Source organism: Algoriphagus yeomjeoni, from assembly GCF_003259505.1.
Taxonomy (GTDB): domain Bacteria; phylum Bacteroidota; class Bacteroidia; order Cytophagales; family Cyclobacteriaceae; genus Algoriphagus; species Algoriphagus yeomjeoni.
The window spans coordinates 1-115,343 of record NZ_QLLK01000003.1 but is presented as its reverse complement, the minus strand read 5'-3'; the positions used below and the strand labels follow the sequence as shown (position 1 = coordinate 115,343).

Here is a 115,343-nt window from a genome sequence, read left to right as displayed (position 1 = left end):
CAATTCACTTTGGTTCTTTGGCTTTCCTATTGCAATGATAATCGGAGGCCTAATTTACCATACTATTGGTCCTAAGAAGATAATGCAAATCGCTTTTCTTTCTCACTTCATAGGTGCAGCATTGACTTTATTTGCTATTTACTTTGTCTCAGACCTAAGCTATGTAATTCTTCTTGCTTCCAATCTACTGATGGGAATCGGCTGTGGGTGTACTGAAGCAGCTTGTAATCCTATGATTGCTGACATGTATACCGGTGACAAAATGAATAAGATGCTAAACAGGTTCCATATGTGGTTCCCAGGTGGAATCTTCGTTGGAGCTCTTCTTTCAGAACTAATGTCCTCCCTAGGTTTTTCATGGCAGAGCCAATTTTGGTTAATCCCAATTCCTGCTCTTGTTTATGTTTATCTATTCAAAGGAAAAACATTCCCTAAGGCGAGCGTAGAACAGGCAAGCTCCTTATCTGCAAACTTTAAAGCGATGCTTACGCCTTTATTTCTATTTATTTTCGCTTGCATGGCTCTTACTGCAATCACCGAATTCGGACCTCAAAAATGGACTGGTTTAGTACTAGAAAGCTCAGGAGCTAAACCTATGCTAATCCTTGCACTTACCACAGGTTTAATGGCAGCTTTGAGATTTTTTGGAGGACCGGTTACAAGTGCACTTGGCCAAACAGGTGTTTTGCTAACGGGAGCAGTTATTTCTGCAGTGGGCATATACTTATTCAGCACACAAACAGGTGTTATGGTTTACATAGCGGCAATTTTCTTTGCTACAGGAGTAGCGTTTTTCTGGCCAACTATGCTAGGTTTTGTCGCAGCTAAAATACCTAAAAGCGGCGCTCTTGGCATGTCAATTGTCGGTGGTGTTGGCATGTTTTCAACATCCATTTTCCAACCCTTTATCGGAAGTTGGATCGATGGAGATATTGCAGAACAGACAGCTCTTGGCCTCACAGGTACTGAGTTAGATTTAGCAGCCGGTCAAGCGACTCTTTCCACCATGATGACCTTCCCAATAATTTTAATAGTTGCTTTTACTATACTATTCTTCTGGCAAAAAGGCAAAAAGCCAGCGGTCGCCACAGCTCACTAATCATTAAAAAAAGCAGCCTAACGGCTGCTTTTTTTTGCTCTATAGAGAATACTATAACTAGTTAAAATCTAAAACAGGTCCTGAATTTAGTATTGATTTCCATTCTCTACTATCTCCTTCAATTTTTTAGCATAAGCTGATGCATACTTTGCCATCCCCAAATCCGTGGGATGCGTACCATCTACGAAATCATCTGTACCCAAATCTAATTCGTCTTTTGTTAGCATAAACACATTTGTGATTCCTCCCTTTCTTAACTCCAGGAAACTTTGCTGAAGCCAGTTATTTAAATTCTCATAAATCTCCGCTCTTGGCTCATAAACCAACCCATCCGAATAACCTGCATGCTCAGTCAATAAAATAGGTGTGGTTGGATATTTTGACCGCAGAGTGTTGACCGCATAGATCAGTTTGTTTTTGACTTCGCTTTCAGAAAAGCTACCTAAATTTGGAAGACAGTCTAATACAAAAACTGCAGGATCAATCTGAGAGACATATTCAATCACCTCTTCCTCCATCCTACCGTTTCCTGAGAAAGCCAAATTGATCATTGGGAGATTCATTTCCCTAGACAAAATGTTGGCCCAAGCCATCCCTGCTCGTGAGGCGCAGGCTCCCTGAGCTATGGAAGTTCCGTAAACCAAGATAGGCTTTTCGGTTCTCTTGGGAATAAAAGCAAAGGCTTTATCATCTGGAATACCAATCTGCAGCTCACTCAATCCATTATAAAGTGGCAGAAAAAGCTGAAACTCTTTAGAAGAACCAGCATCATTATCAAGTTGAAATTTATAGGTGATTTTTTCAGCAAATTGATAATTCCCTCTCACCCACAGGAGCTTTCCAGAAGCATCTTTTACATACAAATCAACTCCACTTACACCCGTCGCTGGCATGTGTGGCATTTCCAGACGGGATGATGTCGGTGTGTAAGAAACTTGAATTTCGGGGCTGTCGGTGGTAAAATGTAAGGAAAGGCCTGCGGTCTGTCTTGACAAGGTCCATACAGGATCTCTTACAATTCCTTCTGAGGATGCTGGCAAACGATTAAATCCTATATCATCCCAACCTCGACCTTCGACAGCAGCCATCATTGCCGGACTTTCTCCAAACCATTTTATTTCTTGTGCCCATGATGCATTCACCAAAAGGATACAAATCAGGACTGCAAAACTTGTACGTGTAGTTTTCATACTCTAAAAATAAGGCTCTCCAAGTCAAGAGCTATAGTCTAGTCAAATGAAAAACTGCTGAAGCTGTTTTTTGACTAGAAAATAGTCAACTCCTGATGATTCAAAACTTTCTTTCTCATCACTTTCCAAGACTTTTCTTTAATTTAAAGTCTTGTTTAAAAACCCTGCTAACCTTTAACCCTATGTTTAAAAAATTATCTCTCCTAAGTCTGTTAGGCTTTATACTTTTTTCTTGCGAAAAAAAACCTGTCCAACTTACAGATGAAGAATATTCCAAACTAACAGAAGAACAAAAAAGAAGCCCTGAGCATGCTTTAGATGGGATTCTCGTGTCGGATGACCGTTTAGAACTCACACTTTTTGCCTCAGAACCAATGATGTCAAATCCAACAAATATGGATATTGACGATAGAGGTCGCGTATGGATAGCAGAAGCATATAACTACCGAACTTCTTTGAACCCTAGAAACCCAACCCGAGCTGAAGGAGATAGAATCCTGATTATGGAGGATACTGACGGTGATGGAGTGGCAGACGAGTCCAAAGTTTTTTATCAAGGAAATGACATCAATGCCGCTTTAGGTATTGCAGTACTTGGAGATAAAGTCTATGTCTCCGTCAGCCCTTATGTGTATGTATTTACCGATGCGGATGGAGATGATGTGCCAGAGAAAAAGGAGATCTTATTTGAAGGCGTCGGAGGTGAGCAACATGATCACGGGATGCACTCATTCAACTTTGGCCCTGACGGCAAAATATATTTTAACTACGGAAATGAAGGAAGAGGAATCCGCCATGCTGATGGATCACCAATTATTGATCCTCTTGGAAGGCCAGTAAACAGTGAAACCCAACCTTATCGAGAAGGGATGGTCTTCCGAATGGATCCTGACGGATCTGATGTAGAAGTGTTAGGCTGGAACTTTCGAAACAACTACGAATTAGCCACAGATAGCTATGGCAGAATGTGGCAATCCGATAATGATGATGACGGGAATAGAAGTACCCGAATCAACTATGTAATGGACTATGGAAACTATGGCTTCAAAGACGAAGTAACCGGGGCAGACTGGAGAGCGAGAAGGATAAATATGGAAGATTCCGTCTATCAGCAGCACTGGCACTTGAATGACCCAGGTGTCGTTCCTAACCTTCTTCAGACCTATGCAGGTTCGCCTACAGGGATTTTAGTATATGAAGGAAAATTGCTACCGGAAGAATATCAAAATCAGATAATTCACTCAGATGCTGGTCCAAACATTGTGAGAGCCTACCCTACGACTCCTTCTGGGGCAGGTTTCAATGCGAAAATCATAAATCTCCTCGATGGAAATCCAAGAGATAATTGGTTTAGACCTTCTGATGTGACCGTTGCTCCCGACGGCTCTTTGTTTATTTCCGACTGGTATGATCCAGGAGTAGGTGGACATGCTATGGGAGATTTGGACAAAGGAAGAATTTATAGATTGGCGCCAAAAGGGGTTGATTATAATGTAAGTAAACCAGATTATTCCAGCATCTCTTCATTAGTTGAATTACTACAAAACCCCAATCGCGCGACTCATTTTAAAGCTTTTATGGCGTTAGTAGAAAAAGGGGCTGAGGCAAAAGATGCTTTAGAGAAACTCTATACTGAAGGTGATAGTAGAATGAGAGCGCGGGCATTTTGGGTACTTACCAAGCTGCCAAATGGCAATGATTACATTAAAACAGCAGCGTCAGACTCGGATGAAAACATAAGAGTTGCGGCCGTTCGTGCCTATAGAAATAACAAAATGAGTGACGTATCCTTCTTGCTAGAAATGGCAGGAGACGAGTCTGCTCAGGTCCGTAGAGAAGTCGCATTGGCGATCCGATATAAATCAAACCCAGAAGTTTGGCTTAAGCTTGCCAATAATTATGAAAGTGGAGATCGCTGGTATTTAGAAGCGTTGGGAATTGCTGCTGAAGGTTTTTGGGATGACTACTTGCCAAAATATCTAGAAGGTGTAGGATCAGGCTGGATGGAAAGCCAAGAAGCGAAAGATATTGTATGGAGATCACGAGCAAGCAACACCGCCGAATTGCTTGGTAAAATCATTCTCACACAACCAGGAAGAAATAATCAAGCCTACTATAGAGCACTGGACTTTCAACCTTCCAATAGCAAGAATGAAACATTAAAAGGGCTTTTAGCAAATGCTCCTGAAGAAGATCAATTGATTATTTTGAGGCAGATCAGCTTTGATCCATCTAATCCAGACAGACAGATACTTTCCCTAGCAAGACAAACAGCCGGAAGCATTTCGGATGATCGGGACTTCATGGATATTGTCAGCAAATATGAGTTGACAGATCAAAAAGACAGACTGAGAAAGCTTGTTTATCAATCTGAAAACAATAGGTATTCACAGATGGCAGCAAATATTTATGCATCCCTTTATGGCATGGATGATATTGAACAATCATTTTCAAATACTGATCAAGCCCAGAGCATTCTTGCTATTCAAAAGTTTGGGAGCATAGACAATGAAGCCATGGCAAAAGCTCTTGCCAAAATCTATACCGACGAATCAAAATCTTTGGAACTACGAACAGCCGCTATGGAAGCAGCTAGAGGCTATAATTCAGAACCCTATTTATGGGAACTTGCAAAAGCCGATCAAATACCGGCAGATATGCTCCCTATAGCTGAAAAAATCCTCCTATCCTCTTGGAATGGAACTATACGCGCCGAAGCAAATGAGAAATTTGGAGATGCTTCTGATAAGGACGCGGTGGATTTACCAAAGCTTCTTGCGCAGCAAGGAGACGTGGAAAAAGGACTGCTCCTTGCTGATACTTACTGTCTAGCCTGCCATAAAATCGGAGATAAAGGAATTGATTTTGGCCCTGCGCTAACAGAAATAGGAGATAAATTATCCAAAGAAGGGCTATTTAATGCAATTCTAAATCCATCTGAGGGAATGGGATTTGGATATGAGACGCAGCTTGTCAAAATGAAAGATGGAACGCAGTTCACTTGCATTGTCAATTCAAAAACAGAGAATGACTTAGTAGTAAAATTAGTTGGGACTGCGGAACAGAAAGTTTACAAATTGGTAGATGTGGAAAGCATCACTCAATTAGAAGAATCTTTGATGCCAAAGTTCCCGCTTTCAGAGACGGAGCTGGTGAATTTGGTGAGTTATTTAGAAACGTTGAGGAAATAACTTAAAAATTACCTGCATTGTAACTCGAAGTTTGAGAGTTAGTGCAGGTATTTTTTCATTCCCTGTTATTCACTGAGTTTATGCCTTCCACATTCACTTTTCCCATATACACTTCTATTAGTGAGACTCCTGTCACGTATTGTGAAGAGGTAAGCCCCGAAGTGTTTCATTACCCCTTCTTCAACCAAGGGATTTCAGCAAAACGAATAGCATTTACCCATAGAAAAACCTCCACTATGGGAGAATCCCAATCGCCATTAGAAGAAGAATTATTACCTCTCCGTGGCTTTATTTTTCATACAGCACATTGTGGATCTACACTCCTAGGCAGAATGCTAGGCTCATCGTCCCAAGTAAGAATGATATCAGAACCTGAAGCAATCAATGGTCTTTTACTGTCTTATTTGATGCACGAAATTCCTGAATCGCAAGCGCTCAATCAGCTGAAGCAAATCATTGAATCCTATCGCATTTCTGGAGATGGCAAGGAGTCAATCATTTTCAAACTAACTTCTTGGAATGTATTCTTGATTCAGCTTTTCCAAAAGCTTTATCCAAGTTCCCCGTGGATTTATATAGACCGGGAGACCGAAGAACTTGTTAAGATACTCACAAGGGAAGATGGAGGATTTATCGATTGGTGGCATCATCCAGTAGATATTTTGAGAAAACATTTTGTAGAAAGCTCTATATGCGTGGATCAAGAGAGTTACCTCCGCCATATGATTGAAGGACATCGGAAAAATGCTTTAGCAGCAAAAAACTCCAATGCCTTATTGATAAATTATCCTGATTTTCTCACAGCTTTTCCTGAAATTTTGGCACATTTCCAGCTATCCTTTTCTACTGAGGAAATAAAAAATGCTTTACGCTTCCAACGATTTGAGTCCAAACATTTTGAGCCCTTCCTCTTCAAAGCTAGCCTATAACTAACCACCATACTCCTCTTCAAACCCTGGATGAAACAGTTCCTCTTCAATCTAATATTTCTCCTTTCACTTTGGACAAATCCAATTTTCGCACAAGAAACTTTATATAATTCTGAAACCCTCCACATCGAGCAGATCAGCCCAAATACTTTTGTCCACATCAGCTACCTGAATACCAATGATTTTGGGAAAGTGGACTGCAATGGAATGATCGTCATGAACGATGGAGAAGCTCTGGTTTTTGATACGCCGGCTAATGAAGAAGCCAGTCTGGAGTTGATCAACTGGCTGGAAAAAGAGCAAAAAGTAAAAATCAAAGGGGTTATCGCAACCCATTTTCATTGGGATTGCTTGGGTGGATTGAATGAGTTTCATACCAAAGGAATTCCCTCCTACGCTTCTGACAAAACAATCAAGTTGGCCAAAGCCGCAGGATATCCCACTCCTGAAAATGGCTTTAAAAAGAAGTTGACTTTGGAAGCCGGAGATCTAACAGTCATCAATCAATTTCTAGGTGAAGGTCATACCAAGGATAATTTTGTCTCCTATGTACCAGCAGACAAAGTACTTTTCGGTGGCTGCATGATTAAAGCACTTGGCGCTGGAGAAGGAAACCTCGAAGACGCCAACATCGCTGACTGGTCAAAAACGGTTTTGAAGGTAAAATCCACGTTTCCTAAAATTACTGTAGTGATCCCGGGACATGGGAAAGTTGGTGGGACGGAATTGTTGGATTATACGGAGGGGATGTTTACCCCAAAATTTAACCCATGATTTTCTCCCTTCCCACTGAACTCTATTCCTCGCTGGCTGTTTTGTAACTATTCAAGAAACATGAAACTATGCAATTATTAAAAGGAAAAACCGCGCTGATCACTGGCGCAGGCAAAGGACTAGGTAAGGCAATAGCCTTGGAATTAGCAAAAGAAGGAGTTCATCTGGCAATACTATCCCGAACAGAATCAGACCTATTAAAGGTTAAAGAAGAAGTAGCCTCAATTGACTCCTCATTGAAGGTTGCGATTGCTGTTGCTGATCAATCTGATTTTTCGACAATCAAAACCGCCATCGCTTCTTTGATCTCGGAACTCGGAGTTCCTGATATTTTGGTGAATAATGCTGGAACCGGGAAGTTTGGGAAATTCATGGATCTGGAAGTAAGCGAATGGGAACACATCGTTAAGGTTAACCTATTCGGCGTTTATTATGTGATCCACGAAGTGCTTCCAGGAATGCTGGAGAGAAAATCCGGTGATATAGTTAACGTATCTTCCACTGCAGGGCAAAAAGGGAATGCGATGACAAGTGCCTATAGCGCGTCTAAGTTTGGACTGAATGGGCTTACAGAATCACTTATGATGGAAGTTCGCAAATCAGATATCCGCGTATTTAGCATGAGCCCAAGCACCGTCGCCACTGACTTAGCTATGGACAATAACCTGACCGATGGCAATCCTGATAAAGTATTGCAACCCGAGGATTTTGCTGAATTGCTCGTAGCTCATTTGAAATTACCAAAGCGTGCTTTAGTGAAGGAAGTAGGCCTTTGGTCTACCAATCCTTAACATACACTTACCTGAACTCACAAATTCTCAAGCAATCATTTATGCAACACTATTGCATAAATGATTGCTTTTTTTACCTTTGAGCAACAAACCGATTTTACGATGGAATCACGCAAATTCGAAGTAATTATTATTGGTGGTAGCTACTCCGGTTTATCAGCAGCAATGGCACTCGGCCGATCATTGAGAAAAGTATTGGTTATTGATGCCGGTAAACCCTGTAACAGACAGACTCCTCACTCCCATAATTTTTTAACACAGGATGGAAATACTCCGGCAGAAATCTCAACCATTGGCCGAGAACAGGTATCAAAATATGATACCATAACTTTTCTTGATGGATTGGCAGTCGAGGGAAGAAAGACTCATTCAGGTTTTGAAATCCAAACTGAAAAAGGAGAGCTTTATGAAGGTAAAAAGTTGATTTTCGCAAGTGGAATAAAAGACATTCTTCCGACAATCCCAGGTTTAGACGCATGTTGGGGCATTTCTGTCATCCATTGTCCTTACTGCCATGGATATGAAGTTAGAAACCAACGCACGGGTATTTTGGCAAATGGGGAATTTGGTTTTGAGTTCGGTAAAATGATTACCAATTGGACCAAAGATTTGACTTTGTTCACCAACGGAAAATCTACGCTGACCAACGAACAAACATCCTCACTGGAGTCCAAAAATGTCAAAATCATTGAAACTGGAGTTGAAGAAATTCAGCATCAGGAAGGACATATTCAATGCATCAACTTGGCAGATGGTAGCTCCATTTCCTTAAAAGCCTTATATGCCAAACCTGATTTTGAACAAAATTCTTCAATCCTAGCATCTCTTGGTTGTGAGCTGAAAAGCAGTGGCTACCTGGAAGTAGACCAGCTCCATAAAACGACCGTTCCGGGAGTTTTTGCTTGTGGAGACAATACAAACATGTTTCGATCAGTGGCATTTGCGGTTTCATCGGGAACGATGGCTGGTGCAGCTTGTAATAAAGAGTTGATTGACGAAGAATTTTAGATCTCCCAATAATTCTTCCCAAGCTTAAGTATTTAACAACAGTTCTCAGGTTTCCAAAGCAGTTTTTCGTAAAACGAATAATCATGGTTAAGTCATAATTCTATTTTTTGACAAAAGTCAAGGCATTAGCTTTCCTATCTACTTAGCTTTAAGGGAATTATCAAAATCAATAAACTCCCTATGAAACAGCTAAGGTTCCTAGTTCTATTTTTTATTTCAAGTATAGTTGTCAGCTGTAGTACTTCTTCCAATGAGCAAACATTTGATAGTTCTGTTCTTCCAAGAATGTCACAGCAACAGACAGAAAAAGTCATTGAAGACTTTATCATGGCTGAGGATGGGGCTACTATAGAAATTCCCGCAGGTTTCTACGAACTCAATACACAGCTAATCCTTGACAACAAGTCCAACATCCTCATTAAAGGTGCTGGAATGGAGAACACCGTTCTTTCTTTCAAAAACCTCACTACGGGCGGAGAAGGGATCAAACTAGTTGGAAAAAATCTCACCATCCAAGACCTGACAGTAGAGGATGCTCCTGGAGATGGAGTGAAAGTGCAGCATACGGATGGCATTACTTTTCGCAGAATTAATGTCACTTGGACCAATGGCGACAAGTCAAAAAACGGAACCTATGCGATCTATCCAGTGCAATGCAAAAACGTGATGATCGATGAAGTAATCGCCTCTCACTCCCGTGATGCTGGAATTTATGTCGGGCAATCTGAAAACATCGTGGTGAAAAACTCGCTAGCTTTTGGTAATGTGGCTGGAATAGAAATCGAAAACTGCGACAATGCCGAGGTATTTGGGAATGTGGCTCGTGATAATGCTGGGGGAATTCTCGTTTTCAACTTACCTGGCCTACCGAAAGCAGACGGAGCTAAAACGAAGATTTACGACAATGACATCATCGAAAACAACCATGAAAACTTTGCGACAGCAATCGGTGAAGGGCCAAATGGTAACACAGTGACAATGATCCCTCCTGGATCTGGCGTGATTCTTTTGGCTGCAAAAGAAGTGGAAATATACAATAACAGAATCCTTCGCAACAAAACTACAGGCGTGGCAATTGCCAGTTATCAAATCACAGGATTCCCAAGCGAAGCTCCAAATTGGTCACCTTACACCTCGAATATTTACATTCACGACAATGAATATGACCGTACAAAAGGTTTCCCAGATCTAAGCAGGGAACTTGGGCAGTTGATCAGTATCTATAATGCCCATGGCAAAGCCAAAACTCAGGACATCATTTACGATGGCATTTGGGATGAGTCGATCAGCAAGGATATCTCCACCAATCCGATGAACATATGTCTGTCAGAGAAAAATATGAATGACCTTCTTTTCACCAGATTTGATCTTAGCGAAGGTGAAGATAATATCAAAGCTTTTGCGGACGCAGCTCCTTTCCAAAATTGTTCAGTTTCCGTAGTAGCCAATGTAGGCTCTTTAGCTGAAATGTGATGAGAAATAGCACTATTTTCTGGGGTTTCAATTTTTTGCTAACTATCATGATTTTCATGGTTGCCTGCAAAACAGAGCCCAAAATCAATTTAGTGGAAGAACCTTCATTAACAGAAGATTTGGCAGATGGAAAATATCCATATGGACGACTTTCGACCTACGGATTCTTTTCAGGTGAGTTGAATAAGTTATCACCTGAGGAAAAAGTAATCCCATACAAACCTGCCTCATCGCTTTTTACTGATTACGCACTGAAAAGTCGTTTTATATTTTTTCCCGAAGGAACAAAAACGAAGTTGGTAAACAATGAATTTGAGTTCCCCGAAGGCACTATTCTAATCAAGAATTTTTATTATCCAACCGATTTCAGAAAACCTGAAAGTGACCGAAGGATTATTGAGACCCGGTTACTAATCAATGAGGAGAATGGCTGGGTCGCTTATCCTTACATCTGGAATGAGATTCAGACGGATGCTGTTTTAAAAGTAGTGGGAGGGCAAATGGAGGTTTCATTCACCGATAATACGGGAAAAGATCAGGTGATCAATTACATCGTTCCAAACAAAAACCAGTGCAAAACCTGTCATAACAAGAATGAATCGCTTGCGCCGATTGGCGTGAAAGTTCAGCATTTAAATAATGAGCTAGAATTCAAATCAGGAAAAGCCAATCAATTGGCTCATTGGACAGATTTGGGTAAGCTTGAAGGTTTTGAGGGAGAGAAATCACATCCAGCGATGGTCAACTATGAGGACGAAAATCTTCCTTTGCAGGACCGAGCGATGGCTTATCTAGACATCAACTGTTCGCATTGTCATAGTGCTGAAGGTCCTGCTAGTACATCTGGGCTTTTCCTTACTTATGATCAAAAAGATCCGAGGAAACTAGGCGTGAACAAAATCCCAGTGGCCGCTGGAAATGGTGCTGGAACTTTTGACTTTGATATCGTGCCCGGAAAAGCTGATGAATCGATTATCCCACATCGTATGAATTCCACCGAAGTGGGAATCGCAATGCCAGAACTTGGCCGCACGACTGTGCACAAGGAAGGTGTGAAGCTGATCAAGGATTGGATTAACGGGATGAAGTGAGGAAAGACAGAGGCTTTCAAACCAAGAAACGACGATACTAAAATGGCAGTCTGAAGACTGCATTAATTTAGGTCCAAATCTGAAGATTTGAACCAACTAAAACTGTGGCCTCTGTACTACCCTCCGCGGACTTAGTGGTAAAAAAATGCCTCCGAATCGTGAATCCGGAGGCATTTTGAGTTATTGATACTGTTCTTAGAAAGTATATCCAGCGGACAATTTGAATCCTCTGTTATACACATCAGCATCGCTGTCTTTGAAGATCGGAGTAAATCCGTAATCATAAGAAGCCTGCACATTGAAGCCTTTTGGAAGGTTATAACCTACACCTAGAACCAGTCCCAAGTCAGTTTCTTTAATTGCGTCTGAATCGTAAGAAATGGTATTTCCAAAGAAATCACCTTCAAACTTAGATCCTGCTAGAAAGGAAATCTGGGGTCCAGCGAACAGGTTAAAACCATCTCCTGGATACAGTCTAAATAGCACTGGAACGTCCACATAATTCAAAATCGCGCGGCTGTCTACAAAATCATCATTTTGCGTACCTTTAACAGAATAATAAACACCCGGCTCCAAAGCTAAACGATCTGTCATAAATAGCATGGTGTATCCACCTACATGGAAACCTACCCGGTTTGTGTAGGAATTTTCAGAAACATCATCACCTCCAAAGTTAAACAGGCTGGCACCACCTCTGACACCGAAGCCCCCTAGTTTTTCAGAAGATTGGGCCTGCGAAAGCTGGATTACTCCGAATCCAAGTGCAAGAATTAACAATACTTTTTTCATAGTCAAATACAAGTTGGTTTTCAAACTGTATTCCCACGACCATGCCAATAATTGTTTTTGGTAGCAGCTTCTTAACTAATAACCTTCTTATCGATGTAACTGGAGTTCATCAAACTCAAAGCTCCCATGTATTTCATGTCAAAGTTTAGGGTGTCTCCGACTTTGTAATTTTTGGGGTTTTTCCACAAGTTAATGATCAACATGTCAGAGCTGCCGCCAAGGATCTCATATTCACCATCGATCGGAATCAGGTATTTTGGATCCACGTCAAGCAATCCTATGTCGATGATAGCTCTAAAAGAACTTTGTCCATAAAGAGATTCGTCGATTTCGGCAGTCTCTCCCTGAGGGTTAGCAGCCAGATTACCAACGGGTAAAAGCGGTTTCTCCTGCATTTCTATGATTTCCGCATGCAGTTCAAACACGTCACCATTCATTCCTTCGATCAATTTTTCCTCAAATAAATCAAGTCCAAAATAAAGCGTTTCCCCTACTCGAAAATGATTGATTCCTTTGGGTAGTTGATGCGTCAACATCAACGGTATCGTCACGGAAGTTCCAGCAGAAACCCATGGGATTTCCTTGTTGAATTTGAGTTCTATGATTTGCTTGTAAAGTGAAAGCTGAATGAGTTTATCTGCAGATGGCATCACGCCATTTAAGCAATTCAAATTCGTCCCCAGTCCTATCACCTCAATGTTTGGAAGTTGGAAAATTTGGGAATAAAATTCCACCAATTGCTCTCCCATTACTCCTTCACGTAGGTCTCCAGTCTCGACCATGATGATGATCTTATGCTTCTTGTTTTGTTTGACTGCCTCTTGGCTGATCCATCGGATCGTCTCCAATTCGCTATTCAAACTTACATCCGCAAACTGAACCATCTTCCGCACATATCTTTTGGATACAGGCTTGATGTAAACCGTTTGAAGTTCCGGATTAAGTCCTTTGACAATTTCCAGATTTCCGATCCTACTATCGTGGATCTCCTTCACACCAAGATCTATCAGTTCTTGGACAAAAAGTTTGTTGCCACAAAGTAATTTGGATACAGCTCCCCAGGATACTTCTCTATCTTCGAACGTTTGTTTGAGAAAATCAAAATTCTCTTTGAGCTTTGTTCTATTAAGTGTTAAATAAGCCATCTCACTTAGTCAACCTCATTTCAAGGTATTTGTTGGTGAAACCAATTCTTTCGTAAAGATTCTTCGCTGGATTATCAGGCTCTACGTGCAATGCGATGGAACCATTAGCCATTTTGATAGCCATGTCCATGATTTTCCCACCAATACCTTTTCCTCGTTGCTCAGCATCTACAGCAATATAAACCAAGATATTCTCAGGAATATAGCCAGACATACCTGTCTTATTCATGATCAGGGCGCCGAGAATTTTTCCTTTTTCACGAGCCATCACTACAAAACCACCGGCGTGCATACTTTGATCCAAGGCATAATCCAGGCACTTCATAATATCCTCCTTGGGATCACCATATTGACCAAGGTGAAGAAAAAGGAAGTCTGCAATCTCATTTTTCTGTAAATAAGTCGCATTGTCAATAGTTGATAGAGTTTCTAGCTTGATCATATAGATTTTAACTTTGAACTGTTATTTTTTTCATAAATAATTACTGACAAAAACGTCAGCAAAGAGAGCGTAAGCCCGAATAAATTGGCATCCAAGCCAAATGGAAGCGATACTTCAGCGATAATCAATCCCGCAGTCAGCGAACCTCCTGTGATCATGGATGCGGTGGCTGCTTTGGCACTCGCCTGTCCAAAGAATAAGCCTGCCACCACGGGTACCAGCAGCCCAGAAACCATAAATGCATAGGAATATAACATCAAACTGAGAACCTCCGTCATCTGCCAAGCTATTATAATAGCCACGATGCCTATCGCTAAAGTTAACAACTGAGAGATTCTCATCTCTTCCTTTAGAGATTTCTGTTTGAAATATTTCCCAATAATATCTGTGGTCAGGTTACCTGAAGCTGCCATCAAACAGGAATCTGCAGTAGAAAGAACTGCTGAGAAATATGCTGACATCATTAATCCCAATATACCTGCTGGTAAGATCTGGCTTAACAGCACAGGAAGCCCCATCTCTGGATCCATCGCAGTGGTGAACCCTTCCAGCGCACCCTGTTCAACCGCTACTCTGGATAATAAACCCAAAGAAACTCCTAAAAGTGCCATAATCGGCCATTCAAATAGGCCAGCGATAAACCAAGCCTTCTTCGCAGACTTCACATCCCGAGCTGCAAAAATCCGCTGATATAGTGTCATCCCTACAAACCAGATTGGAATTATAGTAATTCCCCAATTAGCGAGATCCTGCCAAGTAAGATTGGAAAAGGAGAAAAATTCCTGCGGCAAAGTGCTTTGAATACCTTCCCAGCCTCCTACATAATTATAAGAAATAGGAATCCCTATGAACATCAAACCCGCCATCAAGATTATCCACTGAATAGTATCGGTATAGATCACTGCTTTCAATCCACCCATCACCGTATAAACTACTGCAATAGCTCCCATGATCAGCAGTGCATAAGTTAGATCGAGCTCTTCAAAAGTTCCTGAAGCGAGCTTTGCGCCAGCCAAAAGTTGTGAAGAGGTAAAACCCAAATACCCGAGAAAGCAGATCACTGCTGCGACTTTGGCTGTGGTGGAATTATACAGATGCCCGATGATCTGTGGAAAGGTGAAAAACTTAGCAAAAGCGGGGTCTGACTTTACTCTCGGAATCAAAACCACCGCAGCGAGCCAAGCTCCCAAAAGCCCTGTAAAAAGCATCCAGGATCCGGATAGCCCCATTACAAATCCGAGTCCACCGAGTCCAATCGAGAAACCACCTCCTACATCAGTGGCTACTACAGATAGACCAATATGCCATGGACCAATACTCCGGCCTCCCACATAATAATCCTCTTGACCTGAGTTCTGTTTCATGTAAAAAAATCCCACACCTAGCATCGCCAGCATGTAGGCCACAAAGATCCCCAGATCTATATAACTCATACCTATTTTCTATTTGTAACAAAATCCTTTTGAAATATAATTTTTCAAAGTTAAGCAATAAGGCTCGTATTCAAAATTTTATTGGGTTTAAAGGATAAATTTGACCGATCAGTGCAATTTAGAATTGGAATAGTATAAAAACATATAAATAATACTCAGATTCGTCAAACGTAAAAAAAGCCGACTCACTCCGGCTTTTATTATATTTTGCGAATTCTTGTCTTAAATTATACAGTCTCACTCTTAACTGAAGTAGCGAAATATTCTCTGTTCATTCTACTCTCACTAATTAGAATTTTCTTTTGCTCGTTTTTACAAACGTTAAATTGCAACTATGCTCTGCATCATTTTCCAGCCTTTTGCTATTAACCACCGAGCTTTGTGTTGAATGTATTTCACCCTGTCTAATTCTTTAATGAAGGCTACTTGCTGTAATTGGTAAGCTGAGTTCCTTCAATTATGGATTTTGGGGGAATCTGTTGGGTAAGATAAGATCTATTAGTCCTCTTTACTAAATATATCAATATACTCTCTAAAAAGGTAGATTTTACTTCTTTTCCCACCGGTCACTTCATGAATAATTTTTAAGCTTTCTAGATCCTCCAACAGCTTATATACTGATGGCAGCGATAACCCAGTGTACTCTTTAGCCTTTTGAGCATGAATTATTGGGTGCTGGTAAAGCTCTTTAACTATTGCATTTGCATTTGCTGAACGACTTCCTAAGCTTTGAACTCGAGTTTCTATATCCTGCTGAAGCTTCAAGATTTGGTCAAATGTAGAAATACTATTCTTGGCAGTTTCTATCACGCCCACAAGGAAGAATTTAAACCATTGCGTAATATCATTTTTATCTCTCACTCTCATAAGATTATCATAATAAAGAGTCCTGTTTCTTTCGAAAAAATCAGAGAGATAAAGAACTGGCTTTTTCAGAATACCTTTTTCGACTAAGTATAAGGTTATCATTAGTCTTCCAACCCTGCCATTACCATCTAAAAATGGATGGATAGTTTCAAATTGGTAATGTATCAATGCAATTTTAAGTAGTTCTGGAAAGTAAAACTCCTCACTATGTGCAAAGTTTTCAAGATCTCCCATGTACTCACTAAGTGAGGTATGAATGGGAGGTATAAATATTGCGTCAGCAAGACTTGCTCCACCAATCCAATTTTGGCTTGTTCTAAACTCACCGGGCAACTTGTGCTTGCCCCGAACTCCTGAAAGCAGAATTTCATGAGTTTGCCTAATTAATCTTGATGAAAATGGTAAATCATCAAGTTTTTCAATTGCTGTATTAAGTGCAGAAATATAATTTTGAACTTCTTCCCAATCGTCCCTATTTTCTTCAGAAACGTCCTCTTTATCAAGTAAAGCTTCTTCAATGTTAGTTTTGGTTCCTTCAATCCTACTGGATTGGGTTGCTTCTTTCAGCACGTGCATGCTGATAAAAAGGTCAATATTTGGGATGTACTCTGAATACATATCCAATCTACCTAGTTGCCTATCAGCTTGACTAAGAAGATTGAGTAACTCCATGTTTTCAATTTGCCATTCTCTGCAAATTTTATTGGGTTGAAAACTCTTGTAAGAGCCTTGCTTAATGTACTGTCCTGAAATATAATTCTTCATTTTACCAATCGAAATTCACTTAAGCAAAGATAACTCTTAATTAAGAAAAATGAAAAAATCTTAAATAGCAAGTCTTTTAATAAAGGTTTTTTGCCAAAAGGTTAATTAAGAAAACCACATATTAAAGGCTAACGATGAAGATCTAAACTCCCTGTACTCAAAGTAGGCATTCCCAACCCAAGCAAAATTCAGCATCACTTCCCTGCCTATCGCTATTGAATAAGCGTGTCTTGCGTTGAAAGTATTTCAGCTTATCTATTTCCTTGATGAAAGCAACTTGTTGTAATAGATTGGTTGGAACCATTGATACAGTAATTTGAAGAAAATCTTTATCGATTGGGTAAAATCTGTTTAAACTACCGTTAAATGTAGAATTCGTTGCAATGCACTTTACATGCTGTTATCCTTTTTCTTAATGGTTTCCCAGTCCACACCAGTTAAGCAGCTCATTATGTTTTTTGAGACGCGTTCATTAACCTTCAATGCAATCTTAAATGCTTCAGTAAAATCATTTAGATCATTAAAGATTATTTCGAAAATCTTTACTAGTTGTTTTGAATCAAATTCTACCTTTTGCTTGATAAGTTTACCGTCTTGAGTTTCACTATTAGGAACGACTTCAAAGTCAATTCTGCAAAACATGAATAGTTTCAAAAACTGAGCTCGTTCATGATTTACTAGAAAATAGGTTAATCCTGGAACCATTGAAAATATTTGTGTTATCCAATGTTTGACTTCCTCAATTTCATAAAGTTCACGTTTTTCATAATCGTAGCCATGGATTCCTATCTCAACCTTCTCACAGAGATGTATTAATAGTTGTTTATTAGAACATGCTCTATTAAGGAATTCAATAAAGGGTTGATAATTTAAGTTCTTAATATCATCCTTACCTGCTATAAGTAAAATATGTCCCGAATCAGTCAAAAGTTTATTTCCATCCCAATAGTTTTCAAGTTGGGATGCATAATCAACATTTGATGAAACGTAGTTTTTTAGAATTTCTTTGCTTTCAGCATTTAGGTGTTGACTCTTCGGGATTGGCATTGTCCAAGAGTTCCCAGTTCTATTTGTGAATTCAGCTTTGCATATTTCCCAATAAGCAACATTCTCAACATCATCGACTAGGATTACAAGAACAGGAATATCGTGGTTTAGGTAATAGTTCAGGTGTTCAAAAGTATCACGGAAAAGCCAGTGATTTTCATCAAGTTCGACTAGGTAAGATTGCCCCGTCTTAACTTGGAATGCAATTGATTTACCTGTTACGCTTTCACCATCAATTATGTCAATGTAACCATCAATACCAAAATCATCTTCTTGATGGGAGGGCCTTAAAATCCATTCTAATTGTTCTTCCACAATCCCCTTAAGTTTGTTTAAACCTTTCCGGCCTGTTTGATTCGATCGTTTGTATTTAGGAAGATTCATATATTACAGAGTTGATAATAATGCGTTTAAACAAGCAAATTCGGTTATTTTTCATTTACCTAGACCTCCCAAATTTATCCTTTATGAAGTCTCTTCTATCCCATATCTATCCCATAAATTAAGAAATAATCCTCTCAAATAATTGAATGCACAAAGTCTATCCCCCCCAAACCCAAAAAAAGCCGACTCTCGCCGGCTTTTTTATATTCTGTGAATTCTGAAATCCAATTATACTGTCTCGCTCTTAACTGAAGCAGCGAAATATTCTCTGTTCATTCTAGCGATATTCGTCAAGCTGATGCCTTTAGGACATTCTGCCTCGCAAGCACCTGTATTAGTACACGCCCCGAAACCTTCGGCATCCATCTGAGCAACCATCTTTTCAGCTCTGCTCATTCTTTCCACTTGACCTTGTGGAAGCATCGCCAACTGGGAGATCTTCGCAGAAGTGAATAGCATAGCAGAAGCATTTTTACATGCTGCCACGCAAGCTCCACAACCTATACAAGTAGCCGAATCAAAAGCTTCATCCGCAATTCTCTTCGGAATAGGAATCTCATTCGCATCAGGGACACCACCAGTATTCACCGATACATAACCCCCTGCTTGGATTATTCTATCGAATGAGCTGCGATCTACCACTAAATCCTTCACCACTGGAAAAGCTTTCGCTCTCCAAGGCTCGATCGTAATGGTATCTCCGTCAGAGAAAGAACGCATGTGAAGTTGACAGGTAGTAGTTTGTTTTGGACCATGTGGATGGCCATTGATATACAGTGAGCACATTCCACAGATACCTTCACGGCAATCGTGATCAAAATGTACTGGATCTTCTCCATTGGCAGTAAGTTCCTCATTCAAAACATCCATCATTTCTAGGAATGACATGTCAGTGGAAATACCATCTATTGGATAGGTGACAAAACTGCCTTTATCACCGGCGTTCTTTTGTCTCCATATTTTTAATGTCAGTTTCATGTGTTTATATTTTTTTTCAATGGCCACATGGAATCTCGCACGGCGTACAACCTTAACTCTGTGTATCGTTTTCGACATGCTCGATTTCATTATATAGTTATGAATTAAAGTCTTGAATTTATTTGTAAGATCTCTGAGTCAGCTTCACGTTTTCGAATTCCAACGGCTCCTTGTTCAATTCCTCAGGAGCATTTTCAGCTATGAATTTCCAAGCAGCTACATATGCATAGTTCTCATCATCTCTTAGCGCCTCTCCCTCTGGAGTTTGAGATTCTGTTCTGAAGTGTCCGCCACAAGACTCATTTCTATTGAGTGCGTCGTCTATCATCAATTCTCCCAACTCCAAGAAATCAGCCACTCGGCTTGCTTTCTCCAAGGTCTGATTCAGTTCCTCATTGGCACCAAGCACTTTCACATCTTTCCAGAACTCTTTTTTCAGATCTTGGATCATGCCTTTCGCTTTCGTCAAGCCTTCTGCATTTCTCGCCATACCACAGTATTCCCACATGATATGTCCCAATTTTTTATGAAAGTAATCCACAGTTTTGCTTCCGTTGATACTTAAAAGCTTTTGGATTGCATCTTTTACGCCTTTTTCTGCTTCCGCAAAAGCCGGGTGATTTGCATCTACTGGCGCAGGACCTATTTGTGCCAAATAATCACCGATCGTATAAGGGATTACAAAGTAACCATCTGCCAAACCTTGCATCAAAGCTGAAGCTCCCAGTCTGTTTGCTCCGTGATCTGAGAAGTTTGCCTCGCCCAAGGAATAAAGCCCTGGAACAGTAGTAGACAAATTATAATCAACCCAAAGCCCACCCATCGTATAGTGTACCGCTGGATAAATCTTCATTGGAGTCTGGTAAGGATTCTCACCAGTGATCTGCTGATACATGTCAAACAAGTTGCCGTATCTCGCACGGATCGCATCTTCGCTATCGCGATTGATTGCATCTCGGAAATCCAAGAATACCGCCTGACCAGTTTCATTTACACCACGACCTTCGTCACAGACGTCTTTCGCATTTCTGGAAGCAACATCTCGAGGAACAAGGTTGCCGAAAGATGGATATTTTCTTTCTAAGTAATAATCTCTATCCTCATCCTTAATGTCTTTTGGCTTGATTTCACCTTTCCGTAGTTTTTCTGCCGTCTCTTTGGTCTTTGGCACCCAAACACGGCCGTCATTTCTAAGTGACTCAGACATCAAGGTCAACTTAGACTGATGATCTCCGGATACTGGAATACAAGTTGGGTGGATCTGAGTGTAACAAGGATTGGCAAAGTAAGCACCTTTCTTATGCGCTCTCCATGCCGCAGTTACATTTGATCCCATTGCATTGGTAGAGAGGAAAAATACGTTTCCGTATCCACCAGTACAAAGTAAAACCGCATGTGCAGCATGAGTTTCGATAGCACCAGTAATCAAGTTTCTAGTGACAATACCGCGTGCATGACCATCTATCGTCACGACGTCCATCATTTCGGTACGTGGATAAAGCTTCACTTTACCATTGGCAACTTGACGGCTCAACGCTGAATAAGCTCCTAGCAGCAACTGCTGTCCCGTTTGGCCCCTGGCATAGAAAGTTCTGGAAACCTGCGCTCCACCGAATGAACGGTTGGCAAGCAATCCTCCATATTCTCTGGCGAAAGGTACACCTTGAGCAACGCACTGATCGATGATATTTACAGAAACTTCTGCCAATCGATAGACATTTGATTCGCGGGAACGGTAATCACCACCTTTGATGGTATCGTAGAATAGTCTGAAAACAGAGTCACCGTCATTCTGATAGTTTTTGGCGGCGTTGATCCCACCTTGTGCAGCGATAGAGTGCGCACGACGGGGGCTATCCTGAAAGCAAAAAGCTTTCACTTTATATCCTAATTCTGCCAGTGAAGCTGCTGCAGAAGCTCCTGCAAGACCAGTACCTACTACGATTACTTCGTATTTTCTCTTGTTTGCCGGGTTCACCAGCTTACTGTTAAACTTATGTTTAGTCCACTTTTCGGCTAAAGGGCCAATTGGGGCTTTTGAATCTAGTATCATAAGGGACTATTGATTAGCTCTGTGTGAAATAGATGTAAACTGGCATGCTGGCGAATAGAATAGGAACCAAGATGCAATAGATTTTTCCGATTACGGCAATGGCTGGAGAGTATTTCGCATGATTCAAACCTAGGGTCTGGAAAGCACTTGCAAATCCGTGAGAAAGGTGAAACGCTAAGAAAGCCATTGCAACTACATAACCGATGACCATCAACTCATTTTGGAAAGCAAAGCTTACAATGCTGAATAGATCCTTGTACTGCTCACCTTCGTAGGTTACAATCGGAAGGTCTCCCCAGTGCATTTGAGCCCAGAAGCTCTGCATATGCACCACGATGAAAATTAAAATGATGGTACCAAGAATTCCCATATTACGGGAAGAAACCGTAGTGGAAGGTGGAGTAGATACGCCATATCCAATCGGGCGTGATTTCTTGTTAGTCCATGAAAGCCAAGCAGAAAAGATAACATGGAAGAAAATTGAGGAATAGGTCAGCCAAGATAGAAGCTTCACTGCAGGATTGGTGGTCATGAATTTGGCATAAATATTAAATGCCTCTCCTCCATCACCTTTAAACAACAGTAAATTACCTGAAACGTGACCTGTCAAAAACAGGATCAGGAAAAGTCCGGTCAGCGCCATGATCAATTTCCTGCCTATTGTGCTACTCAAGGTTTTTGTAACCCAGCTCATACAATTTTTGCGATTAGATTAAAACGAAATCTTTGATTAATTGTGCCAAATTTACATTTGGAACAACTAGCAAACAATTCATTCAAATACAGTTCTCTTATTTTAATCAGTTCTAAATAAACTTCAACCTTTGAAGAATTTGTTGGCGTTATAACTAAATGAAGAGATTTAATGTTTGAAATTGCAGAGATTTTCTACTTACTTCTATTTATTTCGTATAGAAACAGAAAGTAAGTTAAAACCTAAGAATAGGATAAATTCGTACATTCTATTTCTCCTTACTAATGAACTTGACCAATATGAAGCTGAAACTCACCCTTGGACTTTTTTTAATCTTCCTGATTGCGGGAATTTCTGAAACTTGGGCCACACACATTAGAGCTGGAGAAATTACAGCGGAGAGGGTCTCTCCACAAACGCTAGAATACGCTATAACTGTTGTGGGTTATACAGATACAAGATCAAATGTAATTTTTGGACCTGGAGAAATCAATTTTGGAGACGGCAGAATCGTTGATGGGCTCAATACAGAAACTGAATTTTCTTTGGTAGAAGATCTAGGTAATCAAATTGAAAAAAACACGTTTGTAATTTATCACACTTTTCAAGGACCTGGAAAATATACAATTCGATTTCAGGAATTCAACCGAAATGACAGGACATTAAATATGGACAACTCGGTGGATACTCCTTTTTATGTAGAAACCACCATCACCATTGATCCATTTATTGGGGTAAATAACTCTCCCGTTTTGACAATTCCTCCAGTAGATAATGGAGCAGTGAACGTTCGATATATTCATAACCCAGGAGCTTACGATCCAGATGGAGATAGTTTGGCTTATGTAATGGATATACCTAAGCAGAATTTTCAACGACCTGTAAACAACTATAGAAGCCCTGCATCTGCAGAGTTCAGTTTTAGTCAAGAAGATGGCACTACCCCAGCATTTTTAAGATTAGATCCAATAACCGGTGATTTGATTTGGGACGCTCCTGGTACCGCCGGACAATTTAATGTGGCATTTAGGATTAACGAATATCGAAAGCTCAACGGAAAATATGAGCTTATCGGAAGTGTAGTCCGAGATATGCAGATCATTATCGAAAACTCAAACAATAGGAGACCTGAGTTGATCTTGCCTCCTGATATTTGTGTGGAAGCTGGGACGAAAATAGAAGAAATTATTCAAGGCCAAGATCCTGATGGAGACCCTATCAAAATCGAAGTATTTGGCGAGCCCATAGAAATTACTACCTCTCCAGCTACCTATTCTCCAGAGAGCGAATATCAAGTAAGTCCGGGGATTGTAAACTTCGATTGGCAGACTGTCTGCAATCACGTGAGAGCAAGGGAATATGAGGTCAGGGTGAGAATCACAGATGATCCAAGTTCTGGTCCAGCCCTAGTAGACATTAAAACGTGGCGAATAAAGGTGGTCGGTCCACCGCCTGCTTTTGATGAAATAGAACAGATGCCTGGTAGAGAAGTGGAGTTGAACTGGGATCCTTATGTTTGCGCCAACTCAGCAAATGAAATGCAGATCTGGAGAAGAATAAACTCAGATCCTTATCTGCCAGATAGCTGTGAAACTGGAATAAGAGCCGGTTATGAACTAATCGGAACTACCAACATGCAAACGCTGGATTTCCTTGATACTAATGGTGGACAAGGTTTGGCTCCTGGAAACACCTATTGCTATAGATTGGTAGCAGCCTTTCCAGAGCCTAGACTTGGAGAAAGTATAGTCTCTGATGAAATTTGTGTGACTATCGACGTAGATGTACCTATCATTACAAATGTCAGTGTAGAGGAAACCGATCCTACTGCTGGCGAGATGTTTGTAAAATGGACCCCGCCGTATGACATTGACAGAGTCCAATTCCCAGGTCCATATAGCTACGAACTTTTGCGAAGCACAGGATTCACGGGGAATGCCGGACAAGTTTCTTTGGGAATCACCTCCGACACGCTTTTCACCGATACAGGATTAAATACCCAAAACCTGGTTTACAATTACGAAGTAGTTCTTCTTGATAGAAATACTAAAATCGATACATCCTCGAAAGCTTCATCTGTTTGGACTGATTTGACCATAATCAACGAGGCGATCGAAGTTAATTGGGAATTCACTGTTCCTTGGAACAATGCTGTAAGCCAGTTCAGCCATGAGGTATATAGAAATCGAACAGATGCAGCTGCTGCGGATGATGCTACATTTGTAAAAATAGCTGATGTAGATGTGACATCTGAAGGTTTCAGCTATTTAGATGATGGTAGCTTCAATGGAATTCCGCTTCAGAAAGAATTAGAATACTGCTATTACGTCATTACAAAAGGATCTTATAATGTCGATGGACTAGTTTATCCTCTTGAAAACAAATCTCAAATAGCATGTGCTAAGCCTGATGATAATCGCCTTCCATGCCCTCCCGTATTAACTTTCGAAGGCCCAGAATGCACCGAGTATCTTGCAGAAGTTCCTTGCAACAATTCTACTTATGAGCATGATTTAAGCTGGGCTCCTGATTTCACAGGAGAGTGTGATGATGAGCTGAGCGGGTATAAACTTTACTTTACTCCTGACGGAGAATCTGGACAATTTGAATTAGTGGCAGAATTATCTTCTCTAGACCTAGAAACTACAATTTCTAATCTACCGAACTATAGAGGTTGCTATTACATCACAGCAGTAGATCGCTCAGGAAATGAATCTGAGCCTAGCAATATTGTCTGCGTAGATAACTGCCCAAGCTATAATCTGCCAAATGCATTTACTCCAAATGGAGATGGATTTAATGAAACCTTTATGGCTTTTGACAATCCATTTGCGCAGTGTCCAAGATTTGTTTTAGGAGTTGATATTCTGATTGTCAATCGTTGGGGTGTGGAAGTTTTCGCTTATAACAGCCTGGAAAGCAATGAAAATGATATTTATATCAGATGGGATGGCACAGATAAAAATGGAAATGAGTTGCCAGCTGGAACCTATTATTATTCAGGCAATGTTGTTTTTGACGTTCTCGATCCTGCGAAAAAAGAGCAGACCCTAAAAGGAACGATCCAACTTCTTAGATAATGTCAGATAAATCCATCATTTTCTTTGATGGGGTATGCAACCTATGTAATACTTCCATTGATTTTGTAATCCAACGCGATAAAAAAGATCACTTCTTAGTTGGAGCATTGCAAGAGGATTTCAGTAGGCAAATACTTTCCAAATTTGAGGTTCGCGAGGATTATTTAGACTCTATTGTACTTGTAGAAAAAGGAGAAATCTATTACAAAAGTACTGCAGCGCTTAAAATCGCAAGAAATCTCTCTGGACTCTGGCCGGCATTGTATACTTTTATTCTACTACCCAAATTTGTTAGAGACCCAATCTACGATTGGATTGGAGCAAACCGATATCGGTGGTTTGGAAAGAAAAACACCTGTAGACTGGCTAGTCCAGAAGAAAAAGCTAAATTTCTTTCCAAAGAAAATCTAGAGCAAACCGGTTTTGCTGTGTTGTAACATCGGGCTTTACTAGCAAACCGACATTTGGGAAAAGACTTATATTTGCCCCGAACAAAAAACACCAATTAATGAAGGCATTTGTTTTTCCGGGCCAAGGCGCCCAATTCCCAGGAATGGGAAAAGCACTTTATGAAGAAAGTACCGAAGCAAAAGAATTATTTGAAAGAGCAAATGAGATCTTGGGTTTCCGCATCACAGACATCATGTTTGACGGAACTGCTGAGGAACTCAAGCAAACTAATGTAACCCAACCTGCTGTATTTCTTCATTCTGTAATTTTAGCCAAAACAACTCCTGATTTTGCGCCAGATATGGTGGCAGGTCATTCTTTGGGCGAACTTTCAGCCTTAGTAGCCAATGGTACGCTTGCTTTTGAAGATGGACTAAAACTAGTTTATCAGCGAGCGCTAGCTATGCAGGAAGCCTGTGAGATCAATCCATCCACGATGGCTGCCATCTTGGGTCTGGCGGACGAAAAAGTAGAAGAAATCTGCGCGAGCATCACTGAAGAAGTGGTGGTTCCTGCAAACTATAATTGTCCTGGCCAACTAGTAATCTCAGGTTCCAACAAAGGAATTGAGATTGCATGTGAAAAGATGAAAGAAGCTGGAGCCAAGCGTGCCCTTCCACTTCCTGTGGGCGGAGCTTTTCACTCTCCATTGATGGAGCCAGCGCGTGAAAAATTACAAACAGCTATCGAAGCAACTACCTTCCATACGCCTAGCTGCCCTGTTTACCAAAACGTGAGCACCACGGCAGTTACTGAAATATCAGAAATCAAAGCCAATCTAATAGCACAACTCACTGCTCCTGTGAAATGGACACAATCTGTTCAAAACATGGTTGCGGATGGTGCTACCGAGTTTGTAGAATGCGGACCTGGAAAAGTGCTTCAAGGTCTTGTGAAAAAAATCCATGCTGAAGCAGAAGTTTCTGGATTATAAAATAAGAAGTCACTGAAAACAACTAGGTGATTTTAAAAAACAAAAAGGTCTAAGCTCTTAACGGCTTAGACCTTTTTTATTTGTGGATGAGTGTATTGAAACTTGAGTATTATGGATGTGAATGATTCTTCTTTCCTAGCATAAATTCGTTCCAAGTGGAATAAGCAAACAAAACAACTCCTGCTGACCAAACTACAAGGATTATATAGAGGGAAAGTTTATCTGCCTTCAACAGTTTATGATAATTGAAAAAAGAACTATCAAAAATATAGGCAAACCTAAAGTAAAGAAATGCTAAAAGTGAAGTGGAAGAAATCCATAGAATATGGGATTTAGAAAATTGAATTTTAGCCCAATCATAATATCTCCCAAAATCTATAAAAGCTACATAGAAGATGAAATTTGCCGAAAAGGCAATATTCAAAATCAACAAGTTCAGCAGGTGAAACGTGCAAGCTCCTAGAAGCCAGAGCTTCCAGAATTTCCTGCCTGCCAATAACAAGAGAAAAGCTGACAACTCGAAAAATACTCCTCCCCAATCAAATACATCAAGCCAAGCATAGGGCAAAGCATTTAATGAACCTGAAAGAAACATACCTGACTGCTTCACATAAATAGAGGAGTAATACCAGCGCAAAAACCCATTTTTTGTGATGTCAAAATCTATCCAATTGATCCCTTTGACCGATCCGGCAGTAAACATCCCAAAGCAAAATAATACCGCCAATAAAGCCATACATTTTTGGACGTTGAGTTTGGCTACTGGTTTATCAGGAATTAAAGCAAATCCAGAGCCCCAACCAGCGAAAGACAAGCAACCCAAAAAGATCAGCAAAAATATATTGTGATCAATTTTCCCCATAGAAAACTGAAAATTATACCCTACAAAAAGTAAAAGAACCAGAGCTCTTGTAGCCAGTTTTGCCCGGATACCTAGCGTCATCAGCACAATACTAATACTTACAAGGATGTCTAGCCAAAGAAAAAACCATGCTGGTGGAAAGCCGCTTAATAAATTGGGTAAACTCAAAAGCGGGGGATAAAAAAAGACGCTTGGAACTTCTCCTATCCATGCAAAAAATGGAGAATATATCATCAGGAGATAGATCCCAACAAAAGGCCTTAAAAGCCACAGAGACTCCTGCGAAACTTCGGTAGAAAGCCTTACTCTATCCCAAAAAGCCTTATTTAAGCCCTCTACCAACGCTAATAATCTCTTCATCACCAATTATTTTTTCAAATTTCTCATCATTTGGATAGGATAGAATCTCGACATTCACCAGTTTAATCCTATCAGGTTCAAAGCCTTGTGCTTCTAATTTTCCAGCAAACCAGTCTGTAGATTTTCTTCTGTCTTCTTCTGATGATTGCTTTTCTTGATTTCTGAGTAAATAATCAAAGGCCCATGACAATTTAGCTTTCATGCCACTCTCACTAGCTTTCTTCTTCGGCAATGAATCATTCGTATCAAAAAGATCAGAATTATGTTTTAATATATTCCGTAGGTAATGCTGTGGAACCGGTTTCATGAATTCTACCTCATCTATTTTCCCCCATCCAATCCCTTCCCGATAACCATGCAGCTCAGAATACCTGTAATTAATTATGGCCGAATCCAAGGGCACAGAAACCATACCCTCGCCCCCTGGGAAAAGCAATGCCGGATAGGGTTCGAGCCTATAGCTTAATGTCCTTAGGATAAAAGGAATCATTAAAATCAAAAGCAATGCTATGGTAAATCTGACAGAAAACATGGTTGTATAAAATCATTTATTCTAGACGCAAGTAAACTGAAAAAAGGCAATAACTAAAGACGTTTAAGAAAAATGCGGATCAAAAATAAAAATCACATCATTCGACAAATGTCCCTTTCTGCTGGCAAAGCCTGACCTGAAAGAGCATGAAAACTTGAAAATCCATAAGCTACACTTCCTGAAAGATGGAAGATGAAGGCAACAAATTTTACTCCTTCACAGCTTTTACTTTGCTTTTATCTTCACATTCTTCAAGCATTTGATTACTATTTTTCCCAGAAACAGGATGTGCAAAACCCGGCAAAATCTCCGTTAATGGGACCAGCACAAACTTCCGGTCTGCCAAATATGGATGAGGGATTTTCAGCTCCGAAGTTTCGATCACCAGACCGCCAAAATAAATAATATCAATATCCATCGTCCGATCTCCCCAGTGTTCCTCTCGTTGCCTTCCAAGATCTATTTCAATCTGTTGGATAGCGGCTAAGACTTCTAAAGGAGAATGTGATGTAGAAATTTCAACGATTTGATTCAAAAAAGGGCCTTTAGCCACTCCCCCCCAAGCTTCTGTTTCGTAAACTTTGGACTTCGCTGTCACTTCACCTAATTCCGAAACAGCCTGTACAGCCGACGTCAGCAGTGCATTTCTGTCTCCTTTATTTCCTCCTAAAATTAAAACTGCTTTTTTGAACATTCTTCTCCAGTAATTGCTTTTGTAAACATGGCCCAAATTAGGTTATTTTGGGCCTTCAAATAATTTAGCTTATGAAATTCTTAGGAAATGTACTGGCTGTAATCGTCGGTCTTTTTGTTTTCAGTATACTCGGTGTGCTTTTAATGTTTGGCTTGATTGGCATTGCCGTGTCTTCAAGTGGAGACAAAGAAGTATCAGTTAGTGAAAACACAGTTTTGCACTTGGATCTTAATGGTAGATCTATCGTAGAGAGAACGTCTGAAGATGACTTGGACCTTTCTATGTTAGGAAATCCATTTGGCCAGGAGTTCAGCGCAGGACTAATCAACCTTAAAAAAGCCATTGCTGAAGCCAAAACCAATGAAAATATAAAAGGTATCTACCTTAACACTGGCCTGGTAATAGCTGGACAGGCAAATCTGCATGAGCTTCGTGAAGCTTTAGTAGATTTTAAAACTTCCGGCAAGTTCATTGTTGCCTACGACGAAGCTTATTCAGAAGGCGGATATTACATTGCTTCTGTAGCTGATGAGATATACTTGAACCCAATAGGGGGAATGGACTTTAATGGCTTTTCTTCTGAAGGGATCTTCTTTAAAGGACTTTTTGAGAAAATAGGCGTACAGCCGGAAATATTCCGGGTAGGTGAATTCAAATCAGCTGTAGAACCTTTTATCCTTGAGAAAAGCAGTCCTGAATCCAGGCTTCAAACTCAGTCGTTTCTTGATGATATGAATCAATTTGCACTTCAAGGAGTATCTGAGTCTAGGGGTATTCCCTTCGATAGCTTGAAAAAAATCAATGATATGATGTTGGTTCGAAAGCCTGAAGACGCAGTTACTTATGGATTGGCGACAGAGCTACTTTACATGGATCAAGTACTTTCTAAGATGAAGGAAAAGCTTGGTATAGACGAAGGCGATGACATCAAAACGATCAACGCCACTGACTTGAGTAAATTAGCTAGGTCTAAAAACCTTACATCTTCTAATAGAATCGCTGTAATCATCGCCGAAGGCGAGATCGTAGGAGGAAATGCCGATGGTGTCATCAGCTCAGAAAAGTTTGCCAAAGAGATTAGAAAAGCACGCAAAGATGATAACATCAAAGCAATCGTGCTTCGGGTGAATTCTCCTGGAGGATCGGTCGTAGCTTCAGAAGTAATTTGGAGAGAGATGGCAGAGGCTAAAAAGGCCAAGCCTGTTTACGTGTCCATGGGTGAAGTAGCCGCTTCAGGCGGTTATTATATCTCTGCACCAGCTGATACCATCGTGGCACAGCCAAATACTATTACAGGTTCTATTGGCATTTTCGGTATGATTTTCAATGCCCAAGAGCTGCTAAATGAGCATTTAGGAATTACCACGGATGTTGTAAAAACAGGTGAGCTTTCAGACTTTATGAATCCTACCAGACCAATGACTGAAGTGGAGCGAAACATCATCCAAAACACTATAGAAGATGGGTATGAGACTTTTGTCACTAGAGTATCCGAAGGTAGAGGAATGTCTCCAGAAGCTGTTAAAGAAGTAGCTTCAGGAAGAGTCTGGACGGGAAATCAGGCTAAAGAACGTGGATTAGTAGATGTACTTGGAGGACTGAATACTACAATTGAACTTGCAGCGGCGAGAATTGGTGCAGGCGATGATTATCGTGTTGTATATTACCCTACTAAAAAACCATGGTTTGAAACTATCATGGAGGACCTTGGGAACAATGTTCAAATCAAAATCCTTCAGAGTAAGTTGGGACCGAACTACGCTATTTACAAGCAAGTGGAAAAACTAAAATCCTACGAAGGTGTTCAAGCAAGAATGTCACAAGAGTTTATCATAAAATAAAAAAAGCGGCCTAGGCCGCTTTTTTTATTTCTTTTGCAACAAAATCAACCAGGCCCGATCCACATCATCTTCATCGAGTGCTTCTTTGGCCAAAAGATGTAAGTGATCTATTAAAGAATCTGGATCATTTTTAAAGCGGACTCTCATCTCTTGGATCTCTGCACTTTTCCCAAATTCCGCAACCTCTATTTCGCTAGGTAATGCTTCTACATTCCCTAATCTCCCCAAATTATTCCCACTCAGGATTGCGCTATTTCTTACCTCAGCTGGCATTTGGTCAATTCCAATTCCTAGGTTCCTAAGCGGCTTAGGGATCTGAAAGAGGGAAGCACCACTCGCACGGCTATACCAATTCCCACCTAAACGTGCTACTGCATCTAGCTTATTAGGATCAATCACACCTGCCTCATCAAAAATAGCTTCATTTATATGAGCCGCCAGCACCTCACAGATTACAATACTTCCAGCACCTCCACTTTCTCCAAGTGACTTCACCTCATTCACCCTGCACTCAAAGGACACATGGGCTTCTTTTATCCGGGGCGGTTTCACTTCATTTGATGCCACTTGCGTAAACCCCGCTTTTTCAAATTCATTCACTCCCTTTTCATACTCAGTGCTAGCCAAGGACATTTGCTCCACCATCCCAAAATGTACGATGTGAATCACTACTTCAGGAACTTCCAATATATTTTCAAGGGTATGTTTAGTAGTGTTATTCCTCATTCTTCTTAAGGGAGAAAATAGTAGAATGGGAGGCTGAGAACTTACCAAATTAAAGAAACTAAAAGGGCTTAGGTTTACATTTCCAGCCTTATCGATAGTGCTGACAAAGGCAATTGGTCTTGGTGCCACTGCGCCTTGCATCAAGCCATAAAATTCTTGGGTACTTAGGTCTTTGGGATAAAAGGTTTTCATGTGTTTACAATTATTTTTTTATTTGCCATATGCTTAACTGTAGCTGGACTTGCAGTCTCACATATTGAAATTCATTTTCTTATCAGTAGCTTAAAGCCTCCCTTTATATTGGGCGGACAAGGTTTCATTTGATGAAATTAGGATTCAATTTTAATTACATAAACCATTTCGAACGAATAAGTTCTAAAATCATGACAAGAACCCTGAAAAGTTTACTAAAAACTAGCCTATTCCTGGTGATACTCCTAGTGGGGATAAGTTCAAGTTCCAACGCCCAAACCCACAACTTTGCTACGTTCAATATTAGATATGCTAACCCAAATGATATTGGAAATCTCTGGACAGATCGCCTTCCACATGTGGCGAGCCTGATCCAATTTCATCAAATTGACTTGGTTGGAGTGCAAGAAGCATTAAATTCCCAACTGTTGGATCTGACCCGAGAACTTGGCTATTCCTACATTGGTGTTGGCCGGGATGACGGAACAGAAAAAGGTGAATATGCAGCTATTCTCTATAATCCAGAGATGTTTGAGATTTTGGATCAAGGCACTTTTTGGCTTTCGCCAACTCCTGAGAAGCCAAGTAAAGGTTGGGATGCAGCACTAAATAGAATCTGTACTTGGGGCAAATTCAAGGATATGAGCGGAAAAATTTTCTACGTTTTTAATATTCATTACGATCACATCGGTCAGCAGGCACGTGAAGAAAGCAGCAAACTGGTGATGGCTCAGGTATCACTGATAAACAAGGAAAATGCGCCCGCAATTTTGATGGGTGATTTCAACGTCAGACCTGACAATGCGGCCTATTCTACCATCACTTCCAACCCTGATTGGCAGGATGCTAGGTTAATTTCCGAAATCCCTAGCTATGGCCCAGCTGGATCATTTACCAGTTTTGACTGGGAGAAAATGCCTGATGGAATCATCGATCATGTTTTTGTGAAAGGTGATCTCAAAGTAATTAGACATGGAATACTGACTGATAACTATGGCAAAAAGTATCCGTCGGATCACTTTCCAGTCTTAGTGGAAGTGGAGTTTTAATCACGTTAAATGAATGTAGGATTTACCTCCATTCTACCTAATAGAAAAATCAATCATTTAAGTAAGGCTTATTATAGTTGGAATTAGGTCATTTAAAAACCCTGGTAGATGAGTGGTAGCTAAGACATCACCCTCTCTAATACTTAATATGTGCCTTGGCTCTTTCTTGTAATAACTTGAGTTGAGCAGGTGAACAGTATCGAAATACTGAAAATGCATATTCAGATTACGATAGCCTAACATATATCGATTCTCTATTTCAGCCTCGGGCACAAAATGCCCTCCATTTTCTACTCTGATTTGCACCCTCCTTTTTGCCTCTTTAATTGAATCTAAACAAAAGAAAACCAGAATTAGCTCATAACCCGCCTTCTTAAATTTCTCAGGCCAATACAAGGGTGTCGAATTAAAGTTAGTTTCGTAGCAGAAGTCTTTCTGATTATCAATAGAAAATAAAACCTCTTCTTTCAACTCTGCCCGAACAATATTGTGAGCCATAACATCTCTGATATCAGAATCAGACAACCTATGGTAAGTTTTTAAAAAGTGTTTGTCGTAATCGTACGGAATGATGCCTTTAGGAACTATGGCATTGGAAAAAGATGATTTACCAGAACCATTACATCCAGCAATCACTATTAAGGTTGGCTTAACCACCAAATTGTGGAGAAGGGGTTGGGCTCATATTCAAGGTTCCCTCTTCAAGTTTATCCTCATAAACTTTTATTTCTCTGCGAATTCTTGGCATCTCTTTTTTGAGCTTTAGCTCCAAATCCTTTAGAAAAGCCTTTATGTCATCATGGGTTCCCATAGCACAAAGATATTAAATACATTATACTTCTTAAAAATCAACGGGTTAAAGTAATTTTAAAAGATTTACTCTTTACAATAAAAAGACCTTCGGGGTTTTCAAAACCCCAAAGGTCTCCTAATACTTAAGGCTCCAAAGCCGCAACTCCTGGAAGCACTTTGCCTTCCATGTGCTCTAGCAATGCGCCTCCGCCTGTAGAGACGAAAGAAACATCATCTGCATAGCCAAATTTGTTGACTGCAGCAGCGGAGTCTCCACCACCGATAAGAGAGAAAGCCCCAGCTTTAGTAGCAGCTACAACTGCTTCGGCGATGGCCTTAGTCCCCTTATCAAAAGAAGACATTTCGAAAACCCCCATTGGGCCATTCCAAAGTACAGTCTTGGATTTCATGATTTCTGCTGCAAAAAGCTCAGCCGTTTTTGGACCAATATCCAATCCCATCCAGCCGTCAGGAATCTCACCTTTATTCGCTAATCCTTGTTCTGCATCATTGGCAAAAGCCTTGGAAATAACCGTATCAACAGGAAGAATCAAATTCACTCCTTTTGCTTTTGCTGTCTCCATCAATTCCAATACGAAATCAAGTTTGTCAGCTTCCAAAAGTGAATCCCCAATAGTGCCACCTTGCGCTTTGGCAAAGGTATAAGACATTCCTCCACCAATAATCAAGGTATCTACTTTGTTTAGTAATTGCTCGATGATCAAAATCTTGTCAGCGATTTTCGCACCTCCCATAATTGCCGTGTACGGTCTCTCAGCATTACCAAGAACTTTATCAGCGTTTTTCAACTCGGAAAGCATCAGGTATCCACAAACCTTATCGTTGAAAAACTGTGCAATCACAGCCGTAGAAGCATGCGCTCTGTGTGCTGTTCCAAAGGCATCATTCACATATACATCTCCTAGTTTAGAAAGCTTTTCTGCAAAGTCCTTATCGCCCTTTTCTTCTTCCTTGTGAAATCTAAGGTTTTCCAAAAGCAAAACTTCGCCTGGTTTTAGGCCTTCAGCAATCATTTCAGCTTCTCTTCCAATACAGTCCGGAGAAAATTTAACAGGTTTATCAAGTGCTTTTTCAAGCGCTACAACAATGTTTTTAAGAGAAAATTTATCTTCAGGACCAGATTTAGGTCTGCCTAGATGTGACATCAATATCACAGATCCACCATCATTCAATATTTTATTGATCGTAGGTAGTGCAGCCTGAATACGAGTGTCGTCAGTTACACTCAACATGTCATCCAAAGGCACGTTGAAATCCACTCTCACGAGTGCTTTCTTGCCTTCAAAACTTAGATTATCTACATTTTTGATTCTAGAGTTCATAGTAAGGTTAATAGCTTTTGATTAATTAAATAGATAAAAATCAGGTGTGAATTTATCAAAGATTACGGCAAAAATCGACTTTCGCCTGTGATCAATTTGCTAAGAGGTGCTGGAAAGCAATTTTATCCCTTCGTTGCAGCCCGCTTTAAGCGGTCATTTATCGCTTTGCCTAAGCCTTCTTCAGGCATCATTTCCGCTAAAATCACTTGGACATTTGATTCATCCAAAGTCCTCATTGCAGCAAAAAGATTCGTGGCAGCCTCTTTCAAATCAGAGCCCGGACTCAAGGCAATTTGATATCCAGAAGGAATGGAATCAAACTTTTTGTCCAAAGAAAGTACCGCGAAATCAATACCTTTCTTTTTATGATCTAATAGTAGGGTTGCCAAATCTCCGATCAAAAAAGGCTTCGTTGGTGCGTAATGGCTTTCCAATAACCCGGGTGCCTGTGGATTCGAGGAACTATGACTTTTTACTTTCACCTTCCCAACCAAGGCTTCGATGTCAGAAATATCTAAACCTCCTAGCCGATAAACCACGATTTCATCACCCTCCATTCCCACAATCGTACTTTCTAACCCTACTAAACATTTGCCACCGTCAAGAATGTAGGATATTTTGTCTCCTAGCTGTGCGTCCACATGTTTGGGCGAGGTAGGGCTGATGTAGCCAAAGGGATTTGCACTTGGCGCTGCTAACGGGTAATCGATCTTCGAAAGTAACTCCAACGTCAGCGGATGATCTGGGACACGAACTGCAACGCGATCCAGCCCGGAAGTCACTATATCTGGAATGGTCTCTTTCCTAGGAAGCAAAAGTGTCAGCGGACCTGGCCAAAATTGCCCTGCAAGCTTACGAAGTGGCGAGGGAATATCAGTCACATAATTCACTGCTTCCTTAAGCGAAGGAACATGAATTATCAATGGGTCAAAACTAGGGCGGTTTTTCGTCTCAAAAATCGACGCTACGGCTACTGGATTCAACGCATTCCCTGCCAAACCATACACGGTCTCCGTAGGAATAGATACCAATTTAGCAGCATCTAAAACTCTTTTTGCTTGCGATATGTCTTGCCCTATCTCTGCCATTTTACTCGCAGAAGTCGTCTATCCAAGTTTTGGCTTCAGTGTATCCCAGCTGAAGTGCCATTTTCAGGTCTGCACATCCTTCTTCTTTTTCTGATTCTCCCAAAGCAGACATTCTAGTTACTCCTAAAAGGTAGTAAGCGGCAGCATTTTTCCCATCCAAGTTGATGGCATCAGTCAATGCTTTCATCGCATTACCTGGATCGTTATTTCCTAAAAGGGCTTTGCCACGATTAAAGTGCACCAACGCTTGATTTGGCTCTACCTGAAGTGCCGCATCAAAATCCAATAATGCATCTTCGTATTCCTCCAAGCCTAACAAAGCCAGCCCACGGTTATAATAAATATCAGTTTGAGTAGGGTCAAGAAGAGTTGCCATGTTATAATCTGAAACGGCGTTTTTGAAGTTTTCCAGTTTCAAATTGGCATTCCCACGGTTAAACCAAGCCTTATAACTAGCGGAATCTGCTTCAATGGAAGCGGTAAAAACAGGGATTGCTTCTTCAAATTTTTCCTCTTGAAAAAGTGCTGCACCCTTAGCATTCAAAGCCAGCGCATTTTCTGGGTTGATCTCCAGCGCTCTGTCAAAAAGGGAAATTGCCCCCTGCCAGTTTTGAGCATCCATTTGAAGGATCCCCTCTTGTACCAATTCCTCTTCACTTGGGCTACAACCCATTAATCCTGCCATCAGCAAGGTAATTATCCAAAGTTTTTTCACAGCTTAAATTTTGCGCAAAGATAAGGAATGTGACTTTGTTTTCAGGAATTGGACTGAAGTTTTGCCCTATAGTTTTCAGGAAGCGGCATAGGCTTCATCGTTTTCATGTCCACAGAAACGAGTATGCACTTGCTTTTTGCAAAAATATGAGGATCACCGGATTTGGTTTCTCCTACCAAATATTGCTCTAGGTCAAAAGAGCTATTTCCTACCCTGCTGCATTTCACCAAAGCTTTGATGCTATCATCTACGTGAATAGGTCTGAAGTAATCCATTTCAATTCGTCCTACTACACAGCCAACCTCCATAATATCCCAATGGCAGACCTGCTCCAAGAAAACAGCTCTGGCATGCTCGAAGTAATTGAAATAGATCCCATTATTGACATGCATGTATCCATCAATGTCGGAGAATCTAATCTGAATGGGTAAGGAAAACGCTATCTCGCGCTGTAACTGCGCAGGGTCAGGCTTAATCATTAAAGGAGGATTTCTGATTTACTGGTTTTCTCAAGCATTCTCAGAATTGAAGGATTGTATCCAATCACATCCTGCACTGAATCAAAAGCCACCCAGGCTAATGAAATACTCTCATCACTTTTGATCAAGGGCTCGTAGAGATCTGCCTCCAAAATGTAACGCACATCGAAATGAAAATGCTCAGGAACGTGCGGCCTCTCAGGAATAATATGCTTATCCAAGTCAAAAATAGTCTTATCTACAAACTCCAAACTTTTCAAACCACTCTCCTCAATCGCCTCTTGCATTGCTACTTCCAGCAAATCTTCATTTCCGTCAGCGTGACCGCCGAGCTGAAGCCATCTGCCCAATTTGCGGTGGAGTGTAAGTAAGGTATGTGTACGTTTACGATTTACTATCCATGCAGACGCTGTAAAATGACCTTCCAATCGCTCTCTATCGTAGGCAATAGGATCTTCCGTCAAATCCAAGAAATCCTGAATAAAACCTGCCTCCTCCTCATATGGTGTCCGGTATCTCCCTAGTTGCTCTTTAAAGTTAATTCTGTCCATCATGGGTTGCTTCAAATAAATGATCAAGAAATTGATCGAAAGGTTCTGGATCTAGGTATAGCCTATCCGAATAAAACGTCACTAATACCTTGAGGTAATTGGGCTGGTTATTTACATTTATTTTCTCGATGGAAATATTGCCATATAACTGAGAAATCAACTCATTCTTGGCAAGTATTTTCAATGGCGGTTTGAAATAAAATTTTTCGGTGACTTTCACCTGATCGTTTACTTCTTCCATTTTCCGATCAAAACTCACTTGCCTATAGCCCAAAGCTAGAACTCGCTGCGCAAAAGCCAAGAAAAGCAATGAAAATGTTTGCTCATCCAAAGGATCGTCATAGGTGATCGCAAAACCTCTGGCATATTTCGAATCGAGAATGTGAGTTTGCGGACGCTCCTCGATCTGTATAGTTTTGAAGTAGTAAGACTTCGAGACTCTGCCAAAAAGCTCTCGTCCCTCAGTTGAATTCATCCAATCCCGTACCTTGGCCACATCCTCGCCTTTCTGTACAATGTTCTCCTTGTGATTCACCGGAGCTTTTTCCGATGAATTGAAAACTTTGTTGAACAGATCGTCGAGAAAATTACTCATGAGGTTTAAGTGCGTAGTTGCCAGATGCAAGAAGTGTAATATATCCTTGATCCTGCAAAATTCGCAAAACTCGAAGGTTTTTTTCAGAAGCCGGCAAGCGTATACGTTCGAATAGGTTCCGTTCTGACAACTCCCCTACACTATTTAAAGTTTCCAGAATTTTATTTCTGAGCTTATTTTCAGCCTGATCAGGGTGATTAGCCTTGCGCTGAGATAAGCACACATCGCAAACTCCACAGATTTGATCTGTATTTTCTCCAAAATATTCCTGAATGAACTGGGTCCGGCAAAGCTCAGATTGCTTCCCGTAATTCACCATACTTTGAGCCTTTTCCAGCGTCAAAGCTCTCCTAAGCTCTATTCTTTTGAAGTTCAAGGGCAATTTTCCTGCGTCATAACGTGGAGTCAAAAAGGTAATCTGAGGCTTATCCTTGCTCTGGTCATACACCATTACTTCCAATTGCTCCAGTTGCTTTAGTGATTTGATCAACTCACTCTCATAGATGTTGAGTGACTTAGCAAGTTTCGCTTCTTGAATTTTTATGTATTCTGAAAAAACATTTCCTCCATACGTTCTCATGATGATTTTCACCACTGGATCAAGCTTTGCGTAAGCGATTTGAATCTCATATAATCGAGAGGGGTCCACGGTAAAATGGATCTTGGACGGAGAATAATAGCTTTCACTTAAGCCAATGAAACCCTCCTCCTCCAATAATTTCAAGGCATAAAAAGTCTCCAAAACTCCTAGCTCATACGTATTTGCAAACTCATTCCATTCAAAATCAAAACTGCTGAGCATGTTACTCCCTACAGCAATCCGGTAATAATTTGCGAGACACTGGTAAACTCTTCTTACAAAATCTAGCGGAGGATAAACTAGCTCTGCTCGCCTCAAAATAGTTTCGAAATCCTGATTATTTGCCAATAACACTCCGTAAGCCTTCCGCTCATCTCGCCCAGCTCGTCCAGCTTCCTGATAGTAATTCTCCACATTTTCCGGCAAATCGCTATGAATCACCACACGCACATCCGGCTTATCAATTCCCATCCCAAAAGCATTGGTACTTACCATCACCCGAACTTCATTCTTCATCCAGGCATCCTGTCGCAGAGCTCTGTCCTGCATGGACAAGCCCGCATGATAGGCGGAAGCAGAAATTCCCATCTGCGTTAAAGCCTTAGCAATTTGATGCGTCCCCTGCCGATTTCTCACATACCAAATCGCGGTCCCATCAATTCTACGCAGTATTTCCAGCCCCTTTTCCAGTTTATTTTCTACCAGTCTGACGCTGTAGCTAAGGTTTTTTCTGGCAAAACTCTGATGAAATTCGGCAGGCTTTTTCATCTCCAAGCGCTCGGTAATATCAGCGCAAACCTGCGGAGTAGCCGACGCGGTCAAGGCTAAAACTGGAACTTCGGGGTGAAAAGGACGAATCAGCGCGATCTCCAAATAAGGCGGACGGAAATCATAACCCCACTGAGAAATACAATGCGCCTCATCCACCGCAATCAAATTAATTTTCATCTGTCGAAACCGCTCGATAAAAAGATCAGCTTTCAGGCGCTCCGGGGATACATAAAGAAATTTATAATCTCCATAAATGCAATTGTCCAGCGTGCGATCAATCTCCCGATAACTCATCCCAGAGTAAATTGCGGCGGCTTTGATCCCTTTTGCCTTCAAGCCATCTACCTGATCTTTCATCAAGGCAATCAGGGGACTAATAACCAGGCAAATCCCATCTATGGTCAAGCCTGGAATCTGATAGCATAGTGATTTCCCGCCCCCCGTCGGCAAAAGCGCAAGCGTGTCCTTCCCTGCCAGTACTGACTCAATTATTTCTTTCTGGACTGGCCGAAAATCAGCATGTCCAAATACTTGTTGAAGGATCTCAGTAGCTCTAGTCAGCATTTACCAATCTGGCGAAGTTTTATTCAAGAAAGCAGCAATTCCTTTCTTACAGTCTTCATGAGCTCGAGCTTTGGCGTTAGTTTCAGCAGCTAGCTCCAGAGATTTATTTCTGCTTTCTAGGTTTAGCTTTCGCAAAAGGGACTTGGTTTTGCCCATTGCGTAGCCGGAATTTTGGGAAATGAGCTTGCTTGCAAATTCTATAACATATTTCTCCAAAAACTCAGAAGGCTCCACTCCGGTAATCAATCCTAATTCTGCCGCTTTGGTAGCAGTAATAAACTCGCCTGAAAGTAACAATTCCTGCGTTTTGGCTGCTCCAATTTGCTCCTGCAAAAAAACAGAAACCAAAGCTGGAACAAATCCAATCCTCACTTCGGTATAGCCAAACAAAGCTTCTGGAACAGAAAAAGCGAAATCGCAAACCGTAGCCAATCCACATCCTCCAGCCAACGCATGGCCTTGGATCTCCGCTATCACGACCTTGGGAACGCTATAAATCAGATTAAATAACTCCATCAATCTGCGGCTGTCTTGCAAATTCTCCTCATAGGAAAAATCTTGGAGTTGTTGCAAATAGGCCAAATCAGCACCTGCACAAAATGCCTTTCCGGTGGATCGAAGCAAAATAATTTTCACTTTTTCGTTTGCATTCATTTCCACAAAAGCCTGGTGCAAACCACTAATCAACTCAGGGCTAAGTGCGTTACGTTTTTCTGGCCTATTCAGCCTGATAATTCCTATTCTATCGAAGATTTCTGTGATTACAGCGCTCATTTGTAGTGCAATTTGGGTTTGGGATCAAGTTAGTTTCAATAGCAGGCTTTGCAAAATCAAACTCAGAAAAGTATTCGGTATGCTACCGAATCAACCTCCAGCGTATTTTGTGCTGGCATCATAACCCACTCACCATCAGACCAACTATAAATTGATTTTGGAGCCTTTAGAAACTGGAGCCTTTTATGTTTTGGGTCAAAGCTAAAGTCAGCTACGATAAAGTCCAATTTCCCAGAATCTAGCTCGTGCACAAGCAAGGATTTTGGAGTCTGAGACCAATGCTTTTGAACTCGATTGGGGTCCACCGAATAACTGATCTCTCCTGCTTCCAGTCCTTGGTTCCAAGAATAAATTTCTCCTGAATTAGAAAAATCAAACAACTGAGACTTCTTTCCTTGATAGACAAACAGCTCTCGGGAAGGGCTATGCAATTCGGAATACAATTGAAATGTGCTCCATAGAAAGATTAAAGTCAAGGCTAACCAAGCTAATTTTCTTTTCGACCCAAACTCCCAAGAAGCTACTATCAAAAGTATTCCCCAAACGAGTACCATCCCTGAAAACCCTATGGTCAGCCGATCTAGTTTTCCACCGGGAATTAATCGGATAGCTTCAGCAACCCAATTTTGAGTCCAAATCAACCAACTTAAAGCCCAACCTAGAGCATCTCCCAAAACGGGAATCCATCCGAAAATCATTAAAGGAACTCCTACCTGCATAATGACAAAAGCAAGTGGCAAAATCAGCAAATTCCCTATCAAGAAGTAGGTAGGAAAGACATGAAAGTAATAGATAGAAAGCGGAAAAGTAACCAGTTGAGCCGCTAAGCTAACTGTAGTCAATTGCCAGATGTATTCTAGAATCTTATGTCGTGGCAACCATAAATTTAGAATTAAAGGCTGAATCATCACAATCCCCAAGACTGCCAAATAGGACAATTGAAACCCGACTTCGTAGATCACATCAGGATTAATTGTAATCATCAAGATCGCTGAAAAGGCTAGGATATTATAAATCGATGGACGCCGCTCTCGCATCTGACCAAATGTGAGCAAAGAAAACATCGTTGCCGCTCTTACCACAGATGGTGACAATCCCGTAAGAAAAGCGTAAAGCCAGATGATAAAAATGACGAAAAGAAGATAAAGTCTAGCCTTCTCTTTTTTCAATTTGAGCGGCTTTAATATCAGTATGAACAAGGCATAAATAATCCCCACATGCAGTCCTGAAACGGCCAAAATATGCATAACGCCTGCTTGGGTGTATGCTTCTCGAATAGTTGGGTCAAGTTCTTTTTTCTGACCAAGTAGCAACGCCAAGGCGATTTGAGCAGCGTTTTCATCAGGGATTTTCGTTTTGAGCATCTCACCGATGTCATGCCTCAGATTCACCAAAAAGTACTCAAACCCAACACCAGCAGTCGAGTCTACAACTTGGAAATCTTTACCAATAAACTGACGGAAGAAAATCCCTTGCCTAGCCAAATATTGTCGATAATCAAATTCATAGGGATTGAGCGGAGCGGCTATTTGCTCTGGACTTTTACTCACCATCAACACATGTCCTGGTTTTAGCCCCTGTTCATTTTGATGGTAAATCAATACTTTGCCCTGTGCATCTTTCCATGCGCCATCGGCGAAAATAGATTTCACTTCCAGAAGATTCTCAAAGGAATTAGGCTTTTGCTGATCGTAGGCTACCACTTCAGCGAGATAGCTTTGTGAATATAGAATCTCCTTGCTGACATCGGTTTGTTGCTGCTTGAATAAAGCCAATAGGGCCCCAAAGAATATCAGTGCCATATAAGCCAGGTAGCTTGGCTGAAATACCATCCTCCCCTTTTCCTGCTTAGAAACTAGAATCAAATAGACCAGCCAAAATAGGATTAGTATAATTGAAAGGACCATCAGGTCAGGAGCACCATTCGAGTTGCCCCAAAAAACCCCGATCAAAACAAAAGGCAGATACCGTAAAAATGGAAAGTCAGCAAACCTCATATTGAAAAAATTAAAAAATTAATTTAATCCATTTTTTTCATAAAAGCTCACAACTTTCTAAATAGGTAAGACAAAAAAAAGAGCCCAACCTGGGCTCTTCAAATAATGCATGTTCAAGTAAAGTTAGAATCTATAGCCCAAATTAAACCCTGCATTGAATTCTATACCAGCAAATCTATCTGAAACATCATCACTGAAATTTCTACCCACACTCGCGAAGGGTCCAAACGCAAAGTTTTTAGACAATTCCCACTTATATCCTGCACCAGCACCTAGGATAAATGCTGTCATATCAGTTGTTTGAACTCCTCCTCCATCTGCGGGTTCTTCAAAATCTCCTAATCGAAGTTTAGCCAAAGGGAATAAGAAAAAACGACCACTGTTACCATTACCAAAGTAAAAGTTCAAGGAAGCTTGTAACGAATTGGTTTTATACTTTTTACCATTTTTCTCATTATTAATACCAAAACGATCGTTAATAAAGCCTTTAAATTCCAATGAATGATCATCACTCAAGTAGCGCTCATAGCCTACTTCTAATGACCCAAACCAAATTAAATTAAGAAAATTGACGTGAATTTCGTTTGAAAAACCGCCATAGCTCGGAGTGGAACTACCGCTGCTAGAAATCACATCTTGTGAAAATCCGGTCACTACAAATGCCAGAATCAGAGTAAGGGTAAAAATAATTTTTTTCATCTGTTTATAATAGTTTTCTATGGTCATATGGAGTCTCGCCTAAGAAATAATCATCTCAGTGTTTAACGCTTTCGTTATGCTCGATTTCATTTTTCTATAATTAGTTGTCGAATAAGAGGCAATACTTAAGCCAATTGCATTTTATAGTGCATAATATTACACTCTTCAAATATATCTCCAGCTTTTTCAAATCCAAATCTTGAATAAAGCGGGACAGCAGATAGCTGGGAATGAAGATACTTTTTAAGCCCATTAGCCTCTGGTGTTGCCTCAATATCCTTCAAGACAGCAACGACCAATGCTTGTCCTACGCCTTGCCCCCGTACTTCTTTTAATACTGCAAAACGCTCCAATTTCACCCCATTTGGGGTTATTCTCCATCGTGCAGCTCCCACAGGCTGATCATCTATACAGGCCAAGAAATGGGAACACTGACTTTCAAACTCATCGTATTCAGCCTTTGGATCCACACCCTGTTCTACCACGAAAACCTGCTCTCTGATCTTATAAGCAGCCTTCAGCTGATCATCACGGGTTATTTTTTCTACTTTGAGACTCATTTCTCTCTTGTTCTTTGTAATAATGATCTTTCTCGTATGCCTCGATAATAGACTTCACTAGTCTGTGTCGGATCACGTCCTTACCACTTAGATTTACAACACCAATTCCCTTCACATCCTTGAGGATTTTTAGCGCTTCAGACAATCCACTTTTTTGCCTCACAGGCAAATCCACCTGAGTCTGATCACCTGTGATTATCACCTTAGAATTTGGCCCCATTCGAGTTAGGAACATCTTGATCTGCTCATTTGTTGTGTTTTGGGCTTCATCAAGCAAAACGAACGCATCATGTAGCGTCCTTCCACGCATGTATGCCAAAGGCGCAATTTCGATCACACGGGTTTCCTGGTAGTATTTGAGCTTTTCGGGTGGCACCATATCCTGAAGCGCATCGTAGATTGGTCTTAAATACGGATCCAATTTCTCTTGTAGATCGCCAGGCAAAAATCCTAGGTTCTCTCCAGCTTCCACAGCTGGCCTAGTGATGATGATCCGCTTAACTTCCCTATTTTTCAACGCCCGAACGGCAAGTGCTACTGCAATATATGTTTTACCCGTACCAGCAGGCCCTAAGGCAAAAACCAGATCATTCTGCATGGCAGATTCAACCAGTTTTCGTTGATTAGCTGACTTAGGCTTGATTACTATCCCTTTGTTTCCAAAAACAATAACCTGATCCCTGTTAGCCTCCTCAAAAGGAACTCCTTCGACATCGAGGTAGTCTTTGACATTCTCAGGAGTGATATGACCGAATCGATCCACGTGCTCCAATAATAAATTCAGAACATCGTTAATCCTCAGAATCTCAGGAGCTCCGCCTTGGATACGGATCTCATTACCTCGAGAAATAATTTTACTTTGGGGAAAGGCAGCGGCAATTTGCCGTATATTCTCATTGGCTTCGCCTAGAAATTCTGCCAAGGGAACATTTTCTAACGTGATTACTTTTTCGACCAAACTCTTATTATTGATTAGATTATCCTTGAAGGTAGAAGAATAAAATTTCTATTTTTGTTCAAATCCCTCCTAAACAAAAGTACAAAAATTTTAATTGACTTGCTTCTATGGCATTGGTTACATTCCTCTCAGATTTTGGGGACAAAGATTACTACGTACCGGCAGTAAAAGCTAAAATGCTTGCCGTAAATCCACAGTTAAACATCATCGATATTTCTCACAATATCGAGGCATTTGATATAGCTCATGCTGCATTTGTATTACGATCGACGTTCCGAGATTTTCCTAAAGGTACCGTCCATCTGGTATCCTTAAACACTACGGGAAGTATCACACATGGGTATATCGGTGTAAAGCTTGAAGAGCACATTTTTGTAGGACCAAATAATGGGATTTTAAGTCTGTTGGCAGATCACGAGCCGGGCATAATGGTTCAGTTTGCAGATATACATTTGAAAGATTCTACGTTTCCTACAAAAGATATTTTAGCACCCATCGCTGCAAAAGTCGCCAGTGGAGCTGCTATTCATGATTTCGGTGGACCACTGAAAAACTTCCGAAAACTCATGTCGCGACATCCTAAAGCTACTCGCGAGCACATCACCGGTCATGTTCTGCGAGTAGACCGCTATGGAAACCTGATCACAAATATTAATAAAGAAGTATTCGAAAAGTTAAACCCAGGCAAATTCACCATAGAATTTGGCCGTGAGTCTGTGAACAAACTTCACAATGGCTACGATCAGGTGGAACCAGGAGACTGCTTCGCTTTCTTCAACAGCTTGAACTTATTGGAAATCGGAATAAACCATGGCCATGGCGGTGATTTGCTCGGTCTAAAATACGACAGTGTCGTTTACGTAACCTTCCATGCCTAATGCTAATCCGAGTTGTAAGAATGACTTTCAAGCCAGAAGGAGTAGCTGGTTTTTTGACGAACTTCCATGCGAATAAGGATTCGATCCGGAATTTTCCCGGATGTCAGCATTTAGAGCTTTGGCAAGATGAGAATGACGCAACTATTTTTCTCACCCACAGCCATTGGAAAAGCGAAGAACACTTGAATCAATACCGTGATTCTGAGCTTTTTAAAACGGTATGGACGTACACCAAAAGGCTTTTTGCAGATCGACCTGTAGCTTTCAGTTCAAAAAAAATCGAGGAAGTAAGGAAATGAGTTTGTAGAAAAAAGATTCTTTCCTCATATTTGCATCCCGTTACGCAAGTGACGGAGCCAAGTCAGGTGTAAGGCCAGACTTACCGAATGCCCAAGTGGTGGTCCCGATAGCTATCGGGACGATAGACTTACCTTCGGAAATTAAACGAGTTGCATACCGAACAACCGTTTACGTTTTAAAAGTTAATGCCCAGATGGCGGAATCGGTAGACGCGTTGGTCTCAAACACCAATGCCGCAAGGCGTGCCGGTTCGACTCCGGCTCTGGGTACAAAAGCTCGCTGAAAAGCGGGCTTTTTCTTTTTCACCTACCCAGACTTTCAACCCATCTTCGTTCACACTTCCCTTCGACTCCAAAGCCTATTCAAACCTAAAAACCATGCAATTTGAAAGTTTAACTTTCAAATTGCATGGTTGAAGTCCTCATTTTCATGCCATATGAAACCAAAAAAGTCCATCTCCTATAAATTTAAACAAACAATAAAAAAGACCCACATCATTCCCTGTGAGCCTTTTCAGATTTCATATTTTTACCTTCTAACTTCTCAAGTTCCCCTCAATATCTCCATTGGAGCTTGTTTAATAATCTTACGTCCATTCAGCCAACCCAAAACTATCGTCAAACTTGTGATAGCCAAATAAAGGATCAATGCCTCTAGCCAAGCTCCGCGGAATGGGATATTGAACACAAACTCACTCAAAAGCCATGTAGCTCCAAAAGACAAAATAATCCCTGAAAGCGACGCCAGGCTGCCCAGAAAGAAATATTCCAACGTATTGATTTTGCTCACTATGGCAGAGCTCGCTCCAAGCGTCCGAAGCAAAATACTCTCCCGCATCCGCTGATATTTGCTGATGATCAATGAACTGATCAACACCAAAACTCCAGTAGCAATACTGAAAAAGGCCATAAACTGAATTACAAAGCTGATTTTCCCCAAGATCTCTTCCAGCGTCGCTACTATCGTCCCAAGATTTATGATGGAGATATTTGGAAACTGACGTACAATTTCAGCCTGCACATCTCCTGCTTCTCTGTCATTCTTGGTTTTGGTGATCAGCACATGGAATTTAGGCGCTTGATCTAATACTCCATTTGGAAATAGCACCAGGAAATTAGTGGAAACTTGGTTGAATTTCACATCCCGAAAGCTACCCACGAATGTCTGGATCGGACGGCCTTGGACATTAAACTCTATCTGATCGCCTATTTTCAAACCGTTCCCCTCTGCAAATCCTTTTTCAAAACTCACAAACACACTATCCCCGCGGGCTCCCACAGGAATAAGCTCTCCAGAAGTCAACGTCTCTGAAGAAATCAATGAATCTCGATAGGTCACCCGAAATTCACGATTGTAAATCCACCTGGAATAATCCTCCTCATCAGGCAATTCTTCATTGGCTTGCTTGTCAATTCCGTTGATCGCATTCAGATTCATCGTCACTATCGGCACCTCCTGCATGATGGGTAGATCGCGGGAGATTATTTTAGCTTTGACATCCTCCAGTTGAGCAGTCTGAATATCAAACATCAACATGTTTGGCTGGTCTTCCTTATCTGCAAACTTTGCTTCTTCCAGCAATTGGTTTTGGAGGAAAAAGAGTGTAGAAATCATCGCTGTTCCCAAACCAATTGTTGCAATCAAGGAAACTGTCTGGTTATTTGGTCGGTAAAGATTGGCCAAAGACTGACGTAGCGTATAAGTGAAAGAAATTGGCAGAAACTTCCTGACAGCCCAAATAATTGCTTGGGCTACGGCCCAAAGTATACCGAAGGCAAAAACGACAAAACCTGTAAACCCAAACGCAAAATCAACCCGATCCAATAAATAGAAGCTAAATCCCCAGATGAATGCGAGTATTCCTACAATCACCAACCAGCGAAGTGGATCTTTCAGCAAAGTAGTATCCCCTGTCTCAGGCCGTAAGGTCGCCATAGGAGACACATTCCGTACTTTCAGCAATGGCAAAAGTGCAAACAATACTGAGACAAATAATCCCGTAATCACTCCAAACCCTACAGAAAGCCAAGAAATCCCAAAAGAGACCTCCACCGGTAGAAAATCTGCAAAGACAGCAGGCAGGACAAATTGAAGCAACGTACCCAGAAAAGCTCCAAGTACTGCTCCAACCATCCCCATAATCATGATCTCAACTAAGTAGATCAATAGCACATCTCTCGAAGAAACACCGAGACAACGCAAAACAGCCACTGAACCAAGTTTCTCCTTCACAAATACATTCACTGCACTAGCCACACCCACACACCCTAGCAAGAGTGCGATGAATGCTACCAAACTTAGGAAGTTAGACATGTTGGCAAATGACCTACCTGTGGAACGTTTTTGATCCTCCACGGTATCAGCATCCACTCGGTCGATCTCCCACTGATCTTCAAATGGTTTGATCAATTCATCCACGTTTGTATTGGGAGCAAACTGGTAGTATCGGTTGTAGTTCACCCGGCTACCGTATTGCACGAGGCCAGTTTCTTCCAAAAACTCCATGGGAATATATACCGCCGGAGCTACTGTTGCAGTAATTCCCGTTTGACCTGGAACCGCTTGCAGTTCTCCAACGACAGAAAACTCTACATTTCCAACTTTAATCACATCACCTACCTCAGCCCCAAATTGGGCTAAAAGTGCTTTTTCAACCAAAGCCTTTTTCCCGCCACTCCTGAAATCAGCATCACCTGCCTCTGGGATGGTTTCCAAAGCTCCATAAAATGGGAAAGCTCCTTCCAAGGCACGAACTTGCGTCAAACGACTGGCACCGGTGGCTGGATAGGCCACCATAGAAGCAAAATTTACCTCCGAAGCCGTCTCTACAGCCAGAGAATCTATAGGCTGATCGCCCAGGGCTTGATTATTTTCCAACACCAAGTCAGCTCCCAACAGCTCCTTAGCCTGACTGTCTATATCTTTGGTAAGATTCTCACCAAAACTACTGATCGCAACCAAAGCGGCTATGCCTACCACTATGCTGCTGACGAAAAGCAAAAGTCTAGAGATGTTTTTCCGGAAATCCCGAAACGCCATCTTCAAAATCCATCCAAAATCAGGCATGTGCTTCCTCCTGTATTTTACCACCTTTGATATGAATGATTCGCTGCGTTTTCGCTGCCAATTCCAAATCATGTGTCACCAAAACCAGTGTAGTACCTTCTTCTTTATTCAGATCAAAAATCAATTTCTCGATCATTTCCCCAGTTTCAGTATCCAGATTTCCTGTGGGCTCATCTGCGAATAGTATTTTAGGCTCATTTGCAAAAGCTCTAGCAATTGAAACCCGCTGCTGCTCACCTCCAGAAAGCTGGGTAGGATAATGCGTTCCTCTATTTCCCAAGCCTACTTTATCCAGCAGTTCCTGGGCCTTTTTTCTGGCATCTTTTCTTTTCTTAAGCTCAAGAGGCACCATTACATTTTCCAATGCAGTAAGCGTAGGCAAAAGCTGGAAATTCTGAAATATAAAGCCTACGCTTTGGTTACGGACTGCTGCTCTCTGATCCTCAGAGAGCTTTTCCAATGAATTACCGTCAAGGACCACACTGCCGGTAGAACCCGAATCCAATCCAGCACAAAGCCCGAGTAAGGTGGTTTTCCCGCTGCCCGATGGACCAACAATAGAAATGATTTCTCCAGATTTAATGTCAAATGTAACCTCGTCTAGGACAGTCAGTTTTCTGCTGCCACTTGTATAAACCTTACTCAGGTTTGAAACTGATAAAATATTCATGTGCTGTACTTGGGTAGGGAAAAGAGGTAAATATGCTAAACGGCAAAGCCCCTAGATAGTTTTTGGAAGATAGCAATAGCCTCATTAATCAACAAACATCCTTACAGCAGAGGTATTTCAAACCTTATTTTTACTAAAAATGATGAACCTTTTACTCAGAAATCCTTTTGGGTATATAGTTTTACAATTCACATTTGAGATTTCCATGCGATTCAAAAACCTAAACTCATTCTTCATACCCGTAGCGCTTCTTTTCACTTTAGCCGCCGTTTCTTGTTCTGAAAAGCAGACAGAAACCACCAAGCAGGAAGTGATTTCTGAAAAAGCTGAAGAGACAAAAGCAGATCAAAAAACTATCCTATTCTTTGGCAATAGCCTCACAGCGGCATACGGAATCGATCCTGAGGATGGTTTTGCCGGATTGACGCAGCAAAGAATCGATAGTTTGGGATTGAACTATAGAGTCATCAATGGTGGGCTAAGCGGGGAAACAACAGCAGGTGGAGTTGGAAGATTGGACTGGTTTCTGGAAGAAAAGCCGGATATCTTTGTATTAGAACTCGGAGGAAATGATGGACTCCGGGGGATAGCAATTAGTGAAACCAAGAAAAACCTGATGCTCATTATCGACAAGGTTCGGGAGAAATACCCAGATACTAAAATCATTTTGGCGGGAATGCAAATCCCGCCTAACATGGGCACAGACTATGCGAGAGAATTCACCGAAATTTACCCTGCAGTAGCAGAAGAGAAAGACGTCACACTTATTCCTTTCCTGCTGGAAAATGTAGGCGGGATCAAAGAACTTAACTTGCCAGACGGCATTCACCCAACAGAAGAAGGACATCAAATTGTATTTGAGACGATTTGGCCATATATTCAAAAAAACCTGGAATAATCTTTAATAATGGTTTCCTTTTCGTAATACTGGTTGGTTTCTAATTAAATACTATTGGAAATCTTTGACCATACTTCATTTTTTTGAATTGGATTGCATGGACTTCCATAAGCAAATACTTCAACTGGAATATCTTTTGTAACTACGCTATCGGCCCCTATCAAACATCGTAAATCTATTTTGATATTAATAGACATCACTTCTCCTGAACCAATTACTATACCTTCACCAACCTCAACAAATCCTCAAAGTATTGCTCCAGGATTAACAGTCACAAAATCCTCCAATATAGAACGATGTCCAACTGAGAAAGCTCGCTTAATAGTCACACCAAGCCTTATTGTTGCCATTGAAGAAATTACTACCATTGGCTAAACCATTATCCCATTTGACATTGAAGAGTTGGGAGCCATATAAGTCCTAGGGTGGATTAAATTGATATACCTCTTTGCATAAACCCCATAATTATTAAGGAAATAATTCAAAATAATAAAGGAGACAGGGGGATTATGCACACCACATTCGACAGGTAAGTCCAATTTTTTTTCAAACTCATAATCTTGCTCAAAAATAAAATTAGCTTGATATAAGTGATTTTGAACAGTACAATTTGGTGGATAAACATTTTTAATCACATCAAAATCTCTACATGCATACTGCTCTGATTCCAAATCCATAGTATTTGGAATCCCTCCATCACCATGACCTAAAAGTATATTTTTATTATTTTGAATTATAAATTTAATTGAGTCTGAAATTGCAAGAGAAAGGGAATAAGTAAAAGTATACGATTCAATTATTTAAGGAAATTAACAAAAAATCTTCTTAGAGAATATAAAAAACTTCGTGTTAATTGAACTGGGTCATTATGCAGAAAATAAAATAAATGCCAGTTCATAGTCACCATAGTTTTCCAATTTTCCAAACTTGACCTACCTCTGAAAATCCCATTTGGGTTCAAGTTATAAACTGATGTCACTATTGGGATGAAAATAGTGTCTCCCCTATTTTTATAAAATGTGAATACCACCATATCTATTATTTCAGTCTTCAACACTATTCTATTATTAAGTAATTCCTCCATCTCATTTCTCATCATCCAACTGGAAATATGACCAAAATAATTCTTCTTCCTCAGCTCGTATGGTGAAAAAACATGAAACTTCTCAGGGAGGTCAGCTGGCCTACTAACTAGACCTCCTTTAATGTCAGTATCAGTTATACAGAGAGATGCAGTAGGATATTTTTCCATGAAGTCTACTTGGAGCTGAAGTTTTTGCTCGTTGACCCAATAATCATCCCCATCGCAAATACAAACGTATTTTCCTCTGGCACTTTGGTAAAGCGCAAGATGATTTAGTCTACCTGTTTTACGGCCATTTCTAATCATCTTATCCTCATCCCTTCTTAAAAAAAGCCTGATTTTATCTTGGTTTAACTCCGCATAACTAAGGCAAATGTCTTTAGTACCATCAGAACTGTCATCCTCTCCAATTATTATTTCATATGTGAAATTGGTCCTCTGAGAAAGAATACTATCAAGGCATTTTTGGATGTATTGATAATGTTGAAAAGTAGGTACACAAACAGATACCAATGGCTGAATTATATTTATACGCTTATTTCCACCAAGATACTCAACACCATAAAAAAACTGCATAGAATTTTTGTTAAACTAGGTTTTGGTTAAAGCTATTATAGAAACCTAACGTTCCTAAATCTTCGGACTGAAAAAGTTCTGCTTCATGGATTTCCATGAGCCCATGGACTCGGGTCAAAAGATCAAGATTGGAAGCTTTCTTTGTCTTCTTGGCATCAAACCAAATATTATCTTCTAATCCGATTCTCACTCCATAGCCAAATGAAATTGCCAGAGAATTCATTTGCAATTGGCAGTCCCCTAAGCCTGCAAAACTTACCATATGATTAACGGGAATTTCTTGCATGGCAACACCAATTTGGGCAAAACTAGCTTGAAACCCAGCAATATTTCCGAAAAGCAAGTTCCAATAAAATGGCCCTTCTAAAATCCCCTTTTTGATTAAATACTTGCCGTAATTTATCATGCCAAGATTAAAACATTCCAACTCCGGCACCACACCCTTTTCTTTCATTTTCTCAGCCAAAGCTATGATTATTTCTGGGTCATTTATGGAAGCTTGATTTATGAAATTCAAGGAGGAAAGAGTCAATGAACACATATCTGGGCGCAATTCAAGTAACTCAGATCTTTTTTCTATTTCCGGAAAATTTCTACCAGAACTACTTCCACAAATAATCAATCCGGGACAATGTTTCCGAACACCCTCAAAAATATCTCGGTAAATTGCAGATTTATAGGTAGGTACACCACTTGCCTCTCTTGCATGCAAATGGGCTATAGTGATACCCATTTCAAAAGCTCTATGAGTATCTTCAATTATTTCTTGAGGAGATATCGGGACATATTTGGTCAACTCCTTTGTAGGAACCATGCCTGTTGGACAAAAATTAATAATTATTTTTTTCATTGAATCTAAAATTTAATCCACTCTTATATTGAGACAGTAAATAAATAAAATTACAATTGATAATCAGCTTTCAATATGGAATAGAGTTTTATGTATATCCGCTTTTCTACCAGTATGGTGGCAAAAGGAATGTAGGGTACGTTAAACTTAAGAATTGTGTCTTCCAACCAGATAAGCAAAGACTATAAGGTGACTGGCATCATTACAGATTACCATATAGAGTTTTATTCATAGACACAAAGACCCCAATCAAGAACTATTAAAAATTTAAAAAGCCCTTTAATCTCAACTGAAAGAGAAAACTTAAGCCATGTTTAAATCCAAAAATGGATTTCCCGTAATATGGCTATACTAGAATAGTTTAGCTCTTGTTTCAAACCAAATATTTAAATACTATATTTTATCTTCCAAAATAATTTTTATAGATGAGCTTTCAAATCAAAACTTCCGGGGATTCTTACGATGTGATAATTGTAGGATCCGGAGCAGGTGGCGGAATGGCCTCCAAAATTCTCTCTGAAGCCGGACTCTCAGTCGCTGTCATCGAGGCTGGAGGTGATTTCGACCCCGCCAAAGAAGAGGATCGCACCCAACTCAGACCACCATGGGAATCACCACGTAGAGGAGCCGGTACTCAGATCCGCCCCTTTGGAGATTTTGATGCGGCTATCGGAGGCTGGGAAATAGAGGGCGAACCCTACACCAGAAAAGGCGATTCAGAATTTGACTGGTTCCGATCCAGAATGGTCGGCGGCCGAACCAACCACTGGGGTAGAATCTCATTAAGATTTGGCCCAAATGATTTCAAAAGAGCCAGCATAGATGGACTGGGAGATGACTGGCCAATAGGCTACGACGATGTCAAGCCATACTATGATAAAGTAGATAAATTGATCGGTGTCTACGGTAGCAAAGAAGGTATTTATAATGAGCCGGATGGCTTTTTCCTCCCTCCCCCAAAGCCTAGACTCCATGAGCTTTACCTGAAAAAAGGCACAACCGCCGCCAGCATCCCAATGATTCCGTCAAGGCTTTCCATTCTGACGAGGCCAATCAACAAAGAGCGTGGCGCATGTTTTTTCTGTCGCCAATGTAATCGGGCATGTCAGGTTTATGCGGATTTCTCAGCTGGAACTTGCCTGGTTCATCCGGCGATGAAGCAGGGAAAAGTGGATCTTTACACCCACAGTATGGTAAGAAAGGTCACAACCGATGATTCAGGTAAAGCAACGGGAGTTTCTTTTGTCAGCAAGGCCGACATGAAAGAATATAAGCTAAAGTCAAATGTAGTAGTGCTAGGGGCGTCCGCTTGTGAGACTTCACGGATCATGCTGAACTCGAAGTCCAAGACACATCCCAACGGAATCGGCAATAGCTCAGGAGTTTTGGGTCATTACCTACACGACTCTACTGGAGCAAGCAGATCGGGAATCATCCCGGACTTGATGGGCCGAGAACGATACAATGAAGACGGTACGGGCGGTATGCATATGTACACTCCATGGTGGCTGGACAATAAAAAACTGGATTTCGCCAGAGGCTATCATATAGAATATGGCGGGGGAATGGGACAACCTGGCTACGGTGCAGGAGGAAATATGGACTCCATGAGAAAGTACATCACAGACGAATTCGGTAAACCTAGTCCTAATGGCGGCTATGGCGTAGGTCTTAAAAAAGACATTCGTCAAATCTATGGATCTACCGTAGGCATGTCTGGCCGGGGAGAAAGCGTGCCGAGATTTGACAATTACTGCGAAATCGATCCAACTGTAGTAGACAAATTTGGAATTCCTGTACTGCGGTTCAATTACAAATGGACAGATCAGGAAATCAATCAGGCCAAGCATATGCAGGATACTTTTGAAGAAATCCTAACTGGTGCCGGAGCACAATTACTGGGTACCAAACCAGGAGCAGACACCCTTTACGGCCTAGCTGCACCAGGCAGAATCATTCACGAAGTAGGTACAGCAAGAATGGGCAACGATCCAAAAACATCAGTTTTGAACTCAAATTCCCAAGCACACGATTGCAAAAATCTCTTTGTGGTAGACGCTGGATCATTTGTGTCCCAAGCAGATAAAAATCCAACTTGGACAATCTTGGCCTTGAGCTGGAGAACCTCAGACTACATCATTTCAGAACTGAAAAAGAAAAACATTTAAGCCATGAACAGAAGAGAAAACCTCAAATTGCTCTTTACCGGCACTATCGGTACGGGTCTAATACTAACCGGGTGTTCACCTGAAGAGCAGGCTTTGCCAGAAAACGCACTATTAGCTGGCACCACAATCGGTGGTAGAACTGACGAAGAAATACAACGTGATCTGGAATTACTTTCCGAAACATTTTTTACCGAGGCTGAGCGAAAAAAGCTGAGCACCTTGGTAGATATCATCATGCCAAAAGACGAGGAGTCTCCCGCTGCTACTGAAATCGGCGTGGTGGATTTTATGGAATTTATGATGAAAGATCAGCCAGGAAATCAAACCCGCATGCGGGGAGGATTGATGTGGCTGGATTTCGAAGCCGACGAGAAATTCGGGAGAACATTCAATCAATTAAACGAAACCGAAGTCATGCAAATCGTGGACGAGGTAGCTTGGCCAGATACAGCTAAGCCTGAATATGAAGGTGGGGTCCGCTGGTTCAATATGCTCAGAAATCTTACTTGCTCAGGCTATTTCTCTACCGAAGCAGGCTGGAAATACATGGGTTATGTAGGAAATACCCCTAATGCCTGGGATGGCGTACCTCAGGAAGTGATGAGCAAACATGGAGTGCAATTAGAAGAAAAATACATTGCTCAATACCTCAAACCAGAAGACCGAGGGACGATCATTCAATGGGATGATGAAGGAAATGTAATTGGTTAAAAAATTAAAACTCAGTTAAATGGCTGAGTTTTTTTTGGTGCGAAAAGTTTTACTACTATCTTATTCTTCTATTCCTCAAACTCTTATTAGTCAAATGCAGAAAAATCAAGTATATCTAATTTTAGTCCTATCATTAGGGCTTTTTTCCTGTGAAAATGAAGAAACTGTAACAGAAACAACTCCAATCGAACTCTCCATAGACTTGGTTGACTCCTTAGATTTAGAAATCCTCGGCAATCCTTTGATGGCTTCAGTAAATAAGGAGGGCAGCCTTGTTTCCTTTTTCGATTTTCCTTCAAGTGAGACTATCATCACAAATCCCAACGGAGAGATTCTTCATCAATTTTCCAAAAAAGAAGATACTCCTGACGCTTATGGGTTCAAACTGGAATTGCCAATTCTTTGGGGAAATGACCGGGTGATCCTCATAGGCATGCGAGGGATATTTATCTATGACCTGGGTGGTACTTTGATCAAAAAAATTGATCATGCTGAAGCTATGGGAAGTGCAGGATCCATGTCAATGCCAGGATTAACAGCTAAAATAATCACACTTGGAGGAAAAGAATACCTCATAACTAAGTCATTTCGGTCACGCGATACCTACCCTGGCGAGCAGAAATTCTACGATACTTACAAAGCCGTTGAGCTGGTTGATTTGGAAACTGGAGAAATGCAGGACTTCGGGCCTTTCGAACCAGAGAGCAAATTCCTTGATGGGATGGGCTATGATCAAAGTGATTATGCTCCAGCTTACGATGTGCAAAGCGATAAATTATATCTGTCCCACGGCTCAGATCCTACGCTTTATATTTATGATTTTTCTCCAGAAGAGGCGAACCTCGACACCGCTATTTACCTTGATATTCCCGATTTCTATGTAGTGGAGGGCAAACCAAGAACTGAGTTTTCTCCGGGAAGTGTCTCCATTAATGGAGGCACAGCAGCTATCCGGAATATTTTGGTTCAAGACGGGAAAATACTTGTCCACTACTACCCAGGTATAGATCCAAGAATCATAGAAGAAGCAAGGGCTCTATGGGCCTCGGGTAAGGAAGAGGAAGGAGAAGCAATCTATAGCCAAGGATCATTAAATACAAAACCCGGCATCCTAGTTTTTGATGAAAAGACTTTCTCTTATTTGGGAACACTTGATTTTCCTTCTGGTGTAAATCAAGCTGGTTTTATGGCAAGTAATGATTCTCTTTATTTTCAAAGAACACCCGACCCGAATGTAGAAGAGGATTTTTTAAGAATTTATAAAATGAAATTGATTGAGAAATGAGATATAAAATACTAGTCCTACCAGTTCTTATTCTAGTCTTTTCCTCCTGTTCTACTTCAGAAACTACTGAAAAGTCATCCGACCAACAATTTCAACTTTCCTGGGAACTGGCGGACTCTTTGGATCTAGAATACCTTGGAAATCCTATGCTTACAGATGTTAGTTCAGAGGGCTCCAAATTGATTTTTTTTGATTTCCCAAGCAAAGAAATAATTATTACGGATGCTGAAGGAAAGCTTATCCACACTTTTTCCAAAGAAGAAGATACTCCAGATGCTTATGGCTTTAAACTAGAATCCCCAGGCTTCTACGGGGAGGATCAGTTAGCTGTCTTTGGAGCAAATGGCTTATTCATTTATGATTTGGACGGAACTATGGTGAAAAAAATCTCTCATCCCGAATCATTGGGCACGTTATCGTCCCGCACTATTATAGGAAAATCACTCGAATCAGCTACTATTAACGATAAAACTTATCTCCTTCCAATATCAGTGCGCCCAGACAACTCCTTTCCGGGCGAACAGGAATTCTACGACGAATATCGGGCATTGGAGCTCGTGGATGTGTCAAACGAAACCATGGCTGAAATTATTCCTTTTGAGAAAGGAAGTCATTTTTTGAATGGAATGGGGTTTAACCCAAGTGACTACAGTCCTGCATACGAAGCCAATGGAAAAACAGTATATGTGGTACACGGCGGAGATCCCCAACTTTATGTTTACCAGCTAAGTACCACCACCGTAACGCTTGATACTGTAATTCAGCTAAATATCCCTGGATTTCTTATACCGGAAGGAAAGGAACGGGAAAAATTTAAGGATGGGAAAATTGAAAACCGGGGAGGCACTGCAGCTATTAGAAATATTCATATTCTTGATGATTTGCTGTTACTGAATTTCTATTCTGGAAGGGATCCAGTTAAGTCTAAGGAGGTTGAGGCTTTGTGGATGAATGGAAAAGAAGAGGAAGCCAGAGCTATGTCTCTAAAAATAGAAGAGGAAGTATCGAAAGGCACCCTAGTGTATGATTTAGCAGATCTTAATTATCTAGGAACTGTGCCGCTACCTACCAATACCGTTGGCCAAACTTATGCCAGCGGAGGAGGTTTTGCATGGTTTCAACGACTTCCAGATCCGGATGTAGAAGAGGATTTTTTAAGAATTTATAAAATGAAATTGATTGAGAAATGAACTACAGAAACATTTTAACAGTCTCTTTAGCATTGGCCTTTCTCTCCTGCTCCTCTTCGGAAAAAACTGAAAAAGTAGCATCTGAAACGTCGACTGAATGGGAACTCCAAGTTCTTGATTCTATTCAGGTGGATTATATGGGAAATATTTCCACTGGAGATTTTAGAGAGGGAATGGGTTTGCTGTATGATTATACCGCGAACACAGTAATCAAAATCGATTATGAAGGAAAGGTCCTCTCTACCAAAGCATTTCCCAAAGACGGCCCAAATTCAATTTCTTTTATCTCCACTGTAAAAATTGACCCTACTAGCAATCCATATATAGGCAACCATGGTGGCCCATATTATGAATTAAACGAGGATCTGTCGGTTAAACGAGAAATCCAAATGCCCTTTGCAGCCCCCGTACATGGCGGGTTAATGGATGCGAAATCATTCGAGTTCTGGCAGGATAAAATAATTCTTTACTATACGGGAAGAGATGAGGTAGGGCCTTTTACTGAAAACTACTTAAGAGACTATTTCTTGCTCGAAATGCTTAATCCTGCAACTGGAGAAAGCAGCCCTCTAATCCGAACGCCTGAAACATCAAAATTCAGTACAGGCTTACTTTATGAGAGACCTTCAATATCATTTACGACAATTGAAAATGACTTATTACTCTACTTCAACAATGAGCCAAAAGTTCACAGGTTTGACCTGCTTGACTCTGGAAGGCACATTGAGACCATAGATCTTAACCCAACGAAATTTATAGAAGCTCCGGAATTGAAAGATAAATACGAAAACTACAACTACGAAAAATTGGTCGAAGGGAATATTTTTGGAGTATTTGCAAATCAGAAACACCTTGTGGTTCACTATTCAGAAGGGATTTCGGAAGATGTTTTCGGCTCACAAAACTTCACGTTCCCTGAGGACTTCCCTAGACTAGCTGAATTGAACCAATCTTATTTCAAAGTGTATGACACTGAAAAAGGCTGGTCAAACGAGATTCCCATTTCTAAAAAGGTTAAACAAATCTTTGCCATAGAGAATCCTACAGAGCCTTTCTACGCCCTCCGAAATGACGACTACATAGGTGAAGAGCAGGATTACTTAACTTTTTATAAACTGCAACTGGTTCAGAAATGAAAAATAATTATACGCTTTTTATCTGCTCAATCCTGCTGGCTTTTGCCTGTTCATCTCCGAAGAATGAAGCAGAAAACCAGTCGATAAGCTCCAATGAATGGGAACTGCAAATCGTAGATTCGATTCAGGTGGATTATTTGGGAACAGTGGATGGAGGAGATTTCAAAAATAATGAAGGAGTTATTTTTAATTTCAAAGAAAACAAACTGATCAAATTTGATAACAATGGAAAAATACTTCATGAGCATTCCTATCCTAAGGAAGGGCCGGGAAAAGTTCAGTATCCGACTCAAATCAAGATCCTAGAAGATGGCGAAATAATAGCAGCAAGTTTCGTAGGATGGCTGTATGAGATCAACCCAGATTTATCATTTAAAAAGGAGATTAAACTTGAATTTCCTACCGAAGCCAAAGACGGAGGTGGGCTATTGAAAAACCTTGACGTATGGGATGGGAAAATCATTTCCTATTATCCAGGTAGGGATGGTGCTAACCCGTATGACCCACATTTTTTCAGAGACCATTATTTACTTGAAAAAATTGATGCTGCAACTGAGACATCCGAACCGATTATCAGGATTCCAAAATCCTCCCGTTATTCTACGGACAAGTATTACGAACGTCCTTTTCTCCAATTCGTAGTTTTGGAAAACTACCTATACCTAGCATTGGAAAACGAGCCATTGGTTCATGTGTACGACCTTTCTCAAAACAATGCATACTTGCATACCTACAACTTTGAACCAACAAAATTTCTAGACAATGGGGAGCACTCCAAACCCTACGAATACATTTCGTTCAGTAGAATGAGAGATGCTAGTATCCAACAATTCTTCCCAACTAAACAGGGCATTTTTTTACTATATACAGAAGGGATTTCAGAAGAAATATATGCCCAGTATGAATTGAAAAAACCAGAAAACTTTCCCCAACACAAGGACCATCAGAGACAGATTATAAAAATTATAAACCCTGACTCCACGCTTTCCAATGAAATCAACCTCTCCTATAGAATTGGAAGAATCCTAAACATAGAATCCTTAGACAAACCCTTCTTCGCACTTCGAAATGACGAGTACATAGGAGAAGAGCAGGATTACTTGACTCTTTATAAACTACAATTGATAAAAAAATGAAAAAACTTCACTACTTATACCTTCTACCTTTTGCGATCAGCATCTTATCCTGCTCAGGCGAACAAGAAGAAACCAAACCCTCTACTCCGCTATCGGAGAAAGCGTTAGAATTTGAGATTTATGATTCGCTGGTGGTGGATTATCTGGGGAATCTGGTGTTGTTGGACATCAGTCCTGATAACAGCAAGTACTTGATGATGGATCAGAATACTGGGGAAATATTAGTCACCGATTCTGAAGGTTCAATTCTACATCAGTACAACAGAAGTGGAGAAGGTCCGGAAGATTACAACAGTGGTAAAAGTGGCAAAGCAATCTTCATCAACAATAGTGAATTCCTTCTTCCTACCACAAAAGCAATTTACCAATACAGTTTGGAAGGTAACCTCATTAGAAAAATGGAGCCGGAGTTCCAAGGCTTCGCAAATCTTGTGGTCTCGTATTCCAAAGCCATCATCAAAAGTGGAGATAATCTCTATTTCAAAATACAAGGAAGACATCCTGATAGAGGAGACCTAACTAAATACACTAATCTTGAGAAAGTGAATTTTAGCTCGGGGGAATATGAACCAATCATTCCTTTTCCTACGTCTTCAAAATTTTTAACCCCGGAAGCTGGATTCCAAGCCTTTGACTACCACCCAGTTTTTGACGTTACCGCAGATTCCTTGTTTATTATCTTCAGAAATGAACCTAAACTTTTCTCTTATTCCCTGAGTAATCTGGATACTCCAGCTTATTCCAAAATTGTTTCCTTCCTGGAATTTGAAGAAAGAAATCCGGACAAGAAACTCGAGAATGGGGCATTTGACATAAGGGACTTCCTACTAGGTTCTATTAATTCGGTGGAAAAACTGGAGGATGGAGCCTTCCTGATTTATTACACTTCCGGTCTCACAGATGAGGAGGCAAATGAGGTTACTTCAGAAGCAAGCGAGGACTTCAGTAAAATCTTTGAACTGGCAGACAAATACAACACAACGGGAAATGTGCTGTTTGATGGTGAATCTGTGAGCAAAATCATAGAGAAAAATGAACTCCTCAGTAACATCGCCAAAATAGCCTCACGGGATGAGATCTGGTTTAACCTTAATTTTTCTGAAGTAGAAAAAGACTACTCGGTGATATACAAAACACGAATAGTGGAGAAGTAAATGAACAATTCTCAATTTTCAAATTCAATAATCAGGTAGTTCACGAACCTTCGTTGCTTTTTGGCGAAAAATTCTTGCACTTAGAATTCCCCTTTCAGTCCAGCTTCTGGAGAAACAGGACAACAGACAGACGATAACCGATAAAACCAGGGCCTTTTCGTCAAACTTTGTCCCCACTAGGGCTAAAGCAAGCGCATAAAAAATCCCGATTGAAATTCATCAATCGGGATTTTTTTGAGTTTTGAGGTTTTAGAATAACCTAAATCCAACAGAGAGAATCCATTGATTCACCCGCTGGTCTGTGCTAAACTTCCCCATGCTCCCCGTAATCTTATCCAATGAACTCTCGTATTTGGCATCAATAATCAGGTTTCCTATATCCAAACCAAGGCCTGCCTGATAGCCAATAGTAGCATCTTCAAACTTGGCATTTTGAACCGTCTGACCTGCATCTTTCAGCTCAGAGTTAACATTGATACTTGCTATGGGACCAGCTTGAATTCTTAGCACTTTAAACATCTTTAATCCCACCATAAGCGGGATATCCACTCGATTAAAATCTGCTTCGTAGTCCTGAATTGGAGCATCTGCCGGATTAAAGGTAAACTGCCCTTGGGTCTGCGTATACAATACTTCAGGCTGTAAATAAAGCGGCCCTAGCCCTATTCTAGCGAATAATCCTACATGGTAGCCAAATTTAGAATCTCCGTTTTTGAAATCATCACTTTTGAGATCGAGCTGTGTTTGGCTAAGACCTACTTTCGGACCTAGAGAAAAGCCCTGCGAATAGCCAGTTAGCGCAAATGCCAACAGAGCCAGAGAAAGAATAAGTTTTTTCATGGTTTTATGATTATTGGTTTAGTAAGCTTAGTAACGAAAGATTTTAAGAAAAATTAGCAATTCCCTTGCCAACAAGAAAAATCCGGTGGAAGGTTTGATTTGAAAAGTCATCAGTGATCAGTATTAAGTAATCAGTTTTCGAACCAACCTACTAATAGAACATTCACCCAAAATTAGAAAAAGTCAGAGTTGTTCCCTCCGCGTGTACTCCGTGAGCGCTATTGTTACACTTGAAATACAAAAAAAAAAGGAAGCCCGAAGACTTCCTTTTCAAGTTCTATTTCAATGAGTTTATTTTATGCCGCTTGAGCTGTACCGAACACTCCGACCATATTTAGGATTAGTAAAATAATTACGATTGGACATATCCACTTCACGAAGAATATCCAACCTGCTCTGAAAGGACCTTTAAACTTAGGGGCTCCCAACTTCAATTCGTCAGCATAATCAGAGATCTTTGATGCCCAACCTGTGTAAAGTGCCAGCATCAAACAAATCACGATCACCGCAAACGTACCGAACACAAAGTCCATAATTCCGAAGAAGCCTTCTAGCCTATTGCCAAAGAAATTGATGTGTAACGAGTTAAAGAATGTACCCGGAATCTGTGACAATGCTGAAGGAACTGATAGTGCCATTGCAGCCAAACCAATCGTCCAAGTTGCTTTTTTTCTACCCCACTTTCTATCGTCAATCATATAGGCTACAGGAACTTCAAGCATAGAAATAGTAGAGGTCAACGCCGCCACCATCAATAGAATAAAGAACAAAGCTCCAACAATATGACCACCTGGCATAGCTGCAAATACCTTTGGCAATACGTCAAAAACCAATGCTGGACCTGCTGCCGGATCCTTGCCAGGAAGTAGTGCAAATAGCGCAGGAAACACCATCAATCCTCCCAAAAGTGCAACTGAAGTATCCATACCTGCAATCCATCCTGCTGATTGAATGATATTAGACTTCTTAGGCAAATAAGAACCAAATGTAATCATCAGACCCCAACCCACCGACATAGAAAAGAAGGCTTGACCAAGTGCCTGAAGTATAACTGCAGGATTAATTTTGCTGAAGTCAGGCTTCAAATAGTACTCAATACCCGCTCCTGCACCTTCCAAGGTAACCGCTCTGCCAGCAATGAAAATGATGATAATAAAAAGTACCGGCATCAAAAATTTAGATGCTTTCTCAATACCTCCTGACACCCCACCCAATACAATCAGGATAGTCATCAATATAAATATGAAAGTCAAAGGAATCACATACAATGGTGTCTCCACAAACTCCGCAAAGTCAACAGGAACATTGATGATTTCGGTGATAATATAGCCGACGGTCCAGCCCGCAATAACGGAATAGTAACTAAAAACGAAAAAACAGACTAGCACACAGAGAACGCCTGCAAGCTGCCAAAACTTATTTCCTCCTGTGTCTCGTATAGCTCCGATTGGGTTTTTACCGGATTTTCTACCAAGTGCTATCTCGTTAAATAGTAGCGGTAATGCTATAAACAGCACGCATAAAATATAAACAAAGACAAAGGCTCCGCCTCCATTTTCACCCACTAAATAGGGGAATCTCCAAATGTTCCCAAGACCTACGGCAGAACCGGCTGCGGCCATTATGAATCCTAAACTAGAACCAAATTCGCCTCTTTCTTCGGTTTCGTTGATTGATGCCATAAGTTATTTTAAAGTTAAATTAGGGTGTATAAACTGCTTTTTAAGAGCGGGCTAAGATAATTTGTTTTGCCAAAATACCAATTGCCGTTCGGAAACTTTTCGGTTCGAAACCAAGCTGTTCTCGGGCTTTTTTGATTACAAAACCTGTTTTTAAAGGTCTTTTTGCTGGTTGAGTAAAAGTGGTTGAATCTGCCCGCTTGATTAAATTCTTATTCAAACCAAAATAGTCTGCGGTGATATTTGCCATTTCATAAGGAGTCAAAAAGTCTGGCCCCGAGATATTAAATATTCCTTCGGCTTCATACTCAGCGATTAAAATACATCCTGTTGCTAAGTCCTCAGCAAGCGTTGGGGTGCGGAATTGATCATCCACAACTTGAATTTCCTTGCCTGCTTCAAGAGAGGATTTCACCCAAAGCACAATATTGGATCGACTCAAATCATGTGCAATCCCAAATACCAAAACAGTTCGTACTATTGCCCATTTGGTCTTCGATGCAATGACACTTTGCTCGGCTTCAAGTTTGGTCTCGCCGTAGTAATTTACAGGTGCAGCTTCAGCATTTTCGTCCAAGGGACCTTCTTCCCCTGAAAAAATAAAATCTGTGGAAACGAAAATAAAATGAGCTTTTGCGGCTTCCGCTGCTTTGACTAGGTAAGCTGTAGCATTGACATTGGAATCGTAGCAAGCCTCCTGATTCAGCTCACACTGATCCACATGTGTCATTGCGGCACCATGAATAATGATATCTGGCTTTATTTCAGCCAAGGTTTTCTCTACTTCTGATGCATTCGTAATCTCCAGAGACACATATTTGAATCCTTCTCCAGGTAACCTGCACTCACCTTTGCCACTAGCGAAAATCTGAAAATCACCTTTTTCGACTAATTGAGAAACCAGCTTTTGACCTAGCAAGCCATTCGCCCCAGTGATAAATATCTTTTTCTTATTTGCCATCTGGGTAGCTGTAGCCATATTCCTTTTCGATTTTCTTTCGGGACATTTTCTCCACTTTCACTGTCATATAAACCGGCTCAATTGGCCTATCTCTAGTGTTTGTCGTAGTATTTGAAATCTCCTCGGCCACTTCCAATCCTTGGATTACTTCTCCAAAAACGGTGTATTCCTTGTCCAAGTGCGGTACTCCACCCACGGTTGTATAGGCTTCGATTTGCTCTTTGGTATAATCCTTTGTCAAGTTCACATTGAGTGACTTTTCCAGTTCATCTCTTTTGGATAGAATCAAATTGGTCAAACTATCGAACTTCTGTTCATTGTAAAGGCGGATGTATTCATTTTTCAATTCTTCCTGACTACCCAGCTCCATGTACTTCATCAGGGCTTTTTGAAGCTCCTGCATGTCAGTCGTGAGCTCAAGCTCATCATAGACCTTTCCAATAGTGATGTAAAATTGAGAACCGTTTGAGCGACGCTCTGGATTGATTCCATCAGGCTGACGTGCGGCAGCGATCATCCCTTTTTTGTGGAAATACTTAGGCCTGATTTCGGCCGGTAACGTCGGCCATTCCTGAGGTGGAAGATTTTCTTTTGTAAAAACATCTCCACCTTGAATCATGAAATTCTTCATCACCCGCTGGAATTCGGTAGAGTCAAACCTCCCCGCCTCCGCCAATTTGATGAAATTGGACTTATGCTCAGGCGTATCATCAAACAACACCGCTACAATATCTCCGTGACTTGTTGAAATCGTCACCACGTAATCTTTGTCTGCAGCACAGGCAAAAGAGCTCGCGCAAAGGAAGAGCACAAGTAAGGTTCTTAGAAATCTCATTTATTTAACGTTAGTTTGATTTGATCCAATATGACTTTTCCACCCGCTGCAAAAACCTTATCTGCAAGCTCCTGACCTAGTTTTTCTGGATTGGCAGAGTCGCCTTCCACAACGATGGAAATCCGCTCTTTCCCATCCAAACTCACGATCCCACCTTTTAGGCTTAGCTGATCTCCTTCAAGATTTGCTAGCGCAAAAACAGGAATGCTACAGCCCCCTTCCAAAACTCTCAAATATGCTCGCTCAGCACGAAGTCTCAGGGAGGTTTCCAGATGATTGCAAGCTTTAGTTATCTTCGCTTCTAACTCCGAATCCAATTTTTTAGCCACTTCGATGGCAACTGAACCTTGACCAACCGCTGGAGTGAATTCATCTAAATCCAATTCTTCCACAATCATATGATCATACTCCATCCGATGTGCACCCGCATAGGCAAGCAATAGCGCATCACAAAGTCCCTCCTCCATCTTTCGGATTCTAGTTTGCAGATTCCCACGTACCTCCACAGTTTTCACATGTGGGTAAAAATGCTTCAAAGTAGATACGCGACGGGTAGAAGAAGTCCCTAGGACAACTTCCTTCTTCAGAGAAACTGATTTATCGTGAGAGACAAGCACATCATTTTCTTTTTCGCGCTTAGTAAACGCTATGATTTCAAAACCATCTGGCAAATTGGACTGCATATCCTTGGCGCTGTGAACTGCGATATCAATCCGTCCGTCCAGTAATTGATCTTCCAATTCCTGTGTAAAAACCCCCTTGCTACCAATCTTGGCAATGGAAACGTCCAGAATTTGATCGCCTTTGGTGTCGATGATTACAATTTCTGTACTCAGACCAGCTTTTTGTAAAAGCTCCTCTACATGGTACGCCTGCCAAAGCGCTAATCTGCTTCCGCGCGTACCTATTTTCACTTGGTTACTCATTGACTCGATATTTTCATAGGGCGCTTATTCACGCCTTCTTCTATAAATTTAATGATGGAGCCTGCCACATCGATTCCTGTAGCTTTCTCTATTCCTTCAAGTCCAGGAGAGCTGTTCACTTCCAGGATCAACGGGCCTCTCGCCGACTGAAGCATATCTACTCCAGCCACGTCCAGACCTAGCGCTTTTGCAGCACCCAATGCAGCAGCTTTTTCCGCACGACTTAGCTTGATTACAGTAGCTTTACCTCCACGGTGAAGATTAGATCTGAATTCACCTTCAGCTCCTTGGCGTTTCATCGCTCCTACCACTTTGCCATTGACGATGAACGCTCGGATATCTGCTCCTTTGGCTTCTTTGATGAATTCCTGAATAATAATTCTCGCTTTCAACCCATGAAATGCTTCAATCACGGACTGACTTGCTTTTCGGGTTTCTGCTAAAACTACTCCTAGCCCTTGAGTTCCTTCCAATAACTTGATAATCAGTGGCGCACCGCCCACATGCTCAATAATTTGCTTCTCTCCACCTTTGGAAAAATTGGTGAACGCTGTTTTGGGCATCCCAAGCCCCGCACTTGATAAGATTTGCAAGCTTCTCAGTTTGTCTCTGCTTCGTACAATCGCCTGGGAATTTACTGCAGAAAAAGCACCCATGAGTTCAAACTGACGAACCACGGCTGTCCCGTAAAACGTCACTGAAGCTCCAATTCTTGGGATAATTGCATCAATATCAGTTAGTTTTTCGCCTTTATAAATAATGGAAGGCCCTTCCTGCTCGATGATCAAATCACAAATACTATGATTTACAATCAGTGCCTCATGACCTGCCTTTAGAATTGCTTCAAAAAGTCTCTTTGTAGAATATAAATTTGGGTTCCTGGAAAGGATTGCAATTTTCATCTGTTTAAAATTGAATTTTATGGTCATCCTGATTGCTATCGGGAGGAATCTCGCAAAGAACAATCATTCTTTGAAATGAAGCTTTCGTTTTGCTCGATTTCATTAGAAAATTATTATATGGTGGGAGTCCCGTCTATGACTCGTAACGTGGATCAGGAAATATGTTATTTTACTCTGTATGCTCTGGCCAAATTGACCTTTGACACATCCACAAGAAAACGATTTTTTAAGATCTTTCGCCCGAGGAGTATTGCATTTCTCATACTTGACCGATCTGATAGTGTAAATTCTGCCGAATAACTTTCACCTGCTAGCTCAAAGGTAGTTTCTATCAAGTAGCGGAATTCAGCGTGGCCAAAAGAATTTTTTACTTTTTTCTCTCTGAAGTGCTCAAAGGTAACCATTTCTCCCGTGTAGGATTTATGCCCAGGCAGCAAAGGTTGAAACCGTAGAATCCTTTTACCATTCTCCTCAACTACTTCTAAGTTCTCCGCGTGAATACTACTTGTATAAGCTCCAGTATCTACCTTAGCCCAGACTAAATTCAGACCTAATTTGGGAAGTGAGATTTTCTCTTTTCTACCTATTATTTTCTGATCCATATCAGCTGATTTTAGCCATTAATCTAGTCACGTTCATAGATAAATCTGTGAAGATAAATTTGGCGTTACCATTTCTTTCCAGGTGATAATGAGCTGTATTGAAATCACCATACAACTTGCCCACATGCTCCTCTTTGAGGATTTTTCCTGAGATATTATTTACAAATGTACGGTCCTCGTCATGCGTCCGTAGCAACTCATCCAAACCCGCATTTTTCAGAAGAATCTCTCGGAGCACATTTAAGCCCGTCAGCACAAGTGATTTTTGCGCTTCTTTATCAGATTTGTGAAAATCATCAGCGAGCCCAAAAATGCTTTTGAAATCTGCCTTGTAGCAGGAGAGAAACCACTCTCTGATTTTTCTCACCTGCAAATCTTCTACCTGATCTACCAGACGATAAGCCTCTCTAAGATTTCCATCAGCGAGCATTGCAATCTGATCCGCAGAAGCCTCGTCACATAGGCCTTTAGCGATAAGATGATTTCTCACCTCTTCGTCCGCAAAACCCCTTATCGTTACTTTTTGAGTTCTGGAAAGGATCGTCGTAAGCAACTGGTCTGCAGCCCCAGTAACCAGGATAAATAGAGTTTTAGGCTGTGGTTCTTCCAAAATCTTCAGAAGCGCATTTGCCGCAGACGGATGAAGAAACTCAGGTGCCCAAATCATCATGATCTTGTATCCTCCTTCGAAAGACATCAAAGAAAGAGCCTGGATAATTTTACGAGCTGCTCCTTTGGAGATATTTAATTGCTTCTTTTCGAAATTGTTGAAATAGATAAAATCATGAACATTTCCGTAAGGCTGCTCCGTGGCAAACTTCCTCCAGCTTGTCAATATGTCCACTTTTTCCTCGTCATCCTTATCATCTTCCTTTGCTTTGGCGATCGTCGGAAAAGCAAAATTCAAATCCGGAATAACTAATCGACTCATCCGCTGGCAAGAAGCACAAGTACCACAGGAATCGGTTTCCCCGGGATTTTCACAGTACAAATAAGTACACAGCGCCAGCGCCATGGTCAAATTAGCCGAACCTTCAGGTCCATGAAACAACAAGGCATGCGCCAAATGATTGTTTTTGACGGCATTGATTAGGTTTTCTTTGGTTTCGGGAAGTCCCGGTATAGCTGCGAATTGCATGAATTAATTAATCAGGATGAGGTTTCCCAAATTCTATAGTTTTTGGACATTTCGAAAATCGTGCGTAAGATTTCTTGTTCTTCCACATTCAATTCAAGTCCCCTGCGAGCCACTACTGCTTTGGCTGTCTCTAGAAATTTTGGAAACAAAAAGGTAGAGAATCCTTCCTCTCCACCCCAAGCAAATGAAGGAATAAATTTACGTGGAAATCCGGGACCGAAAATATTTGAGCCAATCCCAACCACAGTCCCGGTATTAAACATGGAATTGATCCCACACTTGGAATGATCACCCATCATCAGTCCACAGAACTGCAAACCGGTATTGGAGTAATTTCCGACGGTATAATCCCAAAGTTTAACTGGAGAGTAATTATTTTTCAAGTTGCTGGTATTCGTATCAGCGCCCATATTGCACCATTCTCCGATCACGGAATTGCCCAAAAACCCTTCGTGACCTTTATTGCTGAAGCCAAAGATCACCGAGTTGGACAGTTCCCCTCCTACTTTGGAATACGGACCGACGGTAGTATCACCTTTTATTTTGGAACCCATATTTACAGTAGAGCTTTCGCAAAGCGCAAAAGGCCCACGAATCATCGAACCTTCCTGAATCTCGGTATTTTCCCCAATGTAAATAGGTCCATTCTCCGCGTTCAAAACAGCTGCTCGAATGACAGCTCCTTCTTCGACGAAGATATTTTCGGGTGAATACACTTTAGTATGAGGATCTGTGATCTTTGCCGATTTCCTTCCTTTTGTAATTAGCTCAAAATCCTTTTTGATTTCTGCGCCATTGAATTGGAATATATTCCAAGTTTTCAACAATAAAGTAGGCTCATATTCAAGTTGAACTATCTCTTTACCTTTCACAGCAGCCAGATTCTTTTCCGTTTCGCCGATATAGGTAGCGATCAGTGTTTTGCCGAAGTAAAGGGCTTGATTAGTTGAAAGAGCTTGTAACAGCTTAAGACTTTTGTTGTCAGGAAGCCAAGCGCCATTGATTGCCAATGCATTTCCGGTACTCCGAGGAAATTTAGCTTGGAGGTAATCTTGGGTAAGAAATGAAACCGATGCTCCAGATATTTTCTCCCATTTCTCAGAAATCTTCAGTATTCCTACGCGGATTTCCGCTACAGGTCTGGTAAAAGTAAAAGGGAGCAATGATCCTCGTATGGCGGGATCATCAAACAACAAAATTGAGTCCATGAGGCAAAAATAAAAAAGTCTCCCGGAATCCATGCTCCGGGAGACTTTTTAGCCTGATATAAAGAAGAATTACTTCTTAGCGTATCTTCTGTTGAATTTCTCAACACGACCCGCAGTATCAAGCATCATTTTCTTACCTGTGTAGAACGGGTGAGATTCAGAGCTCACTTCGACCTTGAACAAAGGATATTCGTTGCCATCTTCCCAAGTGATAGTTTCGCTTGTTTCGATAGTTGACTTAGTAAGAAATTTAAACTCGCTAGAAGTGTCGTAGAAAACGACGTCTCTATAGTTTGGATGGATATCAGCTTTCATATTATTGCTAGTTATTATGTACCTCTTTCAAATGAGGCACAAAGCTAGGCTTTTTCACAAAACTCACCAAATCTTTGCCAAGTATTTATAAGTCAATTGGTCAAAAGGTTTCAAAAAGTAGAACTATACCGGCAAAACAAGGGCTTTTCCCCTAAAAAAGAAAAAAACTTGACGAACTCCCGGAGAGTATAAATATCGACTTGGTTCTATAGAGGATAAATAGCCGAGAATTTCATACGTCTGAATAGTATCTCAATTTCAGGAATGTTTTTTAGATTTAGCCAATGCTAAAGCTATACAAACACCACCTAAGCCTCAGGCTACTTATTTTAGTAAGCTTATTTTTTCTTCCACTTTTTGCCTTTGCACAAGGAAACTACATCCCATATGACCGGGACTACTATCATAAAATCGAGCGCTACGAAATTCTTCAGGGTAAAAACAATCCTGTATTTCATACAGGGGCAAAGCCTTACCGACGAGACCATGTAGCTCAATTTCTTGATAGTATTGCCAATGACGCGGTTATCCGAACTAGCGTTGATCGGTTTAATCTTGCTTATTTAAGTCAAGACAATTGGGAGTTTGTTAGTAGGGAAACTCCACATTCCAAAAAACCTTTATTCAACGCGATTTATAAGAGACCTGGAGACTTTGCATACTATACTAGTGATGAATTCGATATCCATGTAAGTCCCGTTTTGTACTTGAATGGTGGGATAGAACCTGATAATGACCGAAATCCAAACCGCCTTTCTCGTGGAGTAGTTTTAAGAGGCTCGATAGATAATAAAGTTGGATTTTACACCTATTTCACTTCTTCCGAGGCATTTTTTCCAAGCTGGGTCAAAGGCTATACCGAGCATAATGGTGCTGTGCCAGGCGAAGGATTTTGGAAGGAATACAATGGAGATGGCTATAGTTATTTCTCAGCACTGGGACATGTGAGCTTTAATATCACGAAGCACATCCAAGTAGAAGCTGGCCATGACCGCAACTTCATCGGAGAAGGTTATAGATCCTTTTTGCTATCTGATTTTTCCAATCCTTATATGTTCATAAAGCTAAACACACAAGTTTGGAAGTTTCAGCTAACAAATATTTGGAGTCAAATGACGGCAGACGCCTTTTATGATAGAGGTAGACCAACGGACGGGAAATATCCTCAGAAATTTTTCGCTTTCAGCAGGCTTGCGATGAATGTTGGTAAGAATCTCAACTTGGGTTTCTTCTCCTCTGTAATGACCGAGGAGGTAAACTTTAATTATTTCAACCCTATAATTTTCCTTCGATGGGTGGAGCAGCAGCAAGGAACGCCAGACAAAGTCATGCTTGGCTTGGACGGAAAGTGGATTTTCACTCCTGGAATGGAACTCTATGGACAGTTTGCCTTGGATGAGTTTGTATTCAATGAGTTTTTTGGGATAGATGGCAAAAACTCAAAACGCAATAAATACGGGGTACAAATGGGCTACAAGTACATGGATGTATTGGATGTATCCAATTTAGATTTTCAGCTGGAGTGGAATCAAGCGAGGCCTTATACTTTTCAGGAAAAATTCGATTACCAATCTTACTCCAACTGGAGAACTCCTTTGACTCATCCACGCGGAGCAAATTTCAGAGAATTCATCGGTATAATCCGCTATCAGCCGATTCCAAAGCTAAATCTAACATTTACGGGAATGCACCAACTCTATGGAGCAGATCCAGACGAAGAAACCAACTGGGGTGGAGATGTCTTGAAAAATAGATTGGAAGGAAGTCCGACTGGATTATTTGGAAATGTAATTGGTCAGGGAATTGAGAATACGGTGGTGCAAACCAACCTGAATGCCACCTACATGCTAAAGCATAATTTCTTTATCGATGCATCGCACACATTTCGGAGAAGAACAGCACAGGATTTGGATAGCCCAGAAACTTCCCAATACCTTCAATTGGCTTTCCGATGGAACTTTACACGACCTGATTACAACTACTAACAAGGAACCTCCCCTGCCATTTTTGCGTAACTTGCGAGATTATTCCACGAATATTAGTTTATGAAGACCTATTTACGAATTCTCTCTTATGCCAAGCCTTACTGGAAATTCGTGCCTACTTATATTATCTACGCTTTTCTTTCCATCGTTTTTGGGCTTCTGAATTTCACCTTATTGAAGCCACTTTTCGATGTGATTTTCGAGCAGGTTGATCCAGAGTCATTAGCGCAGTATGCTGATAAGCCTGAATTCAACTTTTCCATAGAGTATTTCTCCCACCTCTTTAATTACAATTTCCTGCAAGTCGCTGAAGAGTATGGGAAGATGGGAACGCTGTTTTACGTCTGTATTATCATCGTTGTATCGGTATTTCTCTCCAACCTTTTTACTTATTTATCAGGCGTAGTTTTAGCCAAAGTTCGGGCAATCGTAATCAAGAGAATGCGGATGGATATTTTTGAGCATGTCAGCGGCCTACACATCGGGTACTTTTCCAACGAGCGAAAAGGCGACCTGATGTCAAAAATGACCAATGACGTGCAAGAAGTAGAAAACACCATTGTACAGTCGCTAAGGGTGGTTTTCCGTGAGCCTGCCACCATTATTCTATATTTCTCTGTGCTGTTCTTCATGTCAGTGAAATTGACACTTTTCACCATTTTGATCATCCCTATCTCTGGAGCCATCATTGGAGGAATCACGAGAAGACTAAAAAAGAAGGCAGTTCAAAGTCAACAGTCACTGGGCCGTATTGTGAATATTCTAGATGAAGCACTGGGCGGTATGCGGGTGATCAAAGCCTTCAACGCTGAAGGTTTTATGAAAAACAAGTTTGATGGAGAAACTGATTTCTATGCCGATGTCAATGTAAACATGGCTCGCAAGAATGAACTCGCCTCTCCTATTTCCCAGTTTTTAGGTGTCTTCGTAGTGGCGGGGATTCTAGTATATGGAGGAAGCATGGTTCTTAGTGGCAGCTCCGATCTTGGCGCTTCTGACTTCATTACTTACATCATTATTTTCACTCAAGTACTCAATCCTGCCAAGGAAATCTCCAGAGCAGTAAGTAGCATTCAAAGAGGTATTGCTTCAGCAGAACGGGTTTTCACAGTAGTGGATACGCCCTCCCAAGTATATTCCGCCACATCTCCAGTTCGATTGAATTCATTTGAAAATTCGGTTGAGGTCAAAAATGTAAGTTTTGCTTACGAAGATCAACTGGTCTTAAAGAATATCAACTTTACGCTTGATCGAGGAAAAACAATCGCTTTGGTTGGCCCTTCGGGAGGCGGTAAATCTACTTTGGCAGATCTAATTCCACGCTTTTATGATCCTAGCGCCGGTGAGATTTTGCTTGATGGAACAAACTTGAAAGATTTTGATCTAAAAGATTTGCGCAGCCTGATGGGTATTGTAACCCAAGAGTCCATTCTGTTCAACGACACGGTATTTAATAATATCGCGTTTGGAGTAGAAGGCGCGACAGAGTTCCAAGTGATGGAAGCTGCGAAAATTGCCAATGCTCACGAGTTTATTGAGAAAATGGAAGATGGCTATCAAAGCAGCATCGGGGAGCGTGGCTCCAAACTTTCTGGTGGCCAGCGTCAGCGTTTAAGTATCGCAAGAGCAGTCCTAAAGAACCCGCCGATTTTGATTCTCGACGAGGCAACTTCTGCACTGGATTCGGAATCTGAACTTTTGGTACAGGAAGCCCTGACGAAATTAATGAGTAATAGAACTACACTCGTCATCGCACATAGGCTAAGCACTATCCAACATGCGGATGAAATCTTAGTGATAGAGCGCGGAGAAATCGTGCAAAGAGGAACACACGCTGACTTGAGTCAAATTGATGGCTTGTATCAGAAGCTTTCTAGTATTCAGTCGGTTTAGTATATTCGTTAATACTAATTTTAAAACCTATGAAATCGAGCATGTCGAAGATCAAGTAAAATAGGATCATTCTCTTTGTTGCAAGATTCCATATTTCAGCTAAAAATTAAATTATAATCATATGAAAAAACTTCACCAAATACTTCAAATAGCCCTTTTGGTCTATTTTGGTGCTTTTCTTATTTTCTTCGTTGCCTTCGAGACCCTTGGTGGGCTCTTTGGAATGGAAGAAATCACCTCAGATTCCATGGTCACTATTATCCTCATCGGGATGATCTTTTTTCTAGCCGCGTGGGGAAGCAGCTATGCAGCGTACAGTAGTCTTTCGTCCCAAATCAAGAAGATGGAAAGCGAAACGAATGCACTCAAAGCTAAGATATATGACTTTGAGCATCCTGCCGTACGCCCAAATGCTCCTGCTAGCAAACCAACAAAACCCACGGAACCTGATCAAAGCAAAATCCCGCCGAGGCAAAATATTACAGAGTAGTTCTTAGATGAATTAACAAGAATCACATAAGGAAGCCACACGGTTTCCTTATTTTTTTCGAAACAGTTTTATTGGATTGATGGCTTTTTTCTAGAAACTGGCTAAAAAATAGCATCCTGTGGAAAAAGATATTCCAATCTTTACATCCTATCACTCAATAAATACCCAATATGAACTCTCAATTATTTTTTCAGAAAAAGTACTTGAATTTATTAACCGGCATAAGCCTAGTGATTCTTGCTTTTTCCTGTCAAACAAAACCAAAGCAAGAAGAAGTTAGAAAGCCTAACATCATCCTGATATTGGCAGATGATTTAGGGTTTTCAGACCTAGGAAGTTTTGGTGGTGAAATAGAAACCCCAAATCTCGACTGGTTGGCAAGCCAAGGAATACGGTTTACACAATTTTACAATACTTCACGATGTTGCCCAACTAGAGCCTCTTTGCTCACAGGACTCTATAATCACCAAGCTGGAATCGGTCAGATGACCACCGATACAGGGCAAGAGGCTTACCGAGGCCACATTTCCAATTCGGCAGTAACTATCGCTGAAGTTTTGAAAAGCTCTGGCTATAGAACCGGAATGGTTGGGAAATGGCATGTTTCCAACACAGTGGTTCAAGACACACCTGAAAAGCAATTGGCTTGGCTGAATCATCAGGAAGAGCATCCACTTTTTTCACCGATTGAGCAATACCCAACTAATCGGGGGTTTGAGAAGTATTTTGGAAATATCTGGGGCGTGGTAGACTTTTTTGACCCTTTTAGCTTAGTCAATGGCACTGAGCCTGTGACTGAAGTTCCGGCAAACTATTACCACACTGACGCGATCAATGATACAGCTTCTGTTTACATTCGAGAGTTTGCACAGCAGGAAAAACCATTTTTCCTCTATGTAGCACACACCGCACCCCATTGGCCGCTTCATGCGTTGCCGAAGGATATAGAAAAATACCAAGACACGTATAAAGTTGGCTGGGATAAGATTCGGGAAAATCGATATAAAAAGTTGTTGGAGTTGGGAATAATCGATGAGGCTGACTATCCTCTTTCTGAAAGATGGGGAAATGAACTCAGTTGGGAAGATAATCCAGATAAGGAATTTGACGCAAGGGCCATGGCTGTGCACGCAGCAATGATCGATAATATGGATCAGGGAATTGGTAGAATAATAGAAACGCTTAAGGAAACCGGTCAATTGGAAAATACCCTGATCGTGTTTTTGAGTGATAATGGCGCTAGCTCAGAAAGTAGTATGCGTTATGGGCCTGGTTTTGATCGACCGAGCCAAACGAGGAAAGGTGAGCCAATCGATTACCCGGTGGAAAAAGATGTGATGCCAGGACCACAAACGACTTTCACCTCTATCGGACAGCGCTGGTCAAATGTATCCAACACGCCTTTTCGCTACTGGAAAATGGAGTCATTCGAAGGTGGGGTCCATACGCCAATGATAGCATTTTGGCCTGCTGGAATCACTGCAGAAAAAGGAAGTATTTCTAATCAGATTGGGCATGTCATGGACTTTATGGCAACTTTCATCGACGCGGCAGGAGCTGAATATCCAAGTGATTTTGCAGGCAATAAAATCAAACCGATCGCTGGAAAAAGTTTACTTCCCGTATTTCAAGGTAAACAGCGGGAAGGACATCCCATACTTTTCAACGAGCATGAAGGTGGGAGATCAGTCCGAACGAAAGAGTGGAAACTGGTTACTTTGGATGCCAGGGAGCCATGGCAGCTATTCCGAATCGACGAAGACGCCACTGAAACCAGAAATGTATCGGAAAAACACCCTGAGGTAGTAGCTGAATTAGACAGCCTTTGGCAAAACTGGGCGCTAGAAAACAAGGTGCTTCCCAAGCCATAAATTGAATCGGAATCAGACAAAGTAAAATTCAAGTATGTAATAAGAATTTAATTTTACGAAAGGCTTATATTAAGGAAATCATTCAGGTTTCCTTTTTTTGTAAAATATGGTAGCTAAAACTTTTGGAAGCGCAGTATCAGGCGTAGATGCGAATATCATCACTATAGAGGTGAATGTAGGACAAGGAACCAGTTTCTTCATGGTCGGTTTACCTGACTCTGCTGTGAAAGAATCTCAACAACGGGTAGAAAGTGCCTTAAAATATTTTGGATACAGAATGCCTCGGCAAAAAGTCGTCATCAATCTTGCTCCTGCAGACATCCGAAAGGAAGGTTCGGCATATGACTTGCCAATAGCAATGGGGATTTTGCAAGCATCCGAGCAGGTCGAATTTCCGGCTTTGGGAGATTACGTGATCATGGGAGAACTTTCGCTTGATGGTAATCTCCGACCAATAAAAGGTGTCTTACCTATTGCAATTGAAGCCCGAAAGAAGGGATTCAAGGGATTTATCCTTCCTGTGGAAAACGCAAAAGAAGCCTCTATTGTCAATAGTTTGGACATTATTGGTGTGGAGACAATGCAACAGGCTACAGACTTTTTGATGGGTGACCTGGAAATAGCGCCTTTGGTAACGGATACTCGAGAGATTTTCTATCATTCACTGGATGATATTGAATTTGATTTTGCAGATGTACAAGGTCAAGAAAATATCAAAAGAGCTATGGAAATCGCTGCTGCCGGTGGTCATAACGTGATCATGATTGGCCCTCCGGGAGCAGGTAAAACCATGCTTGCCAAACGTCTCCCTTCGATTCTTCCACCGCTGACTTTGGTGGAAGCGCTGGAAACAACTAAAATACACTCCGTTGCTGGGAAGCTAGGCAGAAATGGATCTTTACTAGCTAATCGCCCTTTCAGATCGCCACATCATACCATCAGCGATGTCGCACTTGTGGGAGGAGGAGGAAATCCTCAGCCTGGCGAAATTTCTCTTGCACACAACGGCGTACTTTTTCTGGATGAATTGCCAGAATTCAAGCGCACGGTGCTCGAAGTAATGCGCCAGCCGCTGGAAGAGAGAAGAGTTACGATTTCCAGAGCGAAGGTTTCGGTGGATTTTCCTGCCAATTTTATGCTGATTGCTAGCATGAACCCATGCCCTTGTGGCTACTATAATCATCCAGAAAAGGAATGTGTATGCGGGCCAGGAATAGTGCAGCGCTATTTGAATAAAGTATCTGGCCCCCTACTAGATCGTATTGACCTTCACGTAGAAGTGACTCCGGTGAAGTTTGACGAGATGACTTCCACCCGAAAAACAGAGTCTAGCAAAGAAATTCGGGAACGAGTGATCAAAGGTCGAGAAAAACAAAAAGAACGATTCAAGGGGAATCCGGAAGTTTTTTGCAATGCCATGATGCCTTCACATTTGACCAAACAAATCTGCCAGATCAATGAAGCGGGTAAGATGCTTCTGAAAACTGCCATGGAACGTTTGGGATTATCCGCACGAGCCTATGACCGAATTCTGAAAGTAGCCAGGACTATTGCTGATATTTCTGGAACTGAAGAAATCAAAGTCGAGCATTTGGCTGAGGCTATCCAGTATCGAAGTTTGGATAGAGAAGGCTGGGCGGGGTGAGAATTTAAAATTATTTAATATTTAATATGATTATCCGCAATGATGCCAGTCACCTTAGATTCTTTGCTTGGTTGGCTGGAAGACCGATGACCGAAGACCGAAGCGGCCTCAAAGTTAGAGTATACCATCTTTTAAGTCGCTTTTATCTATTTACTGGTAACAAAGCGGATATACATATTATTTAATTTGAAATTTGAAAATGGCAAAATCAGAAATACCGAAGTTCCATGAAACTTTTAATCCCATTTTAGATATCCTCAGCGATGGAGAAGCAATTCATTCGAGAGAGTTAATTAGAAAAGTGATAAAGAAATATTACTCAAATCTCCCAGAAGAATTATTAAATGAGAGGACAAAAAGCGGTGAAATCCTGATTCAAAATAGAATTGCTTGGGGCAAATCATACCTTAAAAAAGGTGGCTATATATTTTTCCCCAAAAGAGGGATGACCCAAATAACTGATAAAGGACTTAAACAAAAAGATGAGCTTTCCTTAAAAGAAATTCAAGAAGACAACAACCTATTTGAATTTTACTCAGAAGAGAAAACTAAGGGCATTTCCAAAGACACGGAAATTCAAAGTTCCACTCCGCAGGACTTAATTGATAAAGGGTTCTTAGAAATTGAAAATCAAACTAAAACTGATCTTCTAGATAAATTAAAAACCATAGACCCCTACTATTTTGAAAAAGTCATTTTAATTCTACTTAAAAAAATGGGATATGGGGACTTTATTGAAACACCAAAATCTGGAGATGGCGGAATAGATGGAATCATCAATGAGGACAAATTAGGTCTTGATAAGATTTATATTCAAGCAAAGAGGTTTGATTCAAACAAAGTCCGTGAAAAAGATATACGGAATTTCATAGGAGCAATGAGTGGGGACACTAGCAAAGGCGTTTTCGTCACAACTTCAAAGTTTGATAAAGGAGCTGAAGAAAAAGCAAAATTTGCTCATCATACTATAATTTTGATTGATGGGGAAAAACTTGCGAATCTGATGCATGAATTTAATGTGGGAGTACAAATTAAATCCACATATGAAGTCAAGCAACTTGACGAAGATTTCTTTGAAGGCCAATAAGTACCCACTGCAAATTAAAAGTTACTAATCCATCCATGTCCATCGAAATCATCCTCCGCTACCTTCACTTTATCAGCATATTTGCCATCGTGGGATCGCTTGTGTCAGAGCATCTTTTGCTGAAAAAAGAACTGACACGAAAAGAAATCAAGCGACTGGCAACCATAGATGGAGTTTATGGAATGGGAGCTCTGACACTTTTGGCCGTTGGGCTTACACTTTGGTTGGGTGGATACGGTAAACCGACAGAGTTTTACTCCCACAATTTCATCTTCCATATCAAAATCACACTTTTTGCCCTAATTGGAATTTTGTCCATCTATCCAACCATATTTTTTATCAAAAAAGGAAAAGGGGATCCAGCTGAAATTGTCCAAGTTCCAAAAACAATTTTTATGCTCCTGAGGTTTGAACTCCTGCTATTAGTTATCATTCCATTGTTAGCTGGATTGATGGCAAAAGGAATCGGGTACTATGGCTAACACGCTCTGATTTCACATTACTTTAATTTATCTTATCCGAAAACAATCAATCATTCCCTACCATGAAATTCCTTACGCTAATCATTCTATTGATCTCATTTAGAGCATTTGCTCAGGACATAATCCCCGCAAAAAAAGGAGACGTCACCATCAACCCAATCACCCACGGCACCTTAGTGCTTGCGCATGACAACCAAGTAATTTATGTAGATCCGTATGGTGGTGCTGCTGCTTTCGAAGGACAAAAGAAACCAACTTTGGTACTGATCACCGACATTCACGGAGATCATCTCAATCAGGAAACATTGGATGGTCTAGATCTTTCTGGAGCTACCATCATCGCACCACAAGCTGTAGCAGACAAGCTTACTGAAGGTACAGGAAAAGAACTGATAGTTTTGGGTAATAATCAAGCCAAAACTGTCAATGGAATAAAAGTCGAGGCAATACCTATGTATAATTTGCCAGAAAGTACGGAAGCTCCACATACAAAAGGCCGTGGAAATGGATACATTGTTCACTTAGGGGGCAAGCAATTTTATGTCTCAGGAGACACTGAAGACATTGCGGAAATGAGAGCGCTTAAAAATATTGATGTAGCATTTGTGTGCATGAACTTGCCTTACACAATGGATGTGGATCAGGCTGCAAGTGCAGTTTCTGAATTCAAACCAGCAATAGTTTACCCATATCACTACAGAGGAACAAATGGGTTGAGCGATGTGGAAAAATTCAAGACCTTAGTCAATGAATCTGCTCCAAATGTGGATGTTCGCCTGAGAAATTGGTACAATTAAAATCAAAAAAGAGGGAGAAGAATTAAATCTACTCCCTCTTTTTTTAGTGCAAAGCCTCTTCCATATCTTCCAGCAAATCATACAAATGTTCTAACCCAACTGACACTCGGATCAGATTCTGAGGTGTCAAGGTATCCGGCCCTTCAGAAGCAGCTCTACGCTCAATCAAACTCTCTACTCCTCCGAGACTGGTAGCATTCGTAAAATATTTAAGCTTGGAAATAACGAAATCGGCGTCAGATGCTTCTCCTTTTACCTGAAAAGATAAAATCCCTCCAAACCCAGTCATTTGATTGGCGGCTATTAAATGCCCAGGATGGTTTTTCAACCCAGGGTAATAGACTTTTTCAACAGACTCGTGCGTAGAAAGAAAATTAGCCAAAACAATCGCATGTTCAGCATGCCCCTTCATCCGATACGGTAAGGTTTTGATGCTTCTGCATAAGTAATAACAATCCATGGGAGATGGCACTGCACCTCCACCTATCTGCACATTCTTCACTTTTTCCCAAAATCCATCAGCTTCCTTGGTAATCAAAGCGCCACCTAAAATATCGGAATGGCCTCCAAAATATTTGGTACTGGAATGCATAACGATATCAGCACCAAAATCAATTGGGTTTTGAAAAACTGGGGTGGCAAAAGTATTATCACAAGCAAGCATTGCTCCTTTTTCCTTGGCCAATTGTGAAACAGCAGCAATATCTGTGATTTTCAACAAGGGATTGGAAGGCGTTTCTACCCAAACCAATTTTGTGTTTTCCCTGAATGCCTCTTCCACTTTCGCCAAATCTGTCATGTCCACAAAAGTCGCCTCCAGAATCCCTTTGAATATCGAGAGAATAGCATTTTTCAACCCATGATACATATCATCAGGAGCGATAATATGGGAGCCAGGCTCCAAAGCTTGGAACACCGCTACACCTGCAGCATTGCCAGAAGAAAATGCTGCTGCATCAGCCCCTTTTTCCAAACCTGCCAATAGCCTCTCTAGAGCATGGCGATTCGGGTTGTTAGCCCGAGAGTAAATCATCGAGTCTGGCTGATGAATAAATGTAGTACTCAGGGTGATCGGCTGTATTACTGGCTTTTCTGAATCTGTTACAATATTTCCTCCGTGGATGGCGAGTGTTTCGAGTTTCATATAATTATTGTTAATAGGGGCTATTAGCTATGCTTGAAATTACCAATATTTCAGTGGTCCCCGAAAATAATTTGTAAAATGGCATAAGTCTGAAAAAAAACTTTGAGTTCCATTCCAACCTTTTGCCAACAAAGCACCTCTTTCAAGTATAAGCCAATTCAATGAATCTTCAAAAACTAGACACTCACCTAATCAAAAGCGTCCTCAAAGGCGACAGGTCAGCGCAGTTTCAGCTGTTTGAATTGACTAAAGGAATGCTTTACTCAGCTTGCTACAGAATCCTGAATGACGAGGATGAGGCCAATGATGTTTTACAGGATTCTTATGTTGAGATTTTCCAGAAAATCCATTCGCTGAAACATCCTGAAGCATTGCTCTCCTGGATGAAAACCATCACCATTCGAAAGGCAATTTTGCAAAGCAGAAAGAAAATCCATTTTGAACCAATTGAAGAGGTTGCAATGGATTCGGTTGAAGATTTTGATTCTTGGTTTGATGCCGAATTGCTCGATCAAGCAATAGAGAGTTTACCCACTGGGGCAAAAGCTGTATTCCTGCTTTTGGCGGTTGAAGGTTATTCACATAAGGAAGCTTCCGCTATGCTGGGAATATCAGAAAACACGTCAAAATCCCAATTGAATTATGCAAAAACGCTATTGAAAAGGCGCATCACTAAACTTCTTCAGGCATGAAATCGAACATGATTCCAAACTTCACAAAGAGCCACGATTATCAACCATGTGAGATTCCATCTGACTATAAAAAATCAATTTCAAACAGATGAAATCATACAAACCAAAACCTGATTTATGGGGTAAAATCCAGCAGCGGAAGGATTTCGATTCGCAAGTGAAGGAGCATGCTCCTAATCTTCCTGTGAAGATGCCAAAACCTGATCTTTGGGAAGCTATAGAAGGCAAGCTAGATCAGAAAAAGCCAGTAATTCCACTTTGGAAATATGGAATGGTGGCAGCATCTATTGCTCTGATTTTAGCACTTTCAAGCATTGCTTATTTAAAATTGGGAAGAAAAGATGTGGTTAGTCCTTTGACAACTGAAGTTACTGTAAAGACTCCAGAGCTGCATATCAATGCAAAAACAGAACCTGCTGAAATCAAATCAGCAGAGGAGCCTCCAACACGAATTGAAGCTAAAGAATCTATCACAAATCTTCCAGAACAAAAAGTAACCAATAGAATTTTACCTGGTACTATCCAGCTTCCTACACTTGAATTACCGGAAATCGGTATTGAAACCCGCCTAATATCAGAAGTTATTATACCTCCAACTCCTGACAAAAGCAAACCTCAAACTCTTCACAAAGTTCGAATTTCTTGGGGAATGCAAGAAAAAACCAAACTCCAAACAAAGTTTGGTTCAAGTACTCCTGAGGACATTTCAACGGGGCAATTAGGACTTGCGAATCAACCTAAAAACTCGATTAAGATAAATTTCCACAAACAGTAATCATTTAAAAATTTCTAAAAATAAAATCATGAAACGACTACTTCTAGTTCCTTTCCTGGCATTGCTATGCACATTTCAAACATTTAGCCAGGAAGTCGAAAACGATCTCTCAAAGAATTTACAGGAATGGCTAGACCGGGATTGGCCGATCACTGACACCTTGGTTTTTGATTTTCCAAATGAAAGCGCTTTGGTGCTTTATTTCAACAAAACTGAATTCACAGCAGAAGAGTTGACGGAAGAGTTCGAGCCATTACTTCGCAAAGCGACCGACTTTCCGGAGTTCACCACCCTATATTATAGAATAGGCGAAAACTTTCAGCCTACTTCTCTTAAGAATGTGAAATATCAAATTGAGAAAAAATATGTGCCGTATGTCGATAGTCTGGAAATGACCTTTCCCGTTGGGTTAGATTTCACAGGAGGAGATTTCACTCCAGTGGTGGGGTTCAGAGCTCATTTGAATTGGAGAAATTTCTCCCTAGGCGGATCCATCTCCAATACTATTTATTTTCCTGACCGAATAGAGAACAATGTCAAAGTCAATAGCAATTGGTTTGCAAATGCTGAATTTGCCTGGGAATTCGGAAATCTTGAAGGACCACGAAGAAACACTTTTGGCGTAGGATATTTGATCAATGAAAATAAAAGCCAACTTTTCAATGGTACCACTATGCAAGCTTACTACAATCGAAAATTGAGCAAACAAATCTCCATTCAAGTAGGTGTGATTGCTACAGATAATTTCAAAACCTTCTATCCCACTGTTGGAGTGAGGTTCTGGTAGAAAAAGTGATTGGATGCTGCTTCTGGAGAAGCAGTACAACGAGCCTTTTAAAACCAATAAAGCCAGCGAGTTGCTGGCTTTTTTGGGTTGTGCTTTTTATTGAGATTGCTTCGCTTCTACGTCGCTCGTTCAGAGGAATCTCACGTCTTACTACTTATATCTAATGTCTCAATTATCTAATTCTATCCACAGATTTCAGCAACGCCACGTCTTTTCTGATAAATCGATTGGCAAGCATGTTACAAACCATTGCTACTAGAATCGCCCAGAAGCCAATTTGATATGAACCGTTGTCCGAGGCTCCGATTTCCTTATTCACACCATTGGTGGTCAAAAAAACTATCGCAACCAAACCAACCATAAATAAGGAATTAATCATATTGATCATCATCTGTCTGCCGTGATTTCTGTATTGGAAAATCGATATTATAGCCATGAGTCCTACAAATGCTGCCAATGCTGCTATATACCAATTGGAAGAAGACTGGACTATTTCTCCCGCAGAGCTACTTTGGATCATAAACAAAGCATTGAGTTTCCATGTTTCACCGGAATCGGCCACTACTTGAGTCCAAAGGTCTAAGCCTAAAGTCAACCCCATGGCGACAGCCACAAGGAAAAGGAAAACTGATTGTAATCGCTGGATCATTTCTTTCTGATTTTTTGGCAAAGAAAAGGTCTTATGACTTCATTACCAAGGAAAGCAGGATTCTCGCGCTGATTTGATTGGGAATAGTATCTTTGCAGCCGTATGAGTGAGCGCAAAAGATATTTTCTGGACATAAGCTACAAAGGCACCCGCTATCATGGCTGGCAAATCCAGGAAAATGCATTTACTGTTCAAGAAGCTTTGGAGACTGGACTTTCCACTTATTTCAGAGAAAGAGTTTCTGTGATGGGCTCGGGTCGCACAGATACCGGTGTGCATGCAAGCATGCAGGTTTGCCACTTTGATACAGATCAGGAAATAGATCGAGAGAAATTCATTCGTGCAATCAATGGGATTTTGCCCAAAGACATTTCTATAAATTCTATCCGAGAAGTAAAACCCGACGCACATGCAAGATTCAGCGCCAAAAGCAGGTCTTATGTTTATAGGATGATTTTACAAAAAAGCCCCTTTGTAGAAGATTTCGTCTGGAGACACTATTTCAATCCAGATATAAATCGAATGAATGAGGCAGCAAAGATCCTCCTTGAGTATAATGATTTTGAGTGCTTTAGTAAGGTACATACTGCTGTGAAACATTTTCGCTGTGAAATAAAATCAGCACATTGGGAACAAAAAGACGGAGAATTGCAATTTCATATAACTGCAAACCGATTTTTGCGTGGAATGGTAAGAGCTATTGTGGGAACTCTTGTTGATATTGGACTCGGGAAAATGAAACCTGAGGAAATGCACCAAATTATAGAATCGCGGAATCGGAAGAAAGCAGGAAAATCAGCTCCTGCTAATGGATTGTTTTTCAGCAAAATAGAATATTCAGAAGACATTTATTTAGACTAGTTTACCTTGAGTTTAGAACAAGAAAAATCATCCTCCGGCGAGATCGTCGATTCGAAAGTCCTCAAGCAGCTATACGGCTTTGTAAAACCATACAAAGCACAGTTCTATTTTCTGATCTTTCTCACGATCGCACTGGCTATTTTGGCGCCTACTCGACCTTATTTTATTCAGGTAGCGATTGATGATTACGTAGCTGTGGGAGATGCTGAAGGTCTTTTGAAAATCATCTATCTACTCGTGGGCTTGATGATTCTCCAAGCCTTCGTGCAATGGGCTCATACTTTTTATTCGGGCTGGATCGGTCAAGTAATTATCCGCGATATCCGGGTGAAGCTGTATAAGCATTTACTCAAGCTTCGCTTAAAATTCTTTGACAATACACCAATCGGAAGATTAGTCACTCGGAATATTTCTGATATTGAAACTCTCGCCGATGTCTTTTCAGAGGGATTGGCGGCTATTATCGGTGATTTACTTCAGTTAGTAACCATCCTTGGGGTCATGTTTTACATAGATTGGAAGCTGACTTTGGTGAGTTTGTCCACCTTGCCACTGATGATTATTTCCACTTATGTTTTTAAGGAAAAAATCAAAGTGACTTTCAATGATGTAAGAAATGCAGTTTCAAACCTGAATTCCTTTCTGCAAGAACATATCACTGGAATGAATATCGTGCAGATTTTCAATCGGGAGGAACGGGAATTTGAAAAATTCAAAGAAATAAACAAAGAGCACCGAAGAGCACACATTCGCTCTGTTCTTTATTATTCGATTTATTTCCCTGTAGCAGAAATTATCCAAGCAATAGGAATAGGCTTGGTCGTTTGGTACGGAGCAGTGGGTGTGCTGGGAATGGATATAGAAATCGGTGTTTTGATCTCTTTTATCATGTATCTGCAGCTTTTCTTTCGACCAATCCGAATGATCGCAGATAGATTTAATACCCTTCAAATGGGTGTAGTCAGCTCCTCACGTATTTTCAAATTGCTGGAAAGCAATGAGCATATTGCCAATGAAGGTGACTTTAGCCCCGAAAAAGTCAAAGGAAACATCAAATTGGAAAATGTCTGGTTTGCCTATGTGGATGAAGACTATGTGCTCAAAGACATCACGTTCGAAGTGGAGTCTGGACAAACTGTTGCGCTCGTTGGAGCGACTGGGGCAGGCAAATCATCTATCATAAATTTGATTTCCAGATTTTATGAAATAAGCAAAGGTCATATTTCTATTGATGGACATGACATCCGCGAATTTGAACTCGACACTTTACGTAAGCATATTGGAGTGGTTCTTCAGGATGTTTTCCTTTTTTCCAATACCATATTTTACAATATCACGCTAGGCAACCCAGACATCTCTCGCGAGCAAGTCATGTATGCGGCTGAACTTGCTGGCGCAAAAAGATTCATAGAAAGACTTCCAGGTGGGCTGGATTACAATGTCATGGAGCGTGGAGCTACCCTTTCTGTGGGGCAGCGACAACTAATATCCTTCGTTCGGGCGATGGTCTACAATCCTGAAATTATCATTTTGGATGAAGCTACCTCTTCTGTAGATACAGAAACTGAAGAATTGATTCAGGAATCTATAGAAACAATGATGACTGGAAGGACTTCCATCGTTATTGCCCATAGACTTTCTACCATTCAGAAGGCGGACAAAATTATTGTACTACACAAAGGCGAAATTGTCGAGACTGGCACACATGATGCTTTATTAGAATTAGGTGGTTACTACACTCAATTGCATCAGATGCAACTCAAAACAATGGCAATCTAGCCTGATTTTGAATTCTAATCCTAAACCAACATTTAAAGTGAAATTCAAATTAATTATCCTTTTGGTATTGCTACCAGTGATCAGTTTTGCACAGGAGAGAGGAGTAGGCATTCGTCTTGGAGAGCCGCTTTCCATCACGTACAAAGATTTTCTTACCGAATACATTTCTATAGAAGGGATGATCGGTAGTGCTGGGATCAATGGCGCTAGCTATTATCAAAAGGACTTTGAAACCAATCTTCCTGAGTCAAATGCTTTTTACATTTCACATAGTGCCAAAAAAGGAATTTCTTTCAATGTGCGCTCAGCCTATCACGAGGATATTACAGATGTTTTTGGAATCACAGAAGGCTACTTAATGGCATACGGAGGCGCAGGAATCCAACTGCGAACTACCAAAGTGACCTATTCCTATGCAGATGGACAAAATTCCTCTCTTATCAAAAATGACAGTAGAACCAATGCAGATTTTGGCCCCGAGGCATTTATAGGAGCAGAATATTACTTTGATGATGTACCCATTTCTGTCTTCGGAGAAGCAGGGTTTTTCTTGGAATTAATCGATCGCATTGGCCATATCAAAGGCCAAGGGGGTATTGGTGTCCGCTATCTTTTCTAAGCATGAAGAAGTTATTGCTCATCGGTGTCGCATTGATTTCCGCACTTACCATTCTGGGTTTTTGGGGCTTTAGCAAATTGGGTGGTAACACTCCTATTGAGGTGACACTCATTGAAAACAAACCTGAAAATCTTGCAGGAATTACTTATCGTGGAACGCCTGGGAATGAGGAATTAGGAGAAATATTCAAGAAAATGGAAGCCCAAAAAGGGTTACACCCTGGGAGCTACCTTCATACAATTTACGAAGTAGAGCCAGCTGGCAAATTAGATACAATGGTAGTTTTCGTTGGAATCAATCAAATTCTACCTCTCGCTGACATGGAATATAGATCTTTTGAAAATAATAGGTACCTCCTAGCCAAGATCAAAAGTAATAAGTGGGTGATGCCAGACCCTGAGAAAGTGAAGGAAAAGCTGTCCGAATTTGCCAAAGAAAATAACCTGGAGCTAAGCGGTATTTATATCGACAAAATCATCTCAGAAAACGAAGTTCAAGTCATAGCACCAGTTAAGTAAAAATTTGTTAAGGAATTTAAGCCAACCTATTCATGGCACAATTCGTGAAAACAGTTTGCTAACCTTAACAAACTACGACTATGAAAAATATCAACTTATTAATTTTAGCGCTTTTTGGAATGTTTGTATTCCAATCATGTGTAGGACCAGAAGGGCCACAGGGACTTCCAGGGCCTGAAGGTGAACCTGGGATCAATATATTATCTGAGGTATTTGAGCTGGAAATTGATTTCAACGAAGGAAACAACTTCGAAGAAATCCGTGATTTTAATCCTGCAATTATTGATGGGGACATGGTTATAGCATTTATCCAATGGGATGTAAATGGAACTAGCCCGATTTGGAGAGCACTCCCTCAAACCGTATTCTTCGAAGAAGGAGTTCTGATGTACAATTATGATTTTACCAACAATGACTTCAGATTATTTCTAGATGGACCGCTTGACTATAGTTTACTAGGGCCAGAGTGGACAGACAATCAGTTATTCAGAGTTGTAGTAGTGCCTGGAGAACTTCTCTCTGCCAATGCTAGAATTGACCTGACTGACTATAATACCGTCACAAAACTCATGGGCTTAAGTGACTCAGACTTCAAGCGCATCGAGTAATATTCAAGCAAATACATTACCTAAACCAACTCGATTACCACAAGCTGGAACAATGAAAATCATTGTTCCAGTTTTTTTATGTGTCAATTTTCCAAGCCATATATAATTTGGCGCTTATCTTTGCCCCATGCATTTACAGAATGACCTCCTACTTCGCGCCGCTAAAGGCGAATCTATTGAAAGAACTCCAGTTTGGCTGATGCGCCAAGCAGGAAGAATTTTGCCTGAATACAGAAAAGTACGGGAAAGCGTGAGTGGATTCATCGAGCTGGCGCAGACTCCTGAGTTAGCTGCAGAAGTGACTATTCAGCCCGTAGATCTGCTTGGCGTGGATGCTGCGATTATATTTTCGGACATCTTAGTAATTCCTGAAGCGATGGGATTGCCTTATGAGATGGTGGAGAAAAGAGGTCCCCTATTTCCAAAAACTGTCAGATCTGAAGCTGATTTGAAAAAATTGCATGTCTCTGACGGTTCTGAACTTCAATACGTAACTGATGCTATTCGTATCACCAAAAGAGAATTAAATGGACGCGTTCCCTTGATCGGTTTTGCAGGTGCGCCATGGACTATTTTCTCCTACATGGTAGAAGGTCATGGCAGCAAAACATTCTCTGCTGCACGGGAAATGCTCTATACTCAATCCGCATTTTCTCACAAATTGATACAGATGATCACGGACAGCACGATCAATTACCTAAAAGCTCAGATTGAAGCTGGAGCTAAATTAGTTCAGATTTTTGATAGTTGGGCAGGGATTTTAGGACCAAAGCAATATGCAGAATTCTCCCTGCCATATATCGCTCAGATTTGTGATGCGATCACTGCTGTGCCAAAGACAGTTTTTGCCAAAGGAGCATTCTTCGCACGAGAAGAAATGGGCAGGTTGAACTGCGAGACGATCGGACTCGACTGGAATATGGGAATAGCTGAATCGAGAAAATTGATCGGTTCGGATAAGACTTTACAGGGAAATCTAGATCCAGCAGCACTTTATGGCACTGAAGAACAAGTTCGTGAAGCTACGATTGATATGATGGAGCAATTCCGTGGAACAAGGCACATTGCCAATCTTGGGCATGGGGTTTACCCAGATATTAATCCGGAGATGGTGAAAGTGTTTATTCAGACAGTAAAAGATTTCAAATAAGTAAAAAGTATAACCCGCGGTGAGCACAGAGTCTCGATAGCCATCGGGATACGCGGAGCGCACGGTATCACATAGCTATCCTGCTTCTCCAGAAGCAGGATTTCTTCTTTTATACTGATGCATAATACGGTTTAAACCAACTTAATCTCGTCCCCGACCTTGATCACTCCAGTTGACAAAGCAACCATGTTTTGGCCAAACATAATTTTGTTCCCGACTTTTCTATAGCCCGCCAAGGTTTTCAATGGTTCCGCACCTTTTTTACCAGTGTTTTGCTCCACAGTGATCATCACACACCTGGCACATGGTTTTACAACTTGGAAATCCACCTTGCCAATCTTTATTTTCTTCCAAGAATCCTCAGCAAAAGCTTCTCCTCCCGAGAAGACGATATTCGGACGGAACCTATCCATAAGCACAGGGTAATCTAACCGAGAATTTAGATTTTCAAGGGAATTCTGGCCAATCAGCAGATACGGCATCCCATCTGCAAAACTCACCGATTCTTCATTTATAGCATAGCGTGGATCTACTTTGCGATTTGTAGCGTGTGGCATTTTCACCAACCGGGCAGAAAGCCCCAAAACCTGGCTAAACCAAGTATCAAAACGAGAATTGACCAAAGTCGCATCCATGTCATCATCCCAAACGGTCACTGATAAAATCTCCTGACTGTCTTCTTCAAAAGGAATTTCAATAAAATCCTCAGGGCTGGCCTGGTGAAAAACCTTAAGGGCATCCCTGCCGATTTCAACCTTTAGCAAGGCCATTTGAGGAAAGGTGCGCTGGGATAAAAACTGACCATTTTCATCGATCAACATCCAGCGACGATCGAATTCAAATCCCCTTCCTTCCACTTTTGCCTCATGGAGTCGAATTCCTGCTAGGGATTTAATAGGATAAACGTAAAGGTCTTGAATAATAAGAGAATCTGACATGAGTTAAAATTAGGTCTATAGACTTGTAAATGCCTAGGTCAACCAAAAAAATTTCTGACAACCGGAATAAAACCTTTCATATAATCCCACATAGTAGGTACTATTTCCAGCTCTCTGTTTGCCGTAAGTATTGCTATCCCTAGCAAAATCACTAGACACCATCGGCATCGTTCGTTCATATTTTCCCTAAAAAATGGTTTCATTCTACTTAATAGATGCAACGGCCAAGTGAATGGTTGCAAAGGCTAGGTGAATTTTTATAAAAAACATATTCATGAGATTCACAAGTGGATTTGAAAAGCTCTCCCCACGTCCAGCTTCTGTAGAAGTAGGACAACACCAAAATCGAATCTAATAATATCCCAACTCTGTGGATCTCTGCAAAACCCGGGCGGACGGTATGGTTAAAAAACTGTCAGAATGGAGATTTCACTTGAAGGGATAAATGACAATTCCGTAAACATTTTTACAAAGGCATGTCAACTTTTCTGCCAATGTGACACAAAAACTGCTGAAAACTCAGATGGCACATCCATTGAAGAAAGGGAGAAGTATTCAATTGAAAAAAACTTAAAAACATATAATCATGGGAAAAATCATAGGCATTGACTTAGGAACAACCAACTCCTGCGTAGCAGTGATGGAAGGTAACGAACCTGTAGTCATTCAAAACAGTGAGGGAAGAAGAACCACACCTTCAATTGTGGCTTTCCTTGACAACGGAAACGGTGAGCGCAAAGTGGGAGATCCTGCCAAGCGTCAGGCGATAACTAACCCTGCAAACACTATTTCTTCTGTTAAAAGATTTATGGGCAAGAAATTCTCTGAGGTTTCTGAAGAGAAAAAACATGCTTCATATAAAGTAGAAAAAGGGACCAATGACACGATCGCAGTGAAAATTGGTGATAGATCATATACTCCTCAGGAGCTTTCTGCAATGATCCTTCAGAAAATGAAGACTACAGCGGAAGATTTCCTGGGACAAACTGTAACAGAAGCTGTCATTACAGTTCCTGCTTACTTCAACGATTCCGAGCGTCAGGCTACTAAAGAAGCTGGACAAATCGCTGGACTTGAAGTAAAACGTATCATCAACGAGCCGACTGCTGCTGCATTGGCATACGGGATGGACAAGAAGCATCAAGACATGAAGATTGCTGTGTATGACCTTGGTGGTGGTACATTCGATATCTCAGTTTTGGAGCTTGGTGATGGTGTATTCGAAGTGAAATCTACCAATGGTGATGTACACCTAGGTGGTGATGACTTTGATCAAGTAATCATGAACTGGTTAGCTGAAGAATTCAAATCTGAAGAGCAAATCGATCTAAGACAAGACCCTATGGCACTTCAAAGATTGAAAGAAGCTGCTGAGAAAGCTAAGATCGAACTTTCAAGCTCTAATTCTACAGAGATCAATTTGCCATATATCACTGCGACCCAAACAGGTCCTAAGCACTTGGTAAGAACATTGAGCCGTGCGAAATTCGAGCAACTTTCTGAAGACCTAGTAAGAAGATCCATGGAGCCTTGTAAGAAAGCTTTGGCAGACGCAGGTATGAGCCCATCAGATATTGACGAAGTAATCTTGGTAGGTGGTTCTACTAGAATCCCTAAAATCCAGGAAGAAGTTGAGAAGTTCTTCGGCAAGAAGCCTTCTAAAGGTGTAAACCCTGATGAGGTAGTCGCAATCGGAGCTGCAATCCAAGGTGGTGTATTGACTGGTGAAGTAAAAGATGTTCTTCTTTTGGATGTAACTCCTCTTTCTCTAGGTATCGAAACAATGGGTGGAGTATTGACCAAATTGATCGAAGCTAATACCACTATTCCTACTAAGAAGTCCGAGACATTCTCTACTGCCGCTGATAATCAGCCAGCTGTGGACATCCACGTACTTCAAGGTGAGAGACCAATGGCTAAGGACAACAGAAGCATCGGTAGATTCCAGCTTTCTGACATTCCGCCAGCACAAAGAGGTGTACCTCAAATCGAAGTGACTTTCGACATCGATGCAAACGGTATCCTAAATGTATCTGCAAAAGATAAAGGAACTGGCAAGGAGCAGAAGATCAAAATCGAAGCTTCTTCTGGACTTTCTCAGGAAGAAATCGACAGAATGAAATCTGAAGCGGAAGCTAATGCAGCTACAGATAAGGCGGAAAAAGAGAAAATCGACAAGTTGAATCAGGCTGATAGCTTAGTGTTCCAAACTGAGAAGCAGTTAAAAGAATACGGAGATAAGCTTTCCGAAGGAAACAAAACTGCGATCTCTGAAGCTCTAGAAACTCTTAAAACTGCACATCAATCTCAAAACCTTGAAGGAATTGATTCTGCCATGGAAGGATTGAATAAAGCATGGGAAGCAGCTTCTACAGAAATGTACAATGCTGCCGGAGCTGAAGGCGCTGGTGCAGCTGGAGCTAATCCAAATGCTGGAGCTGGTTCTGCTGAGGCTGGTGATGGAGTATCTGACGTCGATTACGAAGAAGTAAGCGAAGAAGAGAAAAAATAATAGCTTAAAAAGCTAGACCAACTAATATTGGCACCTGTGTAAAAGCAGGTGCCTTTTTAGTTAAAATCCAAAATTTCCGTTTAGGCATTCACTGCCTGATTCTAGATAGATTAATCATGCAATTGACATCTGACAATAAATTGAAGAAACTGATTGTGGTTGGAGATCGAGTTTTGATTCGCTTGAAAAAGCCAAATGCAAAAACTGGCTCAGGCCTCTACTTACCTCCTGGGGTGCAGGAAAAAGAAAAAGTACAGCAAGGTTACATCATCAAGGCGGGACCAGGATATCCTATTCCTGTAGCTACCGATGACCACGAACCCTGGATGGATACTGAAGAAAAAGTGAAATATGTACCTCTGCAAGCAAAAGAAGGTGACTTGGCAATCTTCCTGCTTTCTGGAGCTCATGAGGTTATTTATGAGGGAGATAAATACTTTATCGTTTCTCAAGCGGCAATATTAATGCTTGAAAGAGAGCAGGATTTATAAATGAAAAAGCTCGGCACCAACCGAGCTTTTTTTATGAATATTGAATAATAACGGGACTCTTAATCTTCCCAAACTTTTCTATTTTTTGCTTTAGGCCCTTTCAAAGGCTCTTTTCTTCTGACGAATATCGTCTTGGTAGTTCCATCTTCTTGTTTCCAAACCTTTTGATTCTTTGCCAATGGTCCCTTTGTATCGTCAGGTACCGTGTAGAATTTCATTGGTTTAGCATTTGCATAGCGTTCAGTCGCTGATGCGTTCTTAGCTTTTGGACCTTTCAAGGTTGATTGTGAAAATCCCACTGCCGATACCATCATAACTGCGAGTAATAATACCGATCTTTTCATAACAAGTATAGTTTAAGTTGCTCTTAGTGTACTATACTACAGAGGTAAAAAAAAGTTACGTAAAATCAGTACTTATTAAATGTTTTTTGACAAATGATAAAATTATATTTTCCAAATATTCATAAAACTTATTTTATACAGTTTAAAATCAAACCTAAATCTAAATAAGCCACCACAATTCCTGACAAAGCTGACATCAAAAAGAACCATTTTTAGACCAAATTGCCTAAAAAATAAAAAACCGAGATGAAATCCATCCCGGCTTTAAAATTAACAATAGACCCTGTTTGTATTTTTAGAAAGCAAAAACCGCAGCCAACATAAAGGAGGTGAGATTTTTACTAGCATTCATGTCGTTATCAGTGAAAAAATCTTCACTCATAGAATCCATTCTAAACTCAGGAATCAACGTAAGGTTTTTATGAACTCTTACATTTCCAGAAAGAGTTGCTGCAAAAACACTTCCATCACCTTGAGTGTCTAAGCCTACTACCCCACCAAGTCCACCGTTGAAAACACTAAAGTATTCACCTCGAACTCCTATTGAGAATATATCAGAAGTAGTAGCTTGAAGGTACCCGGCAAATCCTAGAAAACCCGATCCGTCACCATCCAAATCAGATATACTAGAACCGGTGAATTGCTCACCAGCAGAAGTCGTATTGTATGTTGTATTCAAGCCAACATAGATAGACTCTGACACATCAAACCCAGCTGTCAAATCTACCTGGAAAAGACTTCCCATGGAAGACTGCCCAGATACCAAAGGAGCATCTGCATCAAGCTTTCCATCTTGATCCCCATATACGAAGTTCAAATAAGCCCCTCCAGCATCTGTAGAATATCCTAACTGTGCACCCAATGAATAAGTACCCATTAGATTAAATTCTGTCATATCAGTAGGGTTCATCACTGCAGCCATCAAAGACCAATTATCAGATAAAGCAAAGTCCGCTTTCAAACCCGTGTGGGAAAATGGCCCGTAGGAGAACATGTAAGAAGTAGAATAGTTGAAATTGGCTGTAGGTGAGATCACCTCGTAACCAAGGAAGGTATTGAAGTTACCCATGGTTAGAGTAACCACATCACTTACATTCCAATACACATACAATTGATTAACGATCTGAGAGCTACCGGCCATTCCACCTGCATATAAAGGAGAACCAAATACAGCATCCTCTCCTCTAGGCCCGAAAACCAAGTCGGCTACTGCTCCAACCTTCTCACCTTCGTACGTAGCTATAATATTTGCCATGCCTAGTGAAAAGCCTGGCAAATTACCAAATGATGTGGCTGGAGCTTGAAAGTTCTCTCCCTTATTCGGCCCGTTAAAGTTTGTTCTGAAATAGGCATCTACAGAGCCTGAAAATGTCAGTTTAGAAGGCTCTTCTTCTTCTATGATGATTACATCTTGAGCAAATGAGCTTATAGAGCCAATCAATAATAAGGCTACTATTAGTAGTTGAATTTTTTTCATGTTGTTAATAGGTATAGGTTTATAAATAATAATTAATGTAGTAGTGGTACTGCCAAAGAATGAGCGCCCTCAACTCTTTGGCAGTAAAAGGATTGACTATTCGTCGTAAACAATTGTGTAACCACGGATTCCGTGTTCGTGAGAATCCAAACCGTTACGCTCATGCTCCTCAGAAACTCGAATCCCAATAGTCTTTTTAAGAACAAAGAAGATGATGAAAGCAGCAGAGAAGGCTGCAACACCGCATATGGCTACTCCAATTAATTGAGTGAAGAAGGTGTGATCAGGGTTTGTAGAAAAAATACCAACTGCCAACGTACCCCAGATGCCACAGGTCAAGTGAACTGAAACGGCACCAACTACATCATCTAGTTTAAGTTTATCTAATAATACAGCTGAGTACACTACTAGTATGCCAGCTATAAAACCTACTAAAACCGCTGCTCCGGGATTGATCACATCAGCGCCGGCAGTGATACCTACTAGTCCAGCTAGCACTCCATTGAGCACCATACCAAGATCGAGGCGTTTGAAAACTAGATTCCCAGCAAGAAATCCACCTAAACCACCTGCACAAGCAGCCAAACAAGTTGTCACCAATACAAAGGAAACTAGCGCTGGATCTGCAGATAGCACGGAGCCACCATTGAATCCAAACCATCCTAACCAAAGTAAAAAGACACCAATTACAGCCAATGGAACACTCGAGCCAGGTTTGTCTACTGTTTTTCCATTAACATATTTACCGATTCTAGGACCTACCAAGATCACACCTGCAAGTGCTCCCCATCCTCCTACAGAATGAACTAAGGTACTTCCTGCAAAATCATAGAAGCCCATTGCATCTAGTGCTCCACCACCCCATTTCCAGGAACCGATTAATGGATAGACAATTCCAACATATAGTAGGGTGAAAATCAAGTAAGCCCATAATTTCACTCGCTCAGCGATTGCTCCTGATACAATAGTCGCAGCCGTTGCAGCGAACATTGCTTGAAACAAGAAATCAGTCCAATAGGTGTAGCCACCATCTGCATACCCACTTGTCACATCAGCATCTCCTGGAGAAAACCAAAACATGCTCCATCCAGCTGTATCAAATGATAGCCACCCTGGAGTTTCAAAACCCGGATACATCAGATAAAATCCTACAAATGCATAAGACAAAATACCGAGGATAGGGGTAATAGTGTTTTTGAATAAGATGTTCACAGTGTTTTTGGCTTGGCCAAAACCTGCTTCTACTCCAGCAAATCCCAAGTGCATGATAAACACCAAGGCTGTGGAAAGCATCATCCAAACGTTGTTTGTTGTGAGGAGATTTTGAGAAATCTCTGCCGACAAGTCCATTGTTGCGGCTCCATCTTGGGCCAACAGTGTTGCGAAATACTTCATAGGTTAAATATAGTTTTTAGAACAAATTTCAGAATTTACGATAGGTTTGATGTACTAAACTCGAATCGAATGTAATTATATTATTGGTAAAAAAACAAATCCATTTTTACATTTAATACATTAAAAACTGATTTTCAATGTGATTTTTAACCCATTTTTTACATTTTTTGCAAATAAAATAAGAATTATACCTATTTCGTAAACTTAATAGTACGAGAAATAATATTTGGTTTGGGTGTATAATATTCTACGAAACCGATTACGATACAGCCAATTCAAAATATTGGTGAAAAAAATAAGGCGTATTTGGAATTTTATTTTAAAAAAAAGAAAAAAACAGTATTCTTAGCAAACTGTTTGTTTTTACGAAAAATATAAATTTTCAGATTACTGATATTTATTTTACCCAACAATAAAAAAATTAATGCCTTTATTGAAAAAACAGGTAATAATCATAAGCCAATAACAAAAAAAACCGGCATAAACCGGTTTATTACTCAGATATATAATTAAAACGCCCTACTTCACCAGACTTGCATATTCTTTGGCAAAGTACGTAAGAATCACCTTTGCTCCAGCCCGTTTAATACTTAACAACACTTCGAGCATGGCACGATCGCTTTCGATCCAACCCTTTTCTGCAGAAGCTTTGATCATACTGTACTCTCCAGACACATTATATGCTGCAATTGGCAGTGGGAAATTATCGTTTAGCAATTTGATGATGTCCAAATACGAAAGTGCTGGTTTTACCATCAAAAAATCTGCACCTTCTTCAGTATCCAGATCTCCTTCAATCAAGGCTTCCTGAGAATTTGCAGGATTCATCTGGTATGTCTTTTTATCTCCAAATTTCGGGGCAGAATCCAACGCATCCCGGAAAGGCCCATAAAATGCACTCGCGTACTTTGCCGTATAGGACATGATAGAAGTATCCGTGAAACCACTTTCATCCAAAAGCTCACGGATATAACCAACGCGACCGTCCATCATATCCGACGGACCAATGATATCCACTCCAGCATCAGCCTGGGCTAATGACATCTTAGCAAGGATCTCAAGTGTCTCATCATTTAAGATCTTACCTTCTTTGACTAGTCCATCATGACCATCACTGCTATAGGGGTCCATCGCCACATCAGACATCAGACAGACTTCGGGGAATTGCTTTTTCACTTCACGGAGTGCTTTTAAATAAAATGTCTCTGGATTATAGCTTTCTGAAGCTACTGAGTCTTTAAGAGACTCCGGATAGGCAGGAAAAACATCAAAAGCAGTGATGCCGAGCTTAAGACATTCCTCTATTTCTTTAAGAAGTAGGTCTTGAGAAAATCTGAAAATCCCAGGCATGGACTGGACTTCAATTTTCTTATTTGAACCTTCGATGAGAAATAAAGGAAAAATTAAGTCTTTAACTGACAAACTGGTTTCTTCCACTAATTTCCTAACTGAATCAGATTTACGGTTTCTTCGCGGTCTTCTTAGCATGATTTATTTAACTGTTGAGAACTCCCAAAGTTAACCATATGGTTTTTATCCATTCCTTTTATAAAAACAAAAAGCATCTCCATAATTGAAGATGCTTTTACTTTTAGGGTTAATAGGATCAGAAATTCACCTGCGCCTGTATTCTAAGCAGACTCCCCCTCTCTCTATTCAATGGATCCAGAGAATTCTGTGCAGATCTATCTGATATTGTGTACATCGTGACCAATTCCAAAGCTTTATGAAATTGCCACTCTACCCCCAGTTCAAGCTCACTTACCCGATGTCGAGTGGCATCCACTTCAAACTTCTTTCCTCCTGAGTAGTAGTGATAACGTGTGAAAGGTATGATAGCACCTTTACTTGTTTTTTGCATATAGGAAGCCAACACGTAGCCGCCTTTCAAGGGAGCGTCTTCGACATCGTTGGTTTCAGGATTGTATTGTGGTCCTCTTCCCCAGTTGAATTCCGCCTGAAGACCAAGTGGCTGAGGATAAATAACAAAGGTCGGCCCGAATCTAAACTCTGGAAATTCTACCTGATCAAAGTCTGTCAGGGGATTTCTACTGATCACAAACTTGCCAGCATACCCTTGAAAAGAAGCTTCAATGAATTGCCCGGAAGCTAACTTCATAGGATAGCTAAATCTAGAAACCACATGGAAGTTTCTGTTTCTTTCTGGCAAATTGGCTGTTTGTCCATTGTAAGCACCAAAGCCAAACATTCCATAATCCCCAGAACCTTTAAGACCAGAGGAAACTAAGTACTTAAACCTCTCACGAACCTCGGTAGGTGCATAGTAAAAGAACAAACCAATATCCCGTTCATTAAGGACAGCAGAGTTCAATCCGTCATTTCGATCCAAAGGAAGGCGGTTTTGGCTGGACTGTAGGTTCTCAAAACCAAAAGGAACTTTGGACTGCCCAATCCTAAGCCTGAATTCTTGTTTGGCATCTAATCCTAAATCGAAATAGGCATCCCGGATCTGAACGAAGTTTTGGCCTCCCGAAGCAAAATCAGGCTGTATATACATATATATACGTTCATGGATTTGTCCAGAAAATATCATCCGGATCCTGCGAAGGAAAAACCCTCCAGTACCCCATGATTTATCACATTGAGAACAGCCCAAATCGGGATTTGTCTCAAAAAGACCGTTGTATCGCATCTGAGCATAACCTCTCAGCTGAATACGGTCATACCATCCAACTTGAGTTGATGGCACAGATGTTTTTGCCGGCAGCGAATCTCCCTCAGCGCCCCTTGCAAAAGCGCTTATTGAGATCATTGTCAAAACGACAACTGCTGCAGCGAAGTGGATTCGCATACAGTAAGTTTTTTAATTGATAATTTACAGCGCCGCAAAAGTCCAACTTCAATATTTACTCAAAGTGTCTCCTATATTATTTATCCATTAACAAAACGAAAAAATTAATCAAATTTCAACGGGTGATTTATGACAGATTGAGTTAAAAAGACATTGGAGGCGGTTTTCTATATTAAGCTAATGTTAACTGTATTTTCAATGTTAAAAAATATTTAAAAAATTGTTACGCTGATCTCAGCTAGTCAAACAACGAAAGTAAGGTCGCAATCTCCAACTTTTCATAATTATCAATATAAAGATCACAATTCGGCAGCTCACCCTTCGTATGGCTAGAAAGCACCCCTACCACTTTCATCCCGGCATTTAGCCCTGCGCTGGCTCCAGAGAAAGAATCTTCAAAAACCAAACAGTTTTCAGGCTTCACACCTAGATTTGCTGCAGATTTTAAGTAAACTTCTGGATCAGGCTTATGCTTAGACACGTCTTCCGAGGCAAGCTGAGATTGCATTTGATTGCCAATACCCAGAGCGCCTATAATTAAATCAAGGTTTGCACGCGGGGCCGAAGTAGCCACTGCTGTCAGTAATCCTTCAGATTTTAGCTTCGCAAAAAACTCCATAAAACCCCTAATTGGATTTACTTCATCCTTATATATTTCTCTGAAAAGCCCCTCTTTTTCGTTTTCCAGCAAAGCCAACTCCTCCCCTTCAATTTTCCTTCCCAAAAAATGGCTCAGAATGTATCCGTTATTTTTCCCGTACATATGTTCTGCATATTCCTCTTGTGTAGGATTTAGATTTCTCTTTGCAAAAAAGCGCTGGAAAGCAATGGAGTGAAATGGATTGGTATGGCAAATAACGCCATCCATATCAAAAATGACTGCTTTTAACATGGGCTGATAAAGTATTGAAGTCGTAAAATTAAGGATAAGACACTAAAAAACCCTCCCAAGTTCCAAATACAAGGGAGGGTTTTCTTTCAGGTAAAGAGGAACTACGCTTTATTTTTCAAATGCAGCGATAGTTTTCTCTATAATATCACAACATTCATGAAGTTGCTCTTCAGTCATCACCAATGGTGGAGCAAAGCGAATAATATTCCCATGAGTTGGCTTCGCCAAGAGCCCATTATCTTTTAGTGCCACGCAAATATCCCAGGCCGTGCTGCTTTCTTCGGTATCATTGACCACCACAGCATTGAGAAGTCCTTTGCCTCGAACCAGTTTAACTATAGTGTAGCGATCAACCAATTTTTGCATACGAACTCTGAATAGTTCACCAAGTTTTCTAGCGTTTTGAGCTAGGTTCTCATCTGAAACTACCTCTAGGGCAGCCATTGCCACTTTGGCCCCAAGTGGATTTCCACCAAATGTGGAACCATGTTGACCAGGTTTGATTACGCCCATAATGTGGTCATCGGCTAGGACAGCTGACACTGGATAGAAACCTCCAGAAATCGCTTTGCCCAAAATCAACATATCTGGCTTCGTATAAGTAGCTTGTTTCTCGCATGATTTTTCACAGGTACAATTCCCACAAACTGCTAAAAGCGATCCAGTCCGGGCAATTCCAGTTTGAATCTCATCAGCAATAAGAAGTACGTTTTTTGCTTCACATGCAGCCTTAGCCTGTTTTATATAATCATCTGAAGGCACATAAACACCAGCTTCACCTTGAATTGGCTCGACCAAAAAGGCTACTACATCAGGATCTGAAAGAGCCTCTTTTAAAGCATCAACATCATCATATGGTATTTTGATAAAACCAGCAGTATAAGGACCAAAGTTTCTACGTGCATTCTCGTCATTAGAAAACGAAATGATTGTAGTAGTCCTTCCGTGAAAATTATTTTCGGCTACAATGATCTTTGCTTGATTTTCATCTACTCCCTTTTTCTCGTACCCCCACTTTCTGGCAATTTTGATAGCCGTCTCCACACCTTCCGCACCGGTATTCATCGGAAGAACTTTATCAAAACCGAAATATTCAGTAATGTATTTTTCAAATGGCCCAAGCACATCATTATGAAAAGCCCGGGAAGTCAAAGTCAAAGTACTCGCCTGCTCAATTAAGGCATCTTTAATCCGCGGATGGCAGTGACCTTGATTTACAGCAGAATATGCTGACAGGAAATCATAATATCTTTTGCCTTCCACATCCCATAAAAATACTCCTTCTCCCTTTGCCAAAACAACTGGTAATGGATGATAGTTATGAGCTCCGTATTTATCTTCTAAAGCTATAGCTTGATTACTTGAAGTTATAGTCTGCATGTTTTTCTTAATTTTGTGTACTATATACTATAAGGACTGGACAAGTTCAAATATAGTAATTGCCTTTGCCCGAACCATGAAAGATCCGAAGAACCCTCAACCTAGTAGTCCATTAAGTTCGGAAGACTTCTATTTCAACGAGCAAGGACTGATGGTTTTTACAAAAAGTTACCATCTAAAAAGGGGTTATTGCTGTGGCAATGGCTGTAAACACTGTCCCTACACAAAAGCCTGAGATGAAAGGAAATATTTTTGAAATGCATTGTTGCAAATCCCCCAAAAGTTCCGATATTTGCAGACTCATTACAGAAACGGATACAATTTACTATACATTACCATGGCAAAAGTTTGTGACATTACCGGAAAAAGACCTCGAGTAGGTAACAACGTGTCCCATGCAAACAACAAAACTAAGCGTAGGTTCTACCCAAATCTTCACAAGAAGACGTTCTACGTTCCAGAAGAAGATGCATGGATCACTTTGAAAGTTTGTACTAAGGCATTGAAGACTATCAATAAGAAAGGTATCACTGCGGTTTTGAAAGAAGCTCAGGATAACGGGATGATTGTAATCAGATAATCAAGGTCACTACCCTTAAATCAATACAAAGATGGCTAAGAAAGGCAATAGAGTACAAGTGATTATGGAATGCACGGAGCACAAAGCTTCTGGATTGCCAGGTACTTCAAGATACATCACTACCAAGAATAGAAAAAATACTACTGAAAGATTGGAATTGAAAAAATTCAACCCAATTATGAAGAAGGTAACTGTTCATAAAGAAATTAAATAATTTAGCTCGGAAGCAATTCCGTTAAAACGATAAGATTATGGCTAAGAAAGTAGTAGCAACCCTTAAGAAAGAAGGCGGCGTAACTTACGCCAAAGTTATCAAGGCGGTAAGATCTGAGAAGACTGGCGCTTATACCTTCAGAGAAGAAATGGTTCCTTCCCCTTTGGTACAGGACACCTTGAAAAAATAAGTTGCATTTTGCAGCATAAGGCATTCTAGTCCCTCTGTCCATCGGTCAGCAGGGACTTTTTCGTTATATTCCACTTTCAAAACGCATACCCATGGGAATCTTTGGTTTCTTTTCAAAAGACAAGAAAGAAAGCCTCGATCAAGGCCTTCAGAAATCAAGCGAAAATATTTTTTCAAAACTCAGTAAGGCCGTAGTTGGCAAGTCCAAAGTGGACGATGAGATTTTGGATGAATTGGAAGAAATTCTAATCACCTCCGATGTGGGGGTGGACACTACTATCAAAGTCATTCGAAGAATTGAGGAACGAGTAGCACGTGACAAATATGTAAACACAGCGGAGCTCGATGTGATTCTCAAAGAAGAAATTGAAAACCTTCTAAAGGAAAATAACTCTCAGGATCTAATGGATTTTGACCTTCCGGAAGGCAAGAAACCCTATGTCATCATGGTAGTAGGAGTCAATGGTGTGGGTAAAACCACTACTATCGGCAAACTGGCAAATCTTTTCCAATCCGCAGGAAAGTCAGTCATCCTAGGCGCTGCGGATACGTTCAGAGCTGCAGCAGTAGATCAATTAATCCTTTGGGGAAATAGAGTCGGCGTACCTGTTGTATCTCATGGCATGAATACAGATCCGGCTTCGGTGGCATTTGACGCGGTAAAACAAGGAGTAGACACCAATGCAGATGTCGTCATCATTGATACTGCCGGGCGACTCCACACCAAAGTAAATCTCATGAATGAACTTGGCAAAATCAAGCGTGTCATGCAGAAATTCATCCCTGATGCACCACACGAAATCCTATTAGTTTTGGACGGATCCACCGGTCAGAATGCTTTTATACAAGCCAAGGAATTTACGAAAGTCACAGAAATCACTTCTCTTGCAATCACCAAACTTGACGGAACCGCTAAAGGCGGAGTGGTAATTGGAATTTCGGATCAATTCAAAATCCCGGTCAAATACATTGGGGTAGGCGAGAAAATGACTGATTTACAGATTTTCAACCGAAAGGAATTCGTCGATTCTCTCTTTACCAAGAAAAAATAAAAGACAATCCTTACCAAATACCTCGACACCCATCGGGGTATTTTTTTTGCAAAAATTTGAACCTTGTTTGAAAAATGTCGTAATTCAATGTGATATCATTTTAACATCATAATAATATGGAAAAAATAACTAAACCTATTTCTGGATATATCCTTATCCTCGTTGTGCTGGCTCTTATTCCAGTAGCTATTTTCAGTTTTATAGGTGATCAGCCAATAATAGGCTTTGCAGCAGGTTTATTATTCTTTGTCTGCATTCCAGGCTTTTTCATCGTGGAGCCTAATAAAGCAATGGTTCTTCTGCTTTTTGGTAATTACATAGGTAGTGTAAAAGCAAATGGTTTCTATTGGGTCAATCCTTTTATGACAAAGAAGAAAATTTCTTTACGAGTGAGAAACTTCGAGAATAAGCCTGTCAAGGTAAACGACAAAATCGGTAACCCAGTAATGATAGGCACCATCGTAGTTTGGCAGGTGGAAGATACATTCAAGGCTACTTTTGATGTGGATGATTATGAAAACTTTGTGCATCTCCAATCAGATGCTGCAATCCGAAAAATGGCGGGACTTTATCCATACGATAATTTTGAAGCTGAAGAAGCTGAGGTTACGCTGAGATCTGGTGTAGAAGATGTCAATCATTCACTGGAGCAAGAAATTAGTGAGCGTCTTCATCATGCGGGAATCAAGGTAATTGAAGCTAGAATTTCGCACTTGGCCTATGCTTCTGAGATCGCATCTGCTATGCTTCAAAGACAGCAAGCCACCGCTATCGTAGCTGCTAGACAGAAGATCGTGGAAGGTGCAGTTGGTATGGTGGAGATGGCCTTAGCCGATTTAAAATTAAAAGATATTATAGAGTTTGATGACGAGAAAAAAGCTGTAATGGTCTCCAATCTGATGGTAGTGCTTTGTTCAGACAAAAGTGCAAGTCCTGTCCTCAACGTCGGCACCCTAAACCAATAGCTAGTATGGCTAATCGGATTTTCAAAGAAAGCCAGACATATTTCGGCACCTGGGTCATGTATTTTATACTACTGACTGAGGTGCCAATCCTGATACTACTTGCAGTATTGTATGCTACTTCAGATGACAAACAAGAAATGGCAATCGCATTAGGGGTAGTTTTGGGTACTATGGCCTTGGTATTTGCTCTTATTTTCAATCTAAAACTTGAAACCAGAATCGACGAAAAAAGCATCGCCTTTAGATACACTCCATTTATCAGAAAATGGAGGCACTTCCCTAAAAAAGAAATAAAATCATGTGAAGTAATCACCTATAGCCCTATCACAGACTATGGCGGCTGGGGGTTCAAAGGCAATAAAACAACCAAAGCTTATTCAGTACTAGGAAACGAAGGGCTTCTCATGGATGTGGGTGAAAAGAAAAAAATAATGATAGGAACGATGAAGTCCAAAGAACTGACGGACTTCATGAAAAATTGGATGGAGGAATAAATTATGCCAAAGAAGAAAGCATTTGCACTACGGCTGGATGAGAACATGATGAAAGCGATCGAAAAATGGGCCGCAGATGAGTTTCGTAGTACCAATGGTCAGCTCGAATGGATCATTCGTGAATCATTGAAAAAAGCTGGACGCATACCAAAAGGCGATTCCAACCATTCGGACACCTAATAAACAAGCCGAAAACTTATATATTGAAGCAGTAAAACCTTAACCACTGACAACCATGAAAAAACTAATTTTATTATTTGCTCTTTTAGTTGGGGTAAACTACTTTTCGCCCGCTGAAGCTCTCGCTCAAACAGTAATTTCCTCAGGAATAGATAGTAAAACCCAAGAGAAAATTGAGAAAGCGAAGATCAAAATTGAGAAATACCAAAATGATCATGAAAAAGCAGTAGCAAAGCGGCAAGATCTGAGAGAAAAATTTGAAAAGAAAAATTCCGCTGGCAAACTGTCTCCTAATGACATCGAGAAAATCACTAAAAAAATTGAAAAGCAAGCGAAGTCGATTGAAAAGCTGGAGAAAAAGATGGCTAAACTGGAAAAATTCATCGACGAAAATTCCTGATTGTTTTCTATTGGCTAATTCGCTTCTGGAACATATAACAACTCCCCTTTTTCAAAATCATATAAAGTAAGTGATCTCAGCTCATAGTAAGCCATCCAAAAGTCACGCAATGAAGTATAAAAGGCTCTTTTATTAGCGTCTTTTTCATTTTGGGCTATATTCAGGTTAGTGATTGTCACATTGCCAGTCTGATATCTTTTGAGGGCGATTTCGTACCTGCGTTGAGCCACATCGTCTGAGATTTTAGTCACGTTCAAACGCTCCTTGATCATCAAGAAATTCTTCACCATAGTGAAAATCTCCTGCTCAAAATTTATCAACTCCTGAGCCACCGTACTTTCCACAAGCTCCTGGTTTGCCATAGCCATAGACATACGAGCTTTATTTCTACCCCAATCTAAAATCGGAACCGACAGTCCAAGACTGACTAAAGCCTGAGTATTTGGATTCTGATATATGTCCGGAAAATTAAAAGCCGCGTTATTGTAACCATACCTAGCGTTTAAAAGAACTTGAAAACGCTGCCCACGCGCTTGGGCCACCTGAGACTCTGCCTCAGTTTTCTGCCGTTCATATCCTATTGCTTCTGATCTATTTTGAAAGGCAAGCTCTATCGCCCGCTCCACATTCACCTCAAACTCGGGAATATCTATTGGGGAAACGAGATTCAAATTGGAAGATTGATTCAAGCCTATAAATGAGTTCATCGCAAACGCGGCACTTTCCAAATCTACTTGTGCCTGGGCAGCAGCCTGCTGGGCGTTTAAAACCTGCAGTTCCACCTGTAAAAGATCATCTTCTGGGGTCACACCCAATTCATTCCTCTTTTTCTCTATCGTAAAAATATCCTCTGTATTCTTCAGGTTAGACGCCGCGATCTCCGAGTTGACTTGGGCAATAAGGTAATCGAAATACAACTGAGTGACGTAGATAGAAACTTCCTCCATTTCCTGTACATATTCCCGCTTACTCTCTTCATATAGCAAAGGCTCAATCTTCTTATCCCATTTGTAAGGATTGAATGCAAATATCGGCTGATTCAAAGCCACACTTATCGGCACCCCCGAATACCTCGTCTGAGGTTGCCCTGGATTTGTTAGAAAATTATCAAATCTATTGGTTGAAGTATTCACAGACACTGTCCCTCCGGTAGCACCTATCACCTGCTCCAATCCGAGTCCCAAATCCATCAGATTCTGCTTCACTTCTATGAATTCTATGGAGCCGTCTGGCTGCGTGATATTATTAAACTCCTGATAATATTGAGGAATAGTACCGGTCAGTCTCAATTGCGGGTTATAATTTGACCTGAACAATCTGTACTGCCAATATCGGTTTTCTCGTCTCGTTTTTGCCCGCAGGGCCACTGGTGAACCATCCTTTGCCTGCTGCACTAGCTCCTTAAGTGTGAAAGTTTTTGTCTCCTGCGCAGCAGCAAAATCAAGTAATGAACAAACTAAAACCAGAGTAATAACAGTCTTGATAAAAAGTAAATTTCTAATCTTCATAAAGTTGTTTTTTAGGATTGAAAAAGGAGGATAATTCACATCAACTAAAATACTGATTGATTCTACACAAACAAGAATCTTATTGCACTTCAAATCCTAAAAAATCTAAAAAAGTCAAAACATTATATTTAATTACGCTCCTTTTGACCCTTTGCGTAACTTGCAGGCTGATTCAAAATAACCATGAAGTCCATTATTAGCTTTGTTATTCGTTATGTCCCTAGACCACTTCTACAACGAGTAAGTCCCTTCGTGATGAAAGTTTTTGCCCAGATGAATTCCGGCAAAAATGTCACTTGTCCGGTATGTGATCACAGCTATAAGAAATTCCTACCCTACGGCCGAATTGCCAGAGCAAATGCACTTTGTCCAAATTGCCTCTCTTTGGAACGACACAGATTAATGTGGCTTTTCCTCAAAGAGAAAACAGATTTTTTCACCGCTCCACTTCGCGTGCTCCACGTAGCGCCAGAACATTGCTTTATCGAGCGATTTGAAGGGTTAGACAACTTGGATTATATCACAGCTGATATTGAATCACCTTTGGCTAAAGTCAAAATGGATGTACATGATATTCCATTTCCAGAGAATAGTTTTGACGTAGTCTTTTGTAACCATGTACTAGAACATGTAGAAGATGACCTCAAAGCCTGTGCTGAGTTCAATCGTGTTTTGAAGCCAAGCGGCTGGGGAATACTTCAGTCGCCTGTATATCCTATCGAAAAGACGCTAGAGGACAAGAATGTCACTGACCCAGCAGAACGCGAGCGGCTTTTTGGTCAAAGAGACCACGTTCGAAAGTTTGGGCAAGATTATGCAGAGCGTTTGAGAAAATCAGGAATTGCAATTGAAGAAAATCACTTTGTAAAAGAAATCCCTTCTAAAGTAATAAAGCAAAATGCTCTTCCATCTGAAGAAACTATCTTTGTCTGTAGAAAGAGAAATTAACGGCTAAATGCCTTTTTCAATAGTTCAAAAGGTAAGCCAAGTCCATACGACCAAAGTTGTGAAGCTGATGTCATCAAACTTAATAAGCCTACTTTTATTGAGCTGTTTTGTATACTAGAAGTGAGAATAACGCCCATACTCCAAAACAGTAAAAGCCCCAAACTTTGTACAAAAAGTGAGTTGTTAAAATAATAGAAAACTGGAATTGACAGGGAAAAAAGCAAGAAAGCTGTGGGTAGCCAGTGAACCAGCTTTATTGCACCGGGATGAAATCTGGATACATTCACCCGATTTCTACCGAAGGAGAAGGCTTGCTTTGCAAATGAAAGGAGCGTGTTTTTGCGTTTGTGATAAACAAAAGCTTCTCGAACCAATTCAAGTTTGAATCCAGCCTTTTTAATTCGGATACTCCATTCAATGTCCTCTCCTTGATTTGGATCTGCAAAACCACCGGTCACCTCAAACACGGCTTTTGATACACCCATATTAAATCCCCGGGCTTGGTATTTAGATGGATCTTTCATTTTACCACGAATACCGCCAGTCGTCCAAACCGAAGTCATTGCAAAGTCCATTGCTTTTTGCAGAGCAGAAAAATTCTCACCCGCAGCATCAGGGCCACCAAAAGCATCAAGATTCCTATCTTGAATCGCTTGTGAAAGCTTTTGTAAATAATCCTCAGGTAATAGGACATCAGAATCCAGAATTACAAAAAAATCACCTTTGGCGATCTCCATCCCGTTATTCCTGGCAAAGCCTTGCCCCGTATTAGGTTGTATTAAATATTGAATAGGAAGTTGAGACTTGAATACCTCTATAATTTCAGATGAGTCAATAGTAGATCCATCTTCAATTACTATTACTTCAAAATCATGATAATTTTGAGTTTTTAGACTTTGTAGCAGTTCCCCTAATTCATCAGGTCTATTATAAACCGGTATGATAACCGAGAATTTCATCAAAAGTCGAAGTTAACCTCTTCATCAATTTTGTATTCTGTTTCTTTAGATTGATTGGAAGTCATCAGTTCGGCAATAAAACCCGTCACAAATAACTGCACGCCGATAATTAAGGCGATCAAAGCCAAAAAGAATAAAGGTTGCTCAGTGATTTCACGCACAGATATACCTTTACTGAGCCCATAAACTTTCTGAAAAATCAACCAGCAAGTGATAATAAAGCCTGTTAAAAATGACATACTCCCAAGAAGTCCAAAGAAATGCATGGGTTTCTTTTTATATCGATGTACAAAAGAGACAGATATCAGATCAAGGAACCCATTTAAAAAGCGCTCTAATCCAAATTTAGAATAGCCGTACTTTCTGGCCTGATGCTGAACTACTTTTTCTCCTATTTTCCCAAAGCCATTCCACTTCGCAAGCAAGGGAATGTAACGATGCATTTCGCCATAGACTTGAATATTTTTTACGACTTTTAGTCGGTAGGCTTTCAGTCCACAATTAAAATCATGCAATTTGATCCCAGAAATCCATCGAGTAACCCCATTAAAAAATCTAGAAGGAATTGTTTTACCTAACGGATCATGACGCTCTTTCTTCCAGCCAGACACAACATCAAGCTTCCCTTCTGTGACCATCGCGTATAATCCTGGGATTTCATCTGGACTGTCCTGAAGATCTGCATCCATAGTGATTACGACGTCACCACAAGCTTTTTTGAAACCCGCATCCAGTGCAGCTGATTTCCCGTAATTTCTGGTGAAATTAATTCCTTTCACCTCATTGAATTGCTGTGAAAGCGTATTAATAATCTCCCAGGAAGTATCAGAACTGCCATCATTTATAAAAATCAACTCATAAGAAAAGCCGTGATCATGCATGACACGGCTAATCCATTGAGTTAATTCAGGCAGTGACTCCTCCTCGTTAAATACAGGAACTACAACTGAAATCTGGGTCATAAATTAATAATCGAGAGACTTGTCTCTTTTCTTGAGGATTGCAGCCAAAATTAAAGCAATAATTGCATAAACTATCAGCCCGAAACCAAAACTCATAAGCTGGCCAGAAAGGGTGAATCCTTTAGCAGCACCCGTTCTCATTTCTTCCAAAACGGCTGGATCCATAGTATCAGGATCTTGCCCGAACTTTTCCATAATGGACATTTGGGTTTCAAAAGCCTGATCTGCTAATACGCCAGCCAAGGAAGGATCAACGACTTGAAATAAAAGGATCTGCCCGATCAAACTAATCAAGCCAGAGATAACTATAGCAATAAAAGAAAAATTAAAGGCTGTCCCAAAACTCATAAAGCCACCCAATTCTGTCCTATATTCTTTTCCAAAGTATATTATGAGTACTATAAAAACGACAATTGCAACTAGCCCGAACCATCCTGAACCTAGTAGTGTAGAATCAATGAAATAGGCTATAAACGTAAGTGCTAGAGAAACCAAACCGATTGTTAGACCTGGTTTGATTGCTGCCTGAAAAGGAGATTGTTGTTCTTCCATGAGTTCGTTAGTTAGGATTTTTTCTTAAAATAATAGATATAATAATAGTAAAAAACAGACCAGGGATGATTTTCCAAAGCGCATCGTTCAATGCGATATCCCAAGGCAGCATGTTTTGGATGCTTTCAAGGGTCAAATTAAAGGAATTTTCTCCCACCTGAGCCACTATGGATTCCTTACTATCGGACAATACTTCAAGTTTTGATTCTTTGACCTGCTCAAACAAAGTGGAATGTAATAAAAGCACCAACCATATTCCTCCAAGAGAGACGATTGCTTCCAACATATAAGTGACAAATCCCACCGACATCCCTTCAGCAAAAGACAAATAGCCATTATTACTATATTCCTTGAAAAATTTAATAGCCAAAAAGATTGCCACAGGTGTAATCACATAGCCAAAAACCAGGTTTAAGTTGGTAGGGTCCGGGTACAAAAATGAGAGGGAAATGAATGCGATAACACTGAAGGCACCTGCTATTCCTCCAAATTTGTAGGCTGAGCTAAAATACTTATACATTAGCCTCTAGTAATTGCCCTTTTTGAATCACATATTTCACCTGACCTTTAAGCTTCTTTCCATACCAAGGTGAATTAGATGAAAGTGATTTATTTGACTTCTCATCGTATGTCCACTCCTTCTCTGGATCAAATATGGTCCATGAGTTATTAAGTTTGTGAGGCAAAATAGCCTTTGGACCTGAAGTAATTTTTTCAATAAGCAATGACCATCCAAGCTCATTTTCAAGTTTCACTAGGGCTGGAAGAAATGTTTGCAACCCTACCATACCAACATTAGCCAGATCAAATTCCATAAACTTAGAATCTCGATCTTCTGGCTGATGATTACTCACCAGTGCATCAATTGTCCCATCCTTAATACCTTCAATTAATGCCATTCTATCCGCATCACCTCTGAAAGGAGGCAACACTTTAAGATTTGGATCAAAGTCCATTAAATCACCATCTGAAAACAACAATTGATAGATAGACACATCAGCTGTAACATTCAGTCCTTCAGTTTTAGCTTCCCTTATAAGGTTAACTCCTTTTGCAGTATTCACTGTTTGAAAATGAACTCGGCCTCCTGTATATCGGATAATCTCAAGATTTCTTTGAATAGCTACATCTTCTGCAAGATTTGGAATTCCTTTTACACCAAGCATTGTAGAATTTTCACCCTCATGCATGTGCCCAAAGATTGCCAGTAAGGGATCATAAGCATGATCAAACAATACCCCGTCAAACTTCTGGAGATATTGGAGTATTTTCATGTAGCGATCTCCATTCGCTAGAGGCTTAACGCCCTCTCCAAAAATTGAAACACCTGATTGATGGTGCATATCAAGAATCTCAGTGAAATTCTCTCCATCGGTGTCCTTAGTAACAGCTCCCTGAATAAAAAGCTCTGGTGTATATTTCCTAGATCTATTCAGGACAAAATCCACATCACCCTTAGACTGAATAACTGGGTCTGTATTAGGCAATATTACAGCTGCTGAAAACCCACTAGATAGCAAGGAATCAGCGAGACTTTCAATAGACTCTTTATATTCATGACCTGGTTCGCCCAACCCACATCTGAGATCTACCCAACCCTCCGATAGCAGCCATCCAGAAGCATCAACTTCCTGGTCAAATTGTGATTTTTGACTAGAAGAAGCAGGTGTTAACTCTCCATTTTCAAAAACGTAATCAGTTAATTCTTCAGAACCAGCTTGATTAATAATACGGAGATCTTTAAATAGGATGGACATTCAAATTTACTTTGATGCAAAACTGCAATAATATTCTAAAAATGAAAAGTGGAATTTGAAATAGTATTTTAAAAGGCTTCTCCACAGAATCAATAAATACTAGCATTTAAAATGGATAGCAAAACTCTTCCAAAAAGCCTGCTCGATTTAAGTCACTAACAAATCATAGAACAGATGTCTTAGATCCATTTAAATTAATATGTATATCCGCTTTGTTACCAGTAAATAAATAAAAGCGACTTAAAAGATGGTATACTCTAGCTTTGAGGCCGCTTCGGTCTTCGGTCATCCCCACCTGTAGTTCGGTCATCGGTCTTCCAACCAACCAAGCAAAGAATCTAAGGTGACTGGCATCATTGCGGATAATCATATAATTTAAAAGTAAAAAGGTATATAAAACCAAAACCCAATGGAATTAACCATCGGGCTTAGGATAAATGAGGCTGCATTGGATTCCTATGGTTGGCTGTTCTTCCGGGTTTTGTATTCACTTACCAAAACAGGGGGTAACGCAAAAAAGCCAGTCCCGAAGGATATCGGGACTGGCTTTTGAATAAATGAGGCGGCGACCTACTCTCCCGGGTGTAACCCCAGTACCATCGGCGCTGCAGGGCTTAACTTCTCTGTTCGGGATGGGAAGAGGTGGGACCCCTGCGCTAGGCCGCCTAAATTG

At 40.7% G+C, this 115,343-nt stretch carries 112 protein-coding genes, 1 tRNA gene and 1 rRNA gene (1 of these 114 running past the window's edge); 55 read left to right on the top strand and 59 right to left on the bottom strand.

The window, feature by feature from the left end; translation table 11 throughout:
- Nucleotides 1-1,099: the 3' portion of an MFS transporter gene (locus LV83_RS06035; protein WP_111610649.1), read on the top strand. It extends 146 nt beyond the left edge of the window; 1,099 of the gene's 1,245 nt are visible here — the last part of the coding sequence; its start codon lies beyond the left edge, outside the window; its stop codon occupies nt 1,097-1,099.
- Nucleotides 1,100-1,185: 86 nt separating this feature from the next.
- On the opposite strand, the gene LV83_RS06030 is transcribed toward LV83_RS06035, so the two are convergent.
- The gene (locus LV83_RS06030) at nt 1,186-2,289 is read right to left on the bottom strand and encodes an SGNH/GDSL hydrolase family protein (RefSeq protein ID WP_111610648.1); all 1,104 of its coding nucleotides are present in this window, start codon (nt 2,287-2,289) and stop codon (nt 1,186-1,188) included.
- A gap of 182 nt (nt 2,290-2,471) precedes the next feature.
- Here LV83_RS06030 and LV83_RS06025 point away from each other — a divergent pair, with 182 nt between their 5' ends.
- The 7 genes from LV83_RS06025 (at nt 2,472) to LV83_RS05995 (ending at nt 11,546) form a co-directional block, all read left to right on the top strand.
- Entirely contained in the window at nt 2,472-5,480 is a 3,009-nt protein-coding gene (locus LV83_RS06025; protein WP_111610647.1) for a PVC-type heme-binding CxxCH protein, read from the top strand.
- A gap of 80 nt (nt 5,481-5,560) precedes the next feature.
- A complete protein-coding gene (locus tag LV83_RS06020) occupies nt 5,561-6,409 on the top strand; it encodes a hypothetical protein (protein WP_111610646.1) in 849 nt (282 codons plus the stop codon).
- A 30-nt stretch (nt 6,410-6,439) separates the two neighbouring features.
- Nucleotides 6,440-7,183, top strand: a complete 744-nt coding sequence (gene bla, locus LV83_RS06015; RefSeq protein ID WP_111610645.1) for a subclass B1 metallo-beta-lactamase — start codon at nt 6,440-6,442, stop codon at nt 7,181-7,183.
- Nucleotides 7,184-7,251: 68 nt separating this feature from the next.
- Nucleotides 7,252-7,974, top strand: coding sequence for a 3-ketoacyl-ACP reductase (locus LV83_RS06010; protein ID WP_111610644.1), 723 nt, complete (start codon nt 7,252-7,254; stop codon nt 7,972-7,974).
- A 102-nt stretch (nt 7,975-8,076) separates the two neighbouring features.
- The gene (locus LV83_RS06005) at nt 8,077-8,982 is read left to right on the top strand and encodes an NAD(P)/FAD-dependent oxidoreductase (protein ID WP_111610920.1); all 906 of its coding nucleotides are present in this window, start codon (nt 8,077-8,079) and stop codon (nt 8,980-8,982) included.
- 180 nt (nt 8,983-9,162) lie between these two features.
- Nucleotides 9,163-10,455: a parallel beta-helix domain-containing protein gene (locus LV83_RS06000; protein ID WP_111610643.1), complete on the top strand. Its 1,293-nt coding sequence runs from the start codon at nt 9,163-9,165 to the stop codon at nt 10,453-10,455.
- Nucleotides 10,455-11,546 (top strand): SO2930 family diheme c-type cytochrome, encoded by a 1,092-nt coding sequence (locus tag LV83_RS05995; RefSeq protein WP_111610642.1) that lies wholly within the window; start codon nt 10,455-10,457, stop codon nt 11,544-11,546. Before LV83_RS06000 ends, LV83_RS05995 begins: the two co-directional genes overlap by 1 nt.
- A gap of 195 nt (nt 11,547-11,741) precedes the next feature.
- Here the strand turns inward: LV83_RS05995 and LV83_RS05990 are convergent, their stop codons facing one another.
- From LV83_RS05990 to LV83_RS05945, 9 genes are all read right to left on the bottom strand, one after another.
- Entirely contained in the window at nt 11,742-12,335 is a 594-nt protein-coding gene (locus LV83_RS05990) for a porin family protein (protein ID WP_111610641.1), read from the bottom strand.
- Between the two features lie 71 nt (nt 12,336-12,406).
- Nucleotides 12,407-13,480: an alanine racemase gene (locus LV83_RS05985; protein ID WP_111610640.1), complete on the bottom strand. Its 1,074-nt coding sequence runs from the start codon at nt 13,478-13,480 to the stop codon at nt 12,407-12,409.
- Between the two features lies 1 nt (nt 13,481).
- The gene (locus tag LV83_RS05980; protein ID WP_111610639.1) at nt 13,482-13,922 is read right to left on the bottom strand and encodes a GNAT family N-acetyltransferase; all 441 of its coding nucleotides are present in this window, start codon (nt 13,920-13,922) and stop codon (nt 13,482-13,484) included.
- Entirely contained in the window at nt 13,919-15,355 is a 1,437-nt protein-coding gene (locus LV83_RS05975) for a sodium:solute symporter family protein (RefSeq protein WP_111610638.1), read from the bottom strand. The genes LV83_RS05980 and LV83_RS05975 overlap by 4 nt, the downstream gene beginning before the upstream one ends.
- Before the next feature lie 498 nt (nt 15,356-15,853).
- Entirely contained in the window at nt 15,854-16,987 is a 1,134-nt protein-coding gene (locus LV83_RS05970) for a Fic family protein (RefSeq protein ID WP_111610637.1), read from the bottom strand.
- A 390-nt stretch (nt 16,988-17,377) separates the two neighbouring features.
- Complete coding sequence (locus LV83_RS05960) at nt 17,378-18,418, bottom strand: DUF4365 domain-containing protein (protein ID WP_111610636.1); 1,041 nt, start codon at nt 18,416-18,418, stop codon at nt 17,378-17,380.
- A 228-nt stretch (nt 18,419-18,646) separates the two neighbouring features.
- The gene (locus tag LV83_RS05955; RefSeq protein WP_111610635.1) at nt 18,647-19,396 is read right to left on the bottom strand and encodes a succinate dehydrogenase/fumarate reductase iron-sulfur subunit; all 750 of its coding nucleotides are present in this window, start codon (nt 19,394-19,396) and stop codon (nt 18,647-18,649) included.
- 118 nt (nt 19,397-19,514) lie between these two features.
- The gene (locus LV83_RS05950) at nt 19,515-21,449 is read right to left on the bottom strand and encodes a fumarate reductase/succinate dehydrogenase flavoprotein subunit (RefSeq protein WP_111610634.1); all 1,935 of its coding nucleotides are present in this window, start codon (nt 21,447-21,449) and stop codon (nt 19,515-19,517) included.
- A 13-nt stretch (nt 21,450-21,462) separates the two neighbouring features.
- Complete coding sequence (locus tag LV83_RS05945) at nt 21,463-22,143, bottom strand: succinate dehydrogenase cytochrome b subunit (RefSeq protein WP_111610633.1); 681 nt, start codon at nt 22,141-22,143, stop codon at nt 21,463-21,465.
- Nucleotides 22,144-22,442: 299 nt separating this feature from the next.
- Here LV83_RS05945 and LV83_RS05940 point away from each other — a divergent pair, with 299 nt between their 5' ends.
- The 3 genes from LV83_RS05940 to fabD all read left to right on the top strand — a co-directional run bounded on the left by LV83_RS05940 (nt 22,443) and on the right by fabD (nt 26,607).
- Nucleotides 22,443-25,223, top strand: coding sequence for a T9SS type B sorting domain-containing protein (locus tag LV83_RS05940; RefSeq protein ID WP_111610919.1), 2,781 nt, complete (start codon nt 22,443-22,445; stop codon nt 25,221-25,223).
- Nucleotides 25,223-25,660: a thiol-disulfide oxidoreductase DCC family protein gene (locus LV83_RS05935; protein WP_111610632.1), complete on the top strand. Its 438-nt coding sequence runs from the start codon at nt 25,223-25,225 to the stop codon at nt 25,658-25,660. Before LV83_RS05940 ends, LV83_RS05935 begins: the two co-directional genes overlap by 1 nt.
- 71 nt (nt 25,661-25,731) lie before the next feature.
- Nucleotides 25,732-26,607, top strand: coding sequence for an ACP S-malonyltransferase (gene fabD / locus LV83_RS05930; RefSeq protein WP_111610631.1), 876 nt, complete (start codon nt 25,732-25,734; stop codon nt 26,605-26,607).
- 109 nt (nt 26,608-26,716) lie between these two features.
- Here the strand turns inward: fabD and LV83_RS05925 are convergent, their stop codons facing one another.
- The 3 genes from LV83_RS05925 to folK all read right to left on the bottom strand — a co-directional run bounded on the left by LV83_RS05925 (nt 26,717) and on the right by folK (nt 29,055).
- On the bottom strand, nt 26,717-27,829 hold the full coding sequence (locus tag LV83_RS05925) for a hypothetical protein (RefSeq protein WP_111610630.1): 1,113 nt from the start codon (nt 27,827-27,829) through the stop codon (nt 26,717-26,719).
- The gene (locus LV83_RS05920; RefSeq protein ID WP_111610629.1) at nt 27,792-28,361 is read right to left on the bottom strand and encodes a hypothetical protein; all 570 of its coding nucleotides are present in this window, start codon (nt 28,359-28,361) and stop codon (nt 27,792-27,794) included. Before LV83_RS05920 ends, LV83_RS05925 begins: the two co-directional genes overlap by 38 nt.
- A gap of 208 nt (nt 28,362-28,569) precedes the next feature.
- Nucleotides 28,570-29,055 carry a 2-amino-4-hydroxy-6-hydroxymethyldihydropteridine diphosphokinase gene (gene folK, locus LV83_RS05915; RefSeq protein ID WP_111610628.1) on the bottom strand — a complete coding sequence of 162 codons (486 nt, stop codon included), beginning with the start codon at nt 29,053-29,055 and terminating at the stop codon, nt 28,570-28,572.
- A 71-nt stretch (nt 29,056-29,126) separates the two neighbouring features.
- Between folK and sppA the strand changes: the two genes are divergently transcribed.
- Entirely contained in the window at nt 29,127-30,896 is a 1,770-nt protein-coding gene (gene sppA / locus LV83_RS05910; protein WP_111610627.1) for a signal peptide peptidase SppA, read from the top strand.
- 24 nt (nt 30,897-30,920) lie between these two features.
- On the opposite strand, the gene LV83_RS05905 is transcribed toward sppA, so the two are convergent.
- Nucleotides 30,921-31,814 carry a flavin reductase family protein gene (locus LV83_RS05905; protein WP_111610626.1) on the bottom strand — a complete coding sequence of 298 codons (894 nt, stop codon included), beginning with the start codon at nt 31,812-31,814 and terminating at the stop codon, nt 30,921-30,923.
- Nucleotides 31,815-32,005: 191 nt separating this feature from the next.
- Between LV83_RS05905 and LV83_RS05900 the strand changes: the two genes are divergently transcribed.
- Complete coding sequence (locus LV83_RS05900; protein ID WP_111610625.1) at nt 32,006-32,863, top strand: endonuclease/exonuclease/phosphatase family protein; 858 nt, start codon at nt 32,006-32,008, stop codon at nt 32,861-32,863.
- A gap of 57 nt (nt 32,864-32,920) precedes the next feature.
- On the opposite strand, the gene LV83_RS05895 is transcribed toward LV83_RS05900, so the two are convergent.
- From LV83_RS05895 to LV83_RS05835, 14 genes are all read right to left on the bottom strand, one after another.
- The gene (locus LV83_RS05895; RefSeq protein ID WP_158530512.1) at nt 32,921-33,520 is read right to left on the bottom strand and encodes a zeta toxin family protein; all 600 of its coding nucleotides are present in this window, start codon (nt 33,518-33,520) and stop codon (nt 32,921-32,923) included.
- Nucleotides 33,513-33,674: a hypothetical protein gene (locus tag LV83_RS21370; protein WP_158530510.1), complete on the bottom strand. Its 162-nt coding sequence runs from the start codon at nt 33,672-33,674 to the stop codon at nt 33,513-33,515. Before LV83_RS21370 ends, LV83_RS05895 begins: the two co-directional genes overlap by 8 nt.
- 124 nt (nt 33,675-33,798) lie before the next feature.
- Nucleotides 33,799-34,998 carry a phosphoglycerate kinase gene (locus tag LV83_RS05890; protein ID WP_111610623.1) on the bottom strand — a complete coding sequence of 400 codons (1,200 nt, stop codon included), beginning with the start codon at nt 34,996-34,998 and terminating at the stop codon, nt 33,799-33,801.
- A 122-nt stretch (nt 34,999-35,120) separates the two neighbouring features.
- Nucleotides 35,121-36,086 (bottom strand): L-threonylcarbamoyladenylate synthase, encoded by a 966-nt coding sequence (locus LV83_RS05885; RefSeq protein ID WP_111610622.1) that lies wholly within the window; start codon nt 36,084-36,086, stop codon nt 35,121-35,123.
- A gap of 1 nt (nt 36,087) precedes the next feature.
- The gene (locus LV83_RS05880; RefSeq protein WP_111610918.1) at nt 36,088-36,759 is read right to left on the bottom strand and encodes a tetratricopeptide repeat protein; all 672 of its coding nucleotides are present in this window, start codon (nt 36,757-36,759) and stop codon (nt 36,088-36,090) included.
- Nucleotides 36,760-36,842: 83 nt separating this feature from the next.
- Entirely contained in the window at nt 36,843-37,280 is a 438-nt protein-coding gene (locus LV83_RS05875) for an acyl-CoA thioesterase (RefSeq protein WP_111610621.1), read from the bottom strand.
- Nucleotides 37,280-37,831, bottom strand: coding sequence for an NUDIX hydrolase (locus LV83_RS05870; protein WP_111610917.1), 552 nt, complete (start codon nt 37,829-37,831; stop codon nt 37,280-37,282). Before LV83_RS05870 ends, LV83_RS05875 begins: the two co-directional genes overlap by 1 nt.
- Nucleotides 37,818-38,426 (bottom strand): hypothetical protein, encoded by a 609-nt coding sequence (locus LV83_RS05865; RefSeq protein ID WP_111610620.1) that lies wholly within the window; start codon nt 38,424-38,426, stop codon nt 37,818-37,820. Before LV83_RS05865 ends, LV83_RS05870 begins: the two co-directional genes overlap by 14 nt.
- Nucleotides 38,419-40,341, bottom strand: a complete 1,923-nt coding sequence (locus LV83_RS05860; protein ID WP_111610619.1) for a RecQ family ATP-dependent DNA helicase — start codon at nt 40,339-40,341, stop codon at nt 38,419-38,421. Before LV83_RS05860 ends, LV83_RS05865 begins: the two co-directional genes overlap by 8 nt.
- Nucleotides 40,342-41,115, bottom strand: a complete 774-nt coding sequence (locus tag LV83_RS05855) for an enoyl-CoA hydratase/isomerase family protein (RefSeq protein ID WP_111610618.1) — start codon at nt 41,113-41,115, stop codon at nt 40,342-40,344.
- Nucleotides 41,116-41,177: 62 nt separating this feature from the next.
- Nucleotides 41,178-43,112 carry a ComEC/Rec2 family competence protein gene (locus LV83_RS05850; protein ID WP_111610617.1) on the bottom strand — a complete coding sequence of 645 codons (1,935 nt, stop codon included), beginning with the start codon at nt 43,110-43,112 and terminating at the stop codon, nt 41,178-41,180.
- A 123-nt stretch (nt 43,113-43,235) separates the two neighbouring features.
- Complete coding sequence (locus LV83_RS05845) at nt 43,236-43,811, bottom strand: DUF3575 domain-containing protein (protein ID WP_111610916.1); 576 nt, start codon at nt 43,809-43,811, stop codon at nt 43,236-43,238.
- A 125-nt stretch (nt 43,812-43,936) separates the two neighbouring features.
- A complete protein-coding gene (locus tag LV83_RS05840; protein WP_111610616.1) occupies nt 43,937-44,371 on the bottom strand; it encodes a GNAT family N-acetyltransferase in 435 nt (144 codons plus the stop codon).
- A complete protein-coding gene (locus LV83_RS05835) occupies nt 44,340-45,329 on the bottom strand; it encodes a PhoH family protein (RefSeq protein WP_111610615.1) in 990 nt (329 codons plus the stop codon). The genes LV83_RS05840 and LV83_RS05835 overlap by 32 nt, the downstream gene beginning before the upstream one ends.
- A 107-nt stretch (nt 45,330-45,436) precedes the next feature.
- Here LV83_RS05835 and LV83_RS05830 point away from each other — a divergent pair, with 107 nt between their 5' ends.
- The 3 genes from LV83_RS05830 (at nt 45,437) to LV83_RS05820 (ending at nt 46,776) form a co-directional block, all read left to right on the top strand.
- Nucleotides 45,437-46,207, top strand: coding sequence for an SAM hydrolase/SAM-dependent halogenase family protein (locus tag LV83_RS05830; protein WP_111610614.1), 771 nt, complete (start codon nt 45,437-45,439; stop codon nt 46,205-46,207).
- The gene (locus tag LV83_RS05825; RefSeq protein ID WP_111610613.1) at nt 46,207-46,506 is read left to right on the top strand and encodes a putative quinol monooxygenase; all 300 of its coding nucleotides are present in this window, start codon (nt 46,207-46,209) and stop codon (nt 46,504-46,506) included. Before LV83_RS05830 ends, LV83_RS05825 begins: the two co-directional genes overlap by 1 nt.
- Before the next feature lie 188 nt (nt 46,507-46,694).
- A tRNA-Leu gene (locus tag LV83_RS05820) sits at nt 46,695-46,776 on the top strand.
- A gap of 274 nt (nt 46,777-47,050) precedes the next feature.
- On the opposite strand, the gene LV83_RS05815 is transcribed toward LV83_RS05820, so the two are convergent.
- Together LV83_RS05815 and LV83_RS05810 are read right to left on the bottom strand one after the other, a co-directional pair.
- Nucleotides 47,051-49,573 (bottom strand): ABC transporter permease, encoded by a 2,523-nt coding sequence (locus LV83_RS05815; protein ID WP_111610612.1) that lies wholly within the window; start codon nt 49,571-49,573, stop codon nt 47,051-47,053.
- Nucleotides 49,566-50,243 (bottom strand): ABC transporter ATP-binding protein, encoded by a 678-nt coding sequence (locus tag LV83_RS05810; protein WP_111610611.1) that lies wholly within the window; start codon nt 50,241-50,243, stop codon nt 49,566-49,568. The genes LV83_RS05815 and LV83_RS05810 overlap by 8 nt, the downstream gene beginning before the upstream one ends.
- A 205-nt stretch (nt 50,244-50,448) precedes the next feature.
- Between LV83_RS05810 and LV83_RS05805 the strand changes: the two genes are divergently transcribed.
- Nucleotides 50,449-51,141, top strand: coding sequence for an arylesterase (locus LV83_RS05805; protein ID WP_111610915.1), 693 nt, complete (start codon nt 50,449-50,451; stop codon nt 51,139-51,141).
- A 796-nt stretch (nt 51,142-51,937) separates the two neighbouring features.
- Here LV83_RS05805 and LV83_RS05795 read toward each other — a convergent pair.
- Both LV83_RS05795 and LV83_RS05790 read right to left on the bottom strand, forming a co-directional pair.
- The gene (locus tag LV83_RS05795; RefSeq protein WP_111610609.1) at nt 51,938-52,801 is read right to left on the bottom strand and encodes a glycosyltransferase family 2 protein; all 864 of its coding nucleotides are present in this window, start codon (nt 52,799-52,801) and stop codon (nt 51,938-51,940) included.
- 10 nt (nt 52,802-52,811) lie between these two features.
- Complete coding sequence (locus tag LV83_RS05790; RefSeq protein WP_111610608.1) at nt 52,812-53,651, bottom strand: BKACE family enzyme; 840 nt, start codon at nt 53,649-53,651, stop codon at nt 52,812-52,814.
- Nucleotides 53,652-54,076: 425 nt separating this feature from the next.
- On the opposite strand from LV83_RS05790, the gene LV83_RS05785 reads away from it, so the two are divergent.
- The 7 genes from LV83_RS05785 to LV83_RS05755 are packed head-to-tail and all read left to right on the top strand — an operon-like array spanning nt 54,077 to nt 62,431.
- A complete protein-coding gene (locus LV83_RS05785) occupies nt 54,077-55,819 on the top strand; it encodes a GMC oxidoreductase (RefSeq protein WP_111610607.1) in 1,743 nt (580 codons plus the stop codon).
- Between the two features lie 3 nt (nt 55,820-55,822).
- A complete protein-coding gene (locus tag LV83_RS05780; protein WP_111610606.1) occupies nt 55,823-56,530 on the top strand; it encodes a gluconate 2-dehydrogenase subunit 3 family protein in 708 nt (235 codons plus the stop codon).
- Nucleotides 56,531-56,549: 19 nt separating this feature from the next.
- Nucleotides 56,550-57,815 (top strand): hypothetical protein, encoded by a 1,266-nt coding sequence (locus tag LV83_RS05775; RefSeq protein WP_111610605.1) that lies wholly within the window; start codon nt 56,550-56,552, stop codon nt 57,813-57,815.
- Nucleotides 57,812-59,005 carry a hypothetical protein gene (locus LV83_RS05770; protein WP_111610604.1) on the top strand — a complete coding sequence of 398 codons (1,194 nt, stop codon included), beginning with the start codon at nt 57,812-57,814 and terminating at the stop codon, nt 59,003-59,005. The genes LV83_RS05775 and LV83_RS05770 overlap by 4 nt, the downstream gene beginning before the upstream one ends.
- Nucleotides 59,002-60,141: a hypothetical protein gene (locus tag LV83_RS05765; RefSeq protein WP_111610603.1), complete on the top strand. Its 1,140-nt coding sequence runs from the start codon at nt 59,002-59,004 to the stop codon at nt 60,139-60,141. The genes LV83_RS05770 and LV83_RS05765 overlap by 4 nt, the downstream gene beginning before the upstream one ends.
- Nucleotides 60,138-61,277 (top strand): hypothetical protein, encoded by a 1,140-nt coding sequence (locus LV83_RS05760; RefSeq protein WP_111610602.1) that lies wholly within the window; start codon nt 60,138-60,140, stop codon nt 61,275-61,277. The genes LV83_RS05765 and LV83_RS05760 overlap by 4 nt, the downstream gene beginning before the upstream one ends.
- Nucleotides 61,274-62,431 (top strand): 6-bladed beta-propeller, encoded by a 1,158-nt coding sequence (locus LV83_RS05755; RefSeq protein ID WP_111610601.1) that lies wholly within the window; start codon nt 61,274-61,276, stop codon nt 62,429-62,431. The genes LV83_RS05760 and LV83_RS05755 overlap by 4 nt, the downstream gene beginning before the upstream one ends.
- Before the next feature lie 249 nt (nt 62,432-62,680).
- On the opposite strand, the gene LV83_RS05750 is transcribed toward LV83_RS05755, so the two are convergent.
- The 10 genes from LV83_RS05750 to LV83_RS05705 all read right to left on the bottom strand — a co-directional run bounded on the left by LV83_RS05750 (nt 62,681) and on the right by LV83_RS05705 (nt 71,837).
- Nucleotides 62,681-63,271: a porin family protein gene (locus LV83_RS05750; RefSeq protein ID WP_111610600.1), complete on the bottom strand. Its 591-nt coding sequence runs from the start codon at nt 63,269-63,271 to the stop codon at nt 62,681-62,683.
- A gap of 296 nt (nt 63,272-63,567) precedes the next feature.
- The gene (locus LV83_RS05745) at nt 63,568-64,953 is read right to left on the bottom strand and encodes a sodium-dependent transporter (protein ID WP_111610599.1); all 1,386 of its coding nucleotides are present in this window, start codon (nt 64,951-64,953) and stop codon (nt 63,568-63,570) included.
- Between the two features lie 40 nt (nt 64,954-64,993).
- Nucleotides 64,994-65,929 carry an SDR family oxidoreductase gene (locus LV83_RS05740; protein ID WP_245947006.1) on the bottom strand — a complete coding sequence of 312 codons (936 nt, stop codon included), beginning with the start codon at nt 65,927-65,929 and terminating at the stop codon, nt 64,994-64,996.
- Nucleotides 65,901-66,746: a peptidylprolyl isomerase gene (locus tag LV83_RS05735; protein WP_111610598.1), complete on the bottom strand. Its 846-nt coding sequence runs from the start codon at nt 66,744-66,746 to the stop codon at nt 65,901-65,903. Before LV83_RS05735 ends, LV83_RS05740 begins: the two co-directional genes overlap by 29 nt.
- On the bottom strand, nt 66,743-67,672 hold the full coding sequence (gene hemC, locus LV83_RS05730) for a hydroxymethylbilane synthase (RefSeq protein ID WP_111610597.1): 930 nt from the start codon (nt 67,670-67,672) through the stop codon (nt 66,743-66,745). Before hemC ends, LV83_RS05735 begins: the two co-directional genes overlap by 4 nt.
- On the bottom strand, nt 67,669-68,574 hold the full coding sequence (gene rimK, locus LV83_RS05725; protein ID WP_111610913.1) for a 30S ribosomal protein S6--L-glutamate ligase: 906 nt from the start codon (nt 68,572-68,574) through the stop codon (nt 67,669-67,671). The genes hemC and rimK overlap by 4 nt, the downstream gene beginning before the upstream one ends.
- A gap of 164 nt (nt 68,575-68,738) precedes the next feature.
- Nucleotides 68,739-69,176, bottom strand: coding sequence for an ATP-dependent zinc protease family protein (locus LV83_RS05720; RefSeq protein ID WP_111610596.1), 438 nt, complete (start codon nt 69,174-69,176; stop codon nt 68,739-68,741).
- A gap of 1 nt (nt 69,177) precedes the next feature.
- Nucleotides 69,178-70,314, bottom strand: coding sequence for a DNA polymerase III subunit (locus LV83_RS05715; protein WP_111610595.1), 1,137 nt, complete (start codon nt 70,312-70,314; stop codon nt 69,178-69,180).
- A gap of 11 nt (nt 70,315-70,325) precedes the next feature.
- The gene (locus tag LV83_RS05710) at nt 70,326-71,522 is read right to left on the bottom strand and encodes a GlmU family protein (RefSeq protein WP_111610594.1); all 1,197 of its coding nucleotides are present in this window, start codon (nt 71,520-71,522) and stop codon (nt 70,326-70,328) included.
- Between the two features lie 69 nt (nt 71,523-71,591).
- Nucleotides 71,592-71,837 carry a type B 50S ribosomal protein L31 gene (locus LV83_RS05705; protein WP_111610593.1) on the bottom strand — a complete coding sequence of 82 codons (246 nt, stop codon included), beginning with the start codon at nt 71,835-71,837 and terminating at the stop codon, nt 71,592-71,594.
- A gap of 284 nt (nt 71,838-72,121) precedes the next feature.
- Between LV83_RS05705 and LV83_RS05700 the strand changes: the two genes are divergently transcribed.
- The 8 genes from LV83_RS05700 to LV83_RS05665 all read left to right on the top strand — a co-directional run bounded on the left by LV83_RS05700 (nt 72,122) and on the right by LV83_RS05665 (nt 82,087).
- Nucleotides 72,122-73,822, top strand: a complete 1,701-nt coding sequence (locus LV83_RS05700) for a hypothetical protein (RefSeq protein ID WP_111610592.1) — start codon at nt 72,122-72,124, stop codon at nt 73,820-73,822.
- Nucleotides 73,823-73,882: 60 nt separating this feature from the next.
- A complete protein-coding gene (locus LV83_RS05695; protein ID WP_111610591.1) occupies nt 73,883-75,715 on the top strand; it encodes an ABC transporter ATP-binding protein in 1,833 nt (610 codons plus the stop codon).
- Between the two features lie 121 nt (nt 75,716-75,836).
- A complete protein-coding gene (locus LV83_RS05690) occupies nt 75,837-76,205 on the top strand; it encodes a hypothetical protein (RefSeq protein ID WP_111610590.1) in 369 nt (122 codons plus the stop codon).
- A 170-nt stretch (nt 76,206-76,375) separates the two neighbouring features.
- Nucleotides 76,376-78,076, top strand: coding sequence for an arylsulfatase (locus tag LV83_RS05685; RefSeq protein WP_111610589.1), 1,701 nt, complete (start codon nt 76,376-76,378; stop codon nt 78,074-78,076).
- Nucleotides 78,077-78,182: 106 nt separating this feature from the next.
- Nucleotides 78,183-79,721 (top strand): YifB family Mg chelatase-like AAA ATPase, encoded by a 1,539-nt coding sequence (locus LV83_RS05680; protein ID WP_111610588.1) that lies wholly within the window; start codon nt 78,183-78,185, stop codon nt 79,719-79,721.
- 199 nt (nt 79,722-79,920) lie between these two features.
- Nucleotides 79,921-80,808, top strand: a complete 888-nt coding sequence (locus LV83_RS05675; RefSeq protein ID WP_111610587.1) for a restriction endonuclease — start codon at nt 79,921-79,923, stop codon at nt 80,806-80,808.
- A gap of 35 nt (nt 80,809-80,843) precedes the next feature.
- Entirely contained in the window at nt 80,844-81,290 is a 447-nt protein-coding gene (locus LV83_RS05670; RefSeq protein WP_111610586.1) for a DUF2214 family protein, read from the top strand.
- A 62-nt stretch (nt 81,291-81,352) separates the two neighbouring features.
- Nucleotides 81,353-82,087, top strand: a complete 735-nt coding sequence (locus tag LV83_RS05665) for an MBL fold metallo-hydrolase (RefSeq protein WP_111610585.1) — start codon at nt 81,353-81,355, stop codon at nt 82,085-82,087.
- Nucleotides 82,088-82,130: 43 nt separating this feature from the next.
- Here LV83_RS05665 and LV83_RS05660 read toward each other — a convergent pair whose 3' ends face one another.
- Entirely contained in the window at nt 82,131-83,231 is a 1,101-nt protein-coding gene (locus tag LV83_RS05660) for a trans-sulfuration enzyme family protein (RefSeq protein WP_111610584.1), read from the bottom strand.
- 161 nt (nt 83,232-83,392) lie between these two features.
- Between LV83_RS05660 and LV83_RS05655 the strand changes: the two genes are divergently transcribed.
- The 3 genes from LV83_RS05655 (at nt 83,393) to LV83_RS05645 (ending at nt 85,485) form a co-directional block, all read left to right on the top strand.
- The gene (locus tag LV83_RS05655; RefSeq protein ID WP_111610583.1) at nt 83,393-83,923 is read left to right on the top strand and encodes an RNA polymerase sigma factor; all 531 of its coding nucleotides are present in this window, start codon (nt 83,393-83,395) and stop codon (nt 83,921-83,923) included.
- An 88-nt stretch (nt 83,924-84,011) separates the two neighbouring features.
- Nucleotides 84,012-84,698, top strand: coding sequence for a hypothetical protein (locus LV83_RS05650; protein ID WP_111610582.1), 687 nt, complete (start codon nt 84,012-84,014; stop codon nt 84,696-84,698).
- A gap of 28 nt (nt 84,699-84,726) precedes the next feature.
- A complete protein-coding gene (locus LV83_RS05645; RefSeq protein ID WP_111610581.1) occupies nt 84,727-85,485 on the top strand; it encodes a hypothetical protein in 759 nt (252 codons plus the stop codon).
- Between the two features lie 172 nt (nt 85,486-85,657).
- Here LV83_RS05645 and LV83_RS05640 read toward each other — a convergent pair whose 3' ends face one another.
- Nucleotides 85,658-86,134, bottom strand: coding sequence for a DUF4293 domain-containing protein (locus tag LV83_RS05640; RefSeq protein WP_146613693.1), 477 nt, complete (start codon nt 86,132-86,134; stop codon nt 85,658-85,660).
- Nucleotides 86,135-86,236: 102 nt separating this feature from the next.
- Here LV83_RS05640 and truA point away from each other — a divergent pair, with 102 nt between their 5' ends.
- The 6 genes from truA (at nt 86,237) to hemE (ending at nt 91,669) form a co-directional block, all read left to right on the top strand.
- Entirely contained in the window at nt 86,237-86,995 is a 759-nt protein-coding gene (gene truA, locus LV83_RS05635; RefSeq protein WP_111610579.1) for a tRNA pseudouridine(38-40) synthase TruA, read from the top strand.
- Nucleotides 86,996-87,001: 6 nt separating this feature from the next.
- Nucleotides 87,002-88,774: an ABC transporter ATP-binding protein gene (locus LV83_RS05630; protein ID WP_111610578.1), complete on the top strand. Its 1,773-nt coding sequence runs from the start codon at nt 87,002-87,004 to the stop codon at nt 88,772-88,774.
- Nucleotides 88,775-88,811: 37 nt separating this feature from the next.
- Nucleotides 88,812-89,393: a hypothetical protein gene (locus tag LV83_RS05625; RefSeq protein ID WP_111610577.1), complete on the top strand. Its 582-nt coding sequence runs from the start codon at nt 88,812-88,814 to the stop codon at nt 89,391-89,393.
- A gap of 2 nt (nt 89,394-89,395) precedes the next feature.
- Complete coding sequence (locus LV83_RS05620; protein WP_111610576.1) at nt 89,396-89,911, top strand: hypothetical protein; 516 nt, start codon at nt 89,396-89,398, stop codon at nt 89,909-89,911.
- An 80-nt stretch (nt 89,912-89,991) separates the two neighbouring features.
- On the top strand, nt 89,992-90,519 hold the full coding sequence (locus tag LV83_RS05615) for a hypothetical protein (RefSeq protein WP_111610575.1): 528 nt from the start codon (nt 89,992-89,994) through the stop codon (nt 90,517-90,519).
- Between the two features lie 127 nt (nt 90,520-90,646).
- Entirely contained in the window at nt 90,647-91,669 is a 1,023-nt protein-coding gene (gene hemE / locus LV83_RS05610; RefSeq protein ID WP_111610574.1) for a uroporphyrinogen decarboxylase, read from the top strand.
- A gap of 131 nt (nt 91,670-91,800) precedes the next feature.
- Here hemE and LV83_RS05605 read toward each other — a convergent pair whose 3' ends face one another.
- Nucleotides 91,801-92,607, bottom strand: a complete 807-nt coding sequence (locus tag LV83_RS05605; protein WP_111610573.1) for an MOSC domain-containing protein — start codon at nt 92,605-92,607, stop codon at nt 91,801-91,803.
- A gap of 420 nt (nt 92,608-93,027) precedes the next feature.
- Between LV83_RS05605 and LV83_RS21365 the strand changes: the two genes are divergently transcribed.
- From LV83_RS21365 to LV83_RS05595, 3 genes are all read left to right on the top strand, one after another.
- A complete protein-coding gene (locus LV83_RS21365) occupies nt 93,028-93,216 on the top strand; it encodes a hypothetical protein (RefSeq protein WP_158530508.1) in 189 nt (62 codons plus the stop codon).
- Nucleotides 93,194-95,119, top strand: coding sequence for a molecular chaperone DnaK (gene dnaK, locus LV83_RS05600; RefSeq protein WP_111610572.1), 1,926 nt, complete (start codon nt 93,194-93,196; stop codon nt 95,117-95,119). Before LV83_RS21365 ends, dnaK begins: the two co-directional genes overlap by 23 nt.
- Nucleotides 95,120-95,235: 116 nt before the next feature.
- Nucleotides 95,236-95,610, top strand: coding sequence for a co-chaperone GroES (locus LV83_RS05595; protein WP_111610571.1), 375 nt, complete (start codon nt 95,236-95,238; stop codon nt 95,608-95,610).
- Nucleotides 95,611-95,669: 59 nt separating this feature from the next.
- Here the strand turns inward: LV83_RS05595 and LV83_RS05590 are convergent, their stop codons facing one another.
- From LV83_RS05590 to rocD, 7 genes are all read right to left on the bottom strand, one after another.
- A complete protein-coding gene (locus tag LV83_RS05590) occupies nt 95,670-95,954 on the bottom strand; it encodes a hypothetical protein (protein ID WP_146613692.1) in 285 nt (94 codons plus the stop codon).
- Between the two features lie 295 nt (nt 95,955-96,249).
- Nucleotides 96,250-97,431 (bottom strand): porin, encoded by a 1,182-nt coding sequence (locus tag LV83_RS05585; protein WP_111610569.1) that lies wholly within the window; start codon nt 97,429-97,431, stop codon nt 96,250-96,252.
- Nucleotides 97,432-97,527: 96 nt separating this feature from the next.
- Nucleotides 97,528-98,826, bottom strand: coding sequence for an ammonium transporter (locus LV83_RS05580; protein WP_111610568.1), 1,299 nt, complete (start codon nt 98,824-98,826; stop codon nt 97,528-97,530).
- A 519-nt stretch (nt 98,827-99,345) separates the two neighbouring features.
- Nucleotides 99,346-100,314: a porphobilinogen synthase gene (gene hemB / locus LV83_RS05575; RefSeq protein WP_111610567.1), complete on the bottom strand. Its 969-nt coding sequence runs from the start codon at nt 100,312-100,314 to the stop codon at nt 99,346-99,348.
- Between the two features lie 118 nt (nt 100,315-100,432).
- On the bottom strand, nt 100,433-101,638 hold the full coding sequence (locus tag LV83_RS05570) for a porin (RefSeq protein ID WP_111610566.1): 1,206 nt from the start codon (nt 101,636-101,638) through the stop codon (nt 100,433-100,435).
- A 238-nt stretch (nt 101,639-101,876) separates the two neighbouring features.
- Nucleotides 101,877-102,530 carry an HAD family hydrolase gene (locus tag LV83_RS05565; RefSeq protein WP_111610565.1) on the bottom strand — a complete coding sequence of 218 codons (654 nt, stop codon included), beginning with the start codon at nt 102,528-102,530 and terminating at the stop codon, nt 101,877-101,879.
- A gap of 108 nt (nt 102,531-102,638) precedes the next feature.
- Nucleotides 102,639-103,910: an ornithine--oxo-acid transaminase gene (gene rocD / locus LV83_RS05560; RefSeq protein ID WP_111610564.1), complete on the bottom strand. Its 1,272-nt coding sequence runs from the start codon at nt 103,908-103,910 to the stop codon at nt 102,639-102,641.
- Between the two features lie 76 nt (nt 103,911-103,986).
- Between rocD and LV83_RS05555 the strand changes: the two genes are divergently transcribed.
- From LV83_RS05555 to LV83_RS05515, 9 genes are all read left to right on the top strand, one after another.
- Nucleotides 103,987-104,145 (top strand): DUF5522 domain-containing protein, encoded by a 159-nt coding sequence (locus LV83_RS05555; RefSeq protein WP_158530506.1) that lies wholly within the window; start codon nt 103,987-103,989, stop codon nt 104,143-104,145.
- Nucleotides 104,146-104,247: 102 nt separating this feature from the next.
- Nucleotides 104,248-104,490 (top strand): 50S ribosomal protein L28, encoded by a 243-nt coding sequence (gene rpmB, locus LV83_RS05550; protein WP_057939354.1) that lies wholly within the window; start codon nt 104,248-104,250, stop codon nt 104,488-104,490.
- 31 nt (nt 104,491-104,521) lie between these two features.
- Nucleotides 104,522-104,704 (top strand): 50S ribosomal protein L33, encoded by a 183-nt coding sequence (gene rpmG, locus LV83_RS05545; protein WP_057939355.1) that lies wholly within the window; start codon nt 104,522-104,524, stop codon nt 104,702-104,704.
- Nucleotides 104,705-104,741: 37 nt separating this feature from the next.
- Complete coding sequence (locus tag LV83_RS05540) at nt 104,742-104,894, top strand: DUF4295 domain-containing protein (RefSeq protein WP_111610562.1); 153 nt, start codon at nt 104,742-104,744, stop codon at nt 104,892-104,894.
- Between the two features lie 91 nt (nt 104,895-104,985).
- Nucleotides 104,986-105,945: a signal recognition particle-docking protein FtsY gene (gene ftsY, locus LV83_RS05535; protein WP_111610561.1), complete on the top strand. Its 960-nt coding sequence runs from the start codon at nt 104,986-104,988 to the stop codon at nt 105,943-105,945.
- Nucleotides 105,946-106,061: 116 nt separating this feature from the next.
- Nucleotides 106,062-106,910, top strand: a complete 849-nt coding sequence (locus tag LV83_RS05530; RefSeq protein WP_111610560.1) for an SPFH domain-containing protein — start codon at nt 106,062-106,064, stop codon at nt 106,908-106,910.
- Between the two features lie 5 nt (nt 106,911-106,915).
- Entirely contained in the window at nt 106,916-107,404 is a 489-nt protein-coding gene (locus LV83_RS05525) for a hypothetical protein (RefSeq protein WP_146613691.1), read from the top strand.
- Between the two features lie 3 nt (nt 107,405-107,407).
- Nucleotides 107,408-107,584 carry an Arc family DNA-binding protein gene (locus LV83_RS05520; RefSeq protein ID WP_111610558.1) on the top strand — a complete coding sequence of 59 codons (177 nt, stop codon included), beginning with the start codon at nt 107,408-107,410 and terminating at the stop codon, nt 107,582-107,584.
- A gap of 55 nt (nt 107,585-107,639) precedes the next feature.
- Nucleotides 107,640-107,984, top strand: coding sequence for a hypothetical protein (locus LV83_RS05515; protein WP_111610557.1), 345 nt, complete (start codon nt 107,640-107,642; stop codon nt 107,982-107,984).
- 14 nt (nt 107,985-107,998) lie between these two features.
- Here the strand turns inward: LV83_RS05515 and LV83_RS05510 are convergent, their stop codons facing one another.
- The gene (locus LV83_RS05510) at nt 107,999-109,492 is read right to left on the bottom strand and encodes a TolC family protein (RefSeq protein ID WP_111610556.1); all 1,494 of its coding nucleotides are present in this window, start codon (nt 109,490-109,492) and stop codon (nt 107,999-108,001) included.
- Nucleotides 109,493-109,675: 183 nt separating this feature from the next.
- On the opposite strand from LV83_RS05510, the gene LV83_RS05505 reads away from it, so the two are divergent.
- The gene (locus LV83_RS05505) at nt 109,676-110,440 is read left to right on the top strand and encodes a class I SAM-dependent methyltransferase (protein ID WP_111610555.1); all 765 of its coding nucleotides are present in this window, start codon (nt 109,676-109,678) and stop codon (nt 110,438-110,440) included.
- On the opposite strand, the gene LV83_RS05500 is transcribed toward LV83_RS05505, so the two are convergent.
- The 5 genes from LV83_RS05500 to LV83_RS05480 are packed head-to-tail and all read right to left on the bottom strand — an operon-like array spanning nt 110,437 to nt 114,670.
- Complete coding sequence (locus LV83_RS05500) at nt 110,437-111,399, bottom strand: glycosyltransferase (protein ID WP_111610554.1); 963 nt, start codon at nt 111,397-111,399, stop codon at nt 110,437-110,439. The two genes, LV83_RS05505 and LV83_RS05500, sit on opposite strands and share 4 nt — an antisense overlap.
- On the bottom strand, nt 111,399-112,361 hold the full coding sequence (locus tag LV83_RS05495) for a glycosyltransferase family 2 protein (RefSeq protein ID WP_111610553.1): 963 nt from the start codon (nt 112,359-112,361) through the stop codon (nt 111,399-111,401). The genes LV83_RS05500 and LV83_RS05495 overlap by 1 nt, the downstream gene beginning before the upstream one ends.
- A 3-nt stretch (nt 112,362-112,364) precedes the next feature.
- Nucleotides 112,365-112,913 carry a DUF4199 domain-containing protein gene (locus LV83_RS05490; protein ID WP_111610552.1) on the bottom strand — a complete coding sequence of 183 codons (549 nt, stop codon included), beginning with the start codon at nt 112,911-112,913 and terminating at the stop codon, nt 112,365-112,367.
- 7 nt (nt 112,914-112,920) lie between these two features.
- On the bottom strand, nt 112,921-113,433 hold the full coding sequence (locus tag LV83_RS05485; protein WP_111610551.1) for a DUF4199 domain-containing protein: 513 nt from the start codon (nt 113,431-113,433) through the stop codon (nt 112,921-112,923).
- A complete protein-coding gene (locus tag LV83_RS05480; RefSeq protein ID WP_111610550.1) occupies nt 113,426-114,670 on the bottom strand; it encodes a dihydroorotase in 1,245 nt (414 codons plus the stop codon). The genes LV83_RS05485 and LV83_RS05480 overlap by 8 nt, the downstream gene beginning before the upstream one ends.
- Before the next feature lie 409 nt (nt 114,671-115,079).
- Here LV83_RS05480 and LV83_RS21360 point away from each other — a divergent pair, with 409 nt between their 5' ends.
- Nucleotides 115,080-115,223 (top strand): hypothetical protein, encoded by a 144-nt coding sequence (locus LV83_RS21360; protein WP_158530504.1) that lies wholly within the window; start codon nt 115,080-115,082, stop codon nt 115,221-115,223.
- Between the two features lie 4 nt (nt 115,224-115,227).
- On the opposite strand, the gene rrf is transcribed toward LV83_RS21360, so the two are convergent.
- Nucleotides 115,228-115,339: ribosomal RNA gene (rrf, locus tag LV83_RS05470) — 5S ribosomal RNA — on the bottom strand.
- Nucleotides 115,340-115,343: the final 4 nt, after the last annotated feature.

Excerpts from the sequence above, each read along its gene's own strand:
- hemB (WP_111610567.1), bottom strand. The coding sequence starts at position 100,314 with ATGCTAAGAAGACCGCGAAGAAACCGTAAATCTGATTCAGTTAGGAAA.
- LV83_RS06000 (WP_111610643.1), top strand. The coding sequence starts at position 9,163 with ATGAAACAGCTAAGGTTCCTAGTTCTATTTTTTATTTCAAGTATAGTT.
- LV83_RS05945 (WP_111610633.1), bottom strand. The coding sequence starts at position 22,143 with ATGAGCTGGGTTACAAAAACCTTGAGTAGCACAATAGGCAGGAAATTG.
- LV83_RS05720 (WP_111610596.1), bottom strand. The coding sequence starts at position 69,176 with ATGGATCAGAAAATAATAGGTAGAAAAGAGAAAATCTCACTTCCCAAA.
- LV83_RS05940 (WP_111610919.1), top strand. The coding sequence starts at position 22,443 with ATGAAGCTGAAACTCACCCTTGGACTTTTTTTAATCTTCCTGATTGCG.
- LV83_RS05855 (WP_111610618.1), bottom strand. The coding sequence starts at position 41,115 with ATGAGCGCTGTAATCACAGAAATCTTCGATAGAATAGGAATTATCAGG.
- LV83_RS05605 (WP_111610573.1), bottom strand. The coding sequence starts at position 92,607 with ATGTCAGATTCTCTTATTATTCAAGACCTTTACGTTTATCCTATTAAA.
- fabD (WP_111610631.1), top strand. The coding sequence starts at position 25,732 with ATGAAGGCATTTGTTTTTCCGGGCCAAGGCGCCCAATTCCCAGGAATG.
- LV83_RS05990 (WP_111610641.1), bottom strand. The coding sequence starts at position 12,335 with ATGAAAAAAGTATTGTTAATTCTTGCACTTGGATTCGGAGTAATCCAG.
- LV83_RS05640 (WP_146613693.1), bottom strand. The coding sequence starts at position 86,134 with ATGATCCAGCGATTACAATCAGTTTTCCTTTTCCTTGTGGCTGTCGCC.
- LV83_RS05890 (WP_111610623.1), bottom strand. The coding sequence starts at position 34,998 with ATGAACTCTAGAATCAAAAATGTAGATAATCTAAGTTTTGAAGGCAAG.
- rocD (WP_111610564.1), bottom strand. The coding sequence starts at position 103,910 with ATGCAGACTATAACTTCAAGTAATCAAGCTATAGCTTTAGAAGATAAA.
- LV83_RS05755 (WP_111610601.1), top strand. The coding sequence starts at position 61,274 with ATGAAAAAACTTCACTACTTATACCTTCTACCTTTTGCGATCAGCATC.
- LV83_RS05850 (WP_111610617.1), bottom strand. The coding sequence starts at position 43,112 with ATGAGGTTTGCTGACTTTCCATTTTTACGGTATCTGCCTTTTGTTTTG.
- LV83_RS05510 (WP_111610556.1), bottom strand. The coding sequence starts at position 109,492 with ATGAAGATTAGAAATTTACTTTTTATCAAGACTGTTATTACTCTGGTT.
- LV83_RS05830 (WP_111610614.1), top strand. The coding sequence starts at position 45,437 with ATGGCATTGGTTACATTCCTCTCAGATTTTGGGGACAAAGATTACTAC.
- LV83_RS05685 (WP_111610589.1), top strand. The coding sequence starts at position 76,376 with ATGAACTCTCAATTATTTTTTCAGAAAAAGTACTTGAATTTATTAACC.
- LV83_RS06025 (WP_111610647.1), top strand. The coding sequence starts at position 2,472 with ATGTTTAAAAAATTATCTCTCCTAAGTCTGTTAGGCTTTATACTTTTT.
- LV83_RS05775 (WP_111610605.1), top strand. The coding sequence starts at position 56,550 with ATGGCTGAGTTTTTTTTGGTGCGAAAAGTTTTACTACTATCTTATTCT.
- LV83_RS05490 (WP_111610552.1), bottom strand. The coding sequence starts at position 112,913 with ATGGAAGAACAACAATCTCCTTTTCAGGCAGCAATCAAACCAGGTCTA.
- LV83_RS05790 (WP_111610608.1), bottom strand. The coding sequence starts at position 53,651 with ATGAAAAAAATAATTATTAATTTTTGTCCAACAGGCATGGTTCCTACA.
- LV83_RS05750 (WP_111610600.1), bottom strand. The coding sequence starts at position 63,271 with ATGAAAAAACTTATTCTTTCTCTGGCTCTGTTGGCATTTGCGCTAACT.
- LV83_RS05875 (WP_111610621.1), bottom strand. The coding sequence starts at position 37,280 with ATGATTAAGCCTGACCCTGCGCAGTTACAGCGCGAGATAGCGTTTTCC.
- LV83_RS05500 (WP_111610554.1), bottom strand. The coding sequence starts at position 111,399 with ATGAAATTCTCGGTTATCATACCGGTTTATAATAGACCTGATGAATTA.
- hemC (WP_111610597.1), bottom strand. The coding sequence starts at position 67,672 with ATGAGTAACCAAGTGAAAATAGGTACGCGCGGAAGCAGATTAGCGCTT.
- rimK (WP_111610913.1), bottom strand. The coding sequence starts at position 68,574 with ATGAAAATTGCAATCCTTTCCAGGAACCCAAATTTATATTCTACAAAG.
- LV83_RS06010 (WP_111610644.1), top strand. The coding sequence starts at position 7,252 with ATGCAATTATTAAAAGGAAAAACCGCGCTGATCACTGGCGCAGGCAAA.
- bla (WP_111610645.1), top strand. The coding sequence starts at position 6,440 with ATGAAACAGTTCCTCTTCAATCTAATATTTCTCCTTTCACTTTGGACA.
- LV83_RS05880 (WP_111610918.1), bottom strand. The coding sequence starts at position 36,759 with ATGGGTTGTAGCCCAAGTGAAGAGGAATTGGTACAAGAGGGGATCCTT.
- LV83_RS05615 (WP_111610575.1), top strand. The coding sequence starts at position 89,992 with ATGAAAAATATCAACTTATTAATTTTAGCGCTTTTTGGAATGTTTGTA.
- LV83_RS05715 (WP_111610595.1), bottom strand. The coding sequence starts at position 70,314 with ATGCAATTCGCAGCTATACCGGGACTTCCCGAAACCAAAGAAAACCTA.
- LV83_RS05700 (WP_111610592.1), top strand. The coding sequence starts at position 72,122 with ATGCTAAAGCTATACAAACACCACCTAAGCCTCAGGCTACTTATTTTA.
- LV83_RS05815 (WP_111610612.1), bottom strand. The coding sequence starts at position 49,573 with ATGCCTGATTTTGGATGGATTTTGAAGATGGCGTTTCGGGATTTCCGG.
- LV83_RS05540 (WP_111610562.1), top strand. The coding sequence starts at position 104,742 with ATGGCTAAGAAAGTAGTAGCAACCCTTAAGAAAGAAGGCGGCGTAACT.
- LV83_RS05580 (WP_111610568.1), bottom strand. The coding sequence starts at position 98,826 with ATGAAGTATTTCGCAACACTGTTGGCCCAAGATGGAGCCGCAACAATG.
- LV83_RS05840 (WP_111610616.1), bottom strand. The coding sequence starts at position 44,371 with ATGAGTCTCAAAGTAGAAAAAATAACCCGTGATGATCAGCTGAAGGCT.
- LV83_RS05665 (WP_111610585.1), top strand. The coding sequence starts at position 81,353 with ATGAAATTCCTTACGCTAATCATTCTATTGATCTCATTTAGAGCATTT.
- LV83_RS05980 (WP_111610639.1), bottom strand. The coding sequence starts at position 13,922 with ATGATCAAGCTAGAAACTCTATCAACTATTGACAATGCGACTTATTTA.
- LV83_RS05795 (WP_111610609.1), bottom strand. The coding sequence starts at position 52,801 with ATGCAGTTTTTTTATGGTGTTGAGTATCTTGGTGGAAATAAGCGTATA.
- LV83_RS05570 (WP_111610566.1), bottom strand. The coding sequence starts at position 101,638 with ATGCGAATCCACTTCGCTGCAGCAGTTGTCGTTTTGACAATGATCTCA.
- ftsY (WP_111610561.1), top strand. The coding sequence starts at position 104,986 with ATGGGAATCTTTGGTTTCTTTTCAAAAGACAAGAAAGAAAGCCTCGAT.
- LV83_RS05585 (WP_111610569.1), bottom strand. The coding sequence starts at position 97,431 with ATGAAAAAAATTCAACTACTAATAGTAGCCTTATTATTGATTGGCTCT.
- folK (WP_111610628.1), bottom strand. The coding sequence starts at position 29,055 with ATGTTCAAAAAAGCAGTTTTAATTTTAGGAGGAAATAAAGGAGACAGA.
- LV83_RS05565 (WP_111610565.1), bottom strand. The coding sequence starts at position 102,530 with ATGTTAAAAGCAGTCATTTTTGATATGGATGGCGTTATTTGCCATACC.
- LV83_RS05645 (WP_111610581.1), top strand. The coding sequence starts at position 84,727 with ATGAAACGACTACTTCTAGTTCCTTTCCTGGCATTGCTATGCACATTT.
- LV83_RS05650 (WP_111610582.1), top strand. The coding sequence starts at position 84,012 with ATGAAATCATACAAACCAAAACCTGATTTATGGGGTAAAATCCAGCAG.
- LV83_RS05920 (WP_111610629.1), bottom strand. The coding sequence starts at position 28,361 with ATGTTTTCTGTCAGATTTACCATAGCATTGCTTTTGATTTTAATGATT.
- LV83_RS05530 (WP_111610560.1), top strand. The coding sequence starts at position 106,062 with ATGGAAAAAATAACTAAACCTATTTCTGGATATATCCTTATCCTCGTT.
- LV83_RS05655 (WP_111610583.1), top strand. The coding sequence starts at position 83,393 with ATGAATCTTCAAAAACTAGACACTCACCTAATCAAAAGCGTCCTCAAA.
- LV83_RS05810 (WP_111610611.1), bottom strand. The coding sequence starts at position 50,243 with ATGAATATTTTATCAGTTTCAAACCTGAGTAAGGTTTATACAAGTGGC.
- LV83_RS05745 (WP_111610599.1), bottom strand. The coding sequence starts at position 64,953 with ATGGCATCAATCAACGAAACCGAAGAAAGAGGCGAATTTGGTTCTAGT.
- truA (WP_111610579.1), top strand. The coding sequence starts at position 86,237 with ATGAGTGAGCGCAAAAGATATTTTCTGGACATAAGCTACAAAGGCACC.
- LV83_RS06030 (WP_111610648.1), bottom strand. The coding sequence starts at position 2,289 with ATGAAAACTACACGTACAAGTTTTGCAGTCCTGATTTGTATCCTTTTG.
- LV83_RS05705 (WP_111610593.1), bottom strand. The coding sequence starts at position 71,837 with ATGAAAGCTGATATCCATCCAAACTATAGAGACGTCGTTTTCTACGAC.
- LV83_RS05765 (WP_111610603.1), top strand. The coding sequence starts at position 59,002 with ATGAACTACAGAAACATTTTAACAGTCTCTTTAGCATTGGCCTTTCTC.
- LV83_RS05695 (WP_111610591.1), top strand. The coding sequence starts at position 73,883 with ATGAAGACCTATTTACGAATTCTCTCTTATGCCAAGCCTTACTGGAAA.
- LV83_RS05885 (WP_111610622.1), bottom strand. The coding sequence starts at position 36,086 with ATGGCAGAGATAGGGCAAGACATATCGCAAGCAAAAAGAGTTTTAGAT.
- LV83_RS05555 (WP_158530506.1), top strand. The coding sequence starts at position 103,987 with ATGAAAGATCCGAAGAACCCTCAACCTAGTAGTCCATTAAGTTCGGAA.
- LV83_RS21360 (WP_158530504.1), top strand. The coding sequence starts at position 115,080 with ATGGAATTAACCATCGGGCTTAGGATAAATGAGGCTGCATTGGATTCC.
- LV83_RS05675 (WP_111610587.1), top strand. The coding sequence starts at position 79,921 with ATGGCAAAATCAGAAATACCGAAGTTCCATGAAACTTTTAATCCCATT.
- LV83_RS05485 (WP_111610551.1), bottom strand. The coding sequence starts at position 113,433 with ATGTATAAGTATTTTAGCTCAGCCTACAAATTTGGAGGAATAGCAGGT.
- LV83_RS05955 (WP_111610635.1), bottom strand. The coding sequence starts at position 19,396 with ATGAAACTGACATTAAAAATATGGAGACAAAAGAACGCCGGTGATAAA.
- LV83_RS05950 (WP_111610634.1), bottom strand. The coding sequence starts at position 21,449 with ATGATACTAGATTCAAAAGCCCCAATTGGCCCTTTAGCCGAAAAGTGG.
- LV83_RS05780 (WP_111610606.1), top strand. The coding sequence starts at position 55,823 with ATGAACAGAAGAGAAAACCTCAAATTGCTCTTTACCGGCACTATCGGT.
- LV83_RS21370 (WP_158530510.1), bottom strand. The coding sequence starts at position 33,674 with ATGGGAACCCATGATGACATAAAGGCTTTTCTAAAGGATTTGGAGCTA.
- LV83_RS05595 (WP_111610571.1), top strand. The coding sequence starts at position 95,236 with ATGCAATTGACATCTGACAATAAATTGAAGAAACTGATTGTGGTTGGA.
- LV83_RS05925 (WP_111610630.1), bottom strand. The coding sequence starts at position 27,829 with ATGAAGAGATTATTAGCGTTGGTAGAGGGCTTAAATAAGGCTTTTTGG.
- dnaK (WP_111610572.1), top strand. The coding sequence starts at position 93,194 with ATGGGAAAAATCATAGGCATTGACTTAGGAACAACCAACTCCTGCGTA.
- LV83_RS05520 (WP_111610558.1), top strand. The coding sequence starts at position 107,408 with ATGCCAAAGAAGAAAGCATTTGCACTACGGCTGGATGAGAACATGATG.
- LV83_RS05620 (WP_111610576.1), top strand. The coding sequence starts at position 89,396 with ATGAAGAAGTTATTGCTCATCGGTGTCGCATTGATTTCCGCACTTACC.
- LV83_RS05735 (WP_111610598.1), bottom strand. The coding sequence starts at position 66,746 with ATGAGATTTCTAAGAACCTTACTTGTGCTCTTCCTTTGCGCGAGCTCT.
- LV83_RS05970 (WP_111610637.1), bottom strand. The coding sequence starts at position 16,987 with ATGAAGAATTATATTTCAGGACAGTACATTAAGCAAGGCTCTTACAAG.
- LV83_RS05805 (WP_111610915.1), top strand. The coding sequence starts at position 50,449 with ATGCGATTCAAAAACCTAAACTCATTCTTCATACCCGTAGCGCTTCTT.
- LV83_RS05770 (WP_111610604.1), top strand. The coding sequence starts at position 57,812 with ATGAGATATAAAATACTAGTCCTACCAGTTCTTATTCTAGTCTTTTCC.
- LV83_RS05480 (WP_111610550.1), bottom strand. The coding sequence starts at position 114,670 with ATGTCCATCCTATTTAAAGATCTCCGTATTATTAATCAAGCTGGTTCT.
- LV83_RS05825 (WP_111610613.1), top strand. The coding sequence starts at position 46,207 with ATGCTAATCCGAGTTGTAAGAATGACTTTCAAGCCAGAAGGAGTAGCT.
- LV83_RS05495 (WP_111610553.1), bottom strand. The coding sequence starts at position 112,361 with ATGACCCAGATTTCAGTTGTAGTTCCTGTATTTAACGAGGAGGAGTCA.
- LV83_RS05975 (WP_111610638.1), bottom strand. The coding sequence starts at position 15,355 with ATGAGTTATATAGATCTGGGGATCTTTGTGGCCTACATGCTGGCGATG.
- LV83_RS05870 (WP_111610917.1), bottom strand. The coding sequence starts at position 37,831 with ATGGACAGAATTAACTTTAAAGAGCAACTAGGGAGATACCGGACACCA.
- LV83_RS05845 (WP_111610916.1), bottom strand. The coding sequence starts at position 43,811 with ATGAAAAAAATTATTTTTACCCTTACTCTGATTCTGGCATTTGTAGTG.
- LV83_RS05860 (WP_111610619.1), bottom strand. The coding sequence starts at position 40,341 with ATGCTGACTAGAGCTACTGAGATCCTTCAACAAGTATTTGGACATGCT.
- hemE (WP_111610574.1), top strand. The coding sequence starts at position 90,647 with ATGCATTTACAGAATGACCTCCTACTTCGCGCCGCTAAAGGCGAATCT.
- LV83_RS05590 (WP_146613692.1), bottom strand. The coding sequence starts at position 95,954 with ATGAAAAGATCGGTATTATTACTCGCAGTTATGATGGTATCGGCAGTG.
- LV83_RS05935 (WP_111610632.1), top strand. The coding sequence starts at position 25,223 with ATGTCAGATAAATCCATCATTTTCTTTGATGGGGTATGCAACCTATGT.
- LV83_RS05505 (WP_111610555.1), top strand. The coding sequence starts at position 109,676 with ATGAAGTCCATTATTAGCTTTGTTATTCGTTATGTCCCTAGACCACTT.
- LV83_RS05900 (WP_111610625.1), top strand. The coding sequence starts at position 32,006 with ATGACAAGAACCCTGAAAAGTTTACTAAAAACTAGCCTATTCCTGGTG.
- LV83_RS05960 (WP_111610636.1), bottom strand. The coding sequence starts at position 18,418 with ATGAATCTTCCTAAATACAAACGATCGAATCAAACAGGCCGGAAAGGT.
- sppA (WP_111610627.1), top strand. The coding sequence starts at position 29,127 with ATGAAATTCTTAGGAAATGTACTGGCTGTAATCGTCGGTCTTTTTGTT.
- rpmG (WP_057939355.1), top strand. The coding sequence starts at position 104,522 with ATGGCTAAGAAAGGCAATAGAGTACAAGTGATTATGGAATGCACGGAG.
- LV83_RS21365 (WP_158530508.1), top strand. The coding sequence starts at position 93,028 with ATGGAGATTTCACTTGAAGGGATAAATGACAATTCCGTAAACATTTTT.
- LV83_RS05515 (WP_111610557.1), top strand. The coding sequence starts at position 107,640 with ATGAAAAAACTAATTTTATTATTTGCTCTTTTAGTTGGGGTAAACTAC.
- LV83_RS05690 (WP_111610590.1), top strand. The coding sequence starts at position 75,837 with ATGAAAAAACTTCACCAAATACTTCAAATAGCCCTTTTGGTCTATTTT.
- LV83_RS05680 (WP_111610588.1), top strand. The coding sequence starts at position 78,183 with ATGGTAGCTAAAACTTTTGGAAGCGCAGTATCAGGCGTAGATGCGAAT.
- LV83_RS05710 (WP_111610594.1), bottom strand. The coding sequence starts at position 71,522 with ATGGACTCAATTTTGTTGTTTGATGATCCCGCCATACGAGGATCATTG.
- LV83_RS05865 (WP_111610620.1), bottom strand. The coding sequence starts at position 38,426 with ATGAGTAATTTTCTCGACGATCTGTTCAACAAAGTTTTCAATTCATCG.
- LV83_RS05985 (WP_111610640.1), bottom strand. The coding sequence starts at position 13,480 with ATGGCTTATTTAACACTTAATAGAACAAAGCTCAAAGAGAATTTTGAT.
- LV83_RS05660 (WP_111610584.1), bottom strand. The coding sequence starts at position 83,231 with ATGAAACTCGAAACACTCGCCATCCACGGAGGAAATATTGTAACAGAT.
- LV83_RS05760 (WP_111610602.1), top strand. The coding sequence starts at position 60,138 with ATGAAAAATAATTATACGCTTTTTATCTGCTCAATCCTGCTGGCTTTT.
- LV83_RS05995 (WP_111610642.1), top strand. The coding sequence starts at position 10,455 with ATGAGAAATAGCACTATTTTCTGGGGTTTCAATTTTTTGCTAACTATC.
- LV83_RS05740 (WP_245947006.1), bottom strand. The coding sequence starts at position 65,929 with ATGGCTACAGCTACCCAGATGGCAAATAAGAAAAAGATATTTATCACT.
- rpmB (WP_057939354.1), top strand. The coding sequence starts at position 104,248 with ATGGCAAAAGTTTGTGACATTACCGGAAAAAGACCTCGAGTAGGTAAC.
- LV83_RS06005 (WP_111610920.1), top strand. The coding sequence starts at position 8,077 with ATGGAATCACGCAAATTCGAAGTAATTATTATTGGTGGTAGCTACTCC.
- LV83_RS06020 (WP_111610646.1), top strand. The coding sequence starts at position 5,561 with ATGCCTTCCACATTCACTTTTCCCATATACACTTCTATTAGTGAGACT.
- LV83_RS05670 (WP_111610586.1), top strand. The coding sequence starts at position 80,844 with ATGTCCATCGAAATCATCCTCCGCTACCTTCACTTTATCAGCATATTT.
- LV83_RS05785 (WP_111610607.1), top strand. The coding sequence starts at position 54,077 with ATGAGCTTTCAAATCAAAACTTCCGGGGATTCTTACGATGTGATAATT.
- LV83_RS05525 (WP_146613691.1), top strand. The coding sequence starts at position 106,916 with ATGGCTAATCGGATTTTCAAAGAAAGCCAGACATATTTCGGCACCTGG.
- LV83_RS05905 (WP_111610626.1), bottom strand. The coding sequence starts at position 31,814 with ATGAAAACCTTTTATCCCAAAGACCTAAGTACCCAAGAATTTTATGGC.